Annotated in this window: 98 protein-coding genes and 7 tRNA genes (1 of these 105 cut by a window edge); 46 read left to right on the forward strand and 59 right to left on the reverse strand. The window is 66.6% G+C overall.

Features of this window, described 5'->3' with window-relative positions:
- Positions 1–16: 16 nt before the first annotated feature.
- The 7 genes from QPK31_RS08010 to ccoN form a co-directional block, all read right to left on the reverse strand.
- Positions 17–1852, reverse strand: coding sequence for a DUF885 family protein (locus QPK31_RS08010; RefSeq protein ID WP_290422425.1), 1836 nt, complete (start codon positions 1850–1852; stop codon positions 17–19).
- A 222-nt stretch (positions 1853–2074) separates the two neighbouring features.
- Entirely contained in the window at positions 2075–2599 is a 525-nt protein-coding gene (locus QPK31_RS08015; protein ID WP_290422426.1) for a FixH family protein, read from the reverse strand.
- A gap of 11 nt (positions 2600–2610) precedes the next feature.
- Positions 2611–3996 carry a cytochrome c oxidase accessory protein CcoG gene (gene ccoG, locus QPK31_RS08020; RefSeq protein ID WP_290422427.1) on the reverse strand — a complete coding sequence of 462 codons (1386 nt, stop codon included), beginning with the start codon at positions 3994–3996 and terminating at the stop codon, positions 2611–2613.
- Positions 3993–4943, reverse strand: a complete 951-nt coding sequence (ccoP, locus tag QPK31_RS08025; RefSeq protein WP_290422428.1) for a cytochrome-c oxidase, cbb3-type subunit III — start codon at positions 4941–4943, stop codon at positions 3993–3995. Before ccoP ends, ccoG begins: the two co-directional genes overlap by 4 nt.
- Positions 4936–5100, reverse strand: coding sequence for a CcoQ/FixQ family Cbb3-type cytochrome c oxidase assembly chaperone (locus QPK31_RS08030; RefSeq protein ID WP_290422429.1), 165 nt, complete (start codon positions 5098–5100; stop codon positions 4936–4938). The genes ccoP and QPK31_RS08030 overlap by 8 nt, the downstream gene beginning before the upstream one ends.
- 9 nt (positions 5101–5109) lie before the next feature.
- Positions 5110–5727 carry a cytochrome-c oxidase, cbb3-type subunit II gene (gene ccoO, locus QPK31_RS08035; RefSeq protein ID WP_290422430.1) on the reverse strand — a complete coding sequence of 206 codons (618 nt, stop codon included), beginning with the start codon at positions 5725–5727 and terminating at the stop codon, positions 5110–5112.
- A 16-nt stretch (positions 5728–5743) separates the two neighbouring features.
- Positions 5744–7219 carry a cytochrome-c oxidase, cbb3-type subunit I gene (gene ccoN / locus QPK31_RS08040; protein ID WP_290422431.1) on the reverse strand — a complete coding sequence of 492 codons (1476 nt, stop codon included), beginning with the start codon at positions 7217–7219 and terminating at the stop codon, positions 5744–5746.
- 423 nt (positions 7220–7642) lie between these two features.
- Between ccoN and QPK31_RS08045 the strand changes: the two genes are divergently transcribed.
- Entirely contained in the window at positions 7643–8044 is a 402-nt protein-coding gene (locus tag QPK31_RS08045) for a TraR/DksA family transcriptional regulator (RefSeq protein ID WP_290422432.1), read from the forward strand.
- On the opposite strand, the gene QPK31_RS08050 is transcribed toward QPK31_RS08045, so the two are convergent.
- From QPK31_RS08050 to hemN, 5 genes are all read right to left on the reverse strand, one after another.
- Positions 8045–9472, reverse strand: coding sequence for an alpha/beta fold hydrolase (locus tag QPK31_RS08050; protein ID WP_290422433.1), 1428 nt, complete (start codon positions 9470–9472; stop codon positions 8045–8047).
- An 88-nt stretch (positions 9473–9560) separates the two neighbouring features.
- Positions 9561–9713: a cbb3-type cytochrome oxidase assembly protein CcoS gene (gene ccoS, locus QPK31_RS08055; protein WP_290422434.1), complete on the reverse strand. Its 153-nt coding sequence runs from the start codon at positions 9711–9713 to the stop codon at positions 9561–9563.
- 14 nt (positions 9714–9727) lie between these two features.
- On the reverse strand, positions 9728–12160 hold the full coding sequence (locus QPK31_RS08060; RefSeq protein WP_290422435.1) for a heavy metal translocating P-type ATPase: 2433 nt from the start codon (positions 12158–12160) through the stop codon (positions 9728–9730).
- Positions 12157–12927 (reverse strand): sulfite exporter TauE/SafE family protein, encoded by a 771-nt coding sequence (locus tag QPK31_RS08065; protein WP_290422436.1) that lies wholly within the window; start codon positions 12925–12927, stop codon positions 12157–12159. The genes QPK31_RS08060 and QPK31_RS08065 overlap by 4 nt, the downstream gene beginning before the upstream one ends.
- Before the next feature lie 5 nt (positions 12928–12932).
- On the reverse strand, positions 12933–14375 hold the full coding sequence (gene hemN / locus QPK31_RS08070; RefSeq protein ID WP_290422437.1) for an oxygen-independent coproporphyrinogen III oxidase: 1443 nt from the start codon (positions 14373–14375) through the stop codon (positions 12933–12935).
- Positions 14376–14550: 175 nt separating this feature from the next.
- Here hemN and QPK31_RS08075 point away from each other — a divergent pair, with 175 nt between their 5' ends.
- Entirely contained in the window at positions 14551–15777 is a 1227-nt protein-coding gene (locus QPK31_RS08075) for a metal-dependent hydrolase (RefSeq protein WP_290422438.1), read from the forward strand.
- Between the two features lie 82 nt (positions 15778–15859).
- On the opposite strand, the gene QPK31_RS08080 is transcribed toward QPK31_RS08075, so the two are convergent.
- Positions 15860–17416: a PAS domain-containing methyl-accepting chemotaxis protein gene (locus tag QPK31_RS08080; RefSeq protein ID WP_290422439.1), complete on the reverse strand. Its 1557-nt coding sequence runs from the start codon at positions 17414–17416 to the stop codon at positions 15860–15862.
- A gap of 352 nt (positions 17417–17768) precedes the next feature.
- On the opposite strand from QPK31_RS08080, the gene QPK31_RS08085 reads away from it, so the two are divergent.
- From QPK31_RS08085 to QPK31_RS26210, 15 genes are all read left to right on the forward strand, one after another.
- A complete protein-coding gene (locus QPK31_RS08085; RefSeq protein WP_290422440.1) occupies positions 17769–19091 on the forward strand; it encodes a sigma-54 dependent transcriptional regulator in 1323 nt (440 codons plus the stop codon).
- Between the two features lie 163 nt (positions 19092–19254).
- Positions 19255–20229: an IS1595 family transposase gene (locus QPK31_RS08090; RefSeq protein WP_290422441.1), complete on the forward strand. Its 975-nt coding sequence runs from the start codon at positions 19255–19257 to the stop codon at positions 20227–20229.
- Between the two features lie 430 nt (positions 20230–20659).
- Positions 20660–22771, forward strand: a complete 2112-nt coding sequence (locus QPK31_RS08095; RefSeq protein ID WP_290422442.1) for a hypothetical protein — start codon at positions 20660–20662, stop codon at positions 22769–22771.
- 110 nt (positions 22772–22881) lie between these two features.
- Entirely contained in the window at positions 22882–23328 is a 447-nt protein-coding gene (locus QPK31_RS08100; RefSeq protein WP_290422443.1) for a hypothetical protein, read from the forward strand.
- Entirely contained in the window at positions 23325–24005 is a 681-nt protein-coding gene (locus tag QPK31_RS08105; RefSeq protein ID WP_290422444.1) for a C39 family peptidase, read from the forward strand. The genes QPK31_RS08100 and QPK31_RS08105 overlap by 4 nt, the downstream gene beginning before the upstream one ends.
- Positions 24006–24016: 11 nt before the next feature.
- Positions 24017–24511, forward strand: coding sequence for a hypothetical protein (locus tag QPK31_RS08110; RefSeq protein ID WP_290422445.1), 495 nt, complete (start codon positions 24017–24019; stop codon positions 24509–24511).
- Between the two features lie 26 nt (positions 24512–24537).
- Complete coding sequence (locus QPK31_RS08115) at positions 24538–26145, forward strand: acetate kinase (RefSeq protein ID WP_290422446.1); 1608 nt, start codon at positions 24538–24540, stop codon at positions 26143–26145.
- A 227-nt stretch (positions 26146–26372) separates the two neighbouring features.
- Positions 26373–27080 carry a hypothetical protein gene (locus QPK31_RS08120; protein WP_290422447.1) on the forward strand — a complete coding sequence of 236 codons (708 nt, stop codon included), beginning with the start codon at positions 26373–26375 and terminating at the stop codon, positions 27078–27080.
- 221 nt (positions 27081–27301) lie between these two features.
- A complete protein-coding gene (locus QPK31_RS08125; RefSeq protein ID WP_290422448.1) occupies positions 27302–29554 on the forward strand; it encodes a TonB-dependent receptor in 2253 nt (750 codons plus the stop codon).
- Positions 29555–29593: 39 nt separating this feature from the next.
- Positions 29594–30469 (forward strand): carotenoid biosynthesis protein, encoded by an 876-nt coding sequence (locus QPK31_RS08130; RefSeq protein ID WP_290422449.1) that lies wholly within the window; start codon positions 29594–29596, stop codon positions 30467–30469.
- Between the two features lie 8 nt (positions 30470–30477).
- Entirely contained in the window at positions 30478–31869 is a 1392-nt protein-coding gene (locus QPK31_RS08135; protein ID WP_290422450.1) for an oxygenase MpaB family protein, read from the forward strand.
- Positions 31866–35342, forward strand: coding sequence for a response regulator (locus tag QPK31_RS08140; RefSeq protein WP_290422451.1), 3477 nt, complete (start codon positions 31866–31868; stop codon positions 35340–35342). The genes QPK31_RS08135 and QPK31_RS08140 overlap by 4 nt, the downstream gene beginning before the upstream one ends.
- A complete protein-coding gene (locus QPK31_RS08145) occupies positions 35339–36244 on the forward strand; it encodes a diguanylate cyclase (protein WP_290422452.1) in 906 nt (301 codons plus the stop codon). The genes QPK31_RS08140 and QPK31_RS08145 overlap by 4 nt, the downstream gene beginning before the upstream one ends.
- A complete protein-coding gene (locus QPK31_RS08150; RefSeq protein ID WP_290422453.1) occupies positions 36241–36849 on the forward strand; it encodes a hypothetical protein in 609 nt (202 codons plus the stop codon). Before QPK31_RS08145 ends, QPK31_RS08150 begins: the two co-directional genes overlap by 4 nt.
- Before the next feature lie 88 nt (positions 36850–36937).
- Positions 36938–37291: an energy transducer TonB gene (locus QPK31_RS26210; RefSeq protein ID WP_374045793.1), complete on the forward strand. Its 354-nt coding sequence runs from the start codon at positions 36938–36940 to the stop codon at positions 37289–37291.
- A 308-nt stretch (positions 37292–37599) separates the two neighbouring features.
- On the opposite strand, the gene QPK31_RS08155 is transcribed toward QPK31_RS26210, so the two are convergent.
- A complete protein-coding gene (locus QPK31_RS08155; protein ID WP_290422454.1) occupies positions 37600–37950 on the reverse strand; it encodes a winged helix-turn-helix domain-containing protein in 351 nt (116 codons plus the stop codon).
- Positions 37951–38052: 102 nt separating this feature from the next.
- Between QPK31_RS08155 and QPK31_RS08160 the strand changes: the two genes are divergently transcribed.
- From QPK31_RS08160 to QPK31_RS08200, 9 genes are all read left to right on the forward strand, one after another.
- Positions 38053–38604, forward strand: a complete 552-nt coding sequence (locus QPK31_RS08160) for a hypothetical protein (protein WP_290422455.1) — start codon at positions 38053–38055, stop codon at positions 38602–38604.
- A 220-nt stretch (positions 38605–38824) separates the two neighbouring features.
- A complete protein-coding gene (locus tag QPK31_RS08165; RefSeq protein ID WP_290422456.1) occupies positions 38825–40504 on the forward strand; it encodes a hypothetical protein in 1680 nt (559 codons plus the stop codon).
- Positions 40501–42504 carry a hypothetical protein gene (locus QPK31_RS08170; RefSeq protein WP_290422457.1) on the forward strand — a complete coding sequence of 668 codons (2004 nt, stop codon included), beginning with the start codon at positions 40501–40503 and terminating at the stop codon, positions 42502–42504. Before QPK31_RS08165 ends, QPK31_RS08170 begins: the two co-directional genes overlap by 4 nt.
- A 16-nt stretch (positions 42505–42520) precedes the next feature.
- Positions 42521–43186 carry a hypothetical protein gene (locus tag QPK31_RS08175; protein ID WP_290422458.1) on the forward strand — a complete coding sequence of 222 codons (666 nt, stop codon included), beginning with the start codon at positions 42521–42523 and terminating at the stop codon, positions 43184–43186.
- 313 nt (positions 43187–43499) lie between these two features.
- Entirely contained in the window at positions 43500–44726 is a 1227-nt protein-coding gene (locus QPK31_RS08180) for a GDSL-type esterase/lipase family protein (RefSeq protein WP_290422459.1), read from the forward strand.
- Positions 44727–44741: 15 nt separating this feature from the next.
- Entirely contained in the window at positions 44742–46832 is a 2091-nt protein-coding gene (locus QPK31_RS08185; RefSeq protein WP_290422460.1) for an acyltransferase family protein, read from the forward strand.
- A 53-nt stretch (positions 46833–46885) separates the two neighbouring features.
- Complete coding sequence (locus QPK31_RS08190; protein WP_290422461.1) at positions 46886–47683, forward strand: lytic transglycosylase domain-containing protein; 798 nt, start codon at positions 46886–46888, stop codon at positions 47681–47683.
- A gap of 35 nt (positions 47684–47718) precedes the next feature.
- The gene (locus QPK31_RS08195; RefSeq protein WP_290422462.1) at positions 47719–49137 is read left to right on the forward strand and encodes a hypothetical protein; all 1419 of its coding nucleotides are present in this window, start codon (positions 47719–47721) and stop codon (positions 49135–49137) included.
- Between the two features lie 100 nt (positions 49138–49237).
- The gene (locus tag QPK31_RS08200; RefSeq protein WP_290422463.1) at positions 49238–49606 is read left to right on the forward strand and encodes a Fur family transcriptional regulator; all 369 of its coding nucleotides are present in this window, start codon (positions 49238–49240) and stop codon (positions 49604–49606) included.
- Positions 49607–49746: 140 nt separating this feature from the next.
- Here QPK31_RS08200 and QPK31_RS08205 read toward each other — a convergent pair whose 3' ends face one another.
- The 9 genes from QPK31_RS08205 to QPK31_RS08245 all read right to left on the reverse strand — a co-directional run bounded on the left by QPK31_RS08205 (position 49747) and on the right by QPK31_RS08245 (position 58634).
- Positions 49747–50151, reverse strand: a complete 405-nt coding sequence (locus QPK31_RS08205; RefSeq protein ID WP_290422464.1) for a MerC domain-containing protein — start codon at positions 50149–50151, stop codon at positions 49747–49749.
- Positions 50152–50236: 85 nt separating this feature from the next.
- Positions 50237–52336 carry a TonB-dependent receptor domain-containing protein gene (locus tag QPK31_RS08210; protein WP_290422465.1) on the reverse strand — a complete coding sequence of 700 codons (2100 nt, stop codon included), beginning with the start codon at positions 52334–52336 and terminating at the stop codon, positions 50237–50239.
- A 184-nt stretch (positions 52337–52520) separates the two neighbouring features.
- Complete coding sequence (locus QPK31_RS08215) at positions 52521–53138, reverse strand: PEP-CTERM sorting domain-containing protein (protein WP_290422466.1); 618 nt, start codon at positions 53136–53138, stop codon at positions 52521–52523.
- A gap of 124 nt (positions 53139–53262) precedes the next feature.
- Positions 53263–53592 (reverse strand): YnfA family protein, encoded by a 330-nt coding sequence (locus tag QPK31_RS08220; RefSeq protein ID WP_290422467.1) that lies wholly within the window; start codon positions 53590–53592, stop codon positions 53263–53265.
- 18 nt (positions 53593–53610) lie between these two features.
- A complete protein-coding gene (locus QPK31_RS08225; protein ID WP_290422468.1) occupies positions 53611–54243 on the reverse strand; it encodes a TetR/AcrR family transcriptional regulator in 633 nt (210 codons plus the stop codon).
- Positions 54244–54268: 25 nt separating this feature from the next.
- Positions 54269–55303, reverse strand: coding sequence for an HlyD family secretion protein (locus tag QPK31_RS08230; RefSeq protein WP_290422469.1), 1035 nt, complete (start codon positions 55301–55303; stop codon positions 54269–54271).
- A 27-nt stretch (positions 55304–55330) separates the two neighbouring features.
- Positions 55331–56911: an MFS transporter gene (locus tag QPK31_RS08235; RefSeq protein WP_290422470.1), complete on the reverse strand. Its 1581-nt coding sequence runs from the start codon at positions 56909–56911 to the stop codon at positions 55331–55333.
- Positions 56908–57168, reverse strand: a complete 261-nt coding sequence (locus tag QPK31_RS08240; protein ID WP_290422471.1) for a hypothetical protein — start codon at positions 57166–57168, stop codon at positions 56908–56910. Before QPK31_RS08240 ends, QPK31_RS08235 begins: the two co-directional genes overlap by 4 nt.
- A complete protein-coding gene (locus QPK31_RS08245) occupies positions 57168–58634 on the reverse strand; it encodes an efflux transporter outer membrane subunit (RefSeq protein ID WP_290422472.1) in 1467 nt (488 codons plus the stop codon). The genes QPK31_RS08240 and QPK31_RS08245 overlap by 1 nt, the downstream gene beginning before the upstream one ends.
- Positions 58635–58826: 192 nt before the next feature.
- Between QPK31_RS08245 and QPK31_RS08250 the strand changes: the two genes are divergently transcribed.
- From QPK31_RS08250 to QPK31_RS08305, 12 genes are all read left to right on the forward strand, one after another.
- Positions 58827–59624, forward strand: coding sequence for an alpha/beta fold hydrolase (locus QPK31_RS08250; RefSeq protein WP_290422473.1), 798 nt, complete (start codon positions 58827–58829; stop codon positions 59622–59624).
- Between the two features lie 170 nt (positions 59625–59794).
- Positions 59795–61531: a GMC family oxidoreductase N-terminal domain-containing protein gene (locus tag QPK31_RS08255; protein WP_290422474.1), complete on the forward strand. Its 1737-nt coding sequence runs from the start codon at positions 59795–59797 to the stop codon at positions 61529–61531.
- 130 nt (positions 61532–61661) lie between these two features.
- Positions 61662–63017, forward strand: a complete 1356-nt coding sequence (locus QPK31_RS08260; RefSeq protein WP_290422475.1) for an MFS transporter — start codon at positions 61662–61664, stop codon at positions 63015–63017.
- A gap of 45 nt (positions 63018–63062) precedes the next feature.
- Positions 63063–63833, forward strand: a complete 771-nt coding sequence (locus QPK31_RS08265; RefSeq protein ID WP_290422476.1) for a sterol desaturase family protein — start codon at positions 63063–63065, stop codon at positions 63831–63833.
- A 147-nt stretch (positions 63834–63980) separates the two neighbouring features.
- Positions 63981–67067, forward strand: coding sequence for a molybdopterin cofactor-binding domain-containing protein (locus tag QPK31_RS08270; protein ID WP_290422477.1), 3087 nt, complete (start codon positions 63981–63983; stop codon positions 67065–67067).
- Positions 67064–67879, forward strand: coding sequence for a xanthine dehydrogenase family protein subunit M (locus QPK31_RS08275; RefSeq protein WP_290422478.1), 816 nt, complete (start codon positions 67064–67066; stop codon positions 67877–67879). Before QPK31_RS08270 ends, QPK31_RS08275 begins: the two co-directional genes overlap by 4 nt.
- On the forward strand, positions 67879–68457 hold the full coding sequence (locus QPK31_RS08280; protein WP_290422479.1) for a (2Fe-2S)-binding protein: 579 nt from the start codon (positions 67879–67881) through the stop codon (positions 68455–68457). Before QPK31_RS08275 ends, QPK31_RS08280 begins: the two co-directional genes overlap by 1 nt.
- 38 nt (positions 68458–68495) lie before the next feature.
- A complete protein-coding gene (locus tag QPK31_RS08285) occupies positions 68496–70046 on the forward strand; it encodes an AMP-binding protein (RefSeq protein WP_290422480.1) in 1551 nt (516 codons plus the stop codon).
- Complete coding sequence (locus QPK31_RS08290) at positions 70046–71506, forward strand: UbiD family decarboxylase (protein ID WP_290422481.1); 1461 nt, start codon at positions 70046–70048, stop codon at positions 71504–71506. Before QPK31_RS08285 ends, QPK31_RS08290 begins: the two co-directional genes overlap by 1 nt.
- Complete coding sequence (locus tag QPK31_RS08295; protein ID WP_290422482.1) at positions 71503–72105, forward strand: UbiX family flavin prenyltransferase; 603 nt, start codon at positions 71503–71505, stop codon at positions 72103–72105. Before QPK31_RS08290 ends, QPK31_RS08295 begins: the two co-directional genes overlap by 4 nt.
- A gap of 15 nt (positions 72106–72120) precedes the next feature.
- On the forward strand, positions 72121–72927 hold the full coding sequence (locus tag QPK31_RS08300) for an enoyl-CoA hydratase/isomerase family protein (RefSeq protein ID WP_290422483.1): 807 nt from the start codon (positions 72121–72123) through the stop codon (positions 72925–72927).
- 19 nt (positions 72928–72946) lie between these two features.
- Complete coding sequence (locus tag QPK31_RS08305) at positions 72947–74398, forward strand: aldehyde dehydrogenase family protein (RefSeq protein WP_290422484.1); 1452 nt, start codon at positions 72947–72949, stop codon at positions 74396–74398.
- A gap of 262 nt (positions 74399–74660) precedes the next feature.
- Here the strand turns inward: QPK31_RS08305 and QPK31_RS08310 are convergent, their stop codons facing one another.
- The 3 genes from QPK31_RS08310 to QPK31_RS08320 all read right to left on the reverse strand — a co-directional run bounded on the left by QPK31_RS08310 (position 74661) and on the right by QPK31_RS08320 (position 77200).
- Positions 74661–75581 (reverse strand): LysR family transcriptional regulator, encoded by a 921-nt coding sequence (locus QPK31_RS08310; protein ID WP_290422485.1) that lies wholly within the window; start codon positions 75579–75581, stop codon positions 74661–74663.
- 79 nt (positions 75582–75660) lie between these two features.
- Positions 75661–76800, reverse strand: coding sequence for a glutathione-independent formaldehyde dehydrogenase (locus QPK31_RS08315; RefSeq protein ID WP_290422486.1), 1140 nt, complete (start codon positions 76798–76800; stop codon positions 75661–75663).
- Positions 76801–76942: 142 nt separating this feature from the next.
- Complete coding sequence (locus QPK31_RS08320) at positions 76943–77200, reverse strand: hypothetical protein (RefSeq protein ID WP_290422487.1); 258 nt, start codon at positions 77198–77200, stop codon at positions 76943–76945.
- Positions 77201–77512: 312 nt separating this feature from the next.
- Between QPK31_RS08320 and QPK31_RS08325 the strand changes: the two genes are divergently transcribed.
- A complete protein-coding gene (locus QPK31_RS08325; RefSeq protein ID WP_290422488.1) occupies positions 77513–80266 on the forward strand; it encodes a TonB-dependent receptor in 2754 nt (917 codons plus the stop codon).
- 65 nt (positions 80267–80331) lie between these two features.
- On the opposite strand, the gene QPK31_RS08330 is transcribed toward QPK31_RS08325, so the two are convergent.
- Entirely contained in the window at positions 80332–81000 is a 669-nt protein-coding gene (locus QPK31_RS08330; protein WP_290422489.1) for an NUDIX domain-containing protein, read from the reverse strand.
- Between the two features lie 140 nt (positions 81001–81140).
- Here QPK31_RS08330 and QPK31_RS08335 point away from each other — a divergent pair, with 140 nt between their 5' ends.
- The 4 genes from QPK31_RS08335 to QPK31_RS08350 all read left to right on the forward strand — a co-directional run bounded on the left by QPK31_RS08335 (position 81141) and on the right by QPK31_RS08350 (position 85572).
- Positions 81141–82196 carry a DnaJ domain-containing protein gene (locus QPK31_RS08335; RefSeq protein WP_290422490.1) on the forward strand — a complete coding sequence of 352 codons (1056 nt, stop codon included), beginning with the start codon at positions 81141–81143 and terminating at the stop codon, positions 82194–82196.
- Between the two features lie 29 nt (positions 82197–82225).
- Positions 82226–83140: a hypothetical protein gene (locus QPK31_RS08340; RefSeq protein ID WP_290422491.1), complete on the forward strand. Its 915-nt coding sequence runs from the start codon at positions 82226–82228 to the stop codon at positions 83138–83140.
- A 17-nt stretch (positions 83141–83157) separates the two neighbouring features.
- A complete protein-coding gene (locus tag QPK31_RS08345) occupies positions 83158–84420 on the forward strand; it encodes an adenylosuccinate synthetase (protein WP_290422492.1) in 1263 nt (420 codons plus the stop codon).
- Positions 84421–84534: 114 nt separating this feature from the next.
- Entirely contained in the window at positions 84535–85572 is a 1038-nt protein-coding gene (locus tag QPK31_RS08350) for a S41 family peptidase (RefSeq protein WP_290422493.1), read from the forward strand.
- 84 nt (positions 85573–85656) lie between these two features.
- Here QPK31_RS08350 and QPK31_RS08355 read toward each other — a convergent pair whose 3' ends face one another.
- Positions 85657–89184, reverse strand: a complete 3528-nt coding sequence (locus tag QPK31_RS08355; RefSeq protein ID WP_290422494.1) for an indolepyruvate ferredoxin oxidoreductase family protein — start codon at positions 89182–89184, stop codon at positions 85657–85659.
- Between the two features lie 117 nt (positions 89185–89301).
- Here QPK31_RS08355 and QPK31_RS08360 point away from each other — a divergent pair, with 117 nt between their 5' ends.
- Positions 89302–89769 (forward strand): Lrp/AsnC family transcriptional regulator, encoded by a 468-nt coding sequence (locus QPK31_RS08360; RefSeq protein ID WP_229436887.1) that lies wholly within the window; start codon positions 89302–89304, stop codon positions 89767–89769.
- A gap of 74 nt (positions 89770–89843) precedes the next feature.
- On the opposite strand, the gene QPK31_RS08365 is transcribed toward QPK31_RS08360, so the two are convergent.
- On the reverse strand, positions 89844–91082 hold the full coding sequence (locus QPK31_RS08365; protein WP_290422495.1) for an endonuclease/exonuclease/phosphatase family protein: 1239 nt from the start codon (positions 91080–91082) through the stop codon (positions 89844–89846).
- Between the two features lie 194 nt (positions 91083–91276).
- The gene (locus QPK31_RS08370; protein ID WP_290422496.1) at positions 91277–91549 is read right to left on the reverse strand and encodes a hypothetical protein; all 273 of its coding nucleotides are present in this window, start codon (positions 91547–91549) and stop codon (positions 91277–91279) included.
- Between the two features lie 185 nt (positions 91550–91734).
- Between QPK31_RS08370 and QPK31_RS08375 the strand changes: the two genes are divergently transcribed.
- Both QPK31_RS08375 and QPK31_RS08380 read left to right on the forward strand, forming a co-directional pair.
- Positions 91735–91971, forward strand: coding sequence for a hypothetical protein (locus tag QPK31_RS08375; protein ID WP_290422497.1), 237 nt, complete (start codon positions 91735–91737; stop codon positions 91969–91971).
- 44 nt (positions 91972–92015) lie between these two features.
- Positions 92016–93065: a diguanylate cyclase gene (locus tag QPK31_RS08380; RefSeq protein WP_290422498.1), complete on the forward strand. Its 1050-nt coding sequence runs from the start codon at positions 92016–92018 to the stop codon at positions 93063–93065.
- 51 nt (positions 93066–93116) lie between these two features.
- Here QPK31_RS08380 and QPK31_RS08385 read toward each other — a convergent pair whose 3' ends face one another.
- The 29 genes from QPK31_RS08385 to rpoE form a co-directional block, all read right to left on the reverse strand.
- Positions 93117–93455, reverse strand: a complete 339-nt coding sequence (locus QPK31_RS08385; protein ID WP_290422499.1) for a hypothetical protein — start codon at positions 93453–93455, stop codon at positions 93117–93119.
- A gap of 170 nt (positions 93456–93625) precedes the next feature.
- On the reverse strand, positions 93626–94789 hold the full coding sequence (locus QPK31_RS08390; protein WP_290422500.1) for a PAS domain-containing sensor histidine kinase: 1164 nt from the start codon (positions 94787–94789) through the stop codon (positions 93626–93628).
- A 107-nt stretch (positions 94790–94896) separates the two neighbouring features.
- Entirely contained in the window at positions 94897–95157 is a 261-nt protein-coding gene (locus QPK31_RS08395; protein WP_290422501.1) for a hypothetical protein, read from the reverse strand.
- A gap of 146 nt (positions 95158–95303) precedes the next feature.
- A complete protein-coding gene (locus tag QPK31_RS08400) occupies positions 95304–96251 on the reverse strand; it encodes a PHB depolymerase family esterase (protein WP_290422502.1) in 948 nt (315 codons plus the stop codon).
- Between the two features lie 115 nt (positions 96252–96366).
- Positions 96367–96984 carry a phasin family protein gene (locus QPK31_RS08405; protein ID WP_290422503.1) on the reverse strand — a complete coding sequence of 206 codons (618 nt, stop codon included), beginning with the start codon at positions 96982–96984 and terminating at the stop codon, positions 96367–96369.
- 254 nt (positions 96985–97238) lie between these two features.
- On the reverse strand, positions 97239–97856 hold the full coding sequence (locus QPK31_RS08410; protein WP_290422504.1) for a hemolysin III family protein: 618 nt from the start codon (positions 97854–97856) through the stop codon (positions 97239–97241).
- Between the two features lie 72 nt (positions 97857–97928).
- On the reverse strand, positions 97929–98252 hold the full coding sequence (locus tag QPK31_RS08415) for a hypothetical protein (RefSeq protein ID WP_290422505.1): 324 nt from the start codon (positions 98250–98252) through the stop codon (positions 97929–97931).
- Between the two features lie 111 nt (positions 98253–98363).
- Positions 98364–100757 (reverse strand): bifunctional diguanylate cyclase/phosphodiesterase, encoded by a 2394-nt coding sequence (locus QPK31_RS08420; protein ID WP_290422506.1) that lies wholly within the window; start codon positions 100755–100757, stop codon positions 98364–98366.
- Positions 100758–100918: 161 nt separating this feature from the next.
- Positions 100919–100992, reverse strand: a tRNA-Cys gene (locus QPK31_RS08425).
- Positions 100993–101069: 77 nt separating this feature from the next.
- A tRNA-Gly gene (locus QPK31_RS08430) sits at positions 101070–101145 on the reverse strand.
- Positions 101146–101195: 50 nt separating this feature from the next.
- Positions 101196–101271, reverse strand: a tRNA-Gly gene (locus tag QPK31_RS08435).
- Positions 101272–101321: 50 nt separating this feature from the next.
- Positions 101322–101397: transfer RNA gene (locus QPK31_RS08440), tRNA-Gly, on the reverse strand.
- An 88-nt stretch (positions 101398–101485) separates the two neighbouring features.
- Positions 101486–101561, reverse strand: a tRNA-Gly gene (locus QPK31_RS08445).
- A gap of 88 nt (positions 101562–101649) precedes the next feature.
- Positions 101650–101725: transfer RNA gene (locus tag QPK31_RS08450), tRNA-Gly, on the reverse strand.
- 88 nt (positions 101726–101813) lie between these two features.
- Positions 101814–101889, reverse strand: a tRNA-Gly gene (locus tag QPK31_RS08455).
- Between the two features lie 89 nt (positions 101890–101978).
- Positions 101979–102557 carry a CDP-diacylglycerol--glycerol-3-phosphate 3-phosphatidyltransferase gene (gene pgsA, locus QPK31_RS08460; protein ID WP_290422507.1) on the reverse strand — a complete coding sequence of 193 codons (579 nt, stop codon included), beginning with the start codon at positions 102555–102557 and terminating at the stop codon, positions 101979–101981.
- Between the two features lie 374 nt (positions 102558–102931).
- Positions 102932–105067: an excinuclease ABC subunit UvrC gene (gene uvrC / locus QPK31_RS08465; protein ID WP_290422508.1), complete on the reverse strand. Its 2136-nt coding sequence runs from the start codon at positions 105065–105067 to the stop codon at positions 102932–102934.
- A 37-nt stretch (positions 105068–105104) separates the two neighbouring features.
- The gene (acpS, locus tag QPK31_RS08470; RefSeq protein WP_290422509.1) at positions 105105–105503 is read right to left on the reverse strand and encodes a holo-ACP synthase; all 399 of its coding nucleotides are present in this window, start codon (positions 105501–105503) and stop codon (positions 105105–105107) included.
- Entirely contained in the window at positions 105500–106270 is a 771-nt protein-coding gene (locus QPK31_RS08475) for a pyridoxine 5'-phosphate synthase (protein WP_290422510.1), read from the reverse strand. The genes acpS and QPK31_RS08475 overlap by 4 nt, the downstream gene beginning before the upstream one ends.
- Positions 106271–106282: 12 nt before the next feature.
- Positions 106283–107080: a DNA repair protein RecO gene (recO, locus tag QPK31_RS08480; RefSeq protein ID WP_290422610.1), complete on the reverse strand. Its 798-nt coding sequence runs from the start codon at positions 107078–107080 to the stop codon at positions 106283–106285.
- A gap of 135 nt (positions 107081–107215) precedes the next feature.
- Positions 107216–108145, reverse strand: a complete 930-nt coding sequence (era, locus tag QPK31_RS08485; protein WP_290422511.1) for a GTPase Era — start codon at positions 108143–108145, stop codon at positions 107216–107218.
- Between the two features lies 1 nt (position 108146).
- Positions 108147–108950: a ribonuclease III gene (gene rnc / locus QPK31_RS08490; RefSeq protein ID WP_290422512.1), complete on the reverse strand. Its 804-nt coding sequence runs from the start codon at positions 108948–108950 to the stop codon at positions 108147–108149.
- A gap of 143 nt (positions 108951–109093) precedes the next feature.
- Positions 109094–109486, reverse strand: coding sequence for a DUF4845 domain-containing protein (locus QPK31_RS08495; protein WP_290422513.1), 393 nt, complete (start codon positions 109484–109486; stop codon positions 109094–109096).
- Positions 109487–109516: 30 nt separating this feature from the next.
- A complete protein-coding gene (gene lepB, locus QPK31_RS08500) occupies positions 109517–110434 on the reverse strand; it encodes a signal peptidase I (protein ID WP_290422514.1) in 918 nt (305 codons plus the stop codon).
- The gene (gene lepA / locus QPK31_RS08505) at positions 110431–112224 is read right to left on the reverse strand and encodes a translation elongation factor 4 (protein WP_290422515.1); all 1794 of its coding nucleotides are present in this window, start codon (positions 112222–112224) and stop codon (positions 110431–110433) included. The genes lepB and lepA overlap by 4 nt, the downstream gene beginning before the upstream one ends.
- 478 nt (positions 112225–112702) lie before the next feature.
- Entirely contained in the window at positions 112703–112963 is a 261-nt protein-coding gene (locus QPK31_RS08510) for a glutaredoxin family protein (RefSeq protein ID WP_290422611.1), read from the reverse strand.
- Positions 112963–114417, reverse strand: a complete 1455-nt coding sequence (locus tag QPK31_RS08515; RefSeq protein WP_290422516.1) for a DegQ family serine endoprotease — start codon at positions 114415–114417, stop codon at positions 112963–112965. Before QPK31_RS08515 ends, QPK31_RS08510 begins: the two co-directional genes overlap by 1 nt.
- Before the next feature lie 193 nt (positions 114418–114610).
- Positions 114611–114913, reverse strand: coding sequence for a sigma-E factor negative regulatory protein (locus tag QPK31_RS08520; RefSeq protein ID WP_290422517.1), 303 nt, complete (start codon positions 114911–114913; stop codon positions 114611–114613).
- Between the two features lie 68 nt (positions 114914–114981).
- Positions 114982–115343, reverse strand: partial view of an RNA polymerase sigma factor RpoE gene (gene rpoE / locus QPK31_RS08525; RefSeq protein ID WP_229436941.1) — the 3' portion only. It continues 241 nt past the right edge of the window; only the last 362 of its 603 coding nucleotides appear in the window; the start codon falls outside the window, past its right edge; the stop codon is at positions 114982–114984.

Raw genomic sequence — 115343 nt, forward strand, 5'->3', positions numbered from 1 at the left:
CCCACCACAACCACGTTTACGCCTTGGCTTTCTCCTTGGCGATCCACCCATCCACCAGCTGCCCCAGCACATCCAGCGGCACCGACCCGGCGCTCAACACCATGTCGTGGAAAGCCGGCAGCGAGAATTTCGCGCCCAGTTCCGCCTTTGCCTTTTCGCGCAGTTCGACGATGCGCAGCATGCCGATCATGTAGGCGGTCGCCTGCCCCGGCCAGGCAACGTAGCGGTCGACCTCTTCGACATTGATGCCGTAGTCGACCGCCTGCTGGCGCGTCCATCCCTTGGTGTGCAGGCCGGTGTCGACCACCAGGCGCCGTGCACGGAACAGTTCCGAACCCAGCGCGCCGAGCAGGCCCGGCACGTCGCCTTCATACCAACCCGACTCCACCGCCAGCCGCTCGGTGTACAGCGCCCAGCCCTCGCTATGCGCGCTGCCGCCGCTGAAGATGCGCTGGCTGCGGAATTTCGGGATGCCTTCCAGTTCCTGCTGGATCGCCAGCTGGAAGTGGTGGCCCGGCACCGCCTCGTGGTAGGACAGGCTGCGCATGCGGATCATGCTGAAGGTCGGGCCGCGCAGCGGCACCCAGAATACGCCCGGACGGCTGCCGTCCGGCGCCGGCAGGCTGTAGTGGGCGGCGGCCGAGGCTTCGGTCAGCGGCGGCTCGCGGCGCACCTCCACCGGCGCGCGCGGCTTCAGGTTGAACAGCGACGCGCTGCGGCGCTCGGCGTCCTTCACCATCTCGGCATACTTGTCCAGAATGGCCGGGCGCGGGTCACCCTCGCCTTTCGGCTGGAAGGTGGCGTCGAGCGCCTTCATGCGCTCCTCGATGCTGCCATCGTTGAAGCCGAGCGCGCGCAGATGCTTGTCCATCTCGCCTTCGATGCGCGCCACTTCGCGCAGGCCGATGGCGTGGATCTGCTCGGCCGTCAAATTCGTGCTGGTGTAGTTGGCCAGCGCGCGGTTGTAGGCTGCCAGGCCGTCCGGCAGGCGCGAGATGCCGGCGGTGTCGTTCGTCTTCGGATGCAGTTCCGCCATGAAGGCCTGCACGCGCGCGTAGGCCGGGCGGATCTTGTCCTCGACGATCCTGGTCGCACGGACCACGGCGGCGCTGCGCGCATCAAGCGACAGGTCCTTCAGCGACTCGGTGCGCTGCACCAGCGAGGTGACCAGTACGTTGGCGCCGGCGGCCGGTTTCAGGAAGGTCGCCACCTGGTCCTGGGCGCGCTCGAGGATGAAGCGCGGCGGGATCATTTTCCTGGCCGTGGCGGCCTTGGCGCGGGCCAGGGCTTCGTCCATGCGCGTGCCGACCTGCTCGAGGCGCGCCAGGTAGCTGTCGACGTCGGATGCGCGGCGCATCGGGTGGGTCTGGGTCATGAAGTTGACCAGGCTGACCTGCGCGCCGCTGAACTGCTGGAACACGAAACCGTGGTCCTCGAACGGCTCGTTGGCCACCGTATTCGACAGCGACCAGCGCATCACCGCGGCCGAGATGCGCTGGGTTTCGTCGAGCGGCCCGGCCATCCATTTGTCCAGGCGCGCGATGCCCTGCCTGGCGAGAGCGATCATCTTCTTGCGCTGGGCCGGGGTTTGCGGGGTCAGCTGGCGGTCCAGCGCGTCCTGCTCGGCGCCGCTGAAGTACTGGGTCGCCGTGGCGAACTGCGGGTTCTGGCGCACCCAGTCCTGCGCAAAGCTGTCGGCCCATTTGTCGAAGGCGGCGTTGGGCTTGACGGCGGCCGTGGCGGTGGCCGGGGCAGCCAGGGCTTGCTGCGGCAGGACCGCGGCGGCGATGGCGAGCGGGACGAACAGGGAGGCGATGGCGGTGCGCAGGATGCGGCGGGAGAATGCGGGCATGGATGTCTCTTCTGATTGATCGTGCGGCGGGTTGCCGTGACGAAAATCTAACATGGAAGAGTTGGCACGGACAGTCTTTACAGCTGCGCTGCGGAATGTACGGGGTGCGGGTGCGGGTGCGTAGGGTGGACACCTGTGTCCACGCTGTCTCATCGTTGGAGTGACGGCGGCGTGACTCGACGGTGCTATACCGCGAGGACACAGGTGTCCACCCTACGTGAATCAAGGCATTTCGGAGTCGGCGACGATGTTCAGCGCCGGCTGCTTGCCCGGACTCCAGCTGCGCGCCAGGCGCCACTCCCTGCCCTCGCCTTCGACCAGCACCTGCCAGTGGGTCAACTCCAGCCCTTGTATACGCACGCTGAAGTTGCCGTAGTCGTCCGGCAGCGCATCCAGCGCCAGGTCCTTGTGCGGCTGGGTCGGATGCGCCAGGTGGATGCGAAACGGCGCCAGCATCGGCCGCCCGAAACTGCTCAAGCGGCCCGACAGCGTGCCGGCCTGCGCATCGAAGCGCGCGTCCAGCGCCAGCTGCAGCGCCGTCGCCGCACGGTCGCGGCGCAAATCCTGGTTGATGGCCTTGCCCTGCTTGTAGTAGTCGTCGACCACCATCGCGTCCGGCTGCTGCACGGCCAGCCACACCGTCACCGCCGTGGCCACCATCACCGCCGCCGGTCCCAGCATGATGAACCAGGGCCAGCGGTGCCTGTACCAGGGCTTGGCCGGCGGATTCCTGAAACTGCCTTGCATGATCGACTCCTTTAGCGCGGCACGATGAAGGCCGCTTCTTCGCACACGGCGACTGATGGATCGTCGACCGCAGTGACGGTGAACGCGATGCGGTGCGAACCGCCCTCGGCGCCCTCGGCGCGCACTCGCACCCGCACCGGCACGGCGCGCGCGCTGGCGCCATCGAGCGCCACCACATCACGGTCGACGATGCGCGCACCGGGCATCCCTTCCACACGCAAACGGTATGCGCGCGCGCCTTCGCCCGTATTCATCAGCTGCAGGCGGTAGACGTTCTCGATCTGTCCATCCTCGACCTCGCGCCCCATCGAGCCGCGGTCGCGGATCACGTCGACCTTCAGCGGCGTGCGCAGCGCCAGCGAGGTGCTCATTGCCGCGATCAGCAGTCCCAGCACTGCCGTGTAGCCCAGCACCTTCGGGCGCAGCAGGCGGCGCTTCACCTCCTGCGTGCCCCAGCCATGCGCCAGCGCGTTCTCGGTCGCGTAACGGATCAGGCCGCGCGGCTTGCTTACCTTGTCCATCACGCCGTTGCAGGCATCCACGCAGGCGGCGCAGCCGATGCATTCGTATTGCAGGCCCTGGCGGATGTCGATGCCGGTCGGGCAAACCTGCACGCACATGGTGCAGTCGATACAGTCCCCCAGCTTGTCGCCCGCCACGCGCGCCCCCGGACGACGCGGTTCACCGCGCTTGCGGTCATAGGTGACGACCAGGGTGTCCTTGTCGAACATCGCGCTCTGGAAGCGCGCATACGGGCACATGTACTTGCACACCTGCTCGCGCATCCAGCCGGCGTTGCCGTAGGTGGCGAAGCCGTAGAACAGGACCCAGAAGCTTTCCCAGGCCCCCAGGCTGAAGCTGGCCACTTCATGCACCAGCGTATGCACCGGCGTGAAGTAGCCGACAAAAGTAAAGCCGGTCCACAGGGCGACGGCCAGCCAGGCCGCGTGCTTGGCGCCCTTCTTCCAGATTTTTTCAAACGTCCAGGGCTGGCGGTCCAGCCGGATGCGGGCGCTGCGCGCGCCTTCGATTTTCCTTTCGATCCAGAGGAAGAGTTCCGTGTACACCGTCTGCGGGCAGGCGAAGCCGCACCACACCCGCCCCGCCACGGCAGTGACCAAAAACAGCCCGTAGGCGCAGATGATCAGCAAACCCGCCAGGTAGATGAAGTCCTGCGGCCACAGGACGAGGCCGAACAGGTGGAACTTGCGCGCGCCGAGGTCGAACAGCACCGCCTGGCGCCCGTTCCACTGCAGCCAGGGCAGCCCGTAGAACACGATTTGCGTCAGCCAGACGCCGGCCCAGCGCAGGGTCGCATAGCGGCCCCTGGTTTCGCGCGGGTAGATCTCCTCGCGCGCGGCGTACATCCTGACCACCGCTTCCTTCGGCACATTCATTTTGCCGCTACCTTGTCGTCGATGGGCTTTACAGGCTGCGGGTTCGACAGGCTCCACACATAGGCTGCCAGCACATGCACCTTGGCCTCGCCCAGGAAGTCGCCGAAGGCCGGCATGGTGTTGGTGCGGCCCTTGCGGATGGTTTCCATGATGGTGTCGGCGCTGCCGCCGTACAGCCAGGTTTTATCAGCCAGGTTCGGTGCACCCAGCATCGGGTTGCCCTTGCCCTCCGCGCCATGGCAGGCCGCGCAGGCGCCGAACTTGGCCTTGCCGAAGGCGACCTTCACCGGGTCGGCCGTCAGGCCCGACAGGTTGCGCACGTAATGGGCCACGCCTTCGATGTCCTTGTCCGAACCGAGTGCCGCGCCCATCGCCGGCATCTGGCCGATGCGGCCAGCCATGATGGTCAGTTTGATGGTCTCGGGTTCGCCGCCGTGCAGCCAGTCGGCGTCCGTCAGGTTCGGGTAACCCTTGTTGCCGCGCGCGTCGGAGCCGTGGCATTGCGCGCAGTAGTTCAGGAACATGCGCTCGCCGATGGCGTGGGCCTGCGGGTCTGCGGCCACCGCCTTGATGTCCTGGCTGGCGTAGCGCGCGAACAACGGACCGAAGTCGGTATCGGCCTGTTTCAGCTCGGCCTGGTAAGCGCCGGTCGAGTTCCAGCCGAGCTTGCCGCCATAGCTGCCCAGGCCGGGGAACAGCACCAGGTAGACGATGCCGAACACGATGGTCAAATAGAACAGGCCCATCCACCAGCGCGGCATCGGCGTATTCAGTTCGGTCAGGTCCTCGTCCCAGACGTGGCCGGTGGTCTTGGCAGGCAGGCCGTCCGGCTCGACCTTGACCTTGTAGCGCGACTGCGACCACAGCAAGATCGCGCAGCCGGCGATCGAGGCGATGGTGATCAGCGCGACGTACCAGTTCCAGAAGCCGCTGGTGAAGTCAGACATGGTCCTTCTCCTCGTCCATGAAGGGCAGCGCGGCCGCCTCGTCGAAGTCGCGGCTGCGGTGCAGCAGGAAGGTCCAGAGCAGGATGCCCATGAAGGTGGCGAACGAGACCACCGTCATCACGCTGCTGGCGCTGTCGAAGATGTGTGCGAGTTCCATGTCGGTTCCTCAGTTTCTTGTCTTGATTTGGGTGCCCAGGCCTTGCAGGTAGGCGATCAGGGCGTCCTGTTCGGTCTTGTTCGCCAGCTCGTCCGGCGCGTTGCGGATCTCGTCGTCGGTGTAGGGCACGGCCAGGGTGCGCATCGCGTGCATCTTCGGCACGATCTCGGCGGGCACCAGCTTCGTTCTCGCCAGCCACGGATAGCCGGGCATGTTCGACTCCGGCACCACGTCGCGCGGATTGTCGAGGTGGGTGCGGTGCCACTCGTCGCTGTAGCGGCCACCGACGCGCGCCAGGTCCGGGCCGGTGCGCTTGCTGCCCCACTGGAAGGGGTGGTCGTAGACGAATTCGCCGGCCACCGAATAATGGCCATAGCGCTCGGTCTCGGCGCGGAAGGGGCGGATCATCTGCGAGTGGCAGTTGTAGCAGCCTTCGCGGATGTAGATGTCGCGGCCGGCCAGGCGCAGCGGTGAATATGGCTTCAGGCCCGCCACCGGTTCCGTGGTCGACTTCTGGAAGAACAGCGGCACGATCTCGACCAGGCCGCCAAAGGAGATCACCAGGATCACCAGGCCGATCAGCAGCCAGGGATTCTTCTCGATCCATTCATGGGTAAATTTTTTCATGGTGCTGTCTCTCTGTTCAGGCGTGTGTCGGGACATGGGATTCGACGGCGCAGGCCTCTGCGTGGACATCGTGCGGCTTGTGCAGCTGCGGGATCGGCGCATCCACGTTCACCGTGCCGGCCAGGGTCTTCCAGGTGTTAAAGGCCATCATCAGCATGCCCGACAGGTAGAGCAGGCCGCCCAGGAAGCGCACCGCGTAATAGGGATAGGTCGCCTTCACGCTTTCGGCAAAGGTGTAGGTCAGCGTGCCGTCCGGGTTCACCGCGCGCCACATCAGGCCCTGCATCACGCCGGCGATCCACATCGCGGCGATGTAGAGCACGATGCCGATGGTGGCAACCCAGAAGTGCGCTTCAACCAGTTGGACGCTGTACATCTCCTTTTTGCCGGCCAGGCGCGGGATCAGGTAGTAGATCGAGCCCATGGTGATGAAGCCGACCCAGCCCAGGGCGCCGGCGTGCACGTGGGCGACGGTCCAGTCGGTGTAGTGCGACAGCGAGTTGATGGTCTTGATCGACATCATTGGGCCCTCGAAGGTGGCCATGCCGTAGAACGAGAGCGAGACGATCAGGAACTTCAGGATCGGATCCGAGCGCAGCTTGTGCCAGGCGCCCGACAGGGTCATCACGCCGTTGATCATGCCGCCCCAGCTTGGCGCCAGCAGGATCAGGGAAAACACCATGCCCAGCGACTGGGTCCAGTCGGGCAGCGCGGTGTAATGCAGGTGATGCGGGCCGGCCCACATGTAGGTGAAGATCAGGGCCCAGAAGTGGACGATCGACAGGCGGTAGGAGTAGACCGGGCGCTCGGCCTGTTTCGGGATGAAGTAGTACACCATGCCGAGGTAGCCCGCGGTGAGGATGAAGCCGACCGCGTTATGGCCGTACCACCACTGGATCATGGCGTCCTGCACGCCGGCGTACACCGAGTAGGATTTCATGGCCGATACAGGCAGCGACATGCCGTTCACGATGTGGAGCACGGCGACCGCGATAATGTAGGCGCCGAAGAACCAGTTGGCCACGTAGATGTGCTGGACCTTGCGTTTCAGGATGGTGCCGAAGAAGACCACGGCATAGGCGACCCAGACGATGGCGATCAGGATGGCGATCGGCCACTCGAGTTCGGCGTATTCCTTCCCGCGCGTGAAACCCATGGGCAGCGTGATCGCGGCCGCCACCAGCACCGCTTGCCAGCCCCAGAAAGTGAAGGCGGCCAGCTTGTCGGAGAATAGCCGGACCTGGCAGGTGCGCTGGACCACGTAGTAGGAAGTGGCGAACAGGCCGCAGATGCCGAAGGCGAAGATGACCGCGTTGGTGTGCAGCGGACGCAGGCGGCCGTAGGACAGCCAGGCGATGTCGAAGTTGAGCGCGGGCCAGGCCAGCTGGGCCGCGATGAAGACGCCGGCGGCCATGCCGATGACGCCCCAGACGACCGTGGCGATGGCAAACTGGCGCACGATCTTGTAGTTATAGTTAAGACTGCTTTCCAAGATACTCTCCCGAGTGGATTGACTGCGATCACAGCGGGGAGAGTAGTTTTCTGGAGTTTAAAAATCCTTGATGTGAATCAAAATTCGATATTTCACATGGGATACAGACGGGTGCCGGCAGGTCGGGATGCGCTCGTTTGCTCATGCATAAATCGTTAGCGCCTGCCATCGTAGGGTGGGCACCCTGTGCCCACGCGGAAGCCCGATCTGCGTTGGCTATTTTCCTTCTGCAAACGGAGCATCCTAGAGCGCGCCGAAAAGCGTCACGCTAGCGTAACCTTTCATGGAAACGCCGCGGGGCGAATCGTCACGGCCGCGGGCTCCCGGATGCGCACGTAACGCGTGGGCACGGGGTGCCCACCCTACGATATCCACCGGCGGCGATGCTATCCACGTTAACGACATATCAACAAGGAACGCCATATGCCCATCTCGCAATCCCTCCACCAAGAAATCGCCAAACGCCTGCACCAGGCCCGCGAGGAAGCGCTCGCCACGGTCCGCACCCGCACCGATGCCGACCCCGAAGGCAACGAACCCCCGGTGATCTCGCCGCGCGCCCACCTGGTGCAGAATGACGACGCGCCCACCGCCGAAATGATCGCCCACGACGAAGAACACTTCGCCGAGCACGAAACGAATCTCCTGCACGACATCGACGCCGCCATCGGCCGCCTGGAATCGGGCGGCTATGGCGTGTGCGTGTCCTGCGGCTGCGACATCCCGGAAGAACGCCTGCTGGCCACGCCCACGGTGCAGACCTGCATCCAATGCCAGGAACGCATCGAGCAGGAACAAGGCACGGGACGCGGCCCGACGATGTAATCAGGGCGCGCCGGCCGCCTCCGTGCAGGCGGGGCCGGCGGCTTCGGCCCCGACGAAGCGGGCCACTTCCCGGCCGGCGCAGCTGCGGCCGGACCACAGCACCCAGTGTGCTTCGTTCCTGGCCGTGACCAGCCGCACCGGCCCCGCCTTGCGCAGTGCCGCCACGTGGCGCACGGCCGCGTCATAATCGGTCTTGGCGTCGCGGTCGCCATGGATCACCAGGGTCGGCGGCAGCCTGGCCGGCAGGCGCGCATACCAGGCGTCCGGCTTGTACAGCGGGAACGGCGTGTTCACCAGGTGGCCCGGCAGGCTGCTGGTGAACAGCAAACCAGCCTCCTCGGCCGCCACGTCCTGCGCCGTGCGGCCCGGCCGCAGGTTGTTCTCGGAACCGCTGATCAGCACCACCAGCGGCGTCGACGGCGGCGATTGCGGGAAGCTGCCCAGCCTGTCCATCTCCTTCGTGGCCTCGGCCAGCACCGCCTTGAACGGCTCCGCCCTGCCCTCGTCCAGGTCCTTGATCACATACGGAAGCTGCTCGGCCACGCTCGGCACGTCGAGCAGGTTGCCGAACAGGCGCTTCAGGTTCTTGCCCGGAATGGTCGCAGCCAGGGCCGGGTCCTGCTCCAGCTTCGCCAGCACGCGCCGGTACACCGTTTCGGCCGGCTCGCCCATGCGCGCGCTGCAAGCCGGATTGGCGTCGCAGTCGGCCAGGCGGCGCCGGCCGATCGCGTCGGCCACCAGCGAGCGGCGGCTCAGGTCGGCCTTGTCGTCGTCCTGCAGCGACACCAGCGAATCGAGCACGATGCCGTCGATCCCCTTGGCGCCGACGGCCACCGTGCGCAGCACCAGCTGGGTGCCGTAGGACACGCCATACAGCCAGGTCTTGCCCTTTGCCGGCGTGCGCTCGAGCAGCAGCTTGAGGTCGTGCGCGCCATTCGTTTGCGAGAACTGGCGCGTATAGCCAGGGTGCGCATTCAGGTAGCCGAAGCAGCTGCCCCATTCGGCGCCATCGAGGCTGGTGCCGCCCGGCGAGGCCGGCGCTTCTTCCTGCGGACACATGCGGGTCGAGAAACCGGTGCCGCGGTGGTCCGGCACGATCAGGTCGAGGCCGGGAAAGGCGGCCCTGAAGGCCGGCACCAGGCCGTAGAACGAGGCGCCGGATTCGCCCGGGCCGCCGGCGATCAGCCAGACCTGGCCGCGCGACGGGCCAACGGCAGCGAACTTGCGCACGAAGAGGTCGACCGTGCCTGCCGGGGCGCCGGCCAGGCCGGACGGGTCGGCGGCTACCTGCTCCACCTTGCACAGGCTTTCCTTCAGCGCCGGGTGGCTGGCGGCATCGTCGCAGGGTTTGAACGGAGCGGCGTGCGCGGCGCCGGCGGTGCCCAGGGTGAGCAGTGCCAGGCCCAGGCGGCGGTTCAGCTTCCTCATCGTGTCCTCATGGTCGGTGAAAAAACCTAGAGTAACCGCGAGGAAACTTATTGTCGAGAAAGAATGAATCTGTATGTCAGTGTGAACCTCAGCCGGCGGGCCGGTCGTCGTCGCGCAGCAGGCGCAGGGCCGGGCCTTCCAGGTCGTCGAACTGGCCGCTGTCTGCGGCGCCGAAGAAGACCCAGATCGCCACAGCCACCAGCACCAGGCTCAGGGGAATCAACAGGTACAGTGCTTCCATCTCATTTCCTCAACTTATTTTCTCAACCTCAGGGCATTCAGCACCACGACCGCCGAACTGGCCGCCATGCCGGCCCCGGACAGCCATGGACTCAGCAGCCCGGTCGCCGCCAGCGGGATCGCGCACAGGTTATAGATGCTGGCCCAGGCCAGGTTCTGGCGGATGATGCGGGAGGTACGGCGCGCGGTGTCGGCCGCTTCGCACAAGGGCAGCAGGCTGTCGCCGAGCAGCACGCAGTCGGCATGCAGCTGGGCCAGCGCGGCGCCGCCGCCCAGCGCGAACGACACGTCGGCGCCGCGCAGCACGGCGGCGTCGTTGATGCCGTCGCCGACCATCGCGACTGTTGCGCCCTGCGCCTGCAGCTCGCGCACGAAATCGAGCTTCTGCTGCGGTAGCTGGTCGCCGGCCGCCAGGCGGATGCCCAGGCGCGTGGCCACCTGCTGCGCGGCGCGCGATTCGTCGCCGCTGAGCAGGACCACGGTTTTCCCCGCCGCTTCGAAACGGCGCACGACGTCCAGCGCTTCGGGCCGCAAGGCGTCGGCGATGTCGAAACGCGCCAGCCAGGCGCCCTGCCGGCCGAGCCAGACCGCACTGCCTTCGCTATCCGGCGCCACCGGCGTGCGCCGCTCGACCAGTGCGCCCACAAAGGCGGCGCTGCCGAGGCGGTAGCGTTCGCCCGCGATGCTGCCCTCGATCCCCTGGCCGACGGTGTAGCCGGTGTTATCGGCGTCGACGGTGGGCGCGGACGCGGCGTTGCGGATCGCCTGCGCCAGCGGGTGCGCGCTGCCGGCCTCCAGCGCCGCCGCGGTGGCGAGCGCGGTCCCGGGCGCGATCCCGTTGAAGCTGCGCGTATCGCGCACGACGGGCCGGCCCAGCGTCAGGGTGCCGGTCTTGTCGAAGACGACGTGGGTGGCGCGCTCCAGCGTTTCGAGCGCGTGCGGCTGCACGGCCAGCACGCCGCGCCGCAGCAGGCGGTCGGTGGCCGCCGCCAGCGCGGTCGGCGTGGCCAGCGACAGCGCGCAGGGGCAGGTCACGACCAGCACCGCGATCGCCGCCGGCCAGGCACGCGCCGGGTCGATCAGTTGCCAGGCCGCGAACACGACCACGGTCAGCACCAGCAGGGCCGCCACCGACCAGGCGGCGACACGGTCGGCCCACAAGGCCAGCGCCGGCTTGCCCTGCCCGGCCTTGTCGACCAGGCGCACCAGCAGCGCCAGCGTGCTGTCGCGCGCGGCCGCTTCCACGCGCATCACCACGGCCTGGGCCACGTTGACGGCGCCGCCCGGCAGCAGGTCCCCCAGGGCCAGGCGCCGCGTTTTGCTTTCGCCGGTCAGCAGCGACAGGTCGGCCTCGGTCTCGCCCTCGAGGATCACGCCGTCGGCCGGCGCCGCCTGGCCCGCCGCTACCAGCACCACGTCGCCCGGCCGCAGCCTGGCCGCCGCCACCAGCTCGGTGCCGCGCGCGGCGGGATAGCCGGGCATGCGTGCGGCGGATGCCGGCATGCCCTCTTGCAGCGTCTCGAGCGCACGTGCGGCGCGGCGGCGCGCCGTGAGTTCCAGGTAGCGGCTGCCCAGCAGCAGGAAGATGAACATTGTGATCGAGTCGAACCAGACCTCGCCTGCGCCGTGGACCAGGGCCACCGTGCTGCCGATGAAGGCGGCAGCGATGCCGAGCGCCACCGGCACGTCCATACCGGGCAAGCCGCGGCGCAGGTCGCGCCAGGCGCCGCTGAAGAACGGCAGCGCCGAATACAGCAGCGCCGGCAAGGTCAGCACGAAGGAGGCCCAGCCCATCAGGGCCGCCATGTCGGCATCCATGGTGCCGTCGTCGGCCAGGTAGACCGGCACCGCGTACATCATCACCTGCATCATCGACAGGCCGGCCACGAACAGCTGGCGGAACAGTTTGCGGCGCGCCCGTTCCAGCTGTTCGCCGTGGCGTTTGCTGTCGTAGGGATAGGCGGTGTAGCCGATGGCGCGCAGCGCGCGCAGGATGTCGCTGACCTTGCACGCGGCCGGGTCCCAGCGCACCTGCAGGCGCTCGCTGCTGACGTTGAGCAGGGATTCGATCACGCCCGGCAGCGCGTCGATGTGGCGTTCGATCAGCCAGACGCAGGCCGCGCAGCGGATGCCTTCGACGGTGAAGCTGCCCTCGCCGCTATTCCCGGCGGTGTCGTACAGGGCCAGCCCGGGCGCATCGCCGCTGTCGACGGTGGCGCCGTAGCCGCTGCGGGTCGCGTAATAGTCGGCGCAACCGGCATCGACGATGGCCTGGGCCGCGGCGGCGCAGCCCGGGCAGCACATGGCGCGCTCGGCGCCATCGACGCGGGCGCGCCAGCTTACCTGCGTCGGCAGCGGCAGGCCGCAGTGGAAACAGCCGTCAGGTGCGGGTGGGTTCATCGCGCCGAGGTCATCCTCCGGGCCGGTCGCATGGCTGCCATCGTTCATGTTGCGGATGCGGGTGCAATGCACAGCAGGTGCAGCCAGCTTGGCGGCAGCCCGCCAGAGGCGCGCAGCAGGCCGGCGATACCGAAAGCCAGCACCAGCGCGCCGCACACGATGCGCACCGGCGGCAAGCGCAGCCAGCCGCGCAGGCGCGCACCGGCCAGGCCGAGGGCCAGCATCATCGGCAGCGTGCCCAGGCCGAAGGCCAGCATCGTCAGCGCACCCGAGACGGCCGAGCCGCTCAGCATGCTCGTCACCAGCACGCTGTAAACCATGGCGCAGGGCAGCCAGCCCCACAGGGCGCCGGCCGCGAACATGCGGCCAGGCGTGTCGGGCGGGCCGATCCTGGCCAGTTGCGGACGCACATGGCGCCACACCAGTTGCCCCGCCTTTTCCAGGTGGGCGATGCCGGTCCAGGCGTTCATCAGGTGCAGGCCGAGGGCGACCAGCATGCCGTTCGCCAGCCAGTAGGCCGCCGCCTGCAACTGCGGCAGCGCGGACAAGGTGCCTGCGCCCTGCGCCACGCCGCCGGCCAGCGCACCTGCCGTCATGTAGCTGGCGATGCGCCCCAGGTTGTAGGCGGCGACGTGCAGGCTGGCGCGGTCCGCGATGGCCGGACGCAGCGCGATCACCGCTACGCCTGCGCGCGTGCGCGGCGGCGTCAGCGATGGTCCGAACGAGAGCGCGCCGACGATCCCGCCGCACATGGCGCCGCAGTGGACGCTGCCGAGCAGGCCCACCACGAAGATCGGGAACAGGCTGAGGTTCATCTGCTTTATACAGTACGTGAGTAGCGCGGCACGCTGGACGGCGCCGCCAGGTAGCGGTCGAACACCATGCAGACATTGCGGATCAGGAGGCGCCCGCGCATCGTCACCGAGATCCAGTCGCCCTCGATGGTGACCAGGCCGTCGTATTCGAGCTGGCGCAGGGCCACCAGTTCGTCGGCGAAGTACTGGCCGAAAGCGATCGGGAAAGCCTGCTCGATGGCGGAGATCGACAGCTCGAACTGGCACATCAGCTTTCCGATGACGGTACGGCGCAGCAGGTCGTCCATGCCGAGCGCGATGCCGCGCACGACCGGCAGCTCGTTGTTGTCGAGCGCCTCGTAGTAGTCGTCGAGCGTCTTGGCGTTCTGGCTGTAGGTGGCGCCGACGGCGCTGATGGCCGAGACGCCGCAGGAAATCAGGTCGGTGTCGGCATGGGTCGAATAGCCCTGGAAGTTGCGGTGCAGGCGGCCCTGGCGCTGGGCGATGGCGAGATCGTCGCCGGGCTTGGCGAAATGGTCCATGCCGATGTAGGCGTAGCCGGCCCCGGTCAGGCGTTCGATGCACAGGGCCAGCATGGCCAGCTTTTCGCTGGAGGACGGCATCTCTGCTTCCGCGATGCGCCGCTGCGGCTTGAACACGTGTGGCAGGTGGGCGTAGTGGTAAATCGAGATGCGGTCCGGGCTGGCGGCGATCACCTTCTCGATGGTGGCCGTCATGGTCGCCAGGTTTTGCCTGGGCAGGCCGTAGATCAAGTCGATGCTGATCGAGCGGAAACCGGCCTCGCGCGCGGCGGCGATGATGGCGCGCGTTTCGCTTTCGGGCTGGACGCGGTTGACGGCTTTCTGCACTGCCGGATTGAAGTCCTGCACGCCCAGGCTGATGCGGTTGAAACCCTGGCGGCGCAGGCTGTGCACGCGCTCCCGCGAAACGGTACGCGGGTCGACCTCGATCGAATACTCGCCGATGTCGTCGGGCGCGAATTTGAAGCTGCGGCGCAGGTGGGCCATCAGTTCGCCCATCTGTTCGTCGCTCAGGTAAGTCGGCGTGCCGCCGCCGAAGTGCAGCTGTTCGACCTCGTTCATGCCGGCGAACAGCGCGGCCTGCATCGTGATCTCGCGCTTCAGGTAGCCGAGGTAGGTGGCGGCTTTCTCGCGGTTCCTGGTGACGATCTTATTGCAGGCGCAGTAGTAGCAGACCGTGTCGCAGAACGGGATGTGCAGGTAGAGCGATAGCGGGCGCGCGCCGCCGCGGGTGCGCACCGAGGCGACGGCGTGCAGGTAGTCGCGGTAGGCAAAGCTGTCGCCGAAGCGGTCGGCGGTTGGGTAGGAGGTGTAGCGCGGGCCATTCTTGCCGAGGCGCTGGATCAGTTCGGGGTCGAAGTCGACGGTCCTCGCGACGGGGATTGCCGCGCGGCGGAGCGCGCTGACGGGGATGTGCTGGTGAAGCATGTGGGGCTCCTGCTGCCTGCCGGCCGCGGGGTGCGGCTCAGCTGATGGTAGGAGTCTATTGACTAAGCTCAGCAAAATCCTTGACGTACATCAAGTATCAGCCTTCACGAGGAGTAACAGGCTACGAGAAACGGCGTCACCGCCCGGCGATGGCTCAGGATGCTAATATTGCCTAATGGATAATCTCACCCACACCCTGGCCGGCCTCGCGCTTGGCGAACTCACGCACCGCCTGCTTCCCGCCGAACCGGATCCGCAACGCGCCAGCACCCGGCGCCGGCTGCTGCTTACCAGCGCCGCGGTCGCCAGCAACTTCCCCGACCTCGACCTGATCTTCACGAAGCTGGCCCCGGAACCGCTGGGCTACCTGCTGCACCACCGCGGCCACACGCACACGCTGTTGTATGCCCTGCCCCAGGCCCTGCTGATGCTGGCCGCGATCTGGCTGCTGTGGCCGGCGGCGCGCACCCTGCTGCGCACGAACGGCACCGTGCGCCTGGGCCTGTGCGCCACCACCGTGCTCGGCCTGCTGCTGCACCTGGGCATGGACGCGATGAATGTCTACGGCGTGCACCCGTTCGCGCCTTTCGATCCGCGCTGGTTCTACGGCGACATGATCTTCATCGTCGAGCCGGTGTTCTGGCTGGCGCTCGGCACGCCGCTCGCGGCGCACGTGGCGCGGCCCTGGCTGCGCCGGACCTTCCTGGCGCTGCTGCTGGCGGTGCCGCTGCTGTTCACCCTGGGCGGCTTCCTGCAATGGGGCTCATTGGCCGGCCTGGCCACCATCTGGCTGCTGGCGCTGGCGCTGACCCGGCGCCAGGGCGAGCGCACGGCCCTGGTGGCGGGCGTGGCCGTCGTGCTCGGCTTCGTGCTGGTCCAGGCCTACGGCGCCAGCCTGGCGCGCGCGCAGGTGGCGGCCGACCTGCGCCGCGCCAATCCGGATGTGCGCATCGTCGACACCGCCTTGTCGGCCTTCCCGGCCAATCCGCTGTGCTGGACCGTGATCAGCGTGTCCGGCGAGGAGGGCGACGGCGATGGCTACCGGGTCCGCCGCGGCGTGTTGAGCCTGGCGCCGGGGATTGCGCCGGTTGCCGCCTGCCCCTTCATGATCCACGGCGAATACGTGGGCAAGGAGCCGAAAGACCTGGCCTGGACCTGGGAAGAACGCGGCGCGAAGGCGCGCCTGCAGGCACTGCGCGCGTCCGACTGCCGGGTCGACGCCTGGCTGCGCTTCGCGCGCATGCCGTCGCTGGCGAATGGCTTTGCCACCGACGTGCGCTATGGCCCGCACGGAAGCCACAACTTCTCGACCCTGCCCTACGCCGGCCAGGCCGGCACGCCCTGCCCGTCGCCCGTGCCGCAATGGGGCTATCCGCGCGCCGACCTGCTCGACCTGCACTAGCGCCAGGCGCCGGGTCTGCGGCAGGGACCATGCCGATGCAGACCCTGCCGGCCCGGGCCTGGAACAGGCGCCGCGGCAAGGCTCAGCCTCGCCGGCTTCCCAGCCTGAACACCGCTAAGGCCTGTGCCAGCTGCGCCGCCTCTTCCGCCACGTTCGCCGAGGCGCTGGCCGATTGCTCCACCAGCGCCGCGTTCTGGCGCGTGATCGCATCCAGCCCGGCCATGGCCGTGCTGACCTCGGCGATGCCGCCGCCCTGGGCGCGGCTGGCGAGCGTGATGTCGTGCATGATGGCCGCTGCCTGCTGCACCGAACCCACCACCTCGCGCATGGTCTGGCCGGCTTCGCCCACCAGCGCGTCGCCCTGCGCGACCTTGCGCACCGAGTCGTCGATCAGGGCCTTGATTTCCTTCGCGGCGCCGGCCGAGCGCTGGGCCAGGCTGCGCACCTCGCCGGCGACGACGGCAAAGCCGCGCCCCTGCTCGCCGGCGCGCGCCGCTTCCACCGCCGCATTCAGGGCCAGGATGTTGGTCTGGAAGGCGATGCCGTCGATCAGGCCGATGATGTCGACGATGCGCGTGGCCGAGCTGCTGATCTGCTCCATGGTGCTGCCGACCCGCTCGACGGCCGCGCCGCCGCGCCCGGCGACGCCGGCGGCCGCGTCGACCAGGCTGTCCGCGCGCTGGGCGCTCTCGGCATTGCGCACCGCCGCCGCGGCGATCTGCCCGAGGCTGGCGACGCTCGCTTCCAGGCTGGCCGCCTGGGCCTCGGTGCGGTCGGCCAGGTCGCTGTTGCCGGCGGCGATGTCGCGCGTGGCGCGCTCGATCGAGCCGACGTTGCTGCGCACGTCGCCGACAATCGCGCGCAGGTTGATGTTCATCTGGCGCAGCGCCAGCAGCAGCTGGCCCAGCTCGTCGTCGCCGCCGGCCTGGCAGGCGTGCGACAGGTCGCCGCCGGCCAGCGCGTGCACGGTCCCGGTGGCCGCGCGCAGCGGCGCGACCAGGCTGCGCTGCAATTGCGCCCAGGCCGCCAGCGTGCCGAGCACGCCCAGGGACGCGAGCACGCGCAGGGCGATGCCTTCGGTGGCAAAGCCCAGCACGGCCAGCAGCAGCGCCTGCGCACCCATGATCACACCGAGGCGGCGGCCCAGCGGCATGCGGCGCAAGGCACCCAGGCGCGCCAGGAAGCCGGTGTTGACTGCGCGCCCGCCACGGATCGCCAGCCGACCCTGTTCGCCGGCACGGAAGCGCGCGTACAAGGCTTCGGCGGCGGCGGCCTGTTCGCGCGTGGGCGTGGTGCGCACCGACATGTAGCCCGACACGGCGCCGTTCTCGCGCACCGGCACCACGTTCGCCACCACCCAATAAAAATCGCCGTTCTTGCGGCGGTTCTTGACCATGCCGGTCCAGGGCCGACCGGCCTGCAGGGTCTGCCATAGGTCGGCGAATGCCTCCGGCGGCATGTCGGGGTGGCGCACGATGTTGTGCGCCTTGCCCAGCAGCTCGGCCTCGGAGAATCCGCTCACCTCGACGAAGCTCGGGTTGACATAGGTGATCCGGCCCTTGGTGTCGGTCGTCGACACGATGGACTGGCCTTCCTGCATCCGGTATTCGATGCCGGTGATGGGCAGATTGGTACGCACAGCGCTCCTTTGTTGCTCTACAGCAATTTAAAAGGGGCGATTGTACGCGACATCGCTCCGCTCCAAGGAAAGACTTGCCTCGTTGGCAAAGGAAATAGCCGTCATCGGCGCCTTGGCCGTCGCCTTCACGCAACGCCCTGGTGCGACCGTAAAAATCGCGGCCTGCACCAGCCGCAGGCGTCCGTCAAGTGCCGGATATTGTCGCGTTGCTAACGACTCACGACAATTTCAATTGTCTGCCGTACAACTCGCATCATGCGGTATGCTTGGATCTGGAACAAGCCAATGTCAAAATGGCATGCGCCGGAGCCCGCATCGACGCGGGGCCGGCAGACCGGATTCAGGAGAGTGGATGACGCCGAAACGATTGCTTTGCATTGCCCCCGACAGCCTTGACTCCGCCGCCATGCTGCGCGAGGCCATGCCCGACTGGGACATTCGCAGCGTCGGCAGCCTGGATGAAGCCAGGTCCGAACTGCGCCAGCAGGCCTACCTGGTCGGCTTGCTGATGCATGTGATCGGCTCCAGGCCGCACGGCGAGATCGACCGCTTCCTGCGCCAGCACAGCCAGGTCCAGTGGGTCGGCGTATTCCGCACCGAGACCCTGGCCGCGCCGGCCAGCCGCGACCTGGTGGCCGATTACCTGTGCGACTACCACACGGCGCCGGTCGATTTGCAGCGCCTCGCCCACACCCTCGGCCACGTGCACGGGCATGCCCAGCTGCGCCGTCCGCGTCCGCGTCCCGGCGCTTCGCCGTCTTCGCTGATCGGCAGCTGCGACGCCATGCAGCGCCTGCGCGGCCAGGTCGAGCGCGTGGCCAAGGTCGATGCGCCGGTGCTGATCTGGGGAGAAAGCGGCAGCGGCAAGGAACTCACGGCCCAGGCCATCCACCGCCAGTCGCTGCGCAGCACGGGGCCGCTGGTGCCGATCAACTGCGGCGCCATCGCCCCCAACCTGATCCATTCCGAACTGTTCGGCTACGAGCGCGGCGCCTTTACCGGCGCCAACCGCGACAAGGTCGGCCTGATCGAATCGGCCAATGGCGGCACCCTGTTCCTCGACGAGATCGGCGATCTGCCGAAGGACCTGCAGGCGAATTTGCTGCGCTTTTTGCAGGAGAAGACCATTATCCGGCTCGGCGCCACGCGCGCGATTCCGGTGGATGTGCGCGTGATCTCGGCCTCGCACGTGAATTTGCAGCAGGCGGTGGCGCGCGGCGACTTTCGCGAAGACCTCTACTATCGCCTTTCCGTGCTGCCGGTGACGGTGCCGCCGCTGCGCGAGCGGCGCGACGACCTGGTCGAGCTGGCCGAACACTTCTTCCACCAGCATGCGGCCGACCGCGCGCCCGGCCTGAAGGGCTTCAGCAGCCGCGCGATTGCGGCGATCGCGGCGCACAACTGGCCGGGCAATGTGCGCGAACTCATCAACCGTGTGCGCCGCGCCATGGTGATGGCCGACGGCAAGTGGATCGAGCCCGACGACCTCGACCTGGTGATGCCCTCGCCGCCAATCGAGGCCGTGCTCGACGATGCGCGCTGCAGCTCGGAACGCCTGGCGATTCGTGCCTGCCTCGACCGCAGCGGCCAGAACGTCAGCCGCGCCGCGCGCGACCTCGGGGTCTCGCGCACGACCATGTACCGGCTGCTGGCCAAGCACAATATGCGGCCCTGAGCGCCTCCCACGGCCGGGGCGACCTGCCCAGCCGTTCTTGCCTCGACGAATGCCGGCCTGTGCCGGCATTGTTTTTGGCGCTGTCACCGTTAGCTATGGATGAGCGGTGAACTGTTGAGTTCATTCATGGTCCAACCCGTCTCGCCATCGATACGGGTCGACCATGAAAGCGCCGCGCTTCACGAAGTGGTTTGCGGCACTGCCCGCACTGAACCAACCCCAACGGCTCCGCGTCCTCGACGCCTTGCGTCCGGCCGCCGGGCTGCACCAGGTGCTCGCGCTGATCGGACTATGCAGGTCGGCCGGACGCCGCTGCCCCCATTGCCAGTGTGAACGCTGGCACCGGCATGGCCACGCCAACGACCTGCAGCGCTACCGCTGTTTCTCATGCCGGCGTACCTTCAACGATTTGACCGGCACCCTGTTGGCGCGCCTGCGCCTGCGCGGGAAATGGCTCGCTTATCTCGATGCGTTGCTTGCGTCGCGTCCGGTGCGCGCGGCGGCCGGCGACGTCAACGTGCACCGTAACACCGCCTTCCGCTGGCGCCATCGCTTCCTGGATCGGGTCAAAGCAGACCGGCCGGAATGCCTGAACGGTATCGCCGAGGCCGACGAAATGTTCATCCTGGAGTCGCAGAAAGGGTCGCGCAAGCTCGACCGGCCGGCGCGCAAGCGCGGCGGCGTCGCCGGCAGGCGCGGCATCTCCCGCGAGCTCGACTGCATCCTCGTGGCGCGCGACCGCAACAAGCAGACCATCGATGCCGTCACCGGCCGCGGCCCCGTCAGCAAAGTCCAGCTGGAGCGCCATCTGCTGCCGTTTTTGGACAGGGACGTGCTGCTCGTGACCGATGCGAACGCGGCCTACCGGGCATTCGCCCGCGCCCACGGCTTGGCGCACCAGGCCGTCAATGTCAGCGCCGGCGAGCGTGTCCGCCCGGGTTTCCATGGCGCCATTCACGTACAAAATGTGAATGCTTACCACCAGCGTTTGCGCGAGTGGCTGGCGCCCTTCCACGGTGTCGCGTCGCGCTGGCTGCCGAACTACCTGGGCTGGCGCCGGATGCTCGATGGCGGAAAAGTGACTTCTGTCGATCAATTGTTTCGTCTTGCAATCGGGCTCATCCATAGCGAACGGTGACAGCGCCTTGTTTTTTTCGTCCTACTCCCCGCGCGTTTTCCCGCCCTCGGCACCGCTCCGGTGCGTGCCCAGCCGTTTCCCGCCTGCTTGCCAGCCTGGCTCCGACATTGTCGTAGGAATGCATGAAGGGTAGTCGTCAGAGCGAACTGTCACAGTTTCTATGCAGCATGGGTGAACACTCTGTCGCAGGAGTGTCCACTGCTTACTCAACAAAAAGGCACACAACTGTGCCATTTTCGATACACCCAGCATGCATTAAATTCCTAACAACAATGCCTATTCGCAATTTTCTTGTTTCCTAGTGGACTTATGCTGTGTTTTCAACAGCTTGAGCATGTTTCAACTCGCCTGGCATTGGTCTTGCATAAGTGGCCTGCACTGGTACGACTGCCAGTCGGAACTCAACCACACACCCTAGGGGAACTTAAGCATGAACAAGACCTTGCTCGTTACCGCCCTGTCGCTCGCTTTCGGCCTGAATGCCCAAGCACAAACGACGGACCCATCCACCAACTCGTCGACCAACGTCAGCCAGGACGGTAGCGGAATCAACGCCAACGACGGCGGCACCTCGACCTGGACCGACAGCTCGACCAGCGACAACTCGAACCAGGGCAACAACTCGTCGACCAACACTTCCGACAGCTCGAACCAGGGTAACAACTCGTCGACCAACACCACGACGAACACTTCCGACAGCTCGAACCAGGGCAACAATTCGTCGACCAACACGAACACCAACACCAACACCCAGACGGCCGACAACACCAACCAGGGTAACGACAACTCGACGCGCGACAACTCGAACCAGGGCAACAACTCGTCGACCCACTCGAACACCAATACCCAGACCACGAACAACACGGCCGACAACTCGAACCAGGGCAACGACAATTCGTCGCGCGACAACTCGAACCAGAACAACGATTCGTCGTCGCGCACCGCCGACAACTCGAACCAGAACAACGACTCGTCGACCCGCGACAGCTCGGGCCAGAACCGCAGCAGCGGCTCGTCGGCAGCCGGCGGCATGGGCGCTTCGGCAGCCAACAACGGCGGCACCTCGTCGTCGTCGATCTCGGGCTCGTTCAACACCTCGAGCGCTACCGCCACCAGCTCGCTGAGCGGCACCGTTTCGGGCAACAACATCCAGAACATCGGTAACATCGCCAACAACAGCGGCAGCGCGAACGGCGCCGGCGCAACCGGCGGCGCTGGTGCAGGCGCATGGGGCGGCAACGCCAGCGGCGACGGCGGCAACGGCGCCACCGGCTCGGGCGGCCAGGCTGCTTCGGGCTCGACCGGCGGCAACGCCACCACCGGCAGCACCGGCAACGCCGACGCGATGGCCGGCGGCGCGACCGGCGGCGCAGGCGGCGCAGGCGGCGCAACCGGCTCGGCAACGTCCGGCTCGGGCGCGGAAGGCGGCGCAGGCGGCCTCGGCGGCGCAGGCGGCAACAACGGTAACGTCGCAGGCGGTAACGGCGGCGCGGCTGGTTCGAGCGGTTCCGGCATGGGCGGCGCAGGCGGCTCGGGCAACACCGGCGACGGCGGCAACGGCGGCAACGCTGGCCGTGTCGTGGCAGGCGCCGGCGGCGCAGGCGGCTCGGCAGGCGCGGCAACCGGCGGTGCGGGCGGCAACGGCGCCGAAGGCGCGATGGGCGGCAACGGCGCGGCCGGCGGCTCGGTCATGATCGGCGACGCATCGGCCAACGGCGACACCTCGGGTGCCGGCGCTTCGAACGGCGGCAACATGGCATCGAGCGGCTCCGGTTCGGGCACCCCGGACAGCACCGGCGGCGCCAGCGGCGCGGCCGACGGCGGCTCCTCGACCGGCACCGGCGGCACCAACACCGGCGCCTCGAACACCGCATCGGCCGGCACCGGCACCGGCGGCGCGGGCGGCATGGGCGCGGCAGGCGGCAACGGCGGCACCGCAGGTGCGGGCGCTACCGCTTCGACCTCGAGCGGCTCGGGCGCCGAAGGCGGCGCAGCCACCGGCGGCACCGGCGGCGCAGGCGCAGCCCTGTCGAGCACCGGCGGTGCGGCAGGTTCGGGCACCAGCGGCGCAGGCGGTTCGGGCGGCGCCGGTTCGGGCGGCAGCTCGACCGCGGGCAGCGGCGCGGCTGGCGGCGCCGGCGGCAGCGGCGGCAGCACCGGCCTGGCATCGAACACCTCGGGTTCGGGCGCGGCTGGCGGCTCGGCGACCACCGGTTCGGCTACCGGCGGTTCCTCGACCTCGGGCGCGGCGACTGCCGGTGACGGCGGCGCGGGCGGCACCGGCGGTGCAGGCACCGGCGGCATGGGCGGCGCCAGCGGCAGCAACACCGCAGGCACCGCAACCGGCGGCGCAGGCGGCTCGGCAACCGCCGGCAACGGCGGCAACGTGGCCGTCAACGCAGGCAGCTTCGACATGTCGAACGCCATGTCGAACGTCGGCCAGTCGGCTGCCGGCGTGATGGTGATCAGCCAGAACAACGGCTTCTCCTCGCTGATCCAGCAAAGCGTCAACGTCCAGTCGAACCTGGCAGTCGGCCCGTAATCCGGGCAAGGAGCTGATAGTCAAAGCTGGCCGGGCAACCGGCCAGCCTATCACCGACAAACTGCCGCGTCCTTCCCCGGCGCGGCGGTTTTCAAGGACCAGGAGAAACGATGAAAACGATTTTTGCAATTGGCGGCATGCGACAGGCCTGCGCCTGCGCCCTGGCAGCCGTCTTCGCGGCGCCGGCGCTTGCAGCCGAACCCGCCCTGCTCGACGCGCAAGACCTGGGCCCCCTGCCCGGCCTGGAACACATCGCGCAATCGATCGCCACCCTGCCGCTCGAGGTGCGCGAAACCCCGAACATCGGCGGCGAAGTCATCGCCACCGTCGACCTCGAAAGCCTGGAGCACGAGCGCGGCAAGGCCGACACCGTCTGGAACGACACCAAGCTCACCGGCGACGTCGCCAACAACAACGCCACCAACGTCAACACCGGATCGAACAGCATCGATGCCGGCTCCTTTGCCAACATGTCGGGCATCCCCGTCGTGATCCAGAACAGCGGCGCCAACGTCCTGATCCAGAACGCCACCGTCATCAACCTGCAATTCCAATGAATCCACGCGCCGTCCTCGCCACCCTGGCCTTGCTGTTGGGTTCGACGGCCGCGGGCGCTGCCGAGATGGCGCTGCCCAGCGGCATGCGCGTCGGCATGCCGGTGAAGAGCATGAAGGACCTGCGTTTCCAGGCCACCCTGCGCCAGCAGTACGACTTCAGCTGCGGCTCGGCCGCGCTGGCCACGCTGCTGACCCACCACTACGGGGTGCCGACCAGCGAACAGGACGCCTTCCAGTACATGTTCATGAGCGGCGACCAGCAAAAGATCCGCCGCGAAGGTTTCTCGCTGCTCGACATGCAGCGTTTCCTGAAAAGCCGCGGCTACACCGCCGACGGCTTCCAGCTGCCGCTGGATAAACTGATCGAAGCCAAACTGCCCGCCATCGTGCTCATTTCCGACAAGGGCTACCACCATTTCGTGGTCGTCAAGGGCGCCGAGGACGGCCGCATCCTGCTGGGCGACCCGTCGCGCGGCACGCGCACGATCCCGCGCGAGCGCTTCGAGGAGATGTGGAGCAACCGCATCCTGTTCGTGATCCACCAGGGCCCGAACAAGCCCCTGTTCAACCAGACCGCCGACTGGCGCGTGGCGCCGCGCGCGCCGCTGAACAACGGCCTCGGCCCCGCCATCGATACCACCTACAGCCTGCCGAAATTCGGCCCCGGCGATTTTTGAGGATGCACACCATGCGGCTTTCCCTTGCCCTGTCCCTGCTGTTGCTGCCGCTGTCGAACGCCGCCCTGGCCGATCCGATAGCGCTGTTCAGCCCGGAAAACGCCGTCGACAGCGCCCAGCTGGAAGAAGCGCGCGGCGGCTTCATGATCGAGGGCCTCGAGGTCACGCTCGGCATCGAGCGCATGGTCACCATCAACGGCAACGTCGTCGACCGCAGCGAGATCCAGCTGGGCGACATCGGCAAGCTGGCCCAGGGCAACGGCCTGGTGTCGCAGGAAGCCCTGGGCGAACTGCGCCTGATCCAGAACGGCGTGGCCAGCGCCCTGCGCGGCGAAGCCAACACTTCGCTGCTGGGCGGGACCATCATCCAGAACAGCCTGAACGACCAGATGATCAGCGCCCAGACCACCCTGAATGCCACCGTGAATACCGCTGGAATGTTACGTGCGCTCAATTTTGCCGAAGGATTGAATAATGCTTTGTCAACAGCCATCGCACCCCGCTGATGGTGACCAAGAACATGGAGTATTGAATGCACAAATTTCCGGCACTGTGTGTCGGCGCGCTCGTCGTGAGCGCAGCCTTCGGCATGTCCCCGGCGCAGGCGCAAGCGCAGGCCCAGGCCACGCTGCAGCCGGGCGCGCAGTCCGTCAGTGAACTGGTGGAACAGCTCAAGGCGATGCGCCAGCAGCTGGAATCGCAGCGCGCCCGCATCGACGAACTCGAACGCGACGTCCGCACCACGCGCCAGGCTGCCCTGCCGGCCGAACCGGCCGCGCCGGCGATGGAGCCGGGCGCACTGGCCGCCGGCCTGCCGGCCACCGCCTCGGAACTCGACGCGCTGCGCGGCGCCGGCTACGTCGACCAGACCGCGGCGCAGCAGAATGCGCAGCAGCAGCTGGCGCAGCCGCCGCAACAGCAGCCCCAGCAACAGCAAACGCAACAGCAGCAAGTGCAGCAGCAGCAACAGCAGGCACAACAGGCCCAGCAGCGCCAACAGCAGCAGCAACGCCGCACCGCCCAGCAGAACGCGCCGGTGAATCCGCAGAACGTCCCGGCCAACCAGCAGCCGACCGTGCCCCAGCCCGCCGCGCCGGCGGCGCCGGTGGGCGGCCCGGCCAGCGCTCCGGCGGCCGGCGTCAACACCGCCGCCGTCGGCCGCGCGCCGTCAACCCAGGCCCGCACCGCCGAGGTGGCGCCGATCTTCGAGCAGCCCGGCGTGCTGACGCCGCGCGGCAAGTACGTGTTCGAGCCGGCCGTCCAGTACGGCTACTCCTCGAGCAGCCGCGTGGCCCTGGTCGGCTACACGGTGATCCCGGCCCTGCTGATCGGCCTGATCGACGTGCGCGAAGTCAAGCGCAACACCACCACCGCCAGCGTCACCCTGCGCCGCGGCCTCACCAACCGCTTCGAGGTCGAGGCCAAGCTGCCCTACGTGTATCGCTCGGACGCCACGGTCAGCCGCGAGGTGTTCACCGGCACGGCCGTCGAGCGCGCCTTCCAGACCAGCGGCAAGGACCTGGGCGACATCGAACTGGCGGCGCGCTACCAGCTCAACGACGGCGGCGTCGACAAGCCCTTCTTCATCGGCGGCCTGCGCTTCAAGTCGCGCACCGGCAAGGACCCGTTCGAAGTCATCACCGATTGCACCACGCGCTGCGTGGGCGAGAACGTCACCGGCAGCGGCCTGCCGCTGGAACTGCCGACCGGCTCGGGCTTCTATTCGCTGCAGCCGAGCCTGACCTGGCTGTTCCCATCGGACCCGGCCGTGTTCTTCGGCAGCTTCAGCTACCTGCACAACTTCAAGCGCAGCAACATCGAACGCACCGTGCTGCAGGGCGTCAAGGAACCGCTGGGCGAAGTCGCGCCGGGCGGCGTGTTCGGCTTCAACTTCGGCATGGGCCTGGCGCTGAACGACAAGGCCTCGTTCAGCCTCGGCTACGACCACAATTCGGTCGGCCGCACCAAGCAGGCCGGCCGCGCGGTGCCGGGCTCGGTGCGCATGCAGCTCGGCACCCTGCTCGTGGGTTACTCCTACCGCCTGTCGGACAAGCGCACGCTGAGCGTCGCGGTCGGTGCCGGCGTGACACGCGATACGCCGGACGTGACCCTGATGGTGCGGGTGCCGATGTCCTACTGATCCGATGTTCTGACCCGGCCGTGTGTGGCGGCGCGGGTGTCGGTGAACGGCGCAAGGAGACGAGACTTGCGCCGTTTTTTTACGTCTGCCGTTCGCGGCGGGCCGTGGCTGCCGACACAGCGTATTTACACGGTTTTACGCACTCCACCTGACCTGGCCCAGCATCCACGCCACGTGCCCCACTAGACTCGACAGCATCCCCATGCGCCACAGTATGAGAGTTGCTTATGCAAACGCCCCAATTATTCGTCAACCTGATGGAACACGCGAGCCTGGCCGTCGAACTGGGCCGCTTGCCGGTGGCCCAGCTGTGTTTCGAGCGCCACCTCAACCCGCCAGCGATCCTCGCTGCCTGGGCCAATTTCACCCGTCCCCATCCGCGCTATAAAGTGTTCCGCAACAAGGCGATGGGGATTGCGCTGGTCGACATCGCCGGCTTCGGCAACGCCGCCTCCTACCTCGACACGGTGCGCCAGCGCGGCCATGCCGGCCCGCAAAGCCGCAAGGCCCTGGCGCGCGGCTATGCGCTGCGCCGCATCGACCGCAACGACCACCTCGACGAGATCCACGCGATCCACACCTCCTGCGCCGAGCGCCAGGGCCGGCCGATGGACAGCGCCTACCTAAGCAAGCACAGCTACCCGGAGCAGCCGCACTGCGCCTGCCACGGCGTGTTCGACGCCGGGGGCCGTCTCGCCGCCTATTGCAACGTCGCCCGCTTCGGCAATTTCGCCGCCACCGACCAATTGATGGGCTACAAGAATGGCGACGGCGCCATGTACTTGCTGCTCTCGCACATCATCTGCGAATTGATCGAAGCGCGCGAAGTGGCCTGGTTCATGTACGACAGCTTCCTCGGCGCCGGCCCCGGCCTGCGCGACTTCAAGCGCCGCCTCGGCTTCCACCCCTACCGTGCGCGCTACGCACTGGTCTAGTCGACCAGGCAACATTGTTATCGTTCAGGCATCGAGTGTCGCGCCCCATCCTCGTTTCCGAACAATAAAGGGTGGAAGGACTGTTTCCCAGTTACATGTACTGCTAGACTGCAAGACTTTAGCTCGACCGTGATGTGTTGCATAAAGCACACGCAGTCGACGCCAGCGCGGTGCAAATTACGCAAGCGCTGTGTGCAACATCAGAGAAACTAGGGGAATGCATGTCCAATCGTCAGGTTCGTTCGAACCTCACGCTGCTGGCTGCCGCCATCGGGGGTTCCTTCCCGTTCGGCGCACAGGCACAGGAAACACCAGCCGTCGAACAACAGCAAGGCCAGATCCAGGAAGTCCTCGTCACCGCGCAGCGCCGTATCGCGCCGGAATCGAAGACCCCGGTCGCCATGTCCGTCATCAGCGGCGCCCAGCTCGGCAAGGCCGGCCTCGACCGTCCATCCGACGTCGCCGCGCGCTTGCCCGGCGTGTACATGAACAACGCCGCCGACGGCCTGCGCATCACCATCCGCGGCGTCAGCAATGCCGACGCCACCGACAAGGGCGAGCCCTCGGCCGCCTTCATGCTCGACGGCGTGTATATCGCCCGTCCGCATGCCCAGAACGGCGACTTCCTCGACGTCGACCGTGTCGAAGTGCTGCGCGGCCCGCAGGGCACCCTGTATGGCCGCAACACCACGGCCGGCGTCGTCAACGTGATCTCGAACACGCCAGGCAAGACGCTTGAAGGCGCGGTCGGCCTTGAAGCCGGCACGTTCGGCGCGCGCAAAATCGACGGCATGCTGAACCTGCCGGTGAACGATGCGCTGGCCCTGCGCGCCGCGGTCAGCAGCAAGCGCCGCGACAGCGTCCTGCGCAATGCCCAGGGCACGCCGCATGAACTCGGCCTCGACCGCGACGACCGCTCGGCACGCCTGTCGGCCAGGCTCGACGTCAACGCCGACGCTTCGCTGCTCGTGCGCTACGACCGCACGGTCCAGCACGATAACAACGACGTCATCGTCCCCGACACGAATTTCTACTCGGGCATCGAGACCGGCAAGCCGACCTGGCGCGACGCCTCCACGAAGGAACGCCTGACGAATGCCTTCGTGCCGCCGAACGCGGTGCCGGAACAGGGCCACAGCCGCCGCGATTCGCAAGGCCTGTCGGCGGAACTCAGCTGGAACCTGGGTCCGGCCACCCTGTATTACCTGGGTGCGCGGCGCGCATTCGACCACGATTTCCTGGTCAACTATTACTACCGCATCGTGCCCGGCTTCGCGCTCGGCGTGCGCCAGTATTTCGAGGGCGCCTACGACCAGGACTCGCACGAGCTGCGCATCGCGACAAAGGACACCGGCCGCGTCTCGGCCCAGGCCGGCGTCTACTGGTTCCGCGAAGACATGCGCCAGCTCGCGACCTTCCGCGACCTCGAACCGATCGCGCTGCCGCCGTATTACGTGTTCCCGACCGGCCCCACGGTCTCGAAGAGCCGCGCCGTGTTCGGCCAGGCCACCTGGCGCGTGCTGGACACGCTGCGCCTGACGGCCGGCGCCCGCACCACGCGCGACGACAAGTCGCGCGTTGGCTCGACCAACCTGCAGGCCGGCCCGGTGTTCGATGCCGCCACCGACCTGGCGATGCCAAACGCCGCCCGCCTGGAAAAGAGCAAGACCACCTGGCGCCTCGGCATCGACGCCGACCTGGACCCGTCGACCCTGGTGTACGGCGTGCTGTCCACCGGCTATAAATCGGGCGGCTTCAACGACGGCTGCATGGCCGACTCCAGCGCCCTCGGCGTCGCCTGCCCGGCCGCCTTTGCCGTGCCGGCAGCGGCCCTGGTCTACCAGCCGGAAACCCTGAAGTCGGTCGAGCTGGGCCTGAAGACCCGCTTCTGGGCCAACCGCGCCAGCCTGAACCTGGCCGCCTACAAGTATGACTACACCAACCTGCAGCTGTCGGGCGTGGCCATGGTGCAGGGCGTGCCGCGCTACGTCACCAGCAATGCCGGCGTGGCCAGCGTCAAGGGCCTGGAAATCGAGGCGGCGGTCAAGCCGCTGGCCAGCGCCCGCCTGACGTCGACCCTGGCCTTCACCGATGCCCACTACGTCGACTACACCCCGGACGGCATCCATTCCTGGGCCGGCTACAAGCTCGATCGTGCCCCGAGCGCGACCCTGACCCTGGGCTACGAACAGGGCTTCGGTGTCGGCAACGGCACGCTGACGGCGGGCGCCTTTACGCGCAGCGCGCGCGCCTACGCCATCGGCATCCCGAGCCAGCTGCTGCGCTACCGGGTCCCGGGCCGTACCGAGACCGACCTGAGCCTGGGCTACCAGCAGCACGGCGCCCCCTGGAGCCTGCTGCTGCGCGTGCGCAACCTGCAGGACAAGGTCGAGCCGGTGAACATCGACAGCTTCGGCATGACCGTGCCGAGCGAACCGCGCACCGTGTCGCTGCGCATGGATGTCCGCTTCTGATAACAACACCTATATAACCAGCCAAGACGAGGAACGACCATGAAGTCCATGCAACGCCATCTCCCCCGCATCACCTTCATCCTGCTGGCCCTGTTCCTCGTCGTGCTGCTCACGCGCGGCCTGGGCGAGACCACGCGCATGCTGATCGTCGGCTCGCTGGCGATGTTCGCCTGCTGCTGGGCCAGCGCGATCCACCTGCTGGGCGCGCGCGCGGCCCTGCATTTCGTGCTGATCGCGGTGTCGCTCGGCTGGTTCGCCGAGCAGATGGGTTCCAGTTACGGCTGGTTCTTCGGCCATTACACCTACACCGAAGTGCTGGGCTGGCGCATCGGCGACGTGCCGATGGTGATCCCGCTGATGTGGTTCGCCCTGACCTACATCGCCTACGTGATCGCCAACCTGATGGTGTGGCAAACGCCGGTCGACGGCGTGGCGCCTCTCGGCCAGAGCATCGTGCAATCCTTCCTGGCCGCGATGATTGTCACCGCCTATGACCTCGGCGCCGACCCCTACATGGTGTTCACCCTGAAGGCCTGGATCATGGCCAAGACCGACGGCTGGTGGTTCGGCGAGACCCTGCAGGGCTTCGTCGGCTGGATGGCCGTGTCGTTCGTCATCATCTTCCTGTTCCGCCTGACGCTGCGCCGCCGTCCGCCGGTGGCCGCCGCCAGCGTCTCGCGCGCCCACACCGTCGTGCCGCTGGCGATCTACGGCGGCAACATGCTGTTCCAGGCCTGCCTCGGCACCCCGGTCGAAACCCGCACCATCGCCCTGTTCGCGATGGGCATTCCGCTGCTGGCCGCCCTGTGCGGCTGGAGCCGCTGGCAGGCCCCGAGCATCGCCGCCGTGCCCGACGCCGCGGCCAGCCCGGTGGTTGCCGCCGCCCGCATGGCCGCCGTCGCACGGGAGGCATGATGGGGACCATGCACGATCCGGTCGTGAATGCCGATCCGCGCTACCGCGCCGACCCGCCGGCCGACAACACGGTCGCGCGCATCCTCGCCGGCCTCGATGGCGAGGCGCGCTACGACGCCATCGCGGTCGTGAATCGCGAGATCGCCGCCTGGACCACCAACGGCGTGCTGGACGGCTGGCGCGCCAGCCCCGCCACGCCGCCGCACATCGCCGCCGCGCTGGAAGACTTCGTGCACGCCGCGCGCGTGCTGCCCGACTGGGCCGACCCGGCGCGCATCGGCGCGGCGGAGGCGGTGTTCGTCGAGATGAGCATGCTGTCCTGCACCCTGCTGTTCTGCGCCAGCCTGCCCGAATGCTATGTGCCGGTCGACCTGGCCAGCGTGCTGCACACGGCCGGCCAGCTTGAACAGCACACCGACTACCGGGTGCGCTCGACCGCCGCCATGATCTTCCCGGTGATGCTGCGCGGCGGCCTCACCGCCGCGGACGGCGGCGGCGTCGCCCAGGTGCTGAAGGTGCGCCTGATCCACGCGACCATCCGCCACCTGATCATGCGCGGCAATCCGGCCGAGGTGATGGCCGGCGGCGAGCCCGGCGCCACCCAGGCCGAGCTAGCGCCCGACGGCCCCGGCCTGCACCGCGCCCTGTATGCGCGCGGCTGGAACGTGCCGCAGCACGGCCTGCCCATCAACCAGGAAGAGCTGGCCTATACCCTGCTGACCTTCCACTACGTCTTCCTGCGCAGCCTGCGCCGCCTCGGCCTGGGCCTGACGGCGGCCGAAGAAGGCGCCTACCTGCACGGCTGGAACGTGGTCGGCCACCTGCTCGGCATCGAGGAGCCGCTGCTGGTGCGCGACATGGACGCTGCCGAACGGCTGTTCGCTCGGCTGCAGGCGCGCGGCAGCGACGCCGCGAACGCCGGCGTGCTGCCCTACGGCGCGCCCGATCCGCGCCCGGCGCTGGCGAACGCCCTCATGCGGGCGATGCAGGACGAGATTCCGCTGCGCCTGCTGAAACCCTTCCCGACCCTGCTGACGCGCTTCCTGTGCGGCCGCCGCAATGCCCGCGAACTCGGCCTGATGGGTCCCGTGGCTATCGTCTCGCATGTGCTGTTCGTGGCGCTGATGGGCGCGGTGCGCGGCATCGACTTCCTGGTGCGCCTGCTGGTGCCGGGCTTCTCGATCTCGCGCCTGGTCTCGCGCGTGCTGGGCTACCGCCTGACCGTGAAGCTGCTGATGGACCAGACCCGTCCCCTGAAACTGCCCGAGGCCCTGCTGAACGGCGTCGGCGAGGCGGTGCAGGGCTGGCACCACGACCCGAAGGCGCCGGCCTGGATGAACCGCCTCGAACTGCGCCTGCGCCCCGTCGGCGCCTCCCCCACCTCACGCAAGGCCCCATGATGACGCGCGCACTGCCCGGCTGGTCCCTCCTGCGCGCGGCATGCGCGTTTCTGATGCTGGCCATGCTGGCGCTGGCCGCGCAGGCCGCATCGTCCGCAACGGCCGCGCCCGCGCCGCTGGTGCTCGACGACCGCGTCGGCAGGCTCGAGGCCTGGCCCGCCGTGACCACCCTGGACGACCCGGACGGCAGCTTCGACATCGACGCCGTGCTGGCGCGCAAGGACCGGTTCAGCGTGCCGCCGCTGGCCTACGCCACCATGGGCATGCACAAGGGCGTGCTCTGGCTGCGCATGCCGGTGAACGTGCCGGCGCACAGCGCCGGCCGCTGGATCCTCGACATCGACTACGCGGTGCTGAACCGCGTGGAACTGTTCGTGGTCGTCGACGGCCGCGTGCGCCAGCACGGCCTGGCCGGCAACCTGCAGCCCGCCGGCGGCGCGGCGCGCAGTCCGCGTACGCCGGCCTTCATCCTCGACCTGGCGCCCGGCAAGGCGCACGACATCATCCTGCGCATCGAAAACGCCGGCCCCAAGATCCTTCCGATCAGTTTGTCGCAAGCCTCGGTCTACCACCACAACGCCCTCGGCGAGCAGATGCTGCAGGGAATGCTGGGCGGGCTGGCGCTGTGCCTGATCCTGTACGGCCTGGCCCAGTGGATCAATTTGCGCGAACCCCTGTTCGCCAAGTTCGCGCTGATGATCACCGGGACCGCGCTGTTCTCGGCCGAATTCGCCGGCCTGGGCAGCCAGTACGTCTGGGGCCACGACGCCTGGACCAACATCCACGCCGGCGGCCTGTTCGCCCTGCTGTCGGCCTGCGGCGCCTACCTTTTCGTCGAACAGGCGCTGGCGCGCCCCGGCATGGACCGCACCTTCAGCCGCCTGATGAAGACCGGCGCCGCCCTGTGCGTGATCGCGGCCCTGGCGTACGCCTCGGGCGTGATTGGCGTCGACGGGCTGGTGGCCATCGTCAGCACCCTGGGCATCATGCCGATGCTGCTCGGGATGCCGGGCGCCTTCATGCGCGCGCGACGCGGCGACCTGGTCGGGGTGTACTTCCTGGTCGGCTGGTCGATCAGCTTCACCAGCTCGCTGGTATTGAGCCTGGTGATCAACGGCGTCCTGCCGGCCACCTTCGGCACCATGCACGCGCTGCAGTTCGGGAATGCGGTCGACATGCTCATCTTCATGCGCATCCTCGGCCTGCGCACCAAGGCGATCCAGAACGCCATGCTGCGCGCCGAAGCGGCCACGCGCATGAAGTCGGACTTCCTGGCCAACATGAGCCACGAGATCCGCACCCCGATGAACGCGATCATCGGCATGAGCCGCCTGGCCCTGAAGACCGATCCCGATCCGAAGCTGCGCAACTACCTCGGCAAGATCCTGGGCGCCGGCGAACACCTGCTCGGCATCATCAACGACATCCTCGATTTCTCGAAGATCGAGGCCGGCAAGATGACGCTGGAGCGGGTGCCGTTCGACCTGAACGAACTGCTGGAGCACCTGTCCAGCCTGACCGCCGTGAAAACCGACGCGCGCCGCGTCGAGCTGGTGTTCCGGGTCGGGCGCGGGGTGCCGGCGCGCCTGGTGGGCGACCCGCTGCGCCTGGGCCAGATCCTGATCAACCTCACCAACAACGCGGTGAAATTCACCGAGCGCGGCGAGATCGTGGTGGCGGTGGAGCTGGAAGCGCGCGCAAGCGACGGCGTGACGCTGGCCTTTACCGTCAGCGACACCGGTATCGGCATGAGCGAAGACCAGCTGGCCCATTTGTTCCAGTCCTTCAGCCAGGCCGACGGCTCGATCACCCGCAAGTACGGCGGCACCGGCCTGGGACTGACCATCTCGAAGCAGCTGGTCGAGCTGATGGAAGGCAGCATCGGCGTCACCAGCACGCCGGGCGTGGGCAGCAGTTTCCGCTTCACCGTCAAATTGGGCATCGGTCTCGAGGCCGACCCGGCGACCCTGGCCGCTCCTGCCGCGCCGCTGAAGGACGTGCGCGTGCTGGTGGTGGACGATTGCGAGACCGCGCGCGAAGCCCTGGTCGAGATGCTCGATTCGCTGGGCGTGGCCGCGCATGCCGTCGATTCGGGCGAGCAGTCGCTGGAACTGCTGCGCAGCGCCAGTGCGCGCGGGGCGCCCTACCAAGTGGTGCTGATGGACTACCTGATGCCGGGCTGGGACGGCGTCGAGACGATCCGCCGCATCCACGCCCAGGCCGAGCTGGGAGCGCCGCCGGCGATCCTGATGGTCAGCGTCTGCACCCGCGAGACCGTGCTCCAGCACGAAGGCGCGCTGCCGCTGCACGGCTTCCTGACGAAGCCGATCGGCCCGGCCCTGCTCTACCACAGCCTGCTCGACGTCCTGTGCCCGGAAGCCGCCGCCAAGGCCCCGGCGCGCCTCGACACCGGCGCGCGCGAACTGGCGCGCCTGCGCGGCGCGCGCATCCTGCTGGTCGAGGACAACACCAACAACCGCGAAGTGGCGCTCGACTTCCTGGCTGCGGCGCCGGTGCAGGTGGACGTGGCCGTGCACGGCCTGGAAGCGCTGCAGATGGTGCAGCAGCGCGACTACGACCTGGTGCTGATGGACATCCAGATGCGCGAGATGGACGGCTTGACGGCGACCCGCCGCATCCGCGCCATCGAGCGCCTGCGCGACCTGCCGATCGTGGCCATGACCGCGCACGCGATGGCGGGCGACCGCGACAAAAGCCTGGCGGCCGGCATGAACGACCACATCACCAAGCCGATCGACCCCGAGCAGCTGTTCCGCGCCCTGCTCACCTGGATCGACCCGCAGCGCCTGGCCGGACGGGTGGCGCCGGTGCTGCTGGCGGAAAGCGCCGCGCCGAACGCCCCGGTGCTGCTGCCGTTTGTTGACGGCGTCGACTGGGATGCCGCGCTGGCCGGCGTCAATGGCCAGCAGGCGCGCCTGTTGAAACGCGTGCGCAGCTTCGCGCAGGAATACCGCGGCGCGCCGCGCCAGCTGCTCGACGCCCTCGCCGGCGGCGACCTGGCGGTGCTGCAGCAGCTCTCGCACAACCTGAAGTCGAGCGCGGCCTACGTGGGCGCGCACGCCGTGTCGCACGAAGCCGGCCAGCTGGAAACCGGCCTGCGCGCCGGCGACACGGCCGCCCCGGCGGCGCTGGTGCCCGGCCTGGCCGCGGCGCTGGAAGCAGTGCTGGAAGGCTTCGACGGCCTGGTGAGCCCGCGCGGGATGCGCGCCAGCGTGGCGGCTCCCGCCGCGCTGCCGGAGCTGGTGCAGCGTCTCGGCGCCTACCTGCGCGAGGATGACGCCCGCGCCCAGAGCGCGGGCGCTGAACTGCAGGCCCTGCTGCCGGGCGACGCCCATGCGGCCGAACTGACGGCCCTGGTCGCGGCCGTGGACGACCTGGAATATGCGGCGGCGCTGGAGCCGCTGGCGCGATTGGCGCGCCAGCTCGGCGTCGACCTCGGGGAGCCGGCATGAAGTCCGAGCCGCAAAAGGTCTTGATCGCCGACGACGACGCCATCAACCGCGACGTCCTGTGCGAACTGCTGCAGCCGGAATACACGGTGCTGCTGGCGAAGAACGGCGCCCAGGCGCTGGAACGCGCCGTGCGCCACGTGCCCGACCTGGTGCTGCTCGACGTGATGATGCCCGACATGAGCGGCTACGAAGTGCTGCGCCGCCTGCGCGCCACGCCGGCCACCGAGCACCTGTCGGTGATCTTCATCTCGGGCCTGGACCGGCCCGAGGACGAAGCCGCGGGCCTGAAGATGGGCGCCTCGGACTACATCGCCAAGCCCTTCAACGCCACCGTGGTGCTGGCGCGCGTGGCCCTGCACCTGCAGCTGGTGCGCCAGCGCCGCATGCTGGAGCACCTGGCGAACGTCGACGGCCTGACCGAGCTGGCCAACCGGCGCCGTTTCGACGAGGTGTACGCGGTGGAATGGCAGCGCGCCCGGCGCACCGGCGAGCAGCTGTCGCTGGCCCTGCTCGACATCGACTGCTTCAAGCAGTTCAACGATCTGTATGGCCACCCGGCCGGCGACCGCGCCCTGCGCGCCGTGGCGCGCGCCGCCGGCGCCCAGATGCGCCGCCGGGCCGACATGGCGGCGCGCTACGGCGGCGAGGAACTGGTGCTGCTGATGCCGGATACCGACGCGAAACAGGCGGAATACGTGGCGAATGCGATCCGCGAAGCGGTGGCGCTGAGCGCGATTGCGCATGCAGGGTCGACCGCCGCCGACTGGCTGACGGTCAGTATCGGCGGCGCCACTTTCCTTCCCGAGAGCGGGGAACCGGCGGCGGTCCTGTTCGAGGCGGCCGATGCGCATCTCTACAAGGCCAAGCAGGCGGGCCGCAACCGCGTGGTCTGGCGCGCATGAGACAGCAAAAGCTGACGCTGAATCGGTCGATCAGTACGCACGCCCGGGTAGCGGCCGCGATCGGACGCGGCCTGGCGCGCGTCCGCTGGGCGGCGATGCCGCTGCTTCTGTGTACCTTGCCGGCCCATGCCACGCCTGCGCCGCCACCGGTACCGCCGGCACTGCGCGAAGCCAGGATGACGGTGACGGTCAAGCTCGTCGAGACACATAAGGGAGTGGTCAGCAAGATCACCGAGCTGTGTACGGTGAGCGGATCGATTCCGGTGTATGCCGATGACGGCGGCCCTGCTCTCTTCAAGGGCAGGGACATCGCGGGGTGCCGCATGCCCGCGAAAGGCAGGCAACTCGATGTGTCCGTATGGGGCGCGAAAGCCATCTCGGACAAGGCTGGTACCTATGCGACTGCGGGCGTGAGCGTGGTGCCGCCTGACGCCGTGCGACTCTGTTCCATGTGCGGGCCGCAACCGCTGGCCGATTCCAGGGCGGAAGTCCGGGTAAGCGGCACGCCCGCGTCGGTAAGCTTCGACCTGAACGTGAATCCTGTGTCCTTGCTGAACGCGAAAGGAAGCGTCTGGCTGGAAGGCCATGTCGAGATTGTCGACTGATACGATTGCGTGCATGCCCCGGTGGAGTAAGGAGCGGCCAGGTTCGGCCAGAAGCGGACGTACACATCATTCCCTTACAATGAAGATGATGCGAAAACTGAACATTCTGTTTCTTGTGCTGTGTTTTGCATCTTCCTCGACGGCATGCCATTCATACGAACGGAGCATCACGCCCCAAGTCGGCATTCCTGCGAATTGTTTGGCGCCGCCATGGCCTAAAAGCAATGTCCGTTTTGGCGAGCCCCCGAGCATTGATCTCGCACTGTTCATTGATCTTACGGGAGCAGTCTTAACGACAAGAATAGTCAAGTCGACGGGTGCACGGGAATTCGATAACGCCGCCCGCACAGCACTTGCCCAGTGCCGATACCTTCCTCTATTGCATAATGGCAAGCCAGTACACGGCTGGGTACAGGTCCACTATCAGTGGAGTTTAGAGTAGGTTGCGTGCCTGCTTCGGCTGGGTTGCGGTCGATAGCGGAGGCTGCTTTATGACTGCCACTGTCAGAATCGTGGAGCGACCGTGTAGTGAGCTGCTTGATTTCAGCGGCTTTGACCGCCGTAGCGGCAATCGTCCACATCCCCTGCATCGAGACCGACACCTCGCTGCCCGTCAACCAGCTGCCGCTCCGAATCCGCTGCTTTTTTTCCCGCTTGAATACGGTTAAACCCAGCCCAAATAGCGGAACTGATCCACCTGTGACTATTGGATAGTTTCTAGCTATTTCTAACTGGTAATATGCGATCCGGCTAACCCTCGGTCGCCCGCACCATGCACTGCGACAGCCGGTCGAAATGAAGCAGCGCCGCTTGCGTGAGCTCGATGCGCTTGCGCCGCGTGTCTTCGGTATCGGCCAGCATGATCCAGCCCTTCTCGCGCATCGACTTGAGCCGGTTGTGCACGGTGGCCGGGGCGCCGAGTTCGTTGTTGCCCATGACGTCGCGCACGCTGAGGCGCTGGTCGGTCTGGCCGGCACGCGCGATCAGCGCCAGGATGCGCTCTTCCAGCGGATCGAGCTCAGGCAGCGACGGCAGGCCGCGCAAGGCTTCGGTCAGCTGGAGAAAGCGCAAATAGATGTCGGCGGGGCGGGTTTTCTTCATCGGTTAGTGGTTACGAATGGCTGTCGGCGCTCGCAGGCGAGGGTCGCATGGCGAAGTGGCGTCCTGGTCCGGCCAGTCCGGACTATTTTACTGCACCAGGGTATGAAACAGCTTCAATTGCACGCGCTGATGGTGGGCGCCACCATCGTGATGTTCTGCGCCGCGCTCGCGGTCAACGAATTGCTCTTCCTCCGCTTCGAATTCGCAGCGGGCATCAACTGGATCTACCTGCCCGCCGGCGTGCGCCTGTTGTCGACCCTGCTGTTCGCCGAAGCCGGCTTCGTCGGCCTGTTCCTGGTCGGCTGGGCCGCCTGCAGCTTCCTGTTCTTCCCCGACGATCCGCTGCGCTCGGTGGCCGGCGGCTTCCTCGGCGCCTTTGCGCCCTACCTGGTCTACCTCATGATGCGGCACCGCTTCGGTTTGCAAGCCTCGCTGGCGAACCTCACGCCGGCCCGCCTGCTGTTCTGCGCCTTTGCGTACTCGATCGCCAGCCCCCTGCTGCACCACCTCTGGTTCGGCCTGGTCGAACACAAGCCCGACCTGCTGCGCAGCTTCGTGGCGATGGCGACCGGCGACTTCTGCGGCACGATCGTCGTGCTGTACGGCGCCAAGCTGGTGCTGGAACTGGTGGCGCCGCGCCGTCGCCCCGTGTAACAGCACAGCGCCCACCCGGCGATTCGCGCAAATCGTACCAAAAATCAGATCGATAGCAAACCAGTTTCTGCTATGTAAAATTAATTTTTTATTTGATCTGGTTTTTAGAGCGAAGTCTTCTATAATTCCCCGGCTGCAATATTTCAAAATAATAATGACGCTGGCGCTGGAGCAAGTGTTCGCTGCACGCTGCCTTGCCGGCGTCCCACCAGGGAAGACCATGAAGAAACGACTACTGACGATGGCACTCGCACTGGCCCTGGCGCCGGCAGTGGCCAAGGACTTCGAAGCAACGGGACGCGGCAGCGCCGCCATCGCGGCCGGCAATCCGCAGACGGTCAAGGCGCTGTCGCTGGCCGCCGCCAAGCAGCAGGCCCTGGTGGCCGGCATCAACAAGATCAATGGCCCGGACTCCGCCGCCGACCCGAAGGTGGCCGCCAAGCTGCCGAGCATCCTCGACCAGCTCGGCGACGAGCGCTTCGTCAACCGCCGCAGCCAGGCCGTCGGCGACGCTTTCGAAACCAGCGTCACCCTGCTGATGGACGACAAGGAGTTCCGCACCCTGCTGAGCGACGCCGGCATCGCCGCGAATACCAGCACCGCGCGCAGCTTCTCGGTGCTGGCCGTGATGGACGAATTCTTCACCACGCCGACCGACCTCAAGGCCCCGCTCGAGGAACTGGAAGAATTCAGCCACGAAAAGGGCAGCTCGTTCAAGGACAAGTCGATCGCCAGCAGCTCGAACAAACGCGCGGCAAGCAGCGCCGCCAGCGCCAATTCGTCGGTCGACGCCAGGATGGCCGCCTCCGGCAGGGAGAGCAGCTCGCACGACAGCCGCCTGGACGCCAGCAGCGCGGCTTCGATGTCGGGCGCCGCGCGCGATCCCTACGGCTCGGTGGCCGTGGCCGGCTCCGCTTCGAACAGCATCTCGGCGCGCGACAAGGGCGCCTCCAGCGCGCAGTACGCGGCATCGGGCTCGCTGAAGGCGGCCAGCGCCAGCAGCAGCGCATCGGCCAGCGCCAGCAGCAGTGCCTCGCTGTCGGCGAAGAACGTCGCCGCCGAGGAGCACGACAACGTCCACTATAAAAAGCTGGTGCGCTACCAGCCGCAGAACCGCGGCCCGGAAAAGACCAGCCTCACCTACAACGCCCTGAAGGGGCAGATGCAGGACTACGACCTGAAGGTGCTGGACAACGATCTCTTCAAGAGCAAGTACTTCCAGAACAAGCCGGTCACCATCGAGCAGATGCAGCAAAGCGCCGACCTGGCGAAATACGTGGGCTTCGCGCGCAGCGATGCAAAAGCCGACTTCTTCATGCTCGGCACGTCGGTCATCATCGACTCGGGCCGGAACGCGGCCAGCGGCGAATTCGTCTGCACCGGCGTGATGACCGTGAAGACCTTCTCGACCGCCAGCGGCGAGGACATCGCTTCCGAGACCACGTCGGAATCGGCGTCGGGCCAGAACCCGAACGACTGCGCCGCGAATGTGTCGAAGAAGCTGGCGGCCGTCGGCGGCCCGGCCGTGAGCGCGCGCATCGCCGAGTACTGGAAGCGCCGTAGCACCTACGGCCGCGAGTACATCATCACCCTGCAAGGCAAGGACCTGGGCGACGCCGCCACGCGCGGCCTGGCCAAAGCCATCAAGGCGATCGAAGGCGTGGAGAAATCGACCCTGCGCAGCCAGACCGACAACGAGTACCAACTCGTCGTGGTCTACAAGGGCGAATCGCTGAAGGACGAGATCGACGACCGCCTGGACGCCCTGCCCGCCTTTGCCGCGCGCCGTTCGCGCGTGGAGAGCGACCAGATCACGATCTGCATGACGACCTGCGCCGCGCCAGCATCGGCATCGGCATCGGCATCGGCCGCACCTGCCGCCAAGGGCAAGAAGAAATGAAGCGCGGCCTGCTTGCCTGCGCGGTCCTGCTGACTGGCGCGCTGAACGCCGCGCCGGCGCTGGCCGCCTCCGCGCTGAAGCTGTACCCGGTGCGCGGCCTGTTCCAGCCGGCGAACGACGCGGGCCTGATCCACGCCGCCTTCCGCGACGCGGTGCCGGCCGCCAGCGGCGGCGCCTACTTCCAGGACGAATTCCGCAAGGCCTTCCCGGAAGCGGTGGCCAACGTCGCCGACAAGGACCGCCGCTTCACCCTGGTCAGCTCGGTGCAGATCGCGCGCGCGTCCAGCTACACGGTGGACAAGGTCGACGGCACCGTCGACGTGCTGGCCCCGGTATCCGGTAGCCTGTACTTCACGAACGCCGTCAGCGGCGAGGTGCTATACACGGTGGCGGCCACCTATTACGCCCGCGCCACGGTGGCGCGCGGCGCCCTCGATGCCGCGCGCCGGCAGGCGATGTTCCAGGAAGCCTGGCAGGGCCTGGTGGCCGAGCTGCTGGCGCGCGCCCGCAGCCAGTTCAAGCCGCATACCGTGGCAGCCACCGTCAAGCGCGACTGGAACGGCCTCTACCTGCTCGACCGCGGCCGCGACGGCGGCGTGGCGAAAGGCGACCTGCTGTCCGACGCCGAAGGCAACACCCTGGAAGTGGTGCACGCGGCGCCTGGCTACGCGGTGGGCACGGCCAGCCTCGGCAAGATCAGCAAGGGCGCCAGCTTCGCGCGCGAGACGAATGCCGACCTGAACGAACTGAAACGCCCGCGCGTGATGGTGCTCGTCGACGGCGTCCCGGACGGCATGCCGGCCGAGATCGTCGGCCAGCTGTTCACCGACCAGCTGGGCGCCAGGGCCGCGCTCAGCGTGGTGCAGGTCAATCCGCTCTTCACGCAGGTGCTGGAAACCGCCTTCTCCAGCACCGCCCTCTCGAACGAACACCGCGGCAAGCGCGAACTGCCGGATTACTTCCTGCGCCTGAACGTTCCGGAGTCGCGCAGCTTCGAGCTGCCGTCTTCGCTGAAGAACCGCAGCGTGCGCAGCTACCGCACCGTCGCCACGGCCGAACTGGTCGACCGCAGCGGACGCGTGATCTTCGCCACCCGCGGCGCGGACCGCAGCGACGACCAGGTGGTGGCCGGCATGGCGCTGGACGAAGCCAGCCGGCGCGAAGTCTCGCTGAAGAACGCCCTGCTCGACCTGGCCGCGCGCATCGGCAGCGAGCTGAAATTCGAGCAGAGCACGCTGGCGCTGGAGTCGAACGCGCCGCTGCGCCTGCAGGACCGCGACGGCATGCTGGCGCCCGGCGCCCAACTGACCCTGCTGCGCAACATCGGCCGGGTCGACGGCATTGCCGGCGAGGTGCGCGTGCCCTTCCAGGACACCGCGGTCGAGCGCGTCGAGGACGGCGCGGCCCTGCTGGGCGCGGGCCTGGCCCTGACCGGCGCCCCGGTGGCGCCGGTCGTGGGCGACCTGGCCCTGGTCGACAGCGTGAACGGCGTCAAGACCGCCACGCGGCGCCGCTTCGCCGCCTGCGGGCCGGCCGAGCAGCTCGGCGCGCTGGCCTTGCCGGCCTTTGGCGACCTGGCCTACAACGGCTTCGCCGGCGCCTACCGCGCGCCCTTCTACTCGCCGGCGGTGTTCGCGCGGGTGCAGGAACTGGTCGGCCCCGACACCCGCTTCAAGGCGCGCCTGGCGTCGGTGGCGGCGGCGCCCGACTACTGCGCGCAGGCGGTCTACCGCATCGATCCGGGCCCGGCCACCTGCGGCGGCGAGCCGCGCGTGTGCCAGGACCACGCCACCGTGCGCATCACCTGGCGCATCCGCCAGGGCGAGCAGGTGGTCGCGCGCAGCGGCCTGGAGACGAAGGTCGCCGGCGCCGGCTACCTGGAAGGCGCGCCGGCCGCCGCCCGCAAGAATGCCTTCGACAGCGACCTGCTCGACGCAGCGGGCAAGCTGTCCGGGGATATCGCAGCAGGTCTCAACAACCAGAAGTTCAACTCACCATAAAAAAGGCAGAACCACAATGAAAATCCAAAACATCGTCCTGGCCGCCACCCTGGCCGCCGCCATCGCGCCACAGGCTGTCGCCGTCGACTTCGGCCTGCCGAAACTCGGCAAGAGCAACGCCGCCAGCAGCGGCAACGTCGACGCCGACATCAAGAGCTTCCTGCAGACCGCCGACGAAGCGCGCCAGCTGACCGGCCAGTCGGCCCTCTCGCTGGGCCAGGCACTGCTGACCAAGACCGAGATGGAAGCCGCCGAAGCCGCACTGGCGGCGGCCAACGCCATCGCCGACCCGAAAGAGAAGGAAGCGGCCAAGGCGAAGGTCGTGACCGACGTCCAGGCCCAGCTGGCCAAGGTCGACTTCGACGCGGCTGCCAAGGAGCTGGCGAAGGCCAACGACAAGAAGAAGAACGCCCTGGTCGGCAACTCGATGTTCAACTTCGTGCTCGGCCTGCTGAAGGACAAGGAACTGGCAAGCCGCGGTTCGGCCCTGGCCTCCTCGGCCGCCAGCAACCCGATGCTGCTGGCCAAGGCCGGCCAGGTCAAGGACGTGCTGAGCTCGCTCTCGAGCCAGATGGGCGACATGGGCAAGATCGCGACCGGCCTGCAGAAGATGGCCACCACGATCAAGTCGGTGCCGCTGCCAACCAGCGCCAGCGCCGCGCCGGTTGCCATCGCCGACTGAAAAATATTGCAATTGGCAACAAAATAATGCGCTAGATCATCGATTCCATCATTACACTAAGTACTCACCCAGAAATAACTGTGTTTTTGGCTGCCATAACCGGCGCGTTGCTGCGTTGGCTCGCGCTTGCAGTGCTCGCACTGCGGCGCACTCGCCGCCTTGCACCGCTTCCGGTTCTGTTTGCCAAAATTCACATTTATTTCCGGTCGAGTACTTAGCGCTCGCTGCTGAGCAAACCAGGCAGGCCACGCACCCCATCCGGGCGCGTGGCCTGTTGGCGTAACAAGAGACCCGTTTTCGTCCTGCGAATCACATGCCGTCATTCTCGACACACACGCTGCGCTGCGCCGCCCTCGGCCTGGGCCTGGGCCTGCTCGCGGCCCAGCCTGCGCTGGCAGCGCCGGACTGCGGCTGGCGCGATCCCGGCCTGCGCGCCGTGCTGCGCCCCGGCGCCAGCTTCGAATGGCGCGCCGGCGGCCCGCCCGAGCGCCTGCCCGCCGCGCCGACCCGCATCGCCCTCTGGGGCGACAGCCTGACTTCCTCGCGCGACTTCATCGACGCCGCCCTCGACGCGGCCGGCATCGCCCGTGCCGGCGTCCAGCCCTCCTTCATCCAGGCCGGCATCCAGGTGCCGGGCCTGCGCCTGCCGCTGAAATCGGCCTGCGCCACGCCGGGCTGGCAGACCGGCTACGCCCACAAGGAAATGCGCAAGCCGTCCTGGTATGGCAAGGGCCTGCTCGGCATGCGCTCGGGCACCCCGGGCGACAGCATCCTGCTCGACTTCCGCGCGCCGCACCCCGACGCGCGTGTGAAAGCGCTGGACATCGTGTTCGAGAAGCCGCAGGCCGACGGCTCGCTGATGCTGGCGCTTGCCGTCGACGGCGGCGAGGAGCGCTTCGTGTCGCTGAGCCGCAGCGCCGCCACGCGCCTGCACATCGTGCCGTCTGCACCGATGGCGGCGCTGCGCATGCGCCTGGTGTCGGGCCAGCTGACCGTGCACGGCTTCGAGCCGGTGTATGCGCAGGCGCCGGGCACGATCCTCGATACCTTCAGCGTCCCGGGCGGCACGCTGCGCGCCTGGTCGTATGTCGACGAGCGCCTGGTCGCGGCCACGCCCGGGGACTACGGCCTGGTGCTGGTCCAGTACGGCACCAACGAAGGCGCCAGCCCGCGTTTTTCCCGCAACGACTACCTGGCCTACCTGCGCAGCAACCTGGGCCGGATGCGCAAGGTCTATCCGCAGGCGCGCTGCATCCTGATCGGCCCGCCCGACCGCGGCGTGCCCGGCGCCACGCGCGAAGCGGCGCTGAAATATGCCGTCGTGCACAGCCAGATCGCTGCTGCGCAGAAACAAGTTGGCCAGGAACAAGGCTGCGGATTCTGGGACTGGCAGGCTGCCATGGGTGGGCCGGGCGCCGCCGCGCGCTGGGCCGGCATGCAGCCGCCGCAGATGCAGAAGGACCTGACCCACCTGACCGCAAAAGGTTACCAGCTGAGCGGCCGCATGTTCGGCCAGGCGATGCTGACCGACAAACACTGACCATCCAACGCATTCATGTCCCGCTCCAAGACAACCCCTGGTGAACCACGTTTTGCCGAGCTCGATGGCCTGCGCGCGCTGGCCGTCGTGTCCGTGATCATGTTCCACTGCGAAGTCTCCGGCCTGCTCAGCGCCGGTTTCTTCGGCGTCGACATCTTCTTCATGATCTCCGGCTTCATCATCACGGCCAAGCTGATGGATGAATTCCGCGAGAAAGGCGATTTCCGCTTCTCGACCTTTTATTTCCGGCGCCTGAAGCGCCTGCTGCCGCCGGTGGTCGGTCTGATCGTGCTGGCGGCGGCCACCGTGCCCACCGCCGGGGGCGCCTTCGACCAGTTCCGCAGCGACGTGCCGGCGGCCCTGGCCTATGTGTCGAACTGGTGGCAGATCTGGCATGAGCAGTCCTACTTCGACACCACCCCGCTCGTGCTCAAGCACCTGTGGTCGCTGGCGGTCGAGGAGCAGTTCTATTTCGTCTGGCCGCTGCTGGCCTGGTGTGCCCTGAAGCGCTTCGGCGAAAAGGCGACCGGCGTGCTGGCCCTGCTGCTGGCGCTGGCCAGCACCGCCTGGATGGCCTGGCTCTACCAGCCCGACATCGACAACGCCTTCCGCAACCGCCTGTATCTCGGCTCCGACACCCACGCCATGGGCCTGTTCGCCGGCGCGGCGCTGGCCGGCTTCTGGAACCCCTGGCGTGCGGCCACGCGCCAGGCGCTCGCGCGCTGGTCCTGGCGCATCGCCTCGCTGGCGGCGCTGGCTGGCCTGGGCTGGATGATGCAGGTCCTGAACAACGACGACCCCGCCACCTACCAGGGCGCCTTCCTGCTGGCGCCGGTGCTGACCTGCGTCGTCGCCTACACCGTGATGGGCGACCGCGCCTTCGTGCTGGCCTGGCTGCTGCGCACGCGCCCGATGCAGTGGCTGGGCGTGCGTTCCTACTCGCTCTACCTGGTGCACTGGCTGGTGTTTTCCTGGATGCGCCTGCACGGCTGGACCGACTTCGAGGACCCGGCGGTGCTGGCCGGCGGCTTGCTCGCGGTCGGCCTGCTGGCCGAAGCGCTGTACCGCTGCACCGAAGCGCCGATGAAGAAACTGAATACGGGCGGCTTCGACCTGCGCCGGATGAAGACCCTGGTGGTCAGCTACAGCGGCGCGGTGGCGGCCCTGTTCGTCGCGACCGCGCTGTACGGCATCCGGCCCGCCCCGCTGGTCGCCGCCGGCCCGGCCAGCCAGGACAACCCGGTGCAGGCGCCGCCCGCCGTCGCGCCGTCCGACCTGCCGGTGGCGGACGCCGCGCCCGCCATCAGCGACGAGGAACTGGCCTCGAACGACAGGATCTCGGGCGGCGGCGACCTGTTCGCGATCGGCGACTCGGTCCTGAAAGGCGCCCAGGCGCACCTGGAGAAGGTCATCCCCGGCATCCGCATCGACGCCGCCGTCGGGCGCCAGGCCAGCCAGGGACTGAAGGTGGTCAAGGAGTGGCGCGCGGCCGGCGGCAAGGCGCAGACGGTGCTGGTGCACCTCGGCACCAACGGCTACATCACCGAAAGCCAGTACCGCGCCCTGCTGGCGGAACTGGCCGACCGCGAGCACGTGCTGCTGGTGAACGTGCACGTGCCGAAGCCCTGGATGAAGCCGAACAACGAGATCATCAAGCGTATGCCGGCGGCGTTCCCGAACGTGCGCGTGATCGACTGGAACGCCCTGTCAGAGGCCCGGCCTGCCTTTTTTGGCAAGGACAACACCCACCTGACCATGAAAGGCATCCGGGCGCTGACTGTCCAGATCAAGGAAGCCACTGGCGGAACAGTTATCATGCCGTCGGGCGAACAGGATACAATGTTGGCTAAAAGCAAGGAATTAGTCCATCCATTGGCGCCGGCCGCGAGCAAACCGGCGGCGCCCGAGGCAGAGACGCGCAGCCCGGCAGCGCCCCCGCACAAGGAGGCGCCCGCCACGCATCCCGCGCCTGCCACCGAGCCACCTGCCGCCCTTGACGCCGGCGACAAGGTGGAGAAGCGCACGGCGAACCCGCCGGACAACCGTGCGGACAACCACGCGGCCCCAGCCTCGCCCGCTCCGGCCGAGGCGCCGCCAGTCGATTGAGGGCCATCCGCCTGCCCCGTGCAGGCCTGCCGATGGCCCGGAAAAGGAGACCCATGAAGGCTTTACGTAGTGTGTTAACCCTGGTGCGGGTGCTGGGCGTCGTGGCCGTGGCCATCGTCGTGTATGCCTGGATCTACCCGGAGCGTCTCGGCCAATGGCTGGGCCGGGAGCAGGCCGAAGCCCAGGCGGAAGCCCAGGCCGCCGCCGCACCTGCGGTGGCGGCGCCTGCCGCGCCGGGCGCAGCAACCCCGGCCGGGCCGGCTGCCCCGGTCGTCGCTGCCCCGGCCGCTGTTGCCCCGACCGCTGTTGCCCCGGCCGTTGCGGCGCCGGCCGCGAGTGCCCAGCCGCCCGCCGTTGCCGCCGCCGAGACCGTGCACAAGCCGGTCAAGGCCAGCAAGTCCCAGGCCGCGATGGCGCAGTGGCTGGGCGCGAAGTACCGGGTGTCGCCGTCGATGCTCGAAATCCTGATCGTCGAAGCCGACAAGCTGTCGAAGACCTATAAACTGTCGCCCAACCTGATCATCGCGGTGATGGCGATCGAATCGAACTTCCACCCGTATATCCAGAGCGAGGCCGGGGCCCAGGGCCTGATGCAGGTGATGCCGGCGATTCACGCCAAGCGCTACGAAAAGTTCGGCGGCAAGTCGAGCTTCATCGATCCCATCGTCAGCCTGAAGGTCGGCGCCGAGATCCTGCGCGACTGCATGAAGCTGAAAGGCGGCTCGGAAGACGAAGCCCTGCGCTTCTACTTCGGCGGCGGCGCGTCCAGCGGCGCCTATATCGACAAGGTGCGCGCCGAGCAGCGCCGCCTGAACATGGTCGCCGCCGGCAGGCAGGTCGCGATCGATTGAACCCTTTGCCGCTCCGGCGGCGCCATGGAGAGCGCATGCGCAGACCCTTGTCCCTGATGTTGTTCGCGGCCGCTGCGCTGCCCTCCCTCGCTGCGGCCCAGCCTGGCGCGCCCGCCATCCGCCAGCTGCTGGTCCAGGCCCGGCCCGACCCCGCGCCGCTGGAATGCGAAAAGGCGGCGCCGGTCGTGCGCCGCGCCGCCGCGCCGAACGCCGATCCGCTGGAGGTGCCGACCGCCGAGACGGTGCGGAGCATGTCGCCGAACGCCGACGCGGCCTTGGCATACGGCCCCGCCGTGGCCCAGCCAACGGTGCCGGCCAGGCGTCCCGGGCCCGGCCCTTACCGCATCGGCATCTGGGGCGACAGCCACCTGGCCGCCAACTTCTTCACCGAGGAGCTGCTCAGGCAACTGAAGGCGCCCGATAGCGTGACGAACACCCTCATCCCGGCCAACATGGGCCGCGCCGGAGTGCGCCTGCCGCTCCTGCGCTCCTGCGTGTCGTCGCAGTGGAAGTACGAACCGAACTACGTGGGCGGCGACAGCGCGGCCGCGCCCGGCCCCGGCTTGACGAACATGTTCGCCGACCAGCCCGGCGCGACCCTGGCCTGGGATGTGCGCAAGACGGCGCAGTCGTCCGGCTACGAGCGCGTGCGCATCCTGTACCAGCAACTCGACGCGCCGATGGTGGTCGGCATCAGCGTCGACGGCGGCGCCGAGCAGGAAGTGTCGCTGTCCGGCCCCGCCGGCCCGGCGGCGCTGGAGCTGGCGGCGGACCTGCCGATCTCCCAGGTCAAGTTGCGCCTGCTCGACGGGCGCCTGCGCTTCCATGGGCTGGAACTGCTGCCGCAGCAGCCGGCGCCCTTCGGCATGGACGTCTTCGGCTATCCCGGCGCCACGGTGGCCGGCTGGAAGGCGACGAAGCAGGACTACCTGGCCAGCTGGTTCGCGAAGGACCAGTACCAGCTGGTGATCCTGGAGTTCGGCACCAACGAGGGCAACGTCAAGCCCTTCGACCTGGCGGCCTACCGCAAGACCCTGGTCGAGTCGGTGGCCAACATGAAGGCGCTGTTCCCGTCGGCGGCCTGCGTGCTGGTGGCGCCGGGGGACCGCGGCGTGCTGGTGCCGCGTTCGGCGAACATCCGCAAGACGAAGACCAGGACGAAGACCAGCAAGAAGAAAGCGGCGCAGATCGACCTGCTGCAGTATTCGCGCATCCACGCCGAGATCGGCCGCGTGCAGGCCGAGGTGGCGCAAAGCGCCGGCTGCAGCGCCTGGAGCATGCAGGACGCGATGGGCGGCCAGGGCAAGGCCTACGACTGGGCGCGCCAGTCGCCGGCGCTGATGGCCAAGGACCTGATCCACTTCACCGTCGGCGGCTACCAGCGTTTGGCCCAGGAGTTCTTCAAGGACATGGGCTGGGCGCCGCTGCCGGCGGCGGACGCGGAAAGCCGTTGATCGCGAGAGCGAGGACAGGAGCAAGGATCAGGAGCAATGCGGCCGAAATCGCGCGATAATAGCGGATTGCCCGTGCCGCCCGGCCCTTGAAGGATTGAATATGGAAAGAAATACACGACAGCGCAAAGCCATCCAGGACGTCATGGCCGCTGCCGGCCGTCCGCTGTCACCGCAGGAACTCCTGGAACACGCGCAAGGCGCCGTGCCGGGCATCGGCATGGCCACCATCTACCGCAACATCAAGGCGATGCTGGAATCGGGCGACATCGCGGCCGTGTCGCTGCCGGGCGGCGGCGACCGCTACGAGATCGCGGGGCACGAACACCACCACCATTTCCACTGCCGCGCCTGCGACAAGGTGTACGAGGTGCATGCCTGTCCGGGGGACATGAAGAAGCTGACGCCGGAAGGGTTCGTACTGGAGTCGCACGAGTTGACCTTGTATGGCTTGTGCAGCGCTTGCCGGTGATGCGTGCATTGGACCGCGTGGGCACGGGGCGCCCACCCTACATGTGACACGTTAACGCTTGCGTTCTATGTTAACGCTGATCGCGTAGGGTGGGGTAATCGAGGCCAGTGGCCTCGATTACGTGCCCACGCGTTCAACGATCAGTGCACAGCCCGACCCTTCCCTTCGATGCAGCGCTTGCACCCCCGATGATTGCGCAAATGCGCCGACACCAGCAACACACTGCTGACGATCGCCAGCACCGTCTCCGCCCCCTGCCCATAACGCGGCCCGACAAAGAACACCGCCGCCAGGAAGCAGGCCAATCCCAGCAAGCCCACCGGCAGCACGAAGGGATCGCGGTGCGCCAGATACCCCGGCAATAAAGCCAGCAGCACCGGCACCGTCACCGCCGCCAGCAGCAGGTCGTGGAAGGCGTGATGCTCGCCCCCCAGCCCCAGCACCGGAAACGCCAGCACCAGCAGCGGCCCCGCCACACAGTGGAGCAGGCACAGGGCCGACGCGGCGATGCCCGCATAGTCGCCCAGCTTGATCAGATTCTTCATACGCTTTCCAAACAATGATGCCCGGCGCGTCCGCGACAGGACGCGCCGGGCGAAGCGAGCCTTCGGCCCGCCCCTCTGCTACGCATTAAAAGACCAGGCGCAGCCCCGCCGTCAGGTTGCGGCCGGCCAGCGGCGCCGCGTTCTTGATGAACGAGGTGTGGCTGAAGGCCAGCTCGTTCGTCGCGTTGTTGATGCGGGCGTAGAACTGGGCCGGCACGCCGCCGATGCGGGTGGTGTAGTGGGTGCCCAAATTCAGCATGTTGTAGCCGCCGGTCGGCGTCTCGAACTGGGCCACGTCGTCCTGGCTGCCGACGTGCACGAATTCGACCAGGCCGTGCCAGCGCTGCCAGTTGGCGTCGAGCTTGGCGCCGACACGGTAAGGCGCGATCCGCGGCAGGTTGCGGTTGGCGCCGTCCTCGAAGCGGGCGCGCACCATGTCGCCGAACAGGCTGGCGTTCAGGCTGGAGGTCAGCTTGCGCCGCACTTCGCCTTCCAGGCCGGTAAAGGTGGCGTCGCGCTGGGCGTACTCGATCAGCTGGAAACCTTCGTGGGCATCCAGCGTATTCGCGTAGATGTAGTTGTTCACGCGGTTGTGGAAGGCGCTCAGCGAGAAAGTGGTCGCGCCGGCGTACTTGCGCAGCGTGAGATCGACGTTGTTCGAGGTCTCCTTGGTCAGGTTCTCGTTGCCGATCTCCCAGGTGCTGGTGGCCAGGTGGGCGCCGTCGGCGTACAGCTCCTCGGCGGTCGGCAGGCGGTGGCTGCGCGACACCGAGGCGCGCAGCGAGTATTCGGGGCTGAACTTCCAGACCGCACCGGCAGCGACCGAGGTGCCGCGGGCGCTGGTGTCGCGCCGGGTCTCGGAATCCACGTCGATGTCCTGCCACTCGTGGCGCGCCGCCGCTTCGAAGCGCCAGTCGCCCAGCTTGTATTCTTCAAGCAGGAACACCGCGTGCTTCTTCGTGACCGTCGACGGCACGTAGGCTTCCTCGCCCGAGGCGGCGAAGTCGCGCTTGCCGGTCTGCAGGCCGAGCACGCCGCGCCAGCCACCCAGCGGCTTGTGTTCGAGTTCGAGGCGGCCGTCGTGGGCCTTGTTCTTGAAGCTGGTGGCGACGATGCCGTCTTCCAGCTCGTCGTGCTGGTAGTCGGTGATCGAGGCGCGCACGCGCAGCTTGCTGAAGCCGGCCAGCGGCTCGCGGTATTCGCCGCGGATGTCCCAGCGGTCGCTGTCGAGCTTCACGACCGGGACGTCTTCGGCGCCATGTTCGTGCTCGTGCTCGTGATCGTGGTCCTCGTGGCCTTCCTCGCCCTCCCCCCCCTCTTCCTCGTGGCCGCCGCAATGCAGGTGGTCGCCGTGCGGGTGGCAGGAACCGAATTCGTGGTTGTGGCCCGGGATGCCGTATTCGCTGCGTTCCTTGGTGTAGGCCGCGCCGATGAAGCCGCGCTCGCCGATCCATGACAAACCGACACTGCCCGTCTCGCTTTCCTTGTAGCTGCCAGGTACGCGGCCGCCGCCTTCCCAGCCGCTGCCGACCTTGTAGGCGTCGGCATCGCGCAGCACGCCCTCGGCGTGGATGGCGAGATTGCCCGCGCCGCCGGTGAATTCGAAGGCGGTGGTCTTTTCCTGCGCCACCGAGTTGGCGCGCAGTTCGACCGAACCTTCGAGCGGTTTTTCCGGCATCGCGGTCGGGATCTTGCGGTCGAGGATATTCACGACGCCGCCCACAGCCCCGCCGCCGTAGGCCAGCGCCGACGGGCCGCGCAGCACTTCGATGCGCTCGGCCAGCACCGGCTCGAAGGCGACGGCATGGTCCGGGCTGATGGTCGAGGCATCCTGGATCTCGGCGCCGTCGGACAGGATTTTCACGCGCGGGCCATCCATGCCCCGGATTATCGGACGGCTGGCGCCGGCGCCGAAGTGGCTGGAGGTGATGCCGGGCTGGCCGGCCAGGGTCTCGCCCAGCGTCGATTCGCGGGCGCGCACCAGCTCGCCGCCGCCGAGCGAGGTGACCGGGGTGACCATGTCGTCGCTCAGCAGGCCGAGGGCGCTGGCCGAGATCACGACAGTCGGGATGCTGTCGGGATCCTTGTCCAGCCGTGACGATGCGTTTTGGGCATGCGCGGAGGCGCTGAAGGCCAGCAGGATGGCGAGCGTGAGCGGCGTGCGTTGGCAGGCGAGGACGTGCATGGGGCGGTTCCTTATCCGGTGACGATGGGTTTTTCTTGATGCCGCGAGCGGCCTGGCATTAATTATAATGAGAATTCACTATCAATAGAAGAGCCGTTCGTGTTTTTCTGCGCACCAATGCAAAAACGGCGGCACCAGGCCGCCGTTCGGAAGGTTTGCCCGGCACGCTGCCGGGGGCGATGGGTCAGCGGCTGCGGCGGCGGCGCACCGAGGCGATGGCGGCCACGCCGAGCAGGCTCAGGGCCAGCGTGCCCGGTTCCGGCACCTTGAAGATGTCCAGCACGTTGTCGTCGAAGAAGTTATCCAGGTCGTAGCCGAAGTTGCGCACAAAGTTCATCGTGTAGTCGACCGAGAAGGCCGAGGCCGGCACGTCGAACCAACCCTGGTACTGCTGCCAGGCGCCGTCGTGCGAGTCGAGCGTGCTGCTTGCCACCGTACCGAGCACGCTGCCGTCGATGCCGAGCCAGGTCAGCGACACATAGCCATTGTCGCTCGGCGTGCCCTGGTCCAGGCCCTGCTGCCAGAACGACACCTGCGCGCGGCGGTTGGCATCCAGCCCGCCCAGCAGCACGTTCTGGGTCAGCGAGCCGAACTTGCCGCGCCCGCCCAGGAACATGTAGTCGCCGCTGTGCGGATCGATGCCTTTGTCGAAGCTGCCGTCGTCGACGCGCGGCTTCGAGACGCCGCCGACAGTCCACCCTTCCAGGGTGCCGGTTTCGGCGCCGCCATTGATCAGGAGGCTGGCGTGGGCGGTGCCGGCAAGGATGAGCGAGGCGGCAGCGAGGGCGATTTTCGTACGCATAGGACAGTGCATGAAGCTAAAAATAAGTGAGGCACGACCATATCAGTTCCGAATCGTGCATACAACTTATGTGTGCACAGAAAGATACGTTACTTTAAATCATCATTGACGACTCAGTGACAATTCATTGGCGCGACCAGCCCGAGACGATGATCGCCATGCCGCACAAGGCAATCGCCGCACCTGCCCAGTCCAGGGTCGAGAGCTTGACGCCGTCGACGAAGCGCAGCCAGACCAGGGCGGTGGCCACATACACGCCGCCGTAGGCCGCGTACACCCGCCCGCTCGCCGCCGGATGCAGGGTCAGCAGCCAGACGAACAACGCCAGGCTGGCCGCAGCCGGCACCAGTAGCAGGATGGAACCGCCCTTGCGCAGCCACAGGTAGGGCAGGAAGCAGCCGACGATTTCGGCAAGGGCGGTGGCGACGAACAGTAAAGCGGTTTTCAGGAGCATGAGGGGTCCGGTCAGGATTCAGGCGCGGTGGGCGTCGCGCAGCGCGCGCAAGGCCAGGCCGATCAAGTCGCCGGCACGCAATTCGGCATGCAGCTGCATGGCATTGCCGTAGGTGAGTTCCATCACCAGCGCGCCCAGCACCAGCGGTGCGACCGGCGAGCGGCCATCCGGGAAGATCTTCGCCAGCCGCGAGCCGACGGCCTTCCACTGCTCGTCGAACAAGCGCGTGTGGCGCTCGAACAGGACCGTGTGGTTGCGCACCAGGCGCGTCAGGTCGAGCACCAGCATGCGCAGGTCGGGTTCGTGCTGCAAGCCGTTGGCCCAGGCGCAGACGGTGGCGATGGCTTCCTCGGCGCCCTCCACCGCATCGAGGCGGCGGCAAAGTTCATCGGCCTGGCCGCCGGCGTAGTAGTCGAACAGCTCGAAGAACAGTTCGTCTTTCGAGGAGAAGTTCGAATACAGCGCGCCCTTCGAGTAGCCGGCTTCCTCGGCGATGCGGTCGACCGAGGCGCCGGCGTAGCCTTCGCGCGAGAACACGACGGCGGCCGAGGCCAGCAGGCGCTCCCGGGTCTGGGCGCGGCTCTGCTCGCGCGTCAGGCGGGCCGGCCGGCTGGGCGTGGGCGTTTCCTTGATGGCGTCGGATGGGTTCATGGTCTCGGTCTTGTATGAGGTAGCGTCAGCCTTCCAGCGCCACGGTCGGGGTCACCGACATGCCCACCTTCAGCAGGCGCGCGGCTTCCTGGCCCGGATCGATGACGATCTTCACCGGCAGGCGCTGCACCACTTTCGTGAAATTGCCGGTCGCATTATCCGGTGCAATCGGAGAAAAGGAAACACTGCTGGCCGGCGCCAGGCTGGCCACGTGGCCGTGCAGCGTGGTCCCAGGCAGCATGTCCACCGCGATGTCGACGCGCTGGCCGACGCGCATGCGCGCCAGCTGGGTCTCGCGGAAGTTCGCTTCCACATAGGCCGACTGCAGCGGCACGATGGCCAGCATGGCCGCGCCGACCTGGGCATAGGCGCCCACGCGCACGCTGCGCTGGCCGACCACGCCGTCGATCGGGGCATTGACCTTCGTGTACGACAGGTGCAGTTCGGCCGCCTCCAGGGCTGCCTTGCTGCGCGCGACTTGCGCTTCGCCCTGCTCCACCTGGGCGCGCAGGATCGCCACCTGCTGGCGCGCGCCAAGCAGCGCCGCGCTGTTCGCTTTGTGCTGGGCCGCCGCGGCCTGGGCCTGGGATTCGGCCTGCTGGCGGTCTTGCAGCGTCGCCGAACCGTCGGACGACAAATCGCGGTAGCGCGCTTCGTTGGCGCGGGCGAATGTCAAGGTCGCCTGGTCGGCCGCGACGGCAGCGCCAGCACGCTCGATGGCGCTGCCCTGTTGCAGCGCGGTGGCGCGCAGGCGCGCCAGGTCGGCCTCGGCCTGGGCCAGGTCGGCCTTTGCCATGTCGACGGCGACCACGTAGTCGCGGTCGTCGATCCGGGCCAGCAGCTGGCCCTTCTTCACGGCCTGGTGGTCTTCGACCAGGACCTCGAGCACGTTGCCGGCCACTTTCGGCGCGACCAGGGTGAAGTCGGCGGTGACGTAGGCGTCGTCGGTACTCTGGCGCGCGCCGTGGCCTTCGCCATAACTATAGGAATAGGCGCTGCCGGCCAGCACGGCGGCGAGCAGCACGGCGACGGTGATTTTTGCGGTGTTTGGGAGAGACATACTGATCCTTGATGATGCTGTTTGTATTTAATGTTGTGTGGGAGGCAGGGCCGGCGGCGCGATGTACTGGAGCATGAGCACGAAAGGCACCAGCGCCAGCGCCAGCACCCCGAGCACGAGGTAGCTGTCGCCGATCGCCAGCACGAAGGCCTGGTGCGAGACACGCTGCGCCACGTCGCGCAGCTGCTCCGGCGCTAAAGCCCCGGCCAGGCGCCGCACATTCGCGGCGGTATCGAGCAGCACATTGGCGTGCATCGCTTCGCGCACCGCCAGCAGGCGGCCGACCAGCGCGCTGCCGATCAGGGTGCCCAGCACGCGCAGGGCATTCACGATGCCCGACACTTGCGGCCCTTCCATCGGCTGCACCACGCTGGTAGCGAGGAACAGCAGCGCGATCACGGCCATCGGCTGGCCGAAGGCCTGCAATGCCTGGGCCAATACGAACTGGTCGGCCATCCAGCTGGGCGTGACGCGCGAAGCGGCGAAACAGGACAGCGCGATCAGCACCAGGCCGCCCGCGAACACATGGCGCGCGTCGACCCACTTCTTGTACAGCAGCCAGGACACGGCCGGCCCGAGCACGAATTGCGGCAGGCCGACTTCCAGGCCGATCACGGCCAGCTGCGGCGTGCGGAAGTGCCAGGCGTGGCCAAGATAATTCGCCGGCAGCAGCGAGCCGGACAGGAGCACCACCAGCAGGCCGACGAAGATGGCAAAGCCCAGCCCCAGGTTGCGGCGATGGAGCAGCTGCAATTTAATGAAGGGCATCGGGTGGAACCATTCGCACAGCAGGAAGATGGCCAGCAGCCCTCCCCCGGCGCCGAACAGCCAGCACACCAGCGGGCTGTTGAACCAGTCCAGGCGCTCGCCCTGGGTCAGGCCGATGCCGAGCATGACCAGGCCGATGAAGCCGGTGACCAGTCCCATCCAGTCGACCTGTTTGAAGCGCTCCAGGCGCACCGGATCTTGCGGAATGCCCCAGGCCACCGCGCATAGCGCGAACAGCGCCAGCGGGATCGTCTGCCAGAACAGCAGTTGCCAGACATGCAGGCTGTCGGTCCAGGTGCCGGACAGCCAGGTGGCCACGTTCGGCGCAAAGGTGGCGGTCATCGCATACAGGGCCAGGCCGTACAGGCGCAGCGGCAGCGGGAAGAAACGCAGCGCCGCCGCCATCAGCACCGGAATCAGCAGGCCGCCGAACAGCCCCTGCAAACAGCGCAGCGCCAGCAGGATCGCAACGTTCGGCGCCAGCGGCGTCAGGATGCCGAGCAGCGCGAACGTCGCCACCACCGCCAGGTGATAGCGGCGGAAGGAAAACGTGACCGCGAACCAGGCCGAGAACGGCATCGCCGCCAGTTCGAAGGCGGCGTACAGGCTGTTGACCCAGCTGCCGTCGTCGACGCCCATGCCGAAGGCGGTGCGGATGTCGGCGAGCGCCAGGCCGCCGATGCGGCTGTTCAGGCCCGACATCATGGCGGCGACGAAGACGCCGAGCACGCCGGTCAGCAGGCGCGCACCGAAAGGATGAACGGCTGGCGCAGCGGCGGGTTTGCTCGCCGGGGATGCGGCGGCCGGCACGCCGGGCACGGGAAGCGCGTGCGTCGTCATGCCGCCTCCCCGCCCTGGGTGCCGGCGAGGGTGCGCGCGGCCGCATCGGCCAGCAGCATCGCTTCGTCGCGGCTGGCGGCAACGCCCTGCCCGGCCACGCCGGTATCGTCCCAGGTCTGGATTTCCCAGTGCCAGCGGCCGTCGAATTCGTCGGCCCATACACATAGGCGGCGGTGGTGCACGCCGTAGGTGTCGTCGTCGAGATCGCGCACCCAGAGCGGCAGGTCCGATTCAATGGAGGAGGTCCAGTGCTGCATCATCCCTGCTGCCCCGCATTCTCGGCCGGCGCCCAGCCGCCGCCGAGTGCCTTGTACAGCGCCACCATGGCCAGGGCCGTGTCGGTACGGCCGCGCGAGGCGGCGTTTTCGCTGTCGAGCAGGCGCTGCTGGGTCACCAGCACGGTGAGATAGTCGGCCGCGCCTTGTGCATAGCGGCGCTCGGCGTGGGTCAGCGCACGGCGGTTTTCCAGCACGGCCACGTCGAGCTGCGCGGCGCGCTGCTGCACGCGGCGGTAGTGTGAGAAGGCGTTGTCGACTTCATGCCAGGCGCTCAATACCGTCTGCTGGTAGGCGATCGCCGCTTCCTGCTGGCGTGCTTCGGTCAGGGCGAGATTGCCCTTCAGGCGCCCGCCTTCGAAAATCGGCAGGTGCAGGGTCGGGCCGATGGCGAACTGGCGCGCACCCCAGTCGCCCAGCTGCGAGAACGACAAGGCCTGCGCTCCGACGCTGCCGGTGAGGCTGATGCTCGGATAAAAATCGGCCTGGGCCGCGCCGATCTGCGCGGTGGCCGCATGCAGCTGGGCTTCGGCGCGCAGGATGTCCGGGCGGCGATGCGCCAGCTCGGACGGCAAGCCGACCGGCACCCGGGCCGGCAAGCCGGGCAGCTCGGCGGCGCTTGCCAGCTGGGCGTCGAGGGCCCGCGGCGGTTTCGCCAGCAGCAAAGCCAATGCGTTGCCGAGGGCGGCGCCGCGCCCCTCAAGCTCGGGAATGGCGGCTTCGAAGCTGGCCAGCTGGGCGCGCGCGACCGAGGTGTCGAACTCGGTGGCCACGCCCTGGCTGCGGCGGCGCTCGGCCACGTGCAGGCTTTTCGCGGCGATCTCGCTGTTCGAACGGGCCACGCGCAAGTCGTTCTGCACGCCGCGCAGTTCCAGGTAGACGCGCGCCACTTCGGCCGTCAGCGACACGCGCATCGCGGCCGCATCGAAGCCGGCCGCTTCCAGCTGCGCCGCGCTCGATTCCTGCAGGCGCCGTGCGCGGCCCCACAAATCGGGTTCCCAGCTGGCGTCGACACCGGCCTGCGACAGGCTGAACGCGTGCTGGTCGGTGGCGCCGCTGAGGGCGTTGGTGCCCTTTCCGCTGGCGCGCTGGCGCGCATACGAGGCGCCGGCATCCACCCGCGGCAGCAGCGCGGCGCCGCTCACCTGCAAGGCGGCGCGGCTCTGCGCGACGCGTGCGGCGGCGGCCTGCAGGTCGAGGTTGGCGCCGATGGCTTCGCGTTCGAGTTCGACCAGGACCGGGTCCTGGAACAGCGTCCACCAGGACGGATCGATGGCCGCTTCGACGGTATTGCTGGAGACGGCGGCGCCGGTCTGGCTTGATGCGGTCGCGAACGACGCGATGGCCGGCATGGATGCGGGCCGCTGGAAATCGGGACCGAGCGTGCAGGCGCTCAGGGCAAGCAGGCAAGCCGAGACGCCGACGCGCAGGGAGAATGAAGCAGGCATGGGAGACGGAATCTTGAAAAGGGCGGGAATTATACCGAACGGTATCTGAATTGCGCAAGGTATCCGATTTACCAGCGCCGCCATGCGCACGGCATGGAAATCGGGAAGATTATTGCCGTGCTAGAATTTTCCGGCTCGCCGCCGCGCACTTCGCGCCTGGCGCCGCCCTTGTATTGACAACCACCCCTCCAGATGCCTGCCACCTCCGACCAAGCCATCCTGTTTGCCGATATCGCCTGGCGCGGCCGCACCGTGCGCCACGAAATCACCTGGGTCGGCGCCGCCGCGTCCCATCACCCGACTGTCGTCTTCCTGCACGAAGGGCTTGGTTCGGTCTCGCTGTGGCGCGACTTTCCGCAGCGTTTTTGCCAGGCCCATGGCCTGCGCGGCCTGGTGTTTTCGCGCTACGGTTATGGCCGCTCGACGGCGCGTCCGCTCGACGAACCGCTGCCGCACGACTTCATGCACAGCCAGGCCTGGGAAGTGCTGCCGGCCCTGCTGGCCCAACTGGGCATCGAACGCCCCTGGCTGTTCGGCCACAGCGACGGCGCCTCGATCGCCCTGCTGCATGCGGCGCGCGCGCCGGTGAGCGGGGTGATCGTGATGGCGCCGCACATCCTGGTCGAGGAGATCGGCGTGGCGTCCATCCGCCAGGCGCGCGACGCGTACACACATGGTCCCCTGCGCGAGCGCCTCGCGCGCCATCACGACGACGTCGACTCGGCCTTCCGGGGCTGGAACGACGTCTGGCTCGACCCGGCCTTCCGCAGCTGGGACATCCGCGCCGAGGTGGCGCGCATCACCGCGCCGCTGCTGGCGATCCAGGGCGAAGGCGACGAATACGGCACCCTGGAGCAGGTGCACGGCATCGCCCGCCTGCTGCCCCAGGCCGAGGTGCTGGTGCTGCCGGACTGCGGCCATTCGCCGCACCGCGACCAGACCGCGCACATCATCGACGAGGCTGGCCGTTTCCTCCTCACCCACGCTTGACGCCGGAAAGCCGGCACACCAGGCGAGCTGCTTGCATCAGTTTTTCTGATATTACGCATAAACAAACATTATTAGAATAGATGACCGTCCTGCGTTACCCTTCAGTCATAAAAGCAGTGCGATGGTGAATCTGGCCATACGAATCCTGCAACAGACATAAGGAGACGCACGTGGAGACGGCGCAACAACGTTACGACTACCTGATCGTGGGCGGAGGCTCGGCAGGCTGCGTGCTGGCCAACCGCTTGTCCGCCGACCCCGGCGTGCGCGTCGCCCTGATCGAAGCCGGCGCTGACACGCCACCCGGCCAGGTGCCGGCCGAAATCCTCGACAGCTACCCGATGCCGCTGTTCTGCGGCGACCGCTTCATCTGGCCCGAACTGAAGGCGAAAGCCACCGCGGCCTCGCCGCTCAAGGTGTACGAACAGGGCCGCGTGATGGGCGGCGGCTCCAGCATCAACGTGCAGGCGGCGAATCGCGGCCTGCCGCGCGACTACGATGCCTGGGCCGCCGAGGGCGCCGCCGGCTGGAGCTGGAACGAGGTGCTGCCCTACTTCCGCAAGCTCGAACGCGATCTCGACTTCGGCGGTTCGCCCTTGCATGGCAACGCCGGCCCGGTGCCGATCCGCCGCATCGGGCCCGACAACTGGCCGCGCTTCTGCCACGTCTTTGCCGATGGCCTGAAGCGCACCGGCCTGCCCTATCTGGAAGACCAGAACGGCGCATTCGGCGATGGCCTGTTTCCGGCCGCCTTTTCGAACATCGACGACCAGCGCGTCTCCACCGCCGTCGGCTACCTCGATGCCGTCACCCGTGCGCGGCCGAATTTGACCATCCTGTCGGGCATGCGCGTCGAGCGTGTGCTGACCAATAACGCTGCCGCGTGCGGCGTCAGCGCGATCGACAGCGCCGGCACCCGCGTGCGCTACAACGCGAACGAAGTGATCCTCTCGGCCGGCGCCCTGCAGTCCCCTACCCTGCTGCTGCAGGCCGGGATCGGCGATGCCGCCGCCCTGTCCAGCCTCGGCATCCGCGTGGTGGCCGATTTGCCCGGCGTCGGCCGCAATTTGCAGGACCACCCGGCCCTGACCTTCTGCCATTTTCTGGCGCCCGAATTCCGCATGCCCCTCAGTCGCCGCCGCGCCAGCATGACGGCGGCGCGTTTTTCCTCCAACCTGGACGATTGCGACAACGCCGACATGTATCTGTCGAGCGCCACGCGCGCCGCCTGGCATGCGCTCGGCAACCGCCTCGGCCTGTTCTTCCTGTGGTGTAACCGCCCGTATTCGCGCGGCCAGGTGCGGCTCGCGTCAAACGATCCGCTGGCCGCGCCCGACGTCGAACTCAATCTCCTGTCCGACGAACGCGACCTGCAGCGCATGGCCATCGGCGTGCGCCGCCTGGCCGCCGTGGTCCAGGGCAGCGAACTGCACAAGCACGCCGGCGACTTCTTCCCGGCCGCCTTTTCCGCGCGCGTCAAAGCCCTGAGCCGCCACAGCCCCAGCAACGCCCTGCTGACGCGGGTGCTCGGCGCCGCCCTCGACGTGCCGGCGCCGCTGCGCCAATGGCTGATCGAGCGCTTCGTCACCGGCGGCCAGCGCATGAACGCCCTGCTGGCTGACGAAGCCGCGCTGCACGCCTTTATCCGCAAGAGCGTGTTCGGCGTCTGGCACGCCAGCGGCACCTGCCGCATGGGGCCGTCGGGCGAGCGCGATGCCGTCACCGACAGCCAGGGACGCGTGCACGGCGTGCGCGGCCTGCGCGTGGTCGACGCCTCGCTGATGCCGCGCCTGCCGTCGGCAAACACCAACATCCCCACAATCATGATGGCCGAGAAGATCGCCGACGCCATCCTGGCAGGACGGCATACGCAGCGCCGGGAAGACCAGGCCGCCCTGGCTGAATAAAGGCTGAATAAAGGCTGACGAAGCGGCTGAACAAGCGGCTGGATACAAGCCGCGGGCCAGGCTGGACGGAAGCAACCGCAGCATCCACGGCGTCGCTGGCGCCGTGATCACACATACCTAGGAGACAAACATGGCTGTGCTCACCAATCAAACCGTGCTCACCGAGCGCGAGAACAACCGTCACACGCTCAGGGCGGTGGTTGCCTCGTGCATCGGCTGGTCGCTCGACCTCTACGACCTCTTCATCCTGCTGTTCGTGGCGCCGATCATCGGCAAGCTGTTCTTCCCGTCCGAGCACGCCATGCTGTCGCTGGCGGCGGTCTACGCGTCCTTCGGCGTCACGCTGCTGATGCGTCCCCTCGGCTCGGCGCTGTTCGGGTCGTACGCCGACCGCAAGGGCCGCAAGGCGGCGATGATCGCCTCGATGATCGGCGTCGGCGTGTCCACCGCCGCCTTCGGCCTGCTGCCGACGGTGGCCACCATCGGCGTCGCCGCGCCGATCCTGTTCATCGTCCTGCGCCTGATCCAGGGCGTGTTCGTCGGCGGCGTGGTCGCGGCGACCCACACCATCGGCACCGAATCGGTGGCGCCGCGCTGGCGCGGAGCGGTGTCGGGCCTGATCGGCGGCGGCGGCGCCGGCCTGGGCGCGCTGTTCGCCTCGATCGCCTATTACGCGCTGTCGGCCGCCTTCCCCGGCGAGCAGTTCGAGGAATGGGGCTGGCGCTGCATGTTCTTCACCGGGATCATCAGCGCGGTGCTGGGCATCACCATCTTCGGCAAACTGGAAGAATCGCCGATGTTCAAGAAGCTGCAGGAAGCCAAGGCCCGCAGCAAGGCTGCCAGCGCCCCGATGGCGAACCCGGTGCGCACCCTGTTCACCGGCCAGTACCGCAACATCCTGCTGGTCAACCTGCTGCTGACCATCGGCGGCGGCGCCGGCTACTACCTGACCTCGGGCTTCCTGCCGACCTACCTGAAGGTGGTGAACGGCACCCCGGCCGAAACGGCGGGCTTCATCCTGATGCTGGCCAGTATCGGCGTGATCGTCGCCTCGATCGCCACCGGCCACCTGAGCACCTTCATCGGCCGCAAGAAGACCTTCGTCTGGGTCGGCATCCTGCGCCTGATCCTGCTGCCGGCGATCGCCCTCATGATGCCGGGCGTGACCGACCCCGTGACCCTGGGCTTCTACGTGATCGTGTTCTCCATGCTGGGCAGCATGGGCTATGCGCCGATCCTGATCTTCCTGAACGAGCGCTTCCCGACCACGATCCGCGCCACCGGCACCGGCCTCTCGTGGAACATCGGCTTCGCCATCGGCGGCGTGCTGCCGACCTTCGTGTCGCTGGCCTCGCCGATGCCGACCGACGTGCCGATGTCGCTGGCCCTGTTCCTGGGCGCGATCAGCGTGATCTTCCTGATCGGCGCCCTGATCGTGCCCGAGACCATCGGCAAGCTGGACGAAGAACCGGCGGCGCAAGCCTGAACCTCGGGTTGAAACTGAGCCTGGATCGCATAAGGAGACCCTGCCATGCATGCGAAAGACCAAAAGATCCATGAACGTTCCTACCGCTTCCGGAACGAGTACGTGGCATCCACCCCGAGCTGGTACCGGGGCGAGATGCACCTCGGCTTCACCCTGCTGTTCACGGGCGGGGTGATCGCCTGGTGCCTGTTCCAGCTCGAGAACGTGCGCTGGCAGGAGTGGCTGATCGCGCTGCCCATCTTCCTGTTCGGGAACTGGGCCGAGTGGGCGGCGCACCGCTACCTGCTGCACCGCCCGAGCAAGTACTTCAATGCCGTCTACAAGCGGCACTGCGCGGTGCACCACCAGTTCTTCACCCACGTGACGCTGGAGTACGACGGCCAGCGCGAATGGCGCGCCCTGCTGTTCCCGCCGTTCGCGCCGGTGATGTTCGTGCTGGCGGCGCTGCCGCCGGCGCTGCTGGTGGGCTGGCTGTGGTCGGCCAACGCGGGCTACATCGCGATGACGACCATGGCCGCCTACTTCCTGATGTACGAAGCCCTGCACACGGCATCGCACGTGGTCGACAGTCCTTTCCTCGACCGCCTGCCGCTGGTGAACACGGTGCGCCGCATGCACGTCATCCACCATCATCCGGAGCTGATGGCGACCCGGAATTTCAACCTGACCTTCCCGATCTGCGATGCGCTGTTCGGCACCAGCGATTTGAAGAAAGGCGTGTGGCGCACGCTGTTCCATGGCAGCGGGCATGCCGGGATGGGCGAGGAAGAAAAGCGCACGCTCGGCGTCGAGGCGCGCGACGAGGCAAGGCAATAAGCAGGAGTGCGGCTGCGTTCGGCCGCACCATGCGCGATGCATCACAATTTTTGATGGATAACTTCATTATTCATTATTTGTCGTGATGCGATGTGCTCCCTATACTCGTTTTAAACAAAAAAGCATCACAGCAGGAGACACGAACGCATGGAAATGAAGCTCCACCACGCGCCCGGGCAGGATGCCGGCGACAAGCCCTACACCGGCCGCCCGATGCAGCGCATCGAAGACGCCTCGCTGCTCACCGGCCGCGGCCAGTACGGCGACGACGTCGGAGTCAAGCCCGGCACCCTGCAAGCCGTGGTGGTGCGCTCCCCGCATGCACACGCCACCCTGAACGGCATCGACATCACCCGTGCCGCCGCCGCCCCGGGCGTGCGCGCCGTCCTCACGGGGCTTGATATCCGCGACTGGTCCAAGCCCTTCGTGGTCGGCGTCAAGGCGCCGATGGAGATGTGGGCGCTGGCCGTGGACCGCGTGCGCTACGTCGGCGAACCGGTCGCCGTGGTGGTGGCCGACACCCGCTACCTGGCCGAGGATGCGGCCGACCTGGTCGTCGCCGACTACACCCCGCTCGATCCGGTCACCTCGATCGACGAGGCCATCCTGCCCGACGCCGCCATCCTGCACGAAGGCGTGGGCAGCAACGTGGTCAGCGACCGCTCGTTCCGCTATGGCGAGCCGGAAGCCGCCTTTGCCAACGCCCCGCACACGGTCGAACTCACGGTGCGCTACCCGCGCAATTCGTGCACGCCGATCGAAGGCGCGGTGGTGGTGGCCGAATGGCAGTCCGAGGAAGAAGGCTACGACGTCGCCTCCAACTTCATGGGCCCGTTCTCGCTGCACACCGTGATGGCCCTGGCCCTGCGCGTGCCCGGCCACAAGCTGCGCCACCGCACCTTCCGCGATTCCGGCGGCAGCTTCGGCGTCAAGCATGCCGTGTTCCAGTACGCGGTGCTGATGTGCCTGGCCTCGCGCAAGGCCGGCGCCCCCGTCAAATGGGTCGAGGACCGCCTCGAACACCTGGCCGGCCTGACCTCGGCCACGAACCGCCAGTCGACCATCCGCGCCGCCGTCGAAGCCGACGGCCGCATCACCGCCCTGGACTACGACCAGTTCGACGATTGCGGTGGCTACCTGCGCGCGCCGGAACCGGCCACCTTCTACCGCATGCACGGCTGCCTGACCGGCGCCTATGCGATCCCGAACCTGCTGGTGCGTAACCGCGTGGTGCTGACGAATAAGACCCCGGCCGGCCTGGTGCGCGGCTTCGGCGGCCCGCAGGTCTACTTTGCGCTGGAACGCCTGATGCAGCGCATCGCGGTCGAACTGCGGATCGACCCGGTCGAGCTGTATCGCCGCAACTTCATCCCGGCCGATGCCTTTCCTTATCAAGCGGCGGCCGGCGCCCTGATCGACTCCGGCAACTACGGGGGCGCGCTGGAACTGGTGCAGGGCGAAGGCCGCCTGGCCGAACTGTATGCGCGGCGGGATCAAGCGCGTGCCGAAGGCCGCCTGTACGGCATCGGCTTCGCCGCCATCGTCGAGCCCTCGATCTCGAACATGGGCTACATCACCACCGTGCTGCCGAAGGAAGCGCGCGCCAAGGCCGGCCCGAAGAACGGCGCCATCGCCTCGGCCAGCGTCGCCATCGACCCGCTCGGCGGCGTCAACGTGACCATCGCCTCGGCCCCGGCCGGCCAGGGCCACCGCACCGTCTGCGCCCAGGTCGTGGCCGACGTGTTCGGCATCGTGCCCGACGGCGTGGCCGTGAACGTGGAATTCGATACCCAGAAGGATGCCTGGTCGGTCGCCGCCGGTAACTACTCGAGCCGCTTCGCCGGCGCCGTGGCCGGCACCGTGCACCTGGCGGCCGTCAAATTGCGCGACAAGCTGGCCGCGATCGCCGCGCCCCAGCTGGGCGTGGATGCAGCCGACATCGTCTTTGAAGGCGGCAAGGTGTACGCGAAAGCCGATCCGGCCAAGTCGCTGCCCTTCCTGCGCATGGCCGCCAGCCCGCACTGGGCGCCGGCCCTGCTGCCGGCCGGCGTGGAACCGGGCCTGCGCGAAACCGCCTTCTGGACCGCGCCGCAGCTGGGTGCGCCGGACGAGCAGGACCGCGTGAATACCTCGGCCGCGTATGGTTTCGCCTTCGATGTCTGCGCCGTGGAAGTCGACCGCCATACCGGCCGCATACGCATCGACGACTACGTGACCACCCACGACGCCGGCAAGATCCTGAACCCGGCACTGGCCGACGGCCAGATCCGCGGCGCCTTTGCCCAGGGCCTGGGCGCGGCGCTGATGGAAGAATTCCGCTACGGCGAAGACGGCAGCTTCCAGTCCGGCACCTTTGCCGACTACCTGGTGCCGACCACCTGCGAAGTACCCGAGCCGCGCATCCTGCACATGGAAACGCCCTCGCCCTTCACGCCGCTGGGCGCCAAGGGCCTGGGCGAGGGCAACAACATGAGCACGCCGGCCTGCATCGGCAATGCCGTGGCCGACGCGCTGGGCGTGAAGGACATCGTGTTGCCGCTGACGCCGTCGAAGGTGATGGACCTGATCGGCGGCGACGAGCCGCCGCCCTCGCCAGCGGCCAAGGTGGCGCCCGCCGCACCCGCGTATTCGCCCCTGACGGCCGATGCGCCGGCTGATGGCGCCGCTGCCGACAGCGCGGCAACCAGGCCGGCCAAGGGCGGCAAGTCGCTGGCCGCGCGCGGCGAAGTGAAACTCGACGCTTCGCCCGACGCCGTGTTCCGCGTCCTGCTCGACCCGCAAGCACTGGCGAAAGTCATCCCCGGCTGCAATGCCCTGGAACCGGTCGGCGAACACCGCTACCGCGCCGACGTCACCGTGGGCGTGGGCATGATCAAGGCGCGCTATGCCGCCGAGGTAGCCCTGTCCGAACTCGATCCGCCGCGCAGCCTGCGCCTGGCCGGCACCGGCCTGTCCTCGGTGGGCAGCGCCAGCGGCAGCGGCCTGGTGACGCTGGAGCCTGTGGGCGGCGGCACCCTGCTGCGCTACGACTACGCCGCGCAAGTGTCGGGCAAGGTGGCGGCGGTAGGCAGTCGCATGCTGGAAGGCGCGGCCAAGATCGTGCTGAACCAGCTGTTCGAACAGCTGGGACGCGAAGCCGGCGGCCCCGCCACGGCGGACGGCAGCGCCCCTGTACCAGTCAAGAAACGCAGCCTCTGGCAACGCCTGCTGGCCCTGTTTGGAGGTCAACGATGAAACCGCAAGCTTTCGATTACGCCCGTCCCGACAGCGCCGAGGAAACGGTGGCCATGCTGGCCCAGGCCGGCGACGACGCGCGCATCCTGGCCGGCGGCCAGTCGCTGATGGCGGTGCTGAACTTGCGCCTGGCCCAGCCCAGCGTCCTGATCGACATCTCGCGCGTGCCGGACCTGAACTACGTGCGTGTCGATGGCAAGCACCTGGCAATCGGCGCCGCTGCCACCCAGGGCAGCGTCGAGTGGCGCCCTGGCTTGAAGAACGAAGTGCCGCTGCTGGCCCAGGCTTTCCCGCATATTTCGCACTTCCAGATCCGCAACCGCGGCACGGTCTGCGGCTCGGTGGCCCATGCCGACCCGAGCGCCGAACTGCCGCTGGCCCTGCTGGCGCTGGAGGGCGAAGTCGTGCTGCGCAGCGGCCGTGGACGGCGCGTGGTCGCGGCCGCCGACTTCTTCCAGGGCATGCTGATGACGGCGCGCGCCCAGGACGAACTGGTGGAAGAGGTGCGCTACCCGCTGGCGCAAGCCGGCGTGCGCTACGCCTTCGATGAGTTCTCGGGCCGCCATGGCGACTTCGCCGTGTGCGCGGTGGCTGCGGTCGTCAAGCCGGACGGCATCCGCCTGGCCGTCGGCGGCGTCTCGGACCGCCCCGTCGTGCGCGCCTGGCCGCGCCTGGATGGCGCCGACCTCGACGCCGCCATCAACGACTTCGCCTGGGAACTCGGGGCAAAGGACGATCACCACGCCTCGGCCAAATTCCGGCGTCAACTGGTGCGCCACCTGGGCCGCGCCGCAATCGACAAGGCTCAATGATGAAGACTTACCGTAAAGACGATGTCGTACGCATCCACCTGGTACTCAATGGCCAGCAGCGCAGCGGCACCTGCGAACCGCGCACCCTGCTGTCGGACTTCCTGAGGCACGAACTGGGCGCGACCGGCACCCATGTCGGCTGCGAACACGGCGTCTGCGGCGCCTGCACCGTGAACATCGACGGCGTGGCGGGTCGCTCCTGCATGACCCTGGCCGTGCAGGCCGAAGGCTGCAAGGTCGATACCGTCGAGGGCCTGAACAAGGATATCGAGGGACTATCCGATTTGCAGCAAGCCTTCCGCCGCAACCACGCGCTGCAGTGCGGCTTCTGCACCGCGGGCATCCTGATGTCCTGCACCGATTACCTGCAACGCAATCCGGACCCGAGCGAACACGAAGTACGCGAGATGCTGTCGGGCCACCTGTGCCGCTGCACCGGCTACACGAACATCGTGAAGGCGGTGCTGGAGACCGCCGCCGAACGCCTCGGCCGGCCGTACGGCGCCGCCCTCGCCCCGGATACCGCCGGCCACGCCGCTATCGGCCCTGCCGAACAGGCGCGTCTCGTGGACGCCTGAGCCGACGAACAAAGACGACAACAATAGAGGAGAACATCGTGCTGGATCTTGGACGCACCTTCCTGCAAAGCGTGGAACGCAGCCCGCATGCGCTGGCCGTGGTCGACGGCGAGCAGCGCCTGACCTATGCCCAGTGGTACGAGCGCATCCAGTGCGCCGCCGCCGGCCTGGCCGGGCTTGGCCTGCAACGCGGCGACCATCTGCTCGTCGTGCTGCAGAACCGCATCGAGATGGCGACCCTGCACTGGGCCTGCCAATTCCTGGGCGTGATCGCGACGCCGCTCAACTGGCGCGCAAAGCCCGAGGAAGTCGAGTACTGCGCGCTCGACGCGAATGCGCGCGCCGTCGCCTATGAACCAATCAGCGAAGACGCCGTGAAAGGCAGCCCGGCCGCGATGGCCCTGCCGCGCATCACGATCGGCGCCGTGCGCGACAGCGCCGGGACCACCGCCTTTGCCGAGCTGCTGGCAAACGTGCCGGCGTCGCCCATCCTGCAAGCGACGGCCGACGACGTGTCGCTGATGCTCTACACTTCGGGCACCACCGGTAAACCAAAGGGCGTGCCGCGCCGCCACCGTGCCGAGCGCGCCGCGGCCCTCGGCCACGTGGCCCAGAATTTGTACAAGCGCGGCGAGCGCACCCTGGGGGTGATGCCGCTGTACCACACCATGGGCGTGCGCTCGCTGCTGGCGATGGCGCTGGTCGACGGCCTGTTCGTCTGCGTGCCCAAGTTCGACTGCGCCGCCGCCTTCCACTCGATCGCGCAAGACCGCATCACCTGCCTGTACCTGGTGCCGACGCTGTACCACGACATGCTGGCCTGGCGCGAAAAGAACGGGGCCGACATCTCCTCGGTCACCAAACTCGGCTTCGCCGGTGCGCCGATGCAGGATGGTTTGCTGAAGCGCCTGACCGATACCTTCCATCCTGAGCTGTTCGTGAACCACTACGGCTCGTCCGAGGTCTACACCTTCACCATCGACCAGGACGCCACGCGCAAGGCCGGCAGCGCCGGACGCGCCGGCATCAATACCCGCATCCGCGTGGTGCCGCTTACCGCCAGCTCGCCTGAAGGAACGGTGGCCGTGGGCGAGGAAGGCCAGATCATCTGCGACCTGGAAGGCGACGAAGCCTTCGAGGCCTACTGGAACCGCGACGACGCGAATGCGAAGTCGATCAGGAACGGCTGGTACTTCACCGGCGACACCGGCTACATCGACGCCGATGGCGATTTGTTCGTCACCGGCCGCATGGACGACATGATCATCAGCGGCGGCGAGAACATCTCGCCGGTCGACATCGAATCGGTACTCTCCCTGCACCCGGCCGTGGACGAAGTGGCGGTGGCCGGCCTGCAGGACGAGCGCTGGGGCCAGAAGGTAGTCGCCTTCGTGAAGACGCGTGGCGAGACCACGCCCGAAGCGCTGAACGAACACTGCCGCACCTCCGACCTGCTGAACTTCAAACGCCCGCGCGAATACGTGTTCGTGCGCGAGATCCCGAAATCGCCGGTCGGGAAGATCTTGCGCCGCAAGCTGGTGGCGGGCGAATACGAAAGCCTGCCGGGTAACGACAAGGGAGCTGTCTGATGAACGCGCAACATTTCGATACCCCGGCCAAGGCACGCGACCTGCGCACATGGCTGGCGCACCTGGAAGCAACGAAGCGCCTGGCCGTGCTGCGCGACGGCGTGCCTTTGAGGCACACCCTGGCGGCCATCGCCAAGCGCCTCGACGGCAGCCAGGCGGCGTATTTTCCAAAACCCGACGGCCATGCGATTCCGGTCGTCTCAGGCTTCATCTCGCGCCGCGCCTGGATCGCCGAAGCGATGGGCGTCGAGCAGGCCGGCTTGCTGGCCGCCTTCCGCCATGCGGCCGACAACCCCCTGCCCTGGCGCGAAGTCGAGCCGGGTTCCGCGCCCTGCCAGCAGGTCGTGCACACCGACGTCGACCTGCACGCCCTGCTGCCGATCCCGACCCACAGCGAACACGATAACGGCCCCTACATCACGGCCGGCCTGGTCATCGCGCGCAATCCCGTGACCGGCATCCAGAACGTGTCGATCAACCGCATCCAGGTGCACGGCAAGGACCGCATGGCGATCCTGATGCTGCCGCGCCACCTGCTGGCATTCTATAAAGCGGCCGAGGCCGAGAACCAGGCGCTGGACGTGGCGGTGGTGATCGGCGCCGATCCGCTCACGCTGCTGGCCTCGCAGGCGATCACCCCGATCGACCACGACGAGCTGGAAATCGCCGGCGCCCTGCACGGCGCACCGCTGGCAGTAAGCAAATGCCTGGGCAGCGAGGTGCGCGTACCGGCAAATGCCGAGATCGTCATCGAAGGCAAGCTGCTGCCGCAGTTGCGCGAGCCCGAAGGCCCGTTCGGCGAATTCCCGAAGTACTACAGCGCCAGGGAGAACCGCGAGGTCATCGAAGTCACGGCCGTGACTCACCGCGCCAACCCGATCTTCCACACCATCGTGCCGGCCGAGATGGAGCACCTGCTGCTCGGCTCGATCCCGCGCGAGGCGACCATGCTGGCCCATTTGCAGCGCAGCTTCCCCGGCGTGCTCGACGTGCACCTGTCGGTGGGCGGCGTCGGCCGGTATCACTTGTTCGTGAAATTCCGCAAGCTGCGCGAAGGCGAGCCGCGCAACGTGATCCTCGGCGCGTTCGGTACGCACTACGACATCAAGCAGGTGACCATCGTCGACGACGACGTCGACGTGCACGATCCGCAGCAGGTCGAGTGGGCCGTGGCCACCCGCTTCCAGGCCGACCGCGATCTGATCGTGATCGCCGGCGCCCAGGGCTCGGCGCTCGACCCCTCGACCACGATCGGCCACGACTACGGCGAGGACGAAGTCGCGCCGCCGCACCTGCAGGGTATCAGCGCCAAGATGGGCCTGGACGCCACCAAGCCGGTGGCCTACCGCGGCCACGTGTTCACCAAGGTGCGCATCCCGGGCGAGCTGGAGATCGATCTCGACCGGGAAATCGTGCGCGGCGCCACGGTGGACTGGCACGAAGCCAAGGTGCGTCCATGAACAAGCCGCGCCTGGTCGTCGCCATCACCGGCGCCAGCGGTGCCATCTACGGCGTGCGCCTGCTGCAGGCCCTGCGCGAGAGCGGCGCCTGCGAGTCGCACCTGGTGATGTCGTCGTCCGGCGTGATGACGGCCCAGCAGGAACTCGACATGCGCAAGAGCGAGATCGAGGCCCTGGCCGACGTGGTGCACAACGTGAAGGACATCGGCGCCACGATCGCCAGCGGCTCGTTCCGCTCGGCCGGCATGGTGGTGGCGCCCTGCTCGATGAAGACCCTGGCCAGCATCGCCCACGGCCTGGCCGACAACCTGGTCTCGCGCGCCGCCGACGTCATGCTCAAGGAACGCCGCCGGCTGGTGCTGGTGGCGCGCGAAACCCCGTTGAATCTCGCGCACCTGCGCAACATGACGAGCGTGACCGAAATGGGCGGGATCGTCTTCCCGCCGGTGCCGGCCTTTTATACCCGGCCCGATTCGCTCGACGACATGGTCGACCATACGGTCGGCCGCCTGCTCGACCTTTTCGACCTTCCCCACGCGGGCCTGGTGCGGCGCTGGGAAGGCATGAACAAGACACACCATACCGAACACCACCAATAACATCAGGAGAACAGCATGACCCAATTGAACCACCCGGCCCAGACCCTGCTCGAAAACCTCGTCAACTTCCGCGTCGAGATCGACGCCGAGCGCCAGCGCGCCGACATCGTGCTCTCGAACGGCCAGTTCAACATCATCACCATGCCCCAGCGCGAGCAGCTGCGCTTGGTGTTCGAGGCGCTCGACGCCGACGAGCGCGTGCGCGTGATCGTGCTGCGCGCCGAGGGCCAGCACTTCTCCAGCGGCGGCGACATCCGCGGCTTCCTGGAAGCGAGCCCGGAACACGTGTCGAAGCTGGCCTGGAATATCGCCGCGCCGACCCGCTGCAGCAAACCTGTCATCGCGGCGAACCGCGGCTTCTGCTTCGGCGTGGGCTTCGAGATCTCGCTGGCCTGCGACTTCCGCATCGTCACCGACACCACCTTCTACGCGCTGCCGGAACAGAAGCTGGGCCAGATCCCTGGCTCGGGCGGCTCGGCGCGCCTGCAGAAGATGGTCGGCATCACCCGCACCAAGGACATCGTGATGCGCTCGCGCCGCATCCCCGGCCAGCAAGCCTACGACTGGGGCGTGGCCACCGAGATCGTGCCCGACGCCGAACTGGAAGCGGCCACCGACCGCCTGGTCGACGAATTGCGCTTCTTCTCGCCGCTGGCCCAGCGGACAGCAAAAAAGCTGCTGAACGACACCGAGGATTCGCCGCTGTCGGTGGCGATCGAGCTGGAAGGCCACTGCTACAGCCGCCTGCGTTCGTCGAACGACTTCCGCGAAGGCGTCGAGGCCTTCCACGCCAAGCGTCCGCCAGTCTTCAACGGCAGCTGATCCAAGGAGCCGGCCGACCATGAGCACCCTGAACGCCCTCAACTACATCGACGGCCAGTGGCAAGGCGCGGCCGGCGGCGCGACCGGCGAGAGCCGCAACCCCGCCGATGGCAGCGTCATCGGCGCCTATGCCGCCAGTGGCGTGGCCGAAGCCAGGCATGCCATCGCCGCCGCGCGCCGGGCCTTCGAGCATTCGCTGTGGGCGCATGACGCGCGCCTGCGCCAGATGGTCTTGCTGGCCTGGGCCGACCGCCTGGAGCGGCGCGCCGAACTGGCCGCCCTGCTGACCCAGGAAAACGGTAAAGTATTGGCGCAGTCGCGCGGCGAAATGGCCGGCGCAATTTCCGAGATCCGCTACTACGCGGGCCTCACGCGCCACATGCCGGGCCACTTCATGGAAGTCGAGCCAGGCGCCTATTCGGCCACGCTGCGCGAGGCGGCCGGCGTGGCGGGCCTGATCATTCCGTGGAATGCGCCGGTCGTGCTGCTGATCCGCTCGCTGGCGCCGGCCCTGGCCGCCGGCTGTACGGTCGTCATCAAGCCGGCGCACCAGACCGCGCAGATCACGACCCAGGTGCTGCGCGAGCTGGCGGCGGTCGAGTCGATGCCGCGCGGCGTGCTGAACCTGGTGCTGGAAAACGGCAGCGAGGTGGCGCAGGAACTGGTGGCCTCGAACGAGGTCGATGTGCTCAGCTTCACCGGCTCGAACCTGACCGGCCAGCGCATCATGGCGGCCGCCGCGCCGACCATGAAGAAGCTGTCGCTGGAACTGGGCGGCAAGTCGAGCTGCCTGGTGTTTCCGGATGCCGATATTGGCAAGGTGGCGCAGCGGCTGGCGACGGCCGCCACCATCATCTCGGGCCAGCAGTGCACGGCCGCGCGCCGGGTGCTGGTGCATGCCTCACGCTACGAGGAGATGAAAGGCGCCCTGAAGGCGGCCTTGTCATCCATCCTGGTGGCGCCCGGGGACACACCGGGTGCCGGCATGGGGCCGCTGATCGATGGCGAATCGCTGGAGCGGGTATCGCGCGACGTCGAGCGTGCGCTGGAGAACTGCGACGAGGTCGTGCTGCGCGGCGGGCGCGGTGCGGGCAAGCTGGCGAACGGCCACTTCCTGACGCCGACGCTGGTAGCGCATGCGGATGCGAATGCCTTCTTCACCCAGGACGAGATCTTCGGTCCGTTCGTGGTGCTGGAGCGCTTCGAGGACGAGAAGGAAGCGGTGGCGCGTGCCAACAATACCGTGTTCGGGCTGTCGGCCAGCGTGTGGACGGCCGACGGCGACCGCGGCATGCGCCTGGCGCGGGCGCTGCGCAACGGGACGGTGTGGATCAATGACCATAACCGCTTGTTTGCGGAAGCGGAGACGGGCGGTTATCGGCGTAGCGGGATCGGGCGTTTGCATGGCTACGAGGGCTTGGCCGACTTCCTCGAGACCAAGCATATCTTCCGCAACGCCGGGCTGGTGTAAGGCCGACGAACCACGCATCCTTCGGTCATTCGCGTCGTCGACGTAACCGCAACCTCAACCGTACGGTGGGCACTCCGTGCCCACGCGGTTACGCACGGTCCCGCAGTCCGCAGCAGCGAGGCATCGCTCGCACAAGCTGCAACGGCCACGAATCCGCATTACCTGGCCTGGCCTGGCTCGGCGCTAGCGGGCGACAATTCACCGCACGTAGTGCAAGGATATGCACGTAACCGCGTGGGCACGGAGTGCCCACCGTACGAAATCATTCCGGTGGCCGTTCACCCGGTGCGCGCAGGCGCATATTCGCCGCCAGCATCGAGATAAACAGTTTCGTCGCGGGATTGAGCGGCCGCCTTGGATGCGACACGCTCACCACCCGCCGCACCAGCCGTGGCGACACGATCGGATACGCCCGCAGCGCCCCGCTGGCCAGCTGCCTGTGCACCGCCACGCGCGGCACGATGGTCGCCACCTGGTTGCGCTCGACCAGGTTCACCGTCGCCACCAGCGAATCGATCTCGAACTTCGGCACCAGCTCGATGTTCTCGGCTTCGGCAAAGCTGTCGATGTTACTGCGCAAGCCATGCCCGCGGCTCGGCAGCACCAGGTCCAGCCCGAGCGACGGCAACTGGCGCAAGGTCAGGTTCGCCGGCAGGCTGACCGCGAACCCCGGCCCTGTAATCAGGACCATCTCCTCGTCGATGATGTGCTCGACGTCCAGCGCCAGCGGGCGGCGCGGCTTGTTGACGATGGCCGCGTCCAGGCGTCCGCCGGCCACCCAGTCGGTCAGCGTGCTGGTATAGCCGTCGCTCACCGTCACACCCACTTGCGGGTACTTGTTTGAAAACTCGCTCAGGGTATCGACCAGCACGCCCTCGGTGATCGAGGCGATCATGCCGATGTTCACGTGACCGCGGATCTCGCCCTCGCTGCTCAGCATCTGCGCCTGCGCATTCGAAAAGTCGCGCATGATCGGCAGGAACAGGCGGTACATCTGGCGCGCGGCGGCGGTCGGCACCATGCCCTGCTTGGTGCGCTCGAAGAGCTTCTGGCCGAAGTGGTCTTCCAGCTTACTGATCTGCATGCTCAGGGCCGGCTGCACGATGTTCAGCCGGTGCGCGGCGCGCGTGACGGTGCCCTCTTCGTACAGGGAGATGAAGTAGTGAATCTGGCGAAATTCCATGCAGGGACGGGCAAGATGAGCGACGCTCCATCTTACCCGATGGCGAGGCAGGCAGCGATCGGCCGGCCCCGTTTCGTGCTTATTTACCCGGCTTCAGCACGACCTTGGTCCAGCCCTCGGCGCGCTTGTCGAACTGCTCGTAGGCCTTCGGCGCTTCGCCCAGCGACAGCTCGTGCGAAATGATGGTCGACGGCTTCGCCTTGCCGGCATGGATCAGCTTGGCCAGGTAGCGGTTGTAGTGCTTGACGTTGGCCTGGCCGGTGCCGATGCGCTGGCCCTTGAACCAGAAATTGCCGAAGTCAAAGGCGAGCTTGCCCTCCTTCGCCAGCGCGTCGTGGGCGCCCGGGTCCTGCGGCAGGAACACACCGACCACGCCGATGCCGCCGGTCGCCTTGACGGTCTGCACCAGGTTGTTCATGGTGAGGTTCGGCACTTCCTTGCCGTGCTTGTCGCAGCACTGGTAGCCGACGCACTCGCAGCCGCAATCGGCGCCTTTGCCGTCGGTCATGTCGAGGATCTGCTGCACGCCGCCGCCTTCGGTATCGTCGATCGGGATCGCGCCCAGCTTCTCGGCCAGGGCCAGCCGGTCCTTGTGGGTATCGACCACGAACACCTGGCTCGCGCCCTTGATGTTGGCCGACATGGCCGCCATCAGGCCGACCGGCCCGGCGCCATAGATGACCACCGATTCGCCCGGCTTGACGCCGGCCAGTTCGGTGGCGTGGTAGCCGGTCGGGAAAATATCCGACAGCATCACGTAATCGTTTTCCTTTTCCTTGGCGTCCGGCGGCAGCACCAGGCAATTGTAGTCGCCATAAGGCACGCGCAGCAGCTCGGCCTGGCCGCCGCTGTAGGGGCCCATGCCGGCAAAGCCATAGGCGCCGCCAGCGGTGCCGGGATTGACCGTCAGGCAAAAGCCGGACAGGCCGCGCTCGCAATTCTCGCAAAAGCCGCAGCCGATGTTGAACGGCAGGCAGACGATGTCGCCCACCTTCACGCGGTCGACGGCGTTGCCGACCTCGATCACTTCGCCCATGTTCTCATGGCCGAGGATGCGGCCGGTTTCCATGCTGGTGCGGCCTTCGTACATGTGCAGATCCGAACCGCAGATGTTGGTGGTGGTGATGCGCACCAGCACGTCTGTCGGCTTTTCGATCCGGGCGTCGGGCATGTCCTTCACCTGCACGTCGCAGGGACCGTTATAAACGAGCGCTTTCATGTATTTCCTTTCCTGGTGGATTGGCGTCAAACCCATTGGCGGTTCGATCCGCAAACGGGTTGACCAGTCTGCACGCGGAAACAGGACGACACTGTTGGTTACTTAACGAACCCGAGTATTTAACAGCCTTGGGAACGCATTCTCAGATGAACGGCCAGCTCAGGATGCGCTTGACGTGCAGCATGACGCGAGTGGCGACATAGGCGATGGCGAAACCAAACGCGAGCAGGCTGTGGACGTCGTGCATGACGGCAAGCCAGACGCCGCCGACAGTGGCGGCAACGACGAGCAGCATCAGCCCCAGCTCGATGCTGAGAAAGAAGGTGGCGGCTTCGCGCCAGACGCGCAGCGTGAGTGCGGCGATGTCCTTGAAGTTGGGGGGATGGCGGCGGGTGGTCATGTCGGAAATCTTGTATCTGACCCGGAATGCAAAAATCGCCGGCGGGCGGCGATGTCAGTCTGGGGGAAAGTGGTGCGCGGTGCGCCTGTTCGGACGCCCGTTTTTCGCTGAGCCGGAAAGGATAGCAGCGCAGGCCGGAGGCCGCAAGCGCGAGATCAGCTCCAGCGCCGGCTGTCAATTTTTCGCTCAGGGGAACCTCGTCTGTCGCGTATCTTTTTTACTACATATCTTTCCAAATCTCCATTTTTTACCTGTCCAGCTGGCGTCGCATTAATATCGCGGATGAGCCAAAGTCTTAACCAAGGAAAAACAATGAAAACCAAGCTGAAAGCAGGCGCGCGCATCGTACGCGGCCTGCTGCTCACCGGCGCCTGGACGCTTGGCGGCACCCTGGCCGCACCGGCATTCGCGCAGGATGTGACCGCCACTGACGTTGCCACAACCGCGCGCGAGGTGCCGCGCGTCGAAGTCACCGGTTCCGCCATCCGCCGCGTCGAATCCGAGACCGCGCTGCCGGTCCAGGTGCTGACGCGCGAGGAGATCGAAAAAGCCGGCGTCACCACCGCCGCCGAACTGCTGGGCCGCGTGTCCGCCAACGTCAACGGCCTGACCGACGGCGCCAGCATCAACGTCGGCGGCGACCAGCGCGGCTTCAACAGCGCGAATTTGCGCGGCATCGGCACCTCCTCGACCCTGGTGCTGCTGAACGGCCGCCGCATGGCCAACTTCGCCTCGCCTGGCGACGACAGCGGCGTCGACCTGAACAACATCCCGGCCGCCGCGCTCGAACGCGTCGAGGTACTGCTCGACGGCGCCTCGGCCCTGTACGGCACCGACGCCATCGGCGGCGTGATCAACTTCATCACGCGCAAGGATTACCAGGGCGTGGAACTGAGCGGCTACGCCGGCAAGACCGACGAGGGCGGCGCCGGCAAGCGCACCCTGAGCCTCAGCGCCGGCTTCGGTGCGCTCGACACCGATGGCTACAACGTGTTCGCCGTGGCCGACTTCCAGCGCACGAACGCGCTGAGCACCGCGCAGCGTTCCTTCATCCCGAACCTGAAGGTCGAACAGCGCCTCGGCCACCTGCTCTCTGGCTACACCAGCCCGGCCAACATCCGCCTGACCTCGCTGCAGCGCGAGCGCCTGCAGGAACGCGGCTTCACCATCAACGGCCAGCCGATCACGAACCGCCTGATCAATCTGTCGGTGCCGAACTGCGACCCGCCGGCGAATGTCTACCTGCCGGCCGGTACCGGTGGCGTGGACGCCTGCACCTATAACTACATGGGCGACACCGAGCTGTATCCGAAATCGGAAAAGTCCAGCCTGCTGAGCCGCGGCGTGGTGAAGCTCGGCGGCGGCCACCAGGCCTATGCCGAGGTGGCGCTGAGCCGCGCCAAGACCTGGTACACCGGCTCGGCCGCGCGCGTGACCGGCTACATCGACTACAGCCTGGTGCCGCAACTGGCGGGCTACGGGCTGGAAGAACTCGAGGACGATTATCCGGGCGAACTGGAACTGCGCATGCGCCTGAACGAAGCCGGCCAGCGCACCAGCGAACTGACCAGCGAAGCCACGCGCTTCGTGGTCGGCATGACCGGCACCGTGGCCGGCTGGGACTACGACGCCGCCTTCAACCACAGCGTCAATACCGTCAAGGACAAGGACACCCACGGCTACGTGCTCTACAACGAGCTGATGGAAGGAATCCTCGATGGCCGCATCAATCCCTTCGGCCCGTCGAGCGCCGAAGGCCTGGCCCTGATCGACAGCATCCAGGTGAACGACGTGGTGCGCCGCGCGCGCGGCACGCTCGACTCCTTCGACTTCAAGTTCTCGCGCGCCCTCGGCAAGATGGACGGCGGCGATTTGGCCGTGGCGGTCGGCGGCGAGGCGCGGCGCGAACGGAATCGCTTCACGCCCTCGGAACTGCTCCTGAGCGACAACATCAACAACGACGCCGCGCCCGAAGGCGGCCGCGCCACCAGCGACAGCCGCAAGGTGGCAGCGCTGTACGGCGAGGTGCTGCTGCCGTTTGCCAGGCAGTGGGAAGCCCAGCTGTCTGCGCGCTACGACCATTACGAGCAGGTCGGCGGCGCGGCCAGCCCGAAGATCGGCCTGAGCTATCGCCCGCAAGCCGGCGTGCTGCTGCGCGCCTCGGCCGGCCGCGGCTTCCGCGCACCGACCATGACGGAATTGCACCGCCCGACGGTCTACAGCAGCACGGCCACCCTGCCCGATCCGGTCTACTGCGCCACGGTCGACAACAATTACTCGGACTGCGCCGACAACTGGGACACGCGCCGCTACAGCAACGAGAACCTGAAACCCGAGCGCAGCCGCCAGTTCTCGCTGGGCGCGGTGGCGGCGCTGGGCAGCCACGTGAATGCCTCGCTCGACTACTGGAACATCAAGCGCACCGACTTGATCAGCGAGATCGGCGACGACATCATCCTGGGTAACCTGGCCAAGTACGGCGACCTGGTCTACCGCGACGAGGATGGGCTGATCGACTACATCGAACTGCGCAAGGAAAACCGCGGCGCCCAGCTGGCGCGCGGGCTCGACCTGGCGGTAACGGTACGCGGCATCCACACCGCCTACGGCAACGTCGGCGGACGCCTGAACGGCACTTATGTGCTGTCCTCGAAAATCCAGAATGCGCCAGGGGATGCCTTCGTGAGTAACCTGAACCGCTTCGTCACCGACGGCGTGGTGCAGCGCTGGCGCCATACCCTGAGCCTGGACTGGGACCGGGGCCCGCTGTCGGCCAATTTGCAGAACACCTGGTCCAGCGGCTACGAAGACCAGAACACGGCGATCAACATCGACGACGGCAGCGTGGTCGCGGCGAACCGCGTGAAATCGTATTCGCTGTGGGACCTCTCCGGCGCGTATGAATTCAACCCGCAGCTGAAGCTGCGCCTCGGCGTGCAGAACCTGTTCAACCGCGCACCGCCGTACTCGAACCAGGCCTACTACTTCCTGTCGGGCTACGATCCGAGCTACACCGACCCGCGCGGCCGCCGCTTCTACGTGAGCGCGAACTACAGCTTCCGCTAAGCGTCCTGCCGCAGCCGATGTGTCCTGTCCAGGGGCCATCGGCTGCGCCTTCTTTCAGGAGCGGACTAGATTGTCCGCTTCAGTTCCTGCAGCCCCTTCTCCTTGCGCCGGTACAGGTCGGGCGCGCGATGCTGGCCGCCCTTGCGGCGCTCGCCGGTCGGCTCGATCATGTCCTCGTCCAATACCTTCTTGCGGAAAGCCGCGATGTTCGTCGCCGAGCCGGTCACCTGCTCGTACACCGCATGCAGTTCGGGGATCGTGAATTCCGCCGGCAGCAGGAAGGTCAGCAGCGACGAATACGTCGACTTGCTGCGCAGGCGGCGGATGGCCATGGCGGCGATCTCGTTGTGGTCGAACGGCAGGTCGGGAATGCGATCGGCCGGCACGAACTCCAGCCCCTCGACCTGCGTCTGTTCCAGCACGCTTTCCGGCACCAGCGAGTAATACGCCACCGACAGCGACCAGCGGCGCGGATCGCGCAGCCGGCCCGAGAAGGTGTAGAGCTGCTCCATGTAGGGCGGATCGACACCGAGCTTGGTGCGCACGACGCGGCTGGCGGCGTCCTGGGCGTTCTCGTCGCTGTCTGTGTGAATCACGCCGCCAGGCAGCGCCAGCGCGCCGCAATACGGCTCGTCCCGGTTCTTGCGCGTGGCCAGCAATAGCGACAGCCGCCCCTCCTGGATGGTGAAGAGCGTGACATCGACCAACGCCAGCGGGTCTTCGTATTGTTTCATGATGATTGTCAGCTGCGATAAACGTGAAGATCATACGATACCGCGTTGGAGTTGCAATCAAGAATGAATATTCGCCTTGTTAGTTGTTAGTTGCGTTTTACGATAAACATGCTACTATCAACCCATCGAAGGAGCAAACCATGCACACCGATCTCTCAAGCCTGTCCGCGGCCAGCCTGCTGGCCATCCCCGAGCACAGCCCGGAACGCCTGTTCGGCGGCAGCGCCGCTGACATCAAGAAGGCCTTTCGCCTGCTGGCGATGAAGTGGCATCCGGACCGCAGCAGCGAAGCCGGCGCGCACCGGGTTTTCCAGCACATCAAGGGCCTGTACGACAAGGCCGGGGAAAGGATGGCAGCGCGCCAGGGCGGGCAGTTGCAGCTTGCGGCGGTCGACGGCAAGGCCTACGAGATCAACTACCTGCGCTGCCACCGCTTCGAACTCGGCGCCATGTACGTGGCCGGTTCGGTGGTCGCCTTCGTCGTCGATCTCGCCCACGCCGACCTGGTGGAACGTGCCGAGCGTGCGCTGCAAGGCCTGGACTACGCCAGCGAGAAGATGCGCCAGCAGATCGCGCCGCACCTGCCGGCCTGCCCTTTCGCCGGCGCCTTCCGCACCGCCGACGCCTGGGTGATCGTGATGCGCAAGACGCCCGACCTGCTCCTGCTGCGCGACGTGCTCGATCACGTCGGCGGGCGCCTGGATCCGCGCCACGTGGCCTGGGTGGTCAGCTCGCTGCTCAACCTGTGCTGCTATTTCGAGTACACCGGCCTCGCCCACAACGCCCTGTCGCTCGACACCTGCTTCCTGTCGCCGCCGGATCACAGCGTGGCCGTGCTGGGCGGCTGGTGGTATGCGGCGCGGCTCGGCGAGCGCATGGCCGCGGCGCCGGCCAGCACCCTCGCCTGGGCGCCGCATGGCCTGCTGGACAGGAAGCGCGCCGACATCCGTACCGACCTGGAACTGGTGCGCGCGATCGGCCGCGCACTGCTGGGCGACATCGGCGGCAGCCGCCTGGAACGCGACGGCGCCGCGCCGCAGGCCATGATCGACTGGCTGCGCCTGCCCGCATCACGCAGCCCGATCGACGAATACCGGACCTGGCGCACCCAGGTCCTGCATGACAGTTTCGGCGCACGTCGCTTCGCCGAACTGCCCCTCACGCAAAGCGATATCTACGCAGTTGACCCGCGGTAGACCCGCAGTTGACAATTAAGGAGAACATCATGGGTGGAGCACGTTGGGACGAAGACGACTGGAAGCGCACCGCAAAGGCAACCGTCGGCAAACGCACCGAGGACATCTTCACGTCGTCGGGCATGCATCCGAAGCTGAATCCGTACGGCGTGGTGCGCGAATCGCGCGACTCGCTGGTGAATCCCGATTCGAATGCCATCATCATCGGGCTGGACGTCACCGGCTCGATGGGCATGATCGCCGACGCCATGGCGCGCGAGGGTCTCGGCACCCTGGTCGAGGAAATCCTGAAGCGCAAACCGGTGTCGGACCCGCACATCCTGGCCTGCGGCATCGGCGACTCCTATCACGACGACGCGCCGCTGCAGATCACGCAGTTCGAAGCCGACATCCGCATCGCCGACCAGCTCAAAATGATCTGGCTCGAGAAAGGCGGCGGCGGCAACAGCCACGAAGGCTATCACCTGCCCTGGTACTTCGCCGCCCAGCACACGCAGATCGACTGCTTCGAAAAGCGCGGCAGGAAAGGCTACCTGTTCACGGTCGGCGACGAGGAACCGCCCGAGGAGCTGCTGGCCAGGCATGCGAAAGCGATCTTCGGCGACTCGCTGCAGCGCGATCTGTCGATAACCGAGCTGCTGACCATGGTCTCGCGCATGTACCACGTCTTCCACGTCGTGGTCGAGGAAGGCAACTACGCGAAAAGCTACCTGCCCCGGGTGCTGAAGAAGTGGAAGGCGCTGCTCGGCCAGCGTGTGCTACGGCTGAAGGATTACCGCAGGCTGGCCGAGGTGGTGGTCTCGGCGATGGAAGTCAACGAAGGCCGCGACCGCGACACCGTGGCGAACAGCTGGTCGGGCGACACCTCGACCGTGGTGGCGCATGCGCTGGGCTCCCTGCCGGCCACGCGCATGGGTGCCCTGCGCGAGCTGGTGCGTTTCTGAGCGGACCGGGAGACATCATGCGCCACACCGCCAAGGCCGTCATCGGCGCCAACTACGGCGACGAAGGCAAGGGCCTGATGACCGACTACCACATCGCGCCCGCCGGCAAGGACGGCATCGTGGTCCGCTTCAACGGCGGCGCCCAGGCAGGCCACACCGTTACCACGCCGGGCGGCCTGCGGCATGTGTTCTCCCATTTCGGCAGCGGCACCATGGCCGGCGCGGCGACTTATCTGTCGCGCCACTTCGTCTGCCATCCCTCCCTGTTCCTGAAGGAGGCGGATGTCCTGGCGGCGGCCGGCGTGGCGCTGCCGCCGGTCTTCGTCGACGAGCGGGCGCCGGTGTCGACCCTGTACGACATCCTGCTCAACCAGGTCGTCGAACGGCACCGTGGCGCCGGCCGCCATGGCAGCTGCGGGATGGGCTTCGGCGAGACGATCGAGCGCAATCTCGACCCCGCCTTTGCGCTGAGCGTGGGCGACCTGCGCCAGGGTTCCGGGTACCTGCTGAACCGGCTGGCGGCGATTCGCGCCGACTATGTGCCGCGCCGCCTGGCCGCGCTCGGGATTCCGATGCTGGACAGCCAGGCCGCCGAATGGCTCGCCAGCGACGAAGCGCTGCAGCGCTATGTTCACGCCGCGATGACGTTCCGCCGTGCGACGCAATGCGCGCGCCCCGAGGTGCTGAAAGACAGCGCGCAGGTCGTGTTCGAGGGCGCCCAAGGTCTGCTGCTGGACCAGGACCGTGGCGCTTTCCCGTATGTGACCCGCTCGCATACGGGCATCCGCAATGCGCTCGATGTTGCGGGCGAAGCGGGAATCGGGACACTGGATATCACTTATGTCACCCGCGCCTATCTCACGCGCCATGGCGCCGGGCCGCTGGCCGGGGAACTGCCGGGCAAGCCTTATCCCGGTATCGAGGACCGGACCAACGTGCCGAACGAATTCCAGGGCAGGCTGCGCTTCGCCCATCTCGACCTGGATGTGCTGGAGCGGACGATCCGCGCGGACTTCGCCGATGCGGCGGCCTGTCCCGGTATCGCCGCGACGCTGAGCCTGGCGGTCGGCTGCCTGGACCAGGTTGGCCCTGCGGTGACGTACGTCGAGGACGGAGAAGCGAAGACTGCGGCGCCGGCTGCGCTGGCGGACCGCCTGGCTGGCCGCCTGGATGCGCGCGCCTTGTACGCGGCATGGGGACCATGCCGCGAAACCGTCGCGAAGTCGGTGTTGGCGTCGCCGGATGCGACAGCAGCTTCGGCGGATCCTGCGATTGTCTGAATTGCATTGATACTCTACACTGGCTGCACGCTTCAACCCTCACCGGAAGCAGATGTTCCGGCACTGCCGGTTGCGCATCGCCCGTCTATTCACCGCCGATCAGGAACGCAGCCCATGAAGACGACCGATCTTCCCTCCTTTGCCGTGACCGGAGCGAAAACAAAGCTGGCCGTCGTCTTCTTCTTGCTGTTCCTTGTGCTGATCGGCGCGTACGCGGTCAAGCCTCCCCCCGACGTCGTGCTCGACCGCACCATGCGCACGCAGGCAATCGATACCCTGGTTGCGGAACTGAACCAGCATTACGTATTTCCCGAAAAAGCAAGGCAGATCGAAGCGCTGTTGCGACAGCGCCAGCAGGACGGCAAGTACGATGCCATCACCAACGGCATGCAATTTGCCTCACGGCTGACAAGCGATATCGCTTCCGTGGCCCACGACCGGCATATGAAGGTGAGGTTCAGCCCCTGGCTCCTGCGCGCGGACCATCATCCCGATGCAATGATGAATGCGGCGCCAGAGCGCCGCCATGGCATCGAGAAAGTCGGCCGCCTGGATCCCGGCATCGGCTATCTGCGGATATCGGCATTTCCGCCTCCCTCGCTGGTCGCGGACAAATACGCAGCCGTGATGAATACCCTGTCCGATACCGACGCACTCATCATCGACGTGCGCACCCACCGCGGCGGCTCGCCCCAGACGGTGGCGCTCCTGATCAGCTATTTCGTCGACGGGCGCACCCGCCTGAACGACATCTGGTCGCGCGACTCCGGCCTGACGACGCAGATGTGGACCGAAGACAGGCTCGGCGGCAAACGCTATGGCGGCACGAAGCCCGTCATGATATTGGCTGGTCCCGCCACCGGGTCTGCCGGCGAGGATTTCACCTATACGATGCAGGCCCTGAAGCGCGCCACCGTGATCGGCGAGCGGACCTGGGGCGGGGCCCACCCGGTCACCATGTATCGCCTCGGCAGCCACTTTGTTGCCGCCATTCCGAACCAACGCAGCATCAGCCCGATTACCCATACCAACTGGGAGGGCACGGGCGTCGAGCCCGATATCGCCGCGCCGGCAGACGATGCGCTCGCGCTGGCGAAGGAGCTGCTGCAGCGGCAGCGCGCTGCCGATCTGGCGCTGCGTGCCCGGAACTGACCTCGAACGAACGCGGCCGCAACCCGACGCATCGTGTCGGGCGCGGCCGCAAACATCCGTTACCGCAGAGGCGAGTCCACGCACTCAGGCGCGCCGCTTCAGCTCGATCACCTGTTCGCCACGATACTGCGCCATCAGCTTCGGCCATTCGGCATCCAGCTTGTCCATGGCCGCCAGCTTGATGTGGCCATAGCCGCGCACCCCGTCCGGCAGCTGCGCCAGCTTCAGCGCGGCCTCGCGGTTGCCGGGATTCAGGCTGGTGGCAAGCATCTCCGCAAAGCCCAGGTAGCGTTCGCGCAGCCCCCGTTCGCGCTTGCGCTCCTCGGTGTAACCGAAGATGTCGAGCGGCCCGCCGCGCAGCGACTTGAACCTGGCCAGCCCGCCGAAGACCGGCATCATCCAGCTGCCCAGCGTCATCTTGGCCGGCACATCGGAGCCCGGCTTGCGGCGGGCCAGCAGCGGTGGCGCCAGGTGGAAAGCGAGCTTGTAGTCGCCGTCGAACTGGGCGGCGATCTGGGCGCGGAAAGCCGGATCGGCATGCAGGCGCGCCACTTCGTACTCGTCCTTGTAGGCCATGATCTTGAACAGGTTGCGGGCCACCAGTTTGCTCAGCTTGCGCGAGCCGGTCGGGTCGATTTGCGCTTCACGCTGCTCGACGGCGGCGATGGCATCCGCGTAACGCCTGGCGTAGGCCGCATCCTGGTAATCCGCCAGGTAAGCGGAGCGCACGGCGACCGTCTCGGCCAGCGGCTTCGGCGCGCTGAACTGGATCACCTTGCGCTCGCTGCGATCCAGGCGTTCGAGCGCACCCGCATCGGCTGCGGCCAAGCGGCCCAGCATGAAGGCGCGCTTGTTCATGTCGATCGCGACGCCGTTCAGTTCGATCGCGCGCAGCAGCGCCGGCAGGCCGACCGGCACCAGGCCCATCTGCCAGGCGTAACCCATCAAGAGGATGTTGCCGCCGATCGGGTCACCCAGGAAGCGCGCCGCCGTCTCATGCGCGTCGAGGCGTACGAGATTGTCGGCACCCGCGGCCAGGCCCAGCTTTTCCAGCAGGCCTTCCTTGTTGATCGAGGCATCGCGCTCGCGCGTGAAATCGGCGGTGGGAATCTCGCGGTCGTTGGCCACTACCCTGGTGTGCCCGGCGCGCATCACGGCCAGGCTGTCGGGCATGGCGGCCACCACCAGGTCGCAGGCGAACACGGCGTCGGCCTGGCGCAAATCGATGCGCACTTGGTTCAAACGCGCCGGCGAGGACGCCACGCGTACGTGCGACAGCACCGCGCCGCCCTTTTGCGCGAAGCCCATGAAGTCCAGGGTCGAGGCGCCCTTGCCTTCCAGGTGGGCGGCCATGGTAATCAGCGCGCCGACGGTGACGATGCCGGTGCCGCCCACACCCGCGACCAGGGTCTCGAAGGGTTTGTCCAGCGCAGGTGGCGCCGGTTCGGGGTAGGCGGCCAAGGCCTGCTGCAAATCGGCCAGCGACAGCGTGCTGACTTCCGGCTTGCGCAGCGAGCCGCCCAGCACCGAGACGAAGCTTGGGCAGAAGCCCTCGACGCAGGAATAATCCTTGTTGCACGACGATTGCTCGATCTGGCGCTTGCGGCCGAATTCCGTTTCCAGAGGCAGGATCGACAGGCAGTTCGACTGCACACCGCAGTCGCCGCAGCCTTCGCAAACGGCCGGGTTGATCACCATGCGGCGCGCCGGATCGGGGAAGACGGTCTTGCCCGGCTTGTTCTTCTTGCGGCGGCGGCGCTTCTCGGCGGCGCAGGTCTGGTCATACACCAGCACCGTCACGCCGGGGATGGTGCGCAAGTCGCGCTGGATGACATCGAGCTCGCTCCGGTGGTGCACGGTCACGCCCTCGGGCAGCTTCACCTCGGCATAATTTTCGGGCTGGTCGGTGACGACCACGGTCTTCCGGGCGCCTTCGCTCACCACCTGCTGCACGATCTGCGGCACCGACAGGGTGCCGTCCACCGGCTGGCCGCCGGTCATCGCCACCGCGTCGTTATACAGGATCTTGTAGGTGATGTTGGTACGCGCGGCCACCGCCTGGCGGATCGCCAGCGAACCCGAGTGATAAAAGGTGCCGTCGCCCAGGTTCTGGAATACGTGCGGCTCGCTCACGAAGCGCGAGGAGGCGACCCAGCTGACGCCCTCGCCGCCCATCTGCGACAGGTAATTCGTGTCGCGCTTCATCCAGGTGGCCATGAAATGGCAGCCGATGCCGGCATAGGCGCGGCTGCCTTCCGGCACGCGGGTCGAGGTGTTGTGCGGGCAGCCGGAACAGAAATATGGCGTGCGCTTGACGCCGTCGGCACCGTTCGAGGGCAGCGCGGCGGCGCAGAAGTCCGGCAGCATGCGTCCCAGGTCGAGCGTGGGGAAGCGCGGCGCCAGCCAGTGCACCAGGGCCGGTGCGATGCGCGAAGGACGCAGCTCGCCCTGCGCCGACAGCAGCGGCGCACCGTCACGGCCGGCCTTGCCGACCACGGCGGGACGGGTTTCCGTCGGCAGGTTGTAGAACAGGTTTTTCACCTGCTGCTCGATGACTGGACCCTTTTCTTCCACCACCAGGATTTCCTCGAGGCCGGCGGCAAAGGCGGCCATGCGGGTACGCTCCAGCGGGAAAGTCAGGCCGGGTTTATAGACGCGCACGCCGAGTTCTTCCAGGCGCGACAGCGGCAGGCCCAGGCGCTCGAGCGCTTCGACCAGGTCCAGATACGCCTTGCCGGCGCTGATGATGCCGATGCGCGCTTGCGGCGCGGCCACGACCAGACGATCGATCGAATTGGCGCGGGCAAAGGCCTGCACCGCCTCCAGCTTGGCGTCGAGCCGCACTTCCAGCGCCAGGCCAGGCAGATCGGGCCAGCGGTTGTGCAGGCCGTCGGGCGGCGCCACGTAATCCTGCGGCATGGTGAACGAGGGCATGGCCGGCAGCTCGACCACGGCGCCGCCTTCCACCGTTTCCGAGATCGCCTTGAAGCCGCACCAGGCGCCCGAGAAGCGCGACAGCGCCCAGCCGTACAGGCCGAATTCCAGGTATTCCTGAATGTTGGCCGGATTAATCACCGGCATGCTCCAGGCAATCAGCGCCTGCTCGCTCTGGTGCGGCATCGACGACGACACGCAGCCGTGGTCGTCGCCGAGGATGACCAGCACCCCGCCGTGCGGCGAGGAACCGTAGACGTGGCCGTGCTTGAGGGCGTCGCCGGCGCGGTCCACGCCCGGCCCCTTGCCGTACCACATGCCGAAGACGCCGTCGACCTTGCGCGTCGGGTCGGCTTCGACCTGCTGCGACCCCATCACGGCGGTGGCGCCGAGTTCTTCGTTAATCGCCGGCAGGAAGTCGATGCTGCGTGCTTGCAGCAAGTCCTTGGCGCGCCACAGTTCCTGGTCGACGGCGCCCAGCGGCGAACCGCGGTAGCCGCTGACGAAGCCGGCCGTGTTCAGGCCCTGGCGTTCGTCGAACACTTTTTGCATGCACAACAGGCGCACCAGGGCCTGGGTACCGGTGAGGAAGACGCGGCCGCTTTCGCGGCGCAGGTTGTCGTCGAGGGCGTAGTCGGGATCGGCCAGCAGGGCTGGCGGGGTGGTCATGGAATTCATCGTCTCGTTATGCTTTTGTAAGCAGACAGGATATGCCGCGCGGGGAGAAAGATTTTTTCTATTTCTTCCCTCTCAGCGATTAGACTGGCAAGAATCTTTCTGAAACAGGGACAAAAAATGAAAAACACACCCCTCGACCATGCGTCGATCAAGATCCTTGCGGAACTGCAGAAGAATGGCCGGGTGTCCTCGAACGAGCTGGCGGAAAAGATCGGGATGTCGGCCAGCCCGTGCTGGCGCCGCCAGAAGGAACTCGAGGAGAACGGCTATATCCTGCGCTACACCGCTCTTCTCGACCGGCGCAAGCTGGGGCTGGCCGTGGTGTGCCTGCTGCACGTGTCGCTGGCGCGCCATGCCGAGGGCGTGGTGGAACAGTTCGAGGAAGCGATGCGGCTGCGTCCGGAAGTGGTGGAATGCTACGAGACCACCGGCAGCTCGGACTACATGGTGAAGGTGGTGGTGGCCGACATGGACGCCTACCACGACTTCCTGCACAACGTGCTGGTCAAGCTGAACGGGGTGGCGCAGGTGAATACCAGCGTGGCGCTGCGCGAAGTGAAGTACGAGACGACGCTGCCGCTGTAACGGGCGCCAAAAAAATCGCCGGCATGGAGGCCGGCGATGCTTGTTTCAAGTCGGGACGGGCGTCCCGGCGCTTATCAGAAGTTCAGGGTCACGCTGCGCGGGCAATGGTCGCTGGTGTCGATGCGCTGGCCCGGCTGCTGCACGACGGCCGTCTTGCGCGAACCGATTTCCGGCGCCTGGCGCGCCGCCAGGGCGCCGCTCAGCACAATGTGGTCGAGGCCGGTGAAGCCGCGGCAGCCGGTGTCGACATTCGTCAGCGGCACCTGCTTCAGCGCACGCGTGCCATCGTTCAGTTCCTGCCACAGGTAGCGCGTGGCGACCTTGCCGTTGGCGTCCTGCGGCGGCACGCCGGCGGGGTTGCTGCCGTCGGTACGCACCTGCCCAGGGCGGATGTTGGCGGCCGCTTCCTCGTCGATGCGGCGGTTGAAGTCGCCCAGCAGCACGAAGTCGGGGCTGCGCTGCGCCACGCTGTCGAGCCAGCGCTCGATCGGCGCGACCTGGCGGTTCAGCACCTGGCAGGCAGGGTTCGGATCGTCGAGCAGGCGCGCCTGGTAGATCGGGGTCGGCACGATGTTGGCGCAGCTCGACTTCAGGTGCACGTTCAGGAAGCTGAGGCGGCGGTCCGCCCATTCCAGTTCGAGCGTCAGGCCCGGACGCACCTTGTGCGCATCCTTGGCGCCCGGGTTGTCGCTCACCGCCAGGTCCTCGTTCACGCTGCACTTGGCGCCGGTCTCGCCCATGCTCTTGTCCCAGGCGAATGCCGTGGTCTGGAAACCATCGTGCGGCGCGTCGCAGGTGCCGAAGCGGTCGGCATGCTTGCCGAGCAGTGTCTTGATCACCTCGGCCGAACGCACTTCCTGGAAGGCGATCACTTTCACGCCGCCCTTTTCGATCAAATCGGCGATGGTCGCCTGCAGGCCGGCCAGTTTGGCGGCGTAGTCGGCGCTCGTCGGCGGCGCGGCGTTGTCGCGGCCCAGGTAGGCGTTACATGGGACCATCATCGAGGCTTTCTCCGGGCCGCCGGCCAGGCGCGTGGTGTCGGCCACGCACTGGCGCGCCGCCTGCACTGCTTCGTCGGTCGGGCGCGACTGGCCTTTCTCGCGCTTCGGACGGGTATCGCACCAGTTCACGGCCGTGCAGACGGCTGCGTGACGGTCGAAATCCTGCTGCGAACCGGCCCAGGCCAGGTTGAAGGAGGCGACGCCGATTTGCGCCGGCGGTGCCGGCTGGGATGACGGCACCGGCTGGGCGGCGTGGACGGAGGCGCTGGCAAACAGCGTCATCAGGAAGGCAACGGGCGTGGAGGTAATCATGCGATACGAAGTTTCATCGGTGAGGACGCCGCAGGCAGTACGGCTGGCCGGCGCGATTGACGCGCTTGGAATCCCGGATAAGTGGAACCGTGGATTATCGCGGAGTTCGTTCGGCGCGGCAATGGCGCTGGGCCACCGCCCGCCGCCAACGGGTCGGTGACGTGGCCTTACCCATCCGGGTCGATCCACCGGCGTCAGGATTCGGGGCTGGGATCGGCGCGGTCCAGGTCCTTCCCCCCGTCCAGGACCACGGCGGCGCGCTCCATGCGCATGCTCTCCGATACCGACCGGCCATCTTCCTCGACGGTCTCGGGCGGATCGAGCATGTCGGCAAGCATGGCCTGCAGCTCCGGTGTATCCCACGGCAGGCCGCCGCGCTGCCTGGCATGGATGTAATGCCTGATCTCGCTTTCCTGCTCCGGGCTCAGCGGCAGCCCGCGAAACGTGTTCGCGAATTCGAATGTCATGATGCTTCCTCCTCGGCTCCGGCGAGCCACTACACCGAACCTACGCCCATTCGTCCTGCTCCGGCGCACGGCATAGCGGAGCGAAAAAGCTGGTCTTTGTCGCTACTGCGCGTATGATGAATCGCACCGGCGCGCTGCGGACGCCGTCTCCGGCATGTGGCCCGGCATCCAGTCATGGAGGATCGATGCACAGTAACGAGCGCCAGCGGCGCAGCGACGAGCCGACAGCGAACGCCGTGGCGCGTGGCCTGAACATCCTGGCGGTGCGCGACGCCCACGTCGCCAGGCGCTACATGCAGCACAAGCGTGTGCCGCGCGACGTGATTGCCCGCGTCCTCGCCCATCCGGCGCTGCGGCGCCGCGAAAGCGCCGGGCAATCGGTCTCGGAAGCGATCAGCCCGTCCACGGCAGACGATGCATGACACCCTGGCCGCTACCGCGGCCATCACAGCAAGTGGAGCCGACGATGACACGCAACACCGAATCCAGCACCGAAGCCGGACAACTACGGGCCTTGCTCACCATGTCGCGCGAACTGATGCAGGCCGACGACCCGTTCGCCGCGCTGGTGCTGGCCGGCCGCGCGATGGCCGAACTCGCCCATGCCGGCCGCGCCCTGCTGCTGGTACGCGGAGAAGTAAACGCGTCCATCGGCTTCGACCGTGCAGGCAAGCCGCGCAAGGCCGGGGCCAGCCACGACTGGTACCGCGCCGCGCTGGCGCGGCTGGAAGGTGAGCCGGGCAGCGCAGGAGAAACCGGCGGCGCGGCAGGCTCGCGCACGATCATGGTGAGCGTGCCGGCCCGGCACACCATGGCCGTGCTGGTCGCCGGCTGGACCGACGATGCCGCGCCGGAGTCCTGGGAAGGACGCCGCCGTCTTCTCGGCACGATCCTCGAACTGTGCACCGCGACGCTCGGCCGGATCTCGGACCGCAGTGCGCTCGAAGACCTGGTCTCGACGCAGTACCAGCAGATGGCGGGCGCGGCCCAGGCGCACGCCGACGAAATGGCGCGCCGTGACGCATCCGAAGGCGCGATGCGCGCCCTGGCGCTGACCGACGTCCTGACCGGCCTGAACAACCGGCGCGGCTTCTTCATCCAGGCCGAGCACATGTTCAGGCTGGCCCGGCGCAGGCATGCCAGCTGTTCCGTGATCTATGCCGACATCGATGGCCTGAAGCTGGTGAACGACCAGCTCGGCCATGCCGCCGGCGACGAGCTGATACGGGACGCCGCCGCCGTGCTGCGCGAATCCCTGCGCGACAGCGACGTGCTGGCGCGCCTGGGCGGCGATGAATTCGCCGCTTTCGTCCTCAATGACGCCCATCCGCGCGTGATGCTGGGAAGGCTGCAGGACAACCTGCGCGCGTTCAACCTGATGCAGGAGCGTAGCTACCGTCTTGCGATCAGCGCCGGCGCGGTGCAGTGCGATCCCCACGGCAGTACGGCGCTGCTCGACTATGTCCAGTCGGCGGACCGGGAAATGTATCTGCACAAACGCAGCTGCCTGCACTAACAACCTACCTCGGTAGACAGGTTCCAAAAGCCTGTGCGGAGTCGTTTTTTGTCAGGCAACCGGGAGCGACAGTCCTGGCTCACGGTGCGCATAGTCCAGCGCGGCAGACAGCAAGTCGTAGCGATATGCGCCATAGCGGTAGTAGCCGTATTCGAAGACGATACCGTGCTTGTCCATCTGAAGCCGCTCCTCGGGTGTGGGTCCGGCCCATTGCTTCCATTGACGCGGCACGGGCGCCTCGCCGGCAGCGGGCCTGGTCCGATCCAGCCTGCCATAACGCAGCGCGTCTGCGAGATGGTCGTAACTGTACTCCCTGTAATGGTATGCGCGTCCATCGAAGGAAATGCCGAGCGCTTCGGCCTCGGGCGGCAGAACGGGTAATGCATCCATGGTGTCCTCGCAGTCGGCCAAATCGCAGGATGATCGGCAGCGGCGATGACCGGCCATCGATCCGGCAGCGCTTGCCGAGCGGCAGGCACTCCGCTCGAACATGGCTGGCACACTGCCATTGTGTACCAATGACCGCGCGTACGGATCACATGGGCAGAAATATTCGATTCTCAGGCCGGTGCTGTTTGCCGCACCACGGGAAGGACAAAGTGCAGACAGGTACCCTGCCCCCGCCCTGGACTGTCGGCGGACACCTGGCCGCCGTGCGCACGGGTCACGCTGCGTGCGATCGCGAGTCCGAGTCCGGCGCCCGAGACCACGCGGCCGGGATGCGGGGCAAACTTGCGGAAGGGCTCGAACAGGAGCGGCAGTTCGTCCGACTCGACGCCGATACCACGGTCGACGACACGTATCTCCAGGAACACGCCGTCGACCGCGACCGCCAGCGAAATCCCGGCGCCATCGTCGGAATACTGGCTGGCATTGTGCAGGGCATTGCCGAGCGCCTGCCCGAGGCGTTCGGGATCGCACCAGAGGACGGCATCGCAGTCTTGCTCGCACATATCAATGTCTGTGTGCAGCTGCTGGCCGCGCTCGCGCAGCAGGCCATCGACCATGTCGCGCGCGCAGGCCAGTACCTCGTCCAGGCTGGCGGCGCGCATCGCTACCGGAATCTCGCAGGCATGATCGATGCGGGCGCCGTCGAGCAAGTCGTCGATGAAGCGCCCCAGTTGCCGCGTCTGGCGCTCGATCACGCGCGCCATCCTCGCAATGCCAGGCTCGCCGGGCTGGCGCCGCAGGATCGCAGCGACGGCCATGACCGATGCCAGCGGGTTACGCAGCTCATGGCCCAGCATCCGCAGGAATCCGGTCCGGCCATCACGCGCGAGGGCAAGCTCGTGCTCCAGGCGGCGCCGCACGCTGATGTCGGTCAGCGAGCACAGCACGCCCGCAGCGGCGTTGCCGTCCTGGCCAACCGGCCGTGCGTGGACCACCAGGCAGCGCTTCTGGCCATCGGCCGACTCCGCGACCAGCTCGGTCGCGGCAACGGCGGCGCCGCTGCGCTGCGCGAGCGCGGCCGGCGCAGCCGACTTCTCGAGCGCGCTTCCATCGGCCCGGTACAGCGCCGCAAAGCCGTCCCAGCGTGCGTCCTCGGCCGGTGAAGGGCACCCGCCCCACAGCCGCCGTGCCGCGCTGTTGCAATGCAGGACAGCACCGCCCGGCGAGCAGAACCAGGCCGGACAGCCGATCTGCTCGATCAGCTGTCCATAGACATTGGGTGCGAGGTCGGTGCTTGGAGGCCATGTCCGCCGCCTTTCGTGTTTCCATGCCACAGCGGCTCCTGATAGTGATCTCTCGGTACATTATGAACGCCGCTTCCGGATCGGACGTAGGACGCTCGGCAGTGCGCATGTCGTCATCGCGCCCATGCCGCACAGGATCAGCCAGAACGGGTGGCACGTGCGGACGAGCGTCCGGCAATCACGGCAAGCTGCTCGCCTCTTACGCGGCGAACGGAATCAACGCTTGCCGTCGGCATGTGCCGCCGCATCCATGGCCGGGTCAGGACGCGCAGTGCCACCCCGAGCGCTATGCCGTTTCTCGCCAGTGCGTCGGCGGCGAGGCGTATGTTCTGCGTGCGGTAGTTGCGCACGATCGCATCGATCAGGATGGCGCTCAGGCGGTCGGTTCGTGTATGCATTGGCCAGTCCGGTATCCGTTCGAGGGTAAAATGCCACAGTCGCGGGCGATTGCCTGCATGGGGCGGCGCCCAGTCAATCTACGCGCCAAGCGGGACGCTGTAAACACGCGCATCCGGTAGCGTTGCGCCGGCGCCCACGCCGTTAGTCACGCTGCCGGATGGGCGAGGAAGAAGCGCAGTATTTCCTCGCTGGCACTGGGACCGCGCGTATCCGTGTGGCTGCCATGCCGATTGCCGCCCGACCAGGCGTGGCCGGTGCCGTGCACGGTCCATTCCTCGGCCAGCACGGCGCCCGTGCCTTCACGATGACACTCCCGGGTGAACGCGCGGCCGCCGCTGCAGCCGGTTTCCGCCACCATCGCGACGCCGGCATCCTCCTGCCGCTGCGCCACGCGGCTGTCGAGCGACTGGCGTATCACGCTGCGGCTATTCATTCGGTGCACCGTCGTGTCGGCATCGCCATGGAAGACGATCACGGGGACGATCGACTCAGGGCGGGGCAGCGCGGGCACGGACGCATCGGAGCCGTTGCGCATCGCCAGCATCGCGGAGGCCTCGCAGGTCGCGCTGCCGTGCGCCAGTCCGGAATGGCTGCCGACCGCTCTGAACAGGTCGGGATAGGTACGCCCCAGGATGACGGCCATGGCGCCGCCTGCGGACAGGCCGGCGACCGCGACGCGCGCGGGATCCACGGCATGCTCGGCCATGATGCGCCGGGTGAGTCCCGCAAGCAGCGCCGGCTCGCCCGCACCGCGCTGATGATGGCTGTGTTCGTACCAGTTCCAGCACCGGTTCCAGTGCGCGCTGGCGGACTGCTCCGGGTACAGGACCAGGCAGCCGTGCTCCTGGGCCAGTGCGTTCATCCCGGTGCCCGAAGCAAAATCGGCGGCATCCTGGCAGCAAGCATGCAACATCACGATCAGCGGCATGGGGCCGTCGCGTGCGCCGCCAGGGGTGAACAGGCGGTAGCGCAGCGTTCGCGCGCCTTCTTCATGGGTTCCGTAGCTGAAGCGGCTACCGGCAATGGACTGGGCCGGCAGGCCTTGCCAGGGCGCGGTCAACGATGACCAGGCTTCGAACAGGGTGTTGAACATGTGCGGGTTCCTCGACGGGGTGATGAATGGTCTCCTGCAGACGGAAGCGGCGGCGAAAACCGGATGGTCTGCGCCGCCGCAAGGAATGTCCCGTCAGACGGGGGAGCGAGGACGATCAGCGCGCCGGGGGAGCTACCTTGTCGCGCGCCTGGCCATCGCCGCCCGGGATGCTGCCAGCACTGCGAGGCATGCCAGCCTGGCCGTCGGACTTCACGTTCACGACATCGTCCTTCAGCTCATTGAAAAACTGCGCGCCGGCCTTGACGCCGCGCTCCGCGTTCTTGGTGAAGGCATCGCGCGTGTTCTTCATCGTGTCCTCCTGCTCGCGCAGGCGCTCGTCGGTTTCTTCGCTCGAAACGCGGGTGACTTCGTCAGCCAGGGCACGCGCGGTACGCGAGGTTTCCTGCACATGCTGCTCGCTGACCCGGGTCAGGTCGACCTGGGTGCTGGCGGCAAGCTGCGACAACTGCTGCTGATAAGAAAGAAACTTCTCGGTGGATGGCTGGGCGCTCGATGCCGCTGCCGACAGCGCATCGGTGGGACGGCTGGTGGTCAGCATGCGCTGGGCAGTGCTGGTGGCCTCCTCAAGCAGGCCCTGCCCCAGCTGCATATGCAACTGGAAGACCTGCTGGAAGGCGCGCGAGACGGTCTGCGACAGCTCGTTCATGAAGGCGGTCTGCGCGTCGAAATGGGTACGCACGGCAGGATTGACGGATTGGGGGAACGGATACATGGAGTACCTTTCTGGGATGGAATGACCTGGAGATGCTTGCGCCGGACGCAATACATTGATGTGTCTGGCGAGAATGGCAGCACGGCGGATGCCGTCTGGGAGAGGACGATCGGTGAAGATCGCATGGGACCTGCACACTATGCGCTCTTTTCTGCACTTGTGCGGCCAATGCACACATCTATTTTCGTGGCGTGGCGCTCGGCAATCTATTGCTTCTATCGGGACCTGGCCATCGGTGGGCGCCGGCCCCGCGCTCAGGCGACATGGCGCAGGACGGCGACGTAGTGGCACATGCTGCCGGCCAGGACGAACAGGTGCCAGATACCGTGGCCGTGGCGCAGCCTGTGATCGGTGGCATAGAAGGCGATGCCGGCCGTATAACACAGGCCGCCGGCTGCCAGCCAGGCGAAACCCGCACTGCCGAGCGCATCGACCAGGGCGCCGCTCCAGGCAACGGCGAGCCAGCCCATCGCCAGGTAGATGAGGAGCGAGACGATGCGCGCCCCCCTGGCGTACCAGAGCTCCTGGACGATCCCGGCCACGCCGAGCGTCCATACGATGCCGAACATGGTCCAGCCGGCGGTCCCGCGCAGGCTCACGAGCGTGAACGGCGTATAGGTGCCGGCAATCAGGAGGTAGATGGCGCAATGGTCCATCTTGCGCAGCACATCCTTGGCCGCGCCGTGCAGGCTGTGGTACAGGGTCGACGTCAGGTACAGGGTCAGGAGCGTTGCAGCGTAGACGCTGCAGCCCGCGATCGTCCACGGGTCGCCGCCACGCACCGCCGTGACGACCAGGAACGCACCGCTGCCGGCTGCGAGCAGCGCGCCCACGGCATGGGAAATGCTGTTGAAGCGTTCACCGTGGAGCATGTGCGTCCTGTCTGGCCTGCACGAGCGCTAACGGCCGCGCAATGGCAGCCGGGAAGTGCGCGCCCTGGTCTGCTAGCGCGCGTTGCGCTGGTGGTCGGCCAGCGCGGCCTGGATGAGCGCCCTGGCCGGCTGCAAGCGCCAGTGCCGCGATGGATGCATGCCATGCTCCCCGCGCTTCCCGGATGAATCCTCCGTCTTGTCCCGGCCGATCAAGGCAAGCATCGCCGCGCCGGGCGGCGCCGGGTCCAGCTGCTCCCACCTGATTCGGAGACGGTCGACGATGGCGCAGATCTCCTCGCGCTTGACGCCGCGCTGTGACAGGTAAGGAACGATCTCTTGCGCAATCGCTCCCCACTGAGAAAATATCTTGGCAGGAAACTCAAGGACTGTATGCATTGCGTCTTTCGTGGGCTCGAAACGGGTGCCGGATCCATGACACTATGCGCCAAGGCGCCTGCGTACGGAACAAGAAAGTTGTAAGTGTCTCTTCCGATGGGAGCGCACCCGTCAGGCCGCCGTTCCCAGCAAGGCCTGCATCCGGGCGGCATCGACAGGCTTGCTGAAATAATAGCCCTGCCCCTCGCCACAGCCCTGCCGCCTGAGGAAGTCGAGTTGCCGCGCATTCTCGATGCCTTCCGCGACCACGCGGTGGTGCAGGCTCCTTCCCATGCCGATCACGGCGCTCACGATGGCGCCATTGCTGTCCAGGCTCCCATCGATGACCCGGACAAAGGACTGGTCGATCTTGAGCACGTCGATCGGAAATGCACTCAGGTAGCTCAAGCTGGAGTAGCCGGTCCCGAAATCATCCACGGCGATCTGCACGCCCATCGCCTTGAACTGGGCCAGCAGGCGGGCACTGGTTGCGACGTCGCGCATCAGCACGCTCTCGGTCAGCTCCAGCTGCAGGCAGGCGGGGTCGGCGCCGGTCGCCTCGAAGATGGCCCGCGCCTGGTCGAAGAAGTCGCGATGACGGAACTCCATGGCGGACACATTCACCGCGATCGACACCGGCCCCAGCCCGCTGTCGCGCCAGCGCACCGCCTGCGCACAGGCTTCACGCAATACCCAGCGTCCGAGCGGAACGACCAGGCCGCACTCTTCCGCGATGTGGATGAAGCGTTCCGGCAGCACCAGCCCCCACTCGGGGTGCTCCCAGCGCAGCAGGGCTTCGACGCCGGTGATGGCGCCGCTTTGCAGGTCCAGCTTGGGCTGGTAGTGCAGCGCGAACTCGGACCGTTCGAGCGCCAGGCGCAAGCTGCTTTCAACCTGTTGACGCTCGACGGCCCGCACGTTCATGTCGTGGCGGAAGAACTGGTAGCCGTTGCGGCCACGTTCCTTGGCATGGTACATCGCGGTATCCGCATGCTTGACCAGCGTGGCGGCGTCCGGACCGTCGAGCGGGAACACGCTGATGCCGATGCTCGTGGAGGTATGCAGCTGGTGGCCATCGATCACGAAAGGCATCGATATGGCGGCCAGGATCTTCTCCGCTGCCAGCGCCGCATCCTGCCCGCGCCGCTCATCCGCCAGCAGGACCACGAACTCGTCGCCGCCGTGGCGGCTGACCGTGTCGGACGTGCGCACGCAGTCGAGCAGCCGTGCGGCGACGGCTTGCAGCAAGTGGTCGCCGACGGCATGGCCGAGCGAATCGTTGATGTGCTTGAACTTGTCCAGGTCGAGGAACAGCAGCGCCGGGCAGGTACCGCTGCGCCGGGCCGAGGCGATGGCCTGGCTGACGCGGTCGTTCAGGAGGACACGGTTGGGCAGGTTGGTGAGGAAATCGTGCTGGGCGAGATGGGTCATCTGCATGGTCAGCGCGACGGTATCGGAAATATCCCTGAAGACCATCACGGCGCCTGCGAGCTGCCCGTTCCAGTCGAAGATGGGTGCGGCCGAATCAGCGATACGCCTGCGTTGCCCGAGCCGGTCGACGAGGATGACCTCGCCGCTCAGGCCTTCGGGCAGGCCGGCCCGCAGCACGGCTTCCACCGGAGTGCCGACCAGGCGTGCGCCATCGGCGGCGACCAGGACGAGGACGTCGGCGACAGGCTTGCCCCTGGCTTCATCCCGTGTCCACCCGGTCATCCGTTCGGCGGCAATGTTCAGGTAGTCGACGCGGCCGTGCATGTCGACCGAGACAACGGCGTCGCCGATCGAGTTCAGCGTGATCTGCGCACGGGCCTGGATGGCGAACAACTTCTGCTCGGCCTTCATGCGTTCGATAACATTGCGCAGGGACTGGGGCACCAGGTTATTGTCAAAATATCCTTTCGACAACCACCCCTGCGCGCCGCGCTGGACCGCTTCCCTCGCCTCCTGCTCATCTGCGGGCGCGCACAGCGCCACGATCGGCGTATGGTGCGCTGCGGCGTGGACCTGGTCGAAACCCGCCATGCCTGCGCTGTCGGGCAGGTGCCAGTCCAGCAGGACAGCATCGACGCCGCCCTGCCCGATGCGGCGCAATCCGTCTGCCAGGCTTGCCGCATCTTCCACGGCAAAGGGGCCGTCGGACGCGTCGTGCAGGGCCTGGCGCAGGGCCCGGACATCGTCGGCGTCGTTCGAGATGACAAGAATCCGGTTGGCCCCGCTGCCCACCCCACGGCCTGCCCCGGTTGCCGGGTGGGCGGGCCGCATTGGGGCTTGTGGCGCGCCGAAACGCCCGGCAAGCAGATCCCGTTCGAATGCGTCGACCCAGGCCGTCCCGTCGCCGGTGGGGTACTCGCGGCGGCGGTTTACCGACAGGCGGAGGACATTGACATAGCCTTTCATCGGCAACAGCTCGTCGCTACCGGGATCGGTGACATCGACTTCATGCAGCTCGAAATCCGCCGCATCCCACGCACCCGCATGCAAGACGTCGGCATACCGCTTCATCTCGTCGGGTTCGATCAGCCTCATGGATGGCTCCGCGCGCCGCGCTGGCGTCAATACGGCGCATGGTAGCACGGCGTGCCGGCGCTGGGGCATGTCGGCGCCGGGATGAAAAACGAAAAGGCCTCCATCGAGGAGGCCATTCACTTGTCCGGGACAGGCACCTGGCGGCCAGGTGCGGGATATTCTGGAGGCGAGGACGGGAGTCGAACCCGTCTAGACGGCTTTGCAGGCCGCTGCATAACCGCTTTGCTACCTCGCCAGAGGATATAGTGCGCTTGAACGATGCGAACGGTTATGAGCCGCATCAACAAGGGAAGAGCTTGTCTTCCTGAATTCTGGAGCGGGAGAAGAGTCTCGAACTCTCGACCTCAACCTTGGCAAGGTTGCGCTCTACCAACTGAGCTACTCCCGCACGGAGTGTACTGCCAGCTACTTCACGACTGTACTACCGGCATTCCTGAATGGAGCGGGAGAAGAGTCTCGAACTCTCGACCTCAACCTTGGCAAGGTTGCGCTCTACCAACTGAGCTACTCCCGCACGGAGTGTACTGCCAGCTACTTCACGACTTTACTACCGGCATTCCTGAATGGAGCGGGAGAAGAGTCTCGAACTCTCGACCTCAACCTTGGCAAGGTTGCGCTCTACCAACTGAGCTACTCCCGCATTCTGGAGACACGCATTAGCGCAGAAATCGTTTCAACTTCCAAGACATCTTGTTACTACCGTATTACATCCGACCTCTTGCAAACTTTGGAGCGGGAGAAGAGTCTCGAACTCTCGACCTCAACCTTGGCAAGGTTGCGCTCTACCAACTGAGCTACTCCCGCATTCTGGAGACACGCATTATCGCAGAAATCGTTTCAACTTCCAAGACAACTTGTTACTACCGTATTACATCCGACATCTTGCAAACTTTGGAGCGGGAGAAGAGTCTCGAACTCTCGACCTCAACCTTGGCAAGGTTGCGCTCTACCAACTGAGCTACTCCCGCATTCTGGAGACACGCATTATCGCAGAAATCGTTTCAACTTCCAAGACAACTTGTTACTACCGTATTACATCCGACATCTTGCAAACTTTGGAGCGGGAGAAGAGTCTCGAACTCTCGACCTCAACCTTGGCAAGGTTGCGCTCTACCAACTGAGCTACTCCCGCTTTGTCTTTCGTTTGCTGCGATGTCGTTCGCAACAGGCAAGCATTATAGATGATCTGATCCGTACGTCAAGGATGACAGAGAATTAATCTTACAAATTCCCGCTCTTTTCCTTAATCAGCGGCCACGCGCGGCGCAGATAGTAGAACATCGACCATACGGTCAGCAGGCCGGCGATCCACAGGAAGACCTGGCCCCAGTAGTACATGTCGATGCCCAGCAGCTTTTCATGGAACAGCAGCATCGGGATCGCGGCCATCTGGGCGGCGGTTTTTACTTTACCGATCGAGCTCACCGCCACCGACTTGCGTGCGCCGATCTCGGCCATCCATTCGCGCAGCGCCGAGATCGTGATCTCGCGGCCGATGATGATGAAGGCGATGATGGCGTTTACGCGGTCGAGCTGGATCAGCACCAGCAAGGCGCCGGCGACCATCAGCTTGTCGGCCACCGGGTCGAGGAAGGCGCCGAAGGCCGAGGTTTCGTTCCAGCGGCGGGCCAGGAAGCCGTCGAACCAGTCGGTCACGGCGGCGACGATGAAGACCAGGGTCGCGGCCAGGTTGCGGTCGGCCAGCGGCAGCCAGTGGGTGGGGAGGTAGTAGACGCCGACGACGAGGGGAATCAGGGCTACACGTAACCAGGTCAGGAGAATCGGGATGTTGAAAGGCATGAGGGCGTGAACTGGCTTACCGTTAAAAAAGCGTGCGCCGCTAGTCTACATGGGTATTGCAAATTGGACCAGATGAGCTCAGCGGTAACGGGCGGGGCTTGCCTTTGTAGGGTGGACTCCCGAGTCCACGCGGTGCCACGGATGATTGATCGAGCATCCGAACGAGGCCGACATGCCCGAATGAATTGCCGAGAGACCTGCCGCTACGCGAACAGTCACGAATGATCAGCCGCTGTACCGCGTGGACTCGGGAGTCCACCCTACGAGCTTCGCGAACGGTCACGCATGATCAGACATGGTACGGCGTGGACTCGGGAGTCCACCCTACGGTTGACGCCAACGATGTTGTTCATCGTTGGCGCCACGCTGCCGGATCAGTGCAGCTGGCGGTAGATCTCTTCCGCCAGTGCCGTCGAGATGCCCTCGACCTGGCACAGGTCTTCCACACTCGCATCGATCACGCCGCGCAGGCCGCCGAAGCGGGCCAGCAGGCGCTGGCGGCGCTTGGCGCCGATGCCTTCGATTTCCTCGAGGCGCGAGGCCTGGCGCGCCTTGGCACGCTTGGCGCGCATGCCGGTAATCGCAAAGCGGTGCGCCTCGTCGCGGATCAGGGCGACCAGCATCAGCGCCGCCGATTCCTTGCCCAGCTCCTGGGCCGCGCGGCCGTCGGCGAAGATCAGGGTTTCCAGGCCCACGCGGCGCCCTTCCCCTTTGGCCACGCCGACGATCAGGCCGATGTCCAGCCCGAGCTCGGTGAACACCTGGCGCGCCATTTCCACCTGGCCCTTGCCGCCGTCGACCAGCACCACGTCGGGCATGATGCCGTCGCCGGCCGCGACCTTTTCGTAGCGGCGCGTCAGGACCTGGCGCATGGCGGCGTAATCGTCGCCCGGCGTGATGCCGTTGATGTTGTAGCGCCGGTATTCCGCGTTCTGCATCGCGTGGTGGTGGAACACCACGCAGGATGCCTGGGTCGCCTCGCCTGCCGTGTGGCTGATGTCGAAGCATTCGATGCGCAGGGTCTCGAGATCGGCCGCGTCCAGCGACAAGGTCTCGGCCAACGCGCGCGTACGCGATTGCTGCGACCCTTGTTCAGACAGCAAACGGGCCAGGGAGATCTCGGCGCCCTTTTGAGCGAGCTCAAGCCACTGACGGCGCTGGCCTTGCGGCTGGAAGATCAGGTTGATGCGGTGCCCGCACTGCTCGGTCAGCGCCACCATCAGTTCCGGCTGATCGAACTCGATGTTCAGGATCAGCGTGCCCGGAATAAAGCTGCCGGTGTAATGCTGGACCAGGAAGGCGGCCAGCACTTCGCATTCGATCGACTTCTCGGCAATCGCATCGCTCACCTGCGTCGGGAAATAGGCGCGGTCGCCCAGGTGGCGGCCGCCGCGCACCATCGCCAGATTCACGCAGGCGCGGCCGCCCTGCACCACCACGGCGATCACGTCGACGTCGGCATCGCCGGTGGTTTCCATGCTCTGCTGGTGCAGCACGCGCGACAGCGACTGGATCTGGTTGCGTACGCCGGCCGCCTGCTCGAACATCAGCTTTTCGGCGAAACCCTGCATCTTTTGCTGCAGATCATCCATGACCTCGTTCTGGCGCCCGCGCAGGAACTTGGCGGCGTTCTCGACGTCTACCTTGTACTCATCCTTGTCGATGAGGTTCACGCAAGGCCCGCTGCAACGGCCGATCTGGTGCAGCAGGCAGGGACGCGTACGGTTGGTGAACACGCTGTCCTCGCAGGTGCGCAACATGAACACCTTTTGCAGGATCTGCATCGATTCCTTCACCGCCCAGGCGCTCGGGAAGGGTCCGAAATACTGGTTCTTGCGGTCCAGGGCGCCGCGGTAATAGGCCATGCGCGGGAAGTCGCCGTGCGTGATCTTTAGGTAGGGATAGGACTTATCGTCGCGGAACAGGATGTTGTAGCGCGGCTTGAGCGCCTTGATCAGGTTGTTTTCCAGGATCAGGGCTTCGGCTTCGCTGTGCGTGATTGTCGTTTCCAGATTCGCGATCTGCGAGACCATCATCGCGATACGCGGGCTCGACAGGTTTTTCTGGAAATAGCTCGACACGCGCTTCTTGAGGTTGCGCGCCTTGCCGACGTACAGCACATTCTGGTTGGCGTCGAAGTAGCGGTACACGCCCGGCAGGTCGGGCAGCTTGGCCACCGTCGCCAATACCTGCTCGCGCGCATTCTCACCCGGCTGCACGGGGCCGGCGGCGTCTTCCCTGAGGGTGGCGCTCAGCTCTTCCTTCATGGCTTGCCGCCCGTCGGGGCGCGCGCGTGCCGCCGGCGCGGCGTCGGATTTCGCCTCCCTCGGGCGGGCGCGTTGCGGCTTGTCTTCGGTTTCCGCAGCAGGATGGCGCACCGGCAAGGCGGCGCCATTAGCGGCGACGTAGCTCACCGGCGCTTCCGCCACCTGGTGTTCGGTGGGCTGCTGCGCCGGTTGCTGGGCGGCTTGGTCCTGCGCCGGATTCTCCGGCAGTTCTGGCGTTGGCACTTCCTGGGTCACTGGGTATCGCTTGCTCTGTGTTGGTTCAGGTTTGCTCGCGGGTGACGATGACAAACGCGACGCCGTAGTCGGCTTCGTCGCTGATCGTCACCTGGGCGCTCAGTTTGTTCTGCTGCATGAAGTCGGCCAGGGCGCCGCTGCACACGATGACCGGTTTGCCGCTCGGATCGTTCAGCATCTGCGCCGAGCGCCAGGTCATGGGCATGCGCATGCCCAGGCCGATGGCCTTCGAAAACGCTTCCTTGGCCGAAAAGCGCGTGGCCAGGAAACGCAGGCCGCGCACCTCGCTGCGGGCGCGGCGCGCGTGGTATTTTTCGAGTTCCTGGGGTCCCAGGATCTTTTCGGCGAAGCGATCGCCGTTGCGTGCGAGCGCCGCCTCGACACGCGAAATCTGGACGATATCGGTGCCGATGCCGTAGATCATTGTGCCCCCAAGGACACGCCGAGACGGGCCGCCACCATGATCGCCTTCATCTCGCGCACCGCGTTTTCCCAGCCTGCGAACAGGGCGTGGGCAACGATCGCGTGGCCGATGTTCAGTTCGGCGATGTCCTTGATGGCCGCCACCGGTTGCACGTTGGTGTAGTGCAAACCGTGGCCGGCATTCACCACCAGGCCATGCCTGACGCCGGCGGCGACGCCGACCTTGATGCGCTCCAGCTCGCTCGCCGCTTCGGCCCCTTCAGCCTCGGCATAGCGCCCGGTGTGCAGTTCGATCACGGTGGCCCCGGTCTTGGCGGCGGCTTCGATCTGCTGCGCATCGGCATCGATGAACAGCGACACGCGGATGCCCTCGCCTTTCAGCTGCTTGACGGCCGCCTCGACTTCGTTGAAGTAGCGGATCACGTCCAGCCCGCCTTCGGTCGTGACTTCCTCGCGCCGCTCGGGCACCAGGCAAACGTCCTGCGGCTTGACCTGGCAGGCGAAATCGATCATCTCGCGGGTCACGGCCGCTTCCAGGTTCATGCGCGTGGCCAATTGCGGGCGGATGGCGAGCACGTCGGCATCCTTGATGTGGCGCCGGTCTTCGCGCAGGTGCAGCGTGATGAGGTCGGCGCCGGCCTGCTCGGCCAGCAGCGCGGCGCGCAGCGGGTCCGGATAGACGGTGCCGCGCGCATTGCGCACGGTGGCGATGTGGTCGATGTTCACGCCCAGGTCGATGACGGGGCCGACGGGTTGGAGGAAGCTCATGGTGTTCTTTTCTTATAACTGCATCAGGTCAATCAAAATCTGCCGGGTATTCAACGGCGCGCCGTTCAAATGGTGGGCCAGCAGGAAACGCATCAGCTGCTTGCTCTGGCTTTGCGTCACCGGGTCGGCATAATCCTCGCGCTCCATGTCGAGCAGGGTCTTGCCGGACACCACCGGCCAGATATCCGAGATCAGCGCCTCGCGCGCGCCGCGCTCCGGATCGACCACATAGCGCTCGCCAGGGTCGACCGCCTCGCGCGTCGTGGTCGAGCGGCCGAGGTTGGCAGCCACGCCTGTTTCCTTAAGTAGGGCTCTTTCGAACTTTCGCAAGACGATTTGTGCCGGTTCGTCGTGCGCCAGTTCGTTGAGGGTGGAAACGTAGTGATCGAACAAGGCCCGGTGCGCATCGTCGCGCGCCAGCAGTTTGACCAGCAATTCGTTCAGGTAAAAGCCGCACAGCAAGGCGGTGCGCTCGATCGGCAGCATGCCGCCCACCCATTCGGCGTCGATCAGGGTGCGCAATTCGGACTTGCCGCTCCACGATACGGACAAGGGCTGGAAGGTCTGCAGTACCCCGCGCAGCTTCGACAGCGGCCGTTTCGCCCCCTTGGCCACGACCGCGATACGTCCATGGTCGCGCGTGAACAAATCGACGATGAGGCTGGTTTCCTTGTAGGGATAGCTGTGCAGCACGAAGGCGGGCTGGCCGTTGACGCGGGTTTCGCGGATCGGCGTACGGCTGCGGCGCACGGCCGGCGGCGCGGCGTAGACGGCAGGCGCCTCGGCCACTTGAGTCACCGCCTGCTGCATCTCGGTAATGCGCAGTTCGGCGACCGGCATGTCATTGACTGCCGGGGCCGTCGCCTGCCCCTCGGGCGCAGGCGCGGCGTGATCGGGATCGTGGTTCTCGTGGCTCGTCATGCTTGGGAGGCGAACCTTGAAAGCTTACTCGTAGCCGTAGGCACGCAGGCCGGCTTCGTTGTCGGCCCAGCCGGATTTGACCTTGACCCAGATTTCCAGGTAAACGGGGCCGTCGAACAGCTTTTCCATGTCCAGGCGCGACTGGGTCGAGATTTCCTTCAGACGCGCCCCCTTGTTACCGATGATCATCGATTTATGGGTGTCGCGCTCGACCAGGATGGCGGCGAAGATGCGGCGCAAATTGCCTTCCTGGATGAACTGCTCGATCACCACGGTGCTCGTATAAGGCAGCTCATCGCCCAGCAGGCGGAACACTTTTTCGCGCACGATCTCGGCAGCCAGGAATTTCTCGCTGCGGTCGGTGATGTCGTCCGGTCCGAAGATCGGCGGATTTTCCGGCAGGTGCGAGCGGATTTCACGCTCCAGCGCATCGACCTGGAAGCGCAGCTTGGCCGACACCGGCACGATGGCGGTAAAGTCGCGCAGCGCGGCGACCTTCTGGGCAAACGGCATCAGCGTCGCCTTGTCCTTCATGCGGTCCGACTTGTTGATCACCAGGATCACCGGCACGTTCTTCGGCAGCAGATCCAGCACTTGCTGGTCGGCCGGGCCGAAGGTGCCGGCCTCGACCAGGAACAGCACCACGTCCGAGGCGGTCAGGGTGTTCGAGACAGTCTTGTTCAGGGTTTTGTTCAGTGCGTTCGCATGACGCGTCTGGAATCCCGGCGTGTCGACGTAGATAAACTGGGCATCGTCGTGGGTCTGGATGCCGGTGATGCGGTGGCGCGTGGTCTGGGCCTTGCGCGAGGTAATCGACACTTTCGCGCCGATCAGCACATTCATCAGGGTCGACTTGCCGACGTTCGGGCGGCCGACGATGGCGATGTAGCCGCAGCGGAAGTTTTCTGGGGTGCCGCCGGTCGTGCCAGCGTCGTCTTGGATGTCGGTGTTCATATCAGGATGCTTGTTTGGTGGTTGTGCCGTCGGCGCTGTCGTCCGGCCCGTTGTTCTGGACGGTGGCAATGCCGGCCAGTTTCAGCTGGGCCACGCGCGGCTTGGCCTTGCGCGAGGCGGCGGGCGTCTTGCGCAGCGCCAGTTCGGCGGCCTCGAGCGCCAGGCGGGCGGCCGCCTGTTCGCCGGCACGGCGGCTGCCGCCACGGCCGAAGACCTGGATGCCGAGTTTCGGCACCAGGCATTCGATCTCGAACTCCTGGCTATGGGCGGCGCCGTGGGTGGCGATGACGTTGTAGGTCGGCAGCGAAATCTTGCGGCTTTGCAGGAATTCCTGCAGCAGGGTCTTGGCATCCTTGCCCAGGGTGCGCGGATCGACCGTGTCGAGCAGGGGAATATAAAAGGCGCGGATCACGCCGCGCGCGGCCTCGAAGCCGGCGTCGAGGAAGATCGCGCCGAGCAGGGCCTCGAGGGTATCTGCCAGGATCGACGGACGGCGGAAGCCGCCGGACTTGAGCTCGCCCTCCCCCAGGCGCAGGAACTGCGACAGTTCCAGCTTCTGGGCGATTTCGTAGAGCGACTGCTGCTTGACGAGGTTGGCGCGCAGGCGCGACAGATCGCCTTCGTCGAGGTTATTGAAACGCTCGTAGAGGATCGAGGCGACCACGCAGTTGAGGATCGAATCGCCCAGGAATTCCAGGCGTTCGTTATGCAAGCTGCTGTGGCTACGATGGGTCAGGGCCTGTTGCAACAGGCCGCTGTCCCGGAATGTGTAGCCCAAGCGGGTTTGCAATAACTGTAGATTCATTGTTTATTTTTCGTAGTACAGGCCGGTTCCAGAAATGCCGCAGCCGAAACACCGAGGATACCGGCATTTCGGCTTCCGGCGCGCATGCCGGGCTTTTGCGTTCGCGGCAGGGCCGTTGGCCCCCCTGCCACGGCGTAGCGCGATCAGTCGGCGCTGGCGGCCACGACGCCGCTCGGGTCGGTCGTGCCGTCGTAGTCGATGACCAGGCTGGCCTTGTCGGTCAACGCAATGCGTTTCTGGTAGGCGAAACTGATTTCAGGCTCGCCGCCGTCCTTGCTGATGATGAGGTCGCGTCCCTTTACGGACTCGACGTTGTTGATATCGGCAAACTTGTCGAAGGCACGCTGCATCTCGGGCACGGTACCGCCCTCGGCCTTGACCCGGACGATGCCGTCCTTGATCGAGCGGTATTCCAGCCAGGACGGGAATACCTTGATGCCGATCACGGCCACCAGTCCGACGACGATCAGCACCAGGATCAGGCTGGTGAGCGAGACGCCCCCTTGCTTGCCGAGATACGTTTTACGGTCTTGCATCCTGCCTCCTCCTTGCGGTCCTGGCCGGCCTTACTTGATGCCGCCGATGCGCTTCGGATCACCGAAGTTCATCCACACCAGGAAAGCCTTGCCGACGATATTTTTGTCCGGCACAAAACCCCAGTAGCGGCTGTCCGCGCTGTTGTCGCGGTTGTCGCCCATCATGAAGTAGTTGCCTTCCGGTACGATACAGGTAAATTTGTCGTACGAATAGTCGCAGGCTTCGCGGTTCGGGAAGTTCTCGACCCCGTCCAGGTTGAAGGAGCGCGCCGGCTCGTCGTTCAGGATGCGGTGCTCGCTGCCCGGCAGTTTCTCGACAAACTGCTTGTGGTAGACCGGGCGTTCCTCATCGAGGTAATCGTCGAGCGCCGTGTATTCCACCGCCTTGCCGTTCACCGTCAAACGCTTGTTTTCGTAGGTGATCTTGTCACCAGGCACGCCAATGACGCGCTTGATGTAATCCTGGCTCATGTCCTTCGGATACTTGAACACCATCACGTCGCCGCGCTGCGGATCGTTCAGCTGGATCACTTTCTTGTTGATGATCGGCAGGCGGATGCCGTAGGTGTACTTGTTCACGAGGATCAGGTCGCCCACCAGCAGGGTCGGCACCATCGAGCTCGACGGGATCTTGAACGGCTCCCAGAGGAAGGAGCGCAAGATGAAGACCAGCGCGATCACGGGGAAGAAGCTGCCCGAATACTCGACCCAGGTCGGCTGGCGCAGGTGCGCCGCCTCGATGGCTGCGCGGTTGCCGTTGGTGTCGACCTTGATGCCCTCGCGGGTCAGCTTGGCATTGCGTGCGTCGTACTCGGCCAGGGCGGCATCGGCCGCGGCGCGGCGTTTCTTCGCCAGGACGAAGACATCCAGGCACCAGACGATGCCCGTGACCACCATGAGTACGAACAGGATAAGCGCGAAATTCCCCAGGATCGGTTGCAGGTTCATTTATCTTCCACTTGAAGGATGGCCAGGAATGCTTCTTGTGGAATTTCCACCGAGCCCACCTGTTTCATGCGTTTCTTACCGGCTTTTTGTTTCTCGAGCAGTTTCTTCTTGCGGCTGACGTCACCGCCGTAGCACTTGGCCAGCACGTTCTTGCGCAGCGCCTTGACGTTTTCGCGCGAGATGATGGTGGCGCCGATCGCCGCCTGGATCGCCACGTCGAACATCTGGCGCGGGATCAGTTCGCGCATCTTGGCCGCCACCTGGCGTCCGCGATACGGGGCATTCGCACGGTGCACGATGATCGCCAGCGCATCGACCTTCTCACTGTTGATCAGCATGTCGACCTTGACGACGTCGGCGGCGCGGTTTTCCTTGAACTCGTAGTCCATCGAGGCATAACCGCGCGAGGTCGACTTCAGGCGATCGAAGAAGTCGAGCACGATCTCCGCCATCGGGATTTCGTAGTGCAGCTTCACCTGGCGGCCGTGATAGGCCATGTCCATCTGGATGCCGCGCTTGCCGTTACACAGCGTCATCACCGCACCAACATATTCCTGTGGCATGTACAGGTTGACGTCGACGATCGGCTCGCGCACTTCGTTGATCTTCGAGGTTTCCGGCATCTTCGACGGATTGTCGACGCGGATGATGGAACCGTCGCGCATCTCGACCTCGTACACCACGGTCGGGGCCGTGGTGATCAGGTCCATGTCGAATTCGCGTTCCAGGCGTTCCTGCACGATTTCCATGTGCAGCAAGCCCAGGAAGCCGCAGCGGAAGCCGAAGCCCAGCGCCTGCGACACTTCCGGCTCGTACATCAGGGCGGCGTCGTTCAGCTTCAGCTTTTCCAGCGAATCGCGCAGGGCGTCGTACTGGTTCGCTTCCACCGGGAACAGACCGGCGAACACCTGCGGCTGGACTTCCTTGAAGCCTGGCAGCGGCGCGGCGGCCGGCTTGTTGGCCAGGGTCACGGTGTCGCCCACCTTGGCGGCGGTCAGTTCCTTGATGCCGGCGATGATGAAGCCCACCTGGCCCGCGGTCAGTTGCGGCAGCGACACCGAGCGCGGCGTGAAGACGCCGATGTTTTCCACCAGGTTCACCGATTCGGTGGCCATCAACAGGATCTTGTCCTTCGGGCGCAGGGTGCCGTTGACCACGCGCACCAGCATCACGACGCCGACATACGGGTCGTACCAGGAGTCGACGATCAGGGCCTGCAGCGGCGCATCCGGGTCGCCTTGCGGCGGCGGCACCTTGGCGATCAGGGTTTCCAGCACGTCTTCCACGCCGAGGCCGGTCTTGGCCGAGCACACCGTGGCGTCGCTGGCGTCGATGCCGATGACGTCCTCGATTTCCTTCTTGGCGTTGTCGGGGTCGGCGTGCGGCAGGTCGATCTTGTTCAGGATCGGCACCACTTCCACGCCGAGATCCAGCGCGGTGTAGCAGTTGGCGACGGTCTGCGCTTCCACGCCCTGGGACGCGTCGACCACCAGCAGCGCGCCTTCGCAGGCGGACAGCGAGCGCGAGACTTCATAGCTGAAGTCGACGTGGCCGGGGGTGTCGATCAGGTTCAGGTTATAGGTCTGGCCGTCGCGCGCCTTGTACTGCAGGGCCGCGGTCTGCGCCTTGATGGTAATGCCGCGCTCGCGCTCCAGGTCCATCGAGTCGAGCACCTGCGCGTCCATTTCGCGGTCCGACAGGCCGCCGCACAACTGGATGATGCGGTCGGCCAGAGTCGATTTACCGTGGTCGATGTGGGCGATGATGGAGAAGTTACGTATGTTGTTCATTAACAAAGCTCAAAACCAAAAAAGGCGAGGCAGGTTACCTGGCGGTGACCGGCGCCGCGATGATGCCAGCGCAATACGAAAAAAGCGCCCCGTGCGGACTGGTCCGTCCTCAGGCGAGCGCCTTATCGCAACTTATTGCAACATGAGAAGCTGATGTGCTATCGACAGAAGCTTTTCCAAACGGGGCATTTTACCGGATTTCAGGGTAGAAAGCCCGGTTTGTGAGGGAAATTGGCATTGGAGAGACCGAGGGTGGGCATCGCAACCGGAGCCGGCGGCAGGAACCGTACGGTGGGCATGCCGTGCCCACGCGGAAGCTGGCGTTGCAATAGCGTGGTTAGCACCCGAAAAGCAGCGTGATTACGACGGCGCCCAAGGATGATCCGCGAACGCTTGCGCTTGCCCGTTTCCGCATTACCGCGATCATCGGTCAACATGGCGCACGCGTCCGCGTGGGCACGGGGTGCCCACCCTACGTTCAGGCCGCCAGCCCGGCTTTACGTCCCAGGTAGGCTCGCACCGCAGCTTCGTCAAGGAAATAATGGCACAGCTCCGGTTCCGCCAGGTCGCCATACAGCACCGGCACCAGCTCGTTGAAACGCGCCTCCAGCGCCGGATCGGCATCGACATCGATCACCTCGACATCGAACGCCTGCCCGGGCTGTTCGAGCGCGCGCAAGGCCGCCAGCATGTCCTCGCACAGGTGGCACCAGCTGCGCGAATACAAGGTAAAGCGGATCACTTCGCGGCGGCCGGCTTCACGACCAGGTATTGGGTGACGTTATCGCGCCGCACCAGCACCGCCACGCTCTTCTTCGGATCGAGCTTGCCCGCCAGCGCATTGAACTGGGCCGCATCCTTGATCTCGACATTGTTCATCTGCAGGATCAGGTCGCCCTCGCGCACGCCGGCCGTGGCCGCCCTGCCCTCGCTCGAATCGACCAGCACGCCGCCTTCGATGCGCAGTTCGCGGCGCTGTTCAGGCGTCAGGTTCGACACGTGCAGGCCGAGTGCGTTCGGGGCCGGGCCCGGCGCCGGCTTGTTCGGCGTCGGCTTGGTGGACGCGGACTTCTCGTCCTCGAGCTCGACGATGGTCACCGGCACGTCGAGCTGGGCGCCGCGGCGCCAGACGGTGACGGTGGCCTTGGCGCCGACCTTGGTGGCGCCGACCAGGCGCGGCAGGTCGCGCGTGGTGTCGATGGCCTGGCCGTTGAATTTCAGGATGATGTCGCCGACCTTCACGCCGCCCTTTTCGGCCGGACCGCCCGGCTCGACCATCGAGACCTCGGCGCCGCGCGCCTTGCCCAGGCCGAGCGACTCGGCGACGTCGCGCGTGACTTCGCTGATCTGCACGCCCAGGCGGCCACGGGTCACGCGGCCGGTCTTTTTGAGCTGGTCGGCCACGCGCATGACTTCGTCGATCGGCACCGCGAACGAGATGCCGTTGTAGGCGCCCGACAGGGTGGCGATCTGCGAGTTGATGCCGATGACTTCGCCGCGCATGTTGATCAGCGGGCCGCCGGAGTTGCCCGGATTGACTGCGACGTCGCTCTGGATCAGCGGCAGGTATTCGCCGGTGTCGCGCGACTTGGCCGAAATGATGCCGGCGGTCACGGTGTTATCCAGGTTGAACGGGGAGCCGATGGCGATCACCCATTCGCCGACGCGGATCTTGCTCGAGTCGCCAGTGCGCAAATACGGCAGGTTCGTCGCGCCGACCTTCAGCAAGGCAACGTCGGAGCGGCGGTCGGCGCCCAGCACCTTGGCCTTGAACTCGCGGCGGTCGGTGAGCGTGACGGTGACCTCGTCGGCGCCTTCGACCACGTGGGCATTTGTCAGCACGTAGCCGTCGTCGGAAATGATGAAGCCGGAACCGACGCCGCGCTCGACCTGCTCCTCCTGGGGCTGCTGCTGGGGTGCGCGGCGGCGCGGGATCGGCTGGCCGAAGAAGCGGCGCAGGAATTCCTGCATCTCCTCTTCGCCCGGACCGCCCTGCCCCAGGCGCACCTTCTCGGTGGTGCGAATGTTCACGACAGCCGGCCCCGCCTTGTCGATCAGGTCGGAAAAATCGGGCAAGCCGGTCACGACCGGGGTCGGCACCGGGGCGGCGGCGAGGGCCGGATTCGCCAGGGAAAGGCCGGCACCGGCCATCAGCAGTGCCGAGAGGACAACGCGAAGGGATTTGCTTGTCATGGGAGTCAGGACTCAGGTCGGGAATTGACGTTATGGTAAGCCAAATCCTGCCGCCTTGTCGCGCATGCCGCTGCAGAGCGGGTGCGGTGCCTGGGTGAGATGCCTGGATGAGAAAGCCAGGCGAAGCCGGAGCGGCGCGCTGCCTGGCGCAGGCGGCCGTTCCAGCCGGGGCCGCACGATGGCGGCCGGATGATCAGGTGGAAGAAGCGGACGCGGCCAGCACGCCCGGCTTGAGCGGCTCGCTCTCGGCGCCGGGACTGCGGCGGCCATGCAGCGGCTCGGCAGCCAGGCGCGCGGCCAGCCGGGCCGGGAAGCCCGGCGACAGCGGCGGCGTTTCAAGCGTGCGCAGCACGTCGCCGATCAGGTGGTAGACTTCCCACGCTCCTGCTCCGTCCGGCGTGCGCAGGGCCAGGCCTGCCAGTTCCAGGTCATCGTCCGGCAACGCATCGTCGCTGAGCGCGGAGATGTGTTCACGGTTTTTTTTGTTCGTATCCATCGGTCATTCCATCACGGTAGTCGTGTGATCAAAAAAGGTTAAACAGGTTCTGGTGCGATCATCGCTACCTACCGACGTTTATCGCCTGAAATATCGAGCAAAGGCTTCAATTTTTCGGCGATGACTTCGCGCGCGCGGAAGATCCGGCTGCGCACCGTGCCGATCGGGCACGCCATCACTTCGGAGATTTCCTCGTAGCTCAAACCCTCAATTTCGCGCAGGACGATCGCTGTTCGCAATTCCAGCGGCAGCGCCTCCATCGCGGCATTGACCGTATACGCGATCTGCTTGCTCGCTAACACGGATTCCGGTGTGTTAATGTCGCGCAAGCTGTCCGCATCGTCAAACGCTTCAGCACGTTCCGTATCTGCTTCGGTCGAAGTCGGTGCGCGCCTGCCCTGTGTGACGAGAAAATTCTTGGCCGTGTTGA

The sequence above is a fragment of the Massilia sp. YIM B02769 genome, assembly GCF_030411995.1.
Classification (GTDB): domain Bacteria; phylum Pseudomonadota; class Gammaproteobacteria; order Burkholderiales; family Burkholderiaceae_D; genus Telluria.

Coding starts and splice junctions, on each gene's coding strand:
- QPK31_RS08015 (WP_290422426.1), bottom strand. CDS start 2,599: ATGCAAGGCAGTTTCAGGAATCCGCCGGCCAAGCCCTGGTACAGGCAC.
- QPK31_RS08065 (WP_290422436.1), bottom strand. CDS start 12,927: ATGAACCTCAGCCTGTTCCCGATCTTCGTGGTGGGCCTGCTCGGCAGC.
- QPK31_RS08185 (WP_290422460.1), top strand. CDS start 44,742: ATGTCCCGCTCCAAGACAACCCCTGGTGAACCACGTTTTGCCGAGCTC.
- QPK31_RS08045 (WP_290422432.1), top strand. CDS start 7,643: ATGCCCATCTCGCAATCCCTCCACCAAGAAATCGCCAAACGCCTGCAC.
- QPK31_RS08235 (WP_290422470.1), bottom strand. CDS start 56,911: ATGACGACGCACGCGCTTCCCGTGCCCGGCGTGCCGGCCGCCGCATCC.
- QPK31_RS08260 (WP_290422475.1), top strand. CDS start 61,662: ATGGCTGTGCTCACCAATCAAACCGTGCTCACCGAGCGCGAGAACAAC.
- hemN (WP_290422437.1), bottom strand. CDS start 14,375: ATGCTTCACCAGCACATCCCCGTCAGCGCGCTCCGCCGCGCGGCAATC.
- QPK31_RS08295 (WP_290422482.1), top strand. CDS start 71,503: ATGAACAAGCCGCGCCTGGTCGTCGCCATCACCGGCGCCAGCGGTGCC.
- QPK31_RS08250 (WP_290422473.1), top strand. CDS start 58,827: ATGCCTGCCACCTCCGACCAAGCCATCCTGTTTGCCGATATCGCCTGG.
- QPK31_RS08320 (WP_290422487.1), bottom strand. CDS start 77,200: ATGACCACCCGCCGCCATCCCCCCAACTTCAAGGACATCGCCGCACTC.
- QPK31_RS08475 (WP_290422510.1), bottom strand. CDS start 106,270: ATGAGCTTCCTCCAACCCGTCGGCCCCGTCATCGACCTGGGCGTGAAC.
- QPK31_RS08230 (WP_290422469.1), bottom strand. CDS start 55,303: ATGTCTCTCCCAAACACCGCAAAAATCACCGTCGCCGTGCTGCTCGCC.
- QPK31_RS08175 (WP_290422458.1), top strand. CDS start 42,521: ATGAAAATCCAAAACATCGTCCTGGCCGCCACCCTGGCCGCCGCCATC.
- QPK31_RS08370 (WP_290422496.1), bottom strand. CDS start 91,549: ATGACATTCGAATTCGCGAACACGTTTCGCGGGCTGCCGCTGAGCCCG.
- QPK31_RS08225 (WP_290422468.1), bottom strand. CDS start 54,243: ATGAACCCATCCGACGCCATCAAGGAAACGCCCACGCCCAGCCGGCCG.
- lepA (WP_290422515.1), bottom strand. CDS start 112,224: ATGAACAACATACGTAACTTCTCCATCATCGCCCACATCGACCACGGT.
- ccoO (WP_290422430.1), bottom strand. CDS start 5,727: ATGAAAAAATTTACCCATGAATGGATCGAGAAGAATCCCTGGCTGCTG.
- QPK31_RS08215 (WP_290422466.1), bottom strand. CDS start 53,138: ATGCGTACGAAAATCGCCCTCGCTGCCGCCTCGCTCATCCTTGCCGGC.
- QPK31_RS08060 (WP_290422435.1), bottom strand. CDS start 12,160: ATGAACGATGGCAGCCATGCGACCGGCCCGGAGGATGACCTCGGCGCG.
- lepB (WP_290422514.1), bottom strand. CDS start 110,434: ATGAACCTGCAACCGATCCTGGGGAATTTCGCGCTTATCCTGTTCGTA.
- QPK31_RS08380 (WP_290422498.1), top strand. CDS start 92,016: ATGACACGCAACACCGAATCCAGCACCGAAGCCGGACAACTACGGGCC.
- QPK31_RS08210 (WP_290422465.1), bottom strand. CDS start 52,336: ATGCACGTCCTCGCCTGCCAACGCACGCCGCTCACGCTCGCCATCCTG.
- QPK31_RS08240 (WP_290422471.1), bottom strand. CDS start 57,168: ATGCAGCACTGGACCTCCTCCATTGAATCGGACCTGCCGCTCTGGGTG.
- QPK31_RS08365 (WP_290422495.1), bottom strand. CDS start 91,082: ATGATTACCTCCACGCCCGTTGCCTTCCTGATGACGCTGTTTGCCAGC.
- QPK31_RS08395 (WP_290422501.1), bottom strand. CDS start 95,157: ATGCATACACGAACCGACCGCCTGAGCGCCATCCTGATCGATGCGATC.
- QPK31_RS08410 (WP_290422504.1), bottom strand. CDS start 97,856: ATGCTCCACGGTGAACGCTTCAACAGCATTTCCCATGCCGTGGGCGCG.
- ccoG (WP_290422427.1), bottom strand. CDS start 3,996: ATGAATGTGCCGAAGGAAGCGGTGGTCAGGATGTACGCCGCGCGCGAG.
- QPK31_RS08095 (WP_290422442.1), top strand. CDS start 20,660: ATGAACAAGACCTTGCTCGTTACCGCCCTGTCGCTCGCTTTCGGCCTG.
- QPK31_RS08515 (WP_290422516.1), bottom strand. CDS start 114,417: ATGACAAGCAAATCCCTTCGCGTTGTCCTCTCGGCACTGCTGATGGCC.
- QPK31_RS08110 (WP_290422445.1), top strand. CDS start 24,017: ATGCGGCTTTCCCTTGCCCTGTCCCTGCTGTTGCTGCCGCTGTCGAAC.
- QPK31_RS08170 (WP_290422457.1), top strand. CDS start 40,501: ATGAAGCGCGGCCTGCTTGCCTGCGCGGTCCTGCTGACTGGCGCGCTG.
- QPK31_RS08290 (WP_290422481.1), top strand. CDS start 70,046: ATGAACGCGCAACATTTCGATACCCCGGCCAAGGCACGCGACCTGCGC.
- era (WP_290422511.1), bottom strand. CDS start 108,145: ATGAACACCGACATCCAAGACGACGCTGGCACGACCGGCGGCACCCCA.
- rnc (WP_290422512.1), bottom strand. CDS start 108,950: ATGAATCTACAGTTATTGCAAACCCGCTTGGGCTACACATTCCGGGAC.
- QPK31_RS08355 (WP_290422494.1), bottom strand. CDS start 89,184: ATGAATTCCATGACCACCCCGCCAGCCCTGCTGGCCGATCCCGACTAC.
- QPK31_RS08165 (WP_290422456.1), top strand. CDS start 38,825: ATGAAGAAACGACTACTGACGATGGCACTCGCACTGGCCCTGGCGCCG.
- QPK31_RS08330 (WP_290422489.1), bottom strand. CDS start 81,000: ATGAAACAATACGAAGACCCGCTGGCGTTGGTCGATGTCACGCTCTTC.
- QPK31_RS08335 (WP_290422490.1), top strand. CDS start 81,141: ATGCACACCGATCTCTCAAGCCTGTCCGCGGCCAGCCTGCTGGCCATC.
- QPK31_RS08205 (WP_290422464.1), bottom strand. CDS start 50,151: ATGAAGAATCTGATCAAGCTGGGCGACTATGCGGGCATCGCCGCGTCG.
- QPK31_RS08345 (WP_290422492.1), top strand. CDS start 83,158: ATGCGCCACACCGCCAAGGCCGTCATCGGCGCCAACTACGGCGACGAA.
- QPK31_RS08125 (WP_290422448.1), top strand. CDS start 27,302: ATGTCCAATCGTCAGGTTCGTTCGAACCTCACGCTGCTGGCTGCCGCC.
- QPK31_RS08305 (WP_290422484.1), top strand. CDS start 72,947: ATGAGCACCCTGAACGCCCTCAACTACATCGACGGCCAGTGGCAAGGC.
- QPK31_RS08100 (WP_290422443.1), top strand. CDS start 22,882: ATGAAAACGATTTTTGCAATTGGCGGCATGCGACAGGCCTGCGCCTGC.
- QPK31_RS08350 (WP_290422493.1), top strand. CDS start 84,535: ATGAAGACGACCGATCTTCCCTCCTTTGCCGTGACCGGAGCGAAAACA.
- QPK31_RS08300 (WP_290422483.1), top strand. CDS start 72,121: ATGACCCAATTGAACCACCCGGCCCAGACCCTGCTCGAAAACCTCGTC.
- QPK31_RS08245 (WP_290422472.1), bottom strand. CDS start 58,634: ATGCCTGCTTCATTCTCCCTGCGCGTCGGCGTCTCGGCTTGCCTGCTT.
- QPK31_RS08520 (WP_290422517.1), bottom strand. CDS start 114,913: ATGGATACGAACAAAAAAAACCGTGAACACATCTCCGCGCTCAGCGAC.
- QPK31_RS08415 (WP_290422505.1), bottom strand. CDS start 98,252: ATGCATACAGTCCTTGAGTTTCCTGCCAAGATATTTTCTCAGTGGGGA.
- QPK31_RS08130 (WP_290422449.1), top strand. CDS start 29,594: ATGAAGTCCATGCAACGCCATCTCCCCCGCATCACCTTCATCCTGCTG.
- QPK31_RS08155 (WP_290422454.1), bottom strand. CDS start 37,950: ATGAAGAAAACCCGCCCCGCCGACATCTATTTGCGCTTTCTCCAGCTG.
- QPK31_RS08270 (WP_290422477.1), top strand. CDS start 63,981: ATGGAAATGAAGCTCCACCACGCGCCCGGGCAGGATGCCGGCGACAAG.
- QPK31_RS08340 (WP_290422491.1), top strand. CDS start 82,226: ATGGGTGGAGCACGTTGGGACGAAGACGACTGGAAGCGCACCGCAAAG.
- QPK31_RS08375 (WP_290422497.1), top strand. CDS start 91,735: ATGCACAGTAACGAGCGCCAGCGGCGCAGCGACGAGCCGACAGCGAAC.
- QPK31_RS08135 (WP_290422450.1), top strand. CDS start 30,478: ATGCACGATCCGGTCGTGAATGCCGATCCGCGCTACCGCGCCGACCCG.
- QPK31_RS08405 (WP_290422503.1), bottom strand. CDS start 96,984: ATGTATCCGTTCCCCCAATCCGTCAATCCTGCCGTGCGTACCCATTTC.
- QPK31_RS08275 (WP_290422478.1), top strand. CDS start 67,064: ATGAAACCGCAAGCTTTCGATTACGCCCGTCCCGACAGCGCCGAGGAA.
- QPK31_RS08495 (WP_290422513.1), bottom strand. CDS start 109,486: ATGCAAGACCGTAAAACGTATCTCGGCAAGCAAGGGGGCGTCTCGCTC.
- QPK31_RS08140 (WP_290422451.1), top strand. CDS start 31,866: ATGATGACGCGCGCACTGCCCGGCTGGTCCCTCCTGCGCGCGGCATGC.
- QPK31_RS08385 (WP_290422499.1), bottom strand. CDS start 93,455: ATGGATGCATTACCCGTTCTGCCGCCCGAGGCCGAAGCGCTCGGCATT.
- QPK31_RS08150 (WP_290422453.1), top strand. CDS start 36,241: ATGAGACAGCAAAAGCTGACGCTGAATCGGTCGATCAGTACGCACGCC.
- QPK31_RS08315 (WP_290422486.1), bottom strand. CDS start 76,800: ATGAAAGCGCTCGTTTATAACGGTCCCTGCGACGTGCAGGTGAAGGAC.
- ccoS (WP_290422434.1), bottom strand. CDS start 9,713: ATGGAAGCACTGTACCTGTTGATTCCCCTGAGCCTGGTGCTGGTGGCT.
- QPK31_RS08085 (WP_290422440.1), top strand. CDS start 17,769: ATGACGCCGAAACGATTGCTTTGCATTGCCCCCGACAGCCTTGACTCC.
- QPK31_RS08420 (WP_290422506.1), bottom strand. CDS start 100,757: ATGAGGCTGATCGAACCCGACGAGATGAAGCGGTATGCCGACGTCTTG.
- QPK31_RS08195 (WP_290422462.1), top strand. CDS start 47,719: ATGCGCAGACCCTTGTCCCTGATGTTGTTCGCGGCCGCTGCGCTGCCC.
- QPK31_RS08180 (WP_290422459.1), top strand. CDS start 43,500: ATGCCGTCATTCTCGACACACACGCTGCGCTGCGCCGCCCTCGGCCTG.
- recO (WP_290422610.1), bottom strand. CDS start 107,080: ATGCAGCAGGCGGTGACTCAAGTGGCCGAGGCGCCTGCCGTCTACGCC.
- acpS (WP_290422509.1), bottom strand. CDS start 105,503: ATGATCTACGGCATCGGCACCGATATCGTCCAGATTTCGCGTGTCGAG.
- QPK31_RS08310 (WP_290422485.1), bottom strand. CDS start 75,581: ATGGAATTTCGCCAGATTCACTACTTCATCTCCCTGTACGAAGAGGGC.
- QPK31_RS08145 (WP_290422452.1), top strand. CDS start 35,339: ATGAAGTCCGAGCCGCAAAAGGTCTTGATCGCCGACGACGACGCCATC.
- QPK31_RS08280 (WP_290422479.1), top strand. CDS start 67,879: ATGAAGACTTACCGTAAAGACGATGTCGTACGCATCCACCTGGTACTC.
- QPK31_RS08220 (WP_290422467.1), bottom strand. CDS start 53,592: ATGCTCCTGAAAACCGCTTTACTGTTCGTCGCCACCGCCCTTGCCGAA.
- QPK31_RS08200 (WP_290422463.1), top strand. CDS start 49,238: ATGGAAAGAAATACACGACAGCGCAAAGCCATCCAGGACGTCATGGCC.
- QPK31_RS08090 (WP_290422441.1), top strand. CDS start 19,255: ATGAAAGCGCCGCGCTTCACGAAGTGGTTTGCGGCACTGCCCGCACTG.
- QPK31_RS08160 (WP_290422455.1), top strand. CDS start 38,053: ATGAAACAGCTTCAATTGCACGCGCTGATGGTGGGCGCCACCATCGTG.
- QPK31_RS08120 (WP_290422447.1), top strand. CDS start 26,373: ATGCAAACGCCCCAATTATTCGTCAACCTGATGGAACACGCGAGCCTG.
- QPK31_RS08105 (WP_290422444.1), top strand. CDS start 23,325: ATGAATCCACGCGCCGTCCTCGCCACCCTGGCCTTGCTGTTGGGTTCG.
- QPK31_RS08265 (WP_290422476.1), top strand. CDS start 63,063: ATGCATGCGAAAGACCAAAAGATCCATGAACGTTCCTACCGCTTCCGG.
- QPK31_RS08400 (WP_290422502.1), bottom strand. CDS start 96,251: ATGTTCAACACCCTGTTCGAAGCCTGGTCATCGTTGACCGCGCCCTGG.
- QPK31_RS08010 (WP_290422425.1), bottom strand. CDS start 1,852: ATGCCCGCATTCTCCCGCCGCATCCTGCGCACCGCCATCGCCTCCCTG.
- QPK31_RS08325 (WP_290422488.1), top strand. CDS start 77,513: ATGAAAACCAAGCTGAAAGCAGGCGCGCGCATCGTACGCGGCCTGCTG.
- ccoP (WP_290422428.1), bottom strand. CDS start 4,943: ATGTCTGACTTCACCAGCGGCTTCTGGAACTGGTACGTCGCGCTGATC.
- QPK31_RS08030 (WP_290422429.1), bottom strand. CDS start 5,100: ATGGAACTCGCACACATCTTCGACAGCGCCAGCAGCGTGATGACGGTG.
- QPK31_RS26210 (WP_374045793.1), top strand. CDS start 36,938: ATGCGAAAACTGAACATTCTGTTTCTTGTGCTGTGTTTTGCATCTTCC.
- QPK31_RS08075 (WP_290422438.1), top strand. CDS start 14,551: ATGGATAATCTCACCCACACCCTGGCCGGCCTCGCGCTTGGCGAACTC.
- pgsA (WP_290422507.1), bottom strand. CDS start 102,557: ATGCCTTTCAACATCCCGATTCTCCTGACCTGGTTACGTGTAGCCCTG.
- QPK31_RS08190 (WP_290422461.1), top strand. CDS start 46,886: ATGAAGGCTTTACGTAGTGTGTTAACCCTGGTGCGGGTGCTGGGCGTC.
- QPK31_RS08050 (WP_290422433.1), bottom strand. CDS start 9,472: ATGAGGAAGCTGAACCGCCGCCTGGGCCTGGCACTGCTCACCCTGGGC.
- QPK31_RS08360 (WP_229436887.1), top strand. CDS start 89,302: ATGAAAAACACACCCCTCGACCATGCGTCGATCAAGATCCTTGCGGAA.
- QPK31_RS08115 (WP_290422446.1), top strand. CDS start 24,538: ATGCACAAATTTCCGGCACTGTGTGTCGGCGCGCTCGTCGTGAGCGCA.